General features: G+C 68.0%; 88 protein-coding genes and 1 tRNA gene (1 of these 89 running past the window's edge). 44 read left to right on the top strand and 45 right to left on the bottom strand.

Translation table 11 applies throughout. The features are described 5' to 3' along the window. Nucleotides 1-64: 64 nt before the first annotated feature. The 6 genes from C507_RS0116350 to C507_RS21755 all read right to left on the bottom strand — a co-directional run bounded on the left by C507_RS0116350 (nucleotide 65) and on the right by C507_RS21755 (nucleotide 6676). Nucleotides 65-292, bottom strand: coding sequence for a F0F1 ATP synthase subunit C (locus C507_RS0116350; RefSeq protein WP_018700796.1), 228 nt, complete (start codon nucleotides 290-292; stop codon nucleotides 65-67). A 61-nt stretch (nucleotides 293-353) separates the two neighbouring features. After that, nucleotides 354-1115 carry a F0F1 ATP synthase subunit A gene (locus C507_RS0116345; protein ID WP_018700795.1) on the bottom strand — a complete coding sequence of 254 codons (762 nt, stop codon included), beginning with the start codon at nucleotides 1113-1115 and terminating at the stop codon, nucleotides 354-356. Between the two features lie 36 nt (nucleotides 1116-1151). Beyond that, nucleotides 1152-1535, bottom strand: a complete 384-nt coding sequence (locus C507_RS0116340) for an AtpZ/AtpI family protein (RefSeq protein WP_018700794.1) — start codon at nucleotides 1533-1535, stop codon at nucleotides 1152-1154. A gap of 284 nt (nucleotides 1536-1819) precedes the next feature. Then, a complete protein-coding gene (locus C507_RS0116335) occupies nucleotides 1820-5278 on the bottom strand; it encodes a chromosome segregation SMC family protein (RefSeq protein ID WP_018700793.1) in 3459 nt (1152 codons plus the stop codon). An 84-nt stretch (nucleotides 5279-5362) separates the two neighbouring features. Next, on the bottom strand, nucleotides 5363-6010 hold the full coding sequence (locus C507_RS0116330; RefSeq protein WP_018700792.1) for a DsbA family protein: 648 nt from the start codon (nucleotides 6008-6010) through the stop codon (nucleotides 5363-5365). Between the two features lie 120 nt (nucleotides 6011-6130). Further along, nucleotides 6131-6676: a DUF721 domain-containing protein gene (locus C507_RS21755; RefSeq protein ID WP_018700791.1), complete on the bottom strand. Its 546-nt coding sequence runs from the start codon at nucleotides 6674-6676 to the stop codon at nucleotides 6131-6133. A 123-nt stretch (nucleotides 6677-6799) separates the two neighbouring features. On the opposite strand from C507_RS21755, the gene mutY reads away from it, so the two are divergent. Beyond that, nucleotides 6800-7885 carry an A/G-specific adenine glycosylase gene (gene mutY, locus C507_RS0116320; protein ID WP_040401267.1) on the top strand — a complete coding sequence of 362 codons (1086 nt, stop codon included), beginning with the start codon at nucleotides 6800-6802 and terminating at the stop codon, nucleotides 7883-7885. A 59-nt stretch (nucleotides 7886-7944) separates the two neighbouring features. On the opposite strand, the gene ggt is transcribed toward mutY, so the two are convergent. Further along, nucleotides 7945-9690: a gamma-glutamyltransferase gene (ggt, locus tag C507_RS0116315; protein ID WP_018700789.1), complete on the bottom strand. Its 1746-nt coding sequence runs from the start codon at nucleotides 9688-9690 to the stop codon at nucleotides 7945-7947. Between the two features lie 214 nt (nucleotides 9691-9904). Between ggt and C507_RS21750 the strand changes: the two genes are divergently transcribed. Next, complete coding sequence (locus C507_RS21750) at nucleotides 9905-11293, top strand: mechanosensitive ion channel family protein (RefSeq protein ID WP_018700788.1); 1389 nt, start codon at nucleotides 9905-9907, stop codon at nucleotides 11291-11293. Between the two features lie 58 nt (nucleotides 11294-11351). On the opposite strand, the gene C507_RS0116305 is transcribed toward C507_RS21750, so the two are convergent. Next, the gene (locus tag C507_RS0116305) at nucleotides 11352-12485 is read right to left on the bottom strand and encodes a site-specific DNA-methyltransferase (RefSeq protein WP_040401325.1); all 1134 of its coding nucleotides are present in this window, start codon (nucleotides 12483-12485) and stop codon (nucleotides 11352-11354) included. A 217-nt stretch (nucleotides 12486-12702) separates the two neighbouring features. Between C507_RS0116305 and C507_RS0116300 the strand changes: the two genes are divergently transcribed. The 3 genes from C507_RS0116300 (at nucleotide 12703) to C507_RS0116290 (ending at nucleotide 15667) form a co-directional block, all read left to right on the top strand. Next, on the top strand, nucleotides 12703-14211 hold the full coding sequence (locus C507_RS0116300; RefSeq protein WP_018700786.1) for an AMP nucleosidase: 1509 nt from the start codon (nucleotides 12703-12705) through the stop codon (nucleotides 14209-14211). Between the two features lie 198 nt (nucleotides 14212-14409). Then, complete coding sequence (locus C507_RS0116295) at nucleotides 14410-14751, top strand: hypothetical protein (protein ID WP_018700785.1); 342 nt, start codon at nucleotides 14410-14412, stop codon at nucleotides 14749-14751. Between the two features lie 139 nt (nucleotides 14752-14890). Next, on the top strand, nucleotides 14891-15667 hold the full coding sequence (locus C507_RS0116290; protein ID WP_018700784.1) for a DUF2092 domain-containing protein: 777 nt from the start codon (nucleotides 14891-14893) through the stop codon (nucleotides 15665-15667). A gap of 86 nt (nucleotides 15668-15753) precedes the next feature. Here C507_RS0116290 and C507_RS0116285 read toward each other — a convergent pair whose 3' ends face one another. Both C507_RS0116285 and C507_RS0116280 read right to left on the bottom strand, forming a co-directional pair. Next, nucleotides 15754-16368, bottom strand: a complete 615-nt coding sequence (locus tag C507_RS0116285; RefSeq protein ID WP_018700783.1) for a hypothetical protein — start codon at nucleotides 16366-16368, stop codon at nucleotides 15754-15756. A 223-nt stretch (nucleotides 16369-16591) separates the two neighbouring features. Continuing rightward, a complete protein-coding gene (locus C507_RS0116280; RefSeq protein ID WP_040401324.1) occupies nucleotides 16592-21424 on the bottom strand; it encodes an NAD-glutamate dehydrogenase in 4833 nt (1610 codons plus the stop codon). Between the two features lie 317 nt (nucleotides 21425-21741). Here C507_RS0116280 and C507_RS0116275 point away from each other — a divergent pair, with 317 nt between their 5' ends. Further along, nucleotides 21742-22338, top strand: coding sequence for a peroxidase-related enzyme (locus C507_RS0116275; RefSeq protein ID WP_018700781.1), 597 nt, complete (start codon nucleotides 21742-21744; stop codon nucleotides 22336-22338). Nucleotides 22339-22433: 95 nt separating this feature from the next. Further along, on the top strand, nucleotides 22434-23039 hold the full coding sequence (gene leuD / locus C507_RS0116270) for a 3-isopropylmalate dehydratase small subunit (protein WP_018700780.1): 606 nt from the start codon (nucleotides 22434-22436) through the stop codon (nucleotides 23037-23039). A gap of 102 nt (nucleotides 23040-23141) precedes the next feature. Here the strand turns inward: leuD and leuB are convergent, their stop codons facing one another. The 4 genes from leuB to C507_RS0116250 all read right to left on the bottom strand — a co-directional run bounded on the left by leuB (nucleotide 23142) and on the right by C507_RS0116250 (nucleotide 26880). Continuing rightward, on the bottom strand, nucleotides 23142-24257 hold the full coding sequence (gene leuB, locus C507_RS0116265) for a 3-isopropylmalate dehydrogenase (protein ID WP_018700779.1): 1116 nt from the start codon (nucleotides 24255-24257) through the stop codon (nucleotides 23142-23144). 73 nt (nucleotides 24258-24330) lie between these two features. Next, nucleotides 24331-25323 (bottom strand): threonine/serine dehydratase, encoded by a 993-nt coding sequence (locus C507_RS0116260; protein WP_018700778.1) that lies wholly within the window; start codon nucleotides 25321-25323, stop codon nucleotides 24331-24333. Nucleotides 25324-25360: 37 nt separating this feature from the next. Next, nucleotides 25361-26128, bottom strand: coding sequence for a sulfite exporter TauE/SafE family protein (locus tag C507_RS0116255; RefSeq protein WP_018700777.1), 768 nt, complete (start codon nucleotides 26126-26128; stop codon nucleotides 25361-25363). A gap of 119 nt (nucleotides 26129-26247) precedes the next feature. Beyond that, nucleotides 26248-26880 (bottom strand): arylesterase, encoded by a 633-nt coding sequence (locus C507_RS0116250; protein WP_018700776.1) that lies wholly within the window; start codon nucleotides 26878-26880, stop codon nucleotides 26248-26250. Nucleotides 26881-27000: 120 nt separating this feature from the next. On the opposite strand from C507_RS0116250, the gene C507_RS0116245 reads away from it, so the two are divergent. Both C507_RS0116245 and C507_RS0116240 read left to right on the top strand, forming a co-directional pair. Then, complete coding sequence (locus tag C507_RS0116245) at nucleotides 27001-27705, top strand: ABC transporter ATP-binding protein (protein ID WP_018700775.1); 705 nt, start codon at nucleotides 27001-27003, stop codon at nucleotides 27703-27705. 4 nt (nucleotides 27706-27709) lie between these two features. After that, a complete protein-coding gene (locus tag C507_RS0116240) occupies nucleotides 27710-30274 on the top strand; it encodes an ABC transporter permease (RefSeq protein WP_018700774.1) in 2565 nt (854 codons plus the stop codon). A 454-nt stretch (nucleotides 30275-30728) separates the two neighbouring features. Here C507_RS0116240 and C507_RS0116235 read toward each other — a convergent pair whose 3' ends face one another. Both C507_RS0116235 and C507_RS21745 read right to left on the bottom strand, forming a co-directional pair. Then, nucleotides 30729-33881, bottom strand: a complete 3153-nt coding sequence (locus tag C507_RS0116235; RefSeq protein ID WP_018700773.1) for an efflux RND transporter permease subunit — start codon at nucleotides 33879-33881, stop codon at nucleotides 30729-30731. Nucleotides 33882-33884: 3 nt separating this feature from the next. Continuing rightward, nucleotides 33885-35342: an efflux RND transporter periplasmic adaptor subunit gene (locus C507_RS21745; protein ID WP_018700772.1), complete on the bottom strand. Its 1458-nt coding sequence runs from the start codon at nucleotides 35340-35342 to the stop codon at nucleotides 33885-33887. Between the two features lie 253 nt (nucleotides 35343-35595). Here C507_RS21745 and pcaF point away from each other — a divergent pair, with 253 nt between their 5' ends. Further along, nucleotides 35596-36801, top strand: coding sequence for a 3-oxoadipyl-CoA thiolase (gene pcaF / locus C507_RS0116225; protein ID WP_018700771.1), 1206 nt, complete (start codon nucleotides 35596-35598; stop codon nucleotides 36799-36801). 693 nt (nucleotides 36802-37494) lie between these two features. On the opposite strand, the gene C507_RS0116215 is transcribed toward pcaF, so the two are convergent. Both C507_RS0116215 and C507_RS21740 read right to left on the bottom strand, forming a co-directional pair. Continuing rightward, nucleotides 37495-38214 (bottom strand): DUF1194 domain-containing protein, encoded by a 720-nt coding sequence (locus C507_RS0116215; protein ID WP_040401263.1) that lies wholly within the window; start codon nucleotides 38212-38214, stop codon nucleotides 37495-37497. A 254-nt stretch (nucleotides 38215-38468) separates the two neighbouring features. Next, the gene (locus C507_RS21740; protein WP_018700768.1) at nucleotides 38469-39623 is read right to left on the bottom strand and encodes an FAD-dependent oxidoreductase; all 1155 of its coding nucleotides are present in this window, start codon (nucleotides 39621-39623) and stop codon (nucleotides 38469-38471) included. Between the two features lie 348 nt (nucleotides 39624-39971). Between C507_RS21740 and C507_RS22870 the strand changes: the two genes are divergently transcribed. The 4 genes from C507_RS22870 (at nucleotide 39972) to dnaE (ending at nucleotide 48463) form a co-directional block, all read left to right on the top strand. Further along, nucleotides 39972-40622 (top strand): helix-turn-helix domain-containing protein, encoded by a 651-nt coding sequence (locus tag C507_RS22870; protein WP_083923616.1) that lies wholly within the window; start codon nucleotides 39972-39974, stop codon nucleotides 40620-40622. Nucleotides 40623-41809: 1187 nt separating this feature from the next. Then, complete coding sequence (locus C507_RS23305; RefSeq protein ID WP_018700766.1) at nucleotides 41810-42676, top strand: ImuA family protein; 867 nt, start codon at nucleotides 41810-41812, stop codon at nucleotides 42674-42676. Next, nucleotides 42561-44321 (top strand): Y-family DNA polymerase, encoded by a 1761-nt coding sequence (locus C507_RS0116185; protein WP_018700765.1) that lies wholly within the window; start codon nucleotides 42561-42563, stop codon nucleotides 44319-44321. The genes C507_RS23305 and C507_RS0116185 overlap by 116 nt, the downstream gene beginning before the upstream one ends. Nucleotides 44322-44671: 350 nt before the next feature. Next, nucleotides 44672-48463 carry a DNA polymerase III subunit alpha gene (dnaE, locus tag C507_RS0116180; RefSeq protein WP_018700764.1) on the top strand — a complete coding sequence of 1264 codons (3792 nt, stop codon included), beginning with the start codon at nucleotides 44672-44674 and terminating at the stop codon, nucleotides 48461-48463. 579 nt (nucleotides 48464-49042) lie between these two features. On the opposite strand, the gene lepA is transcribed toward dnaE, so the two are convergent. Then, entirely contained in the window at nucleotides 49043-50890 is a 1848-nt protein-coding gene (lepA, locus tag C507_RS0116175; protein WP_018700763.1) for a translation elongation factor 4, read from the bottom strand. A 217-nt stretch (nucleotides 50891-51107) separates the two neighbouring features. Between lepA and C507_RS21725 the strand changes: the two genes are divergently transcribed. The 3 genes from C507_RS21725 (at nucleotide 51108) to C507_RS0116160 (ending at nucleotide 53433) form a co-directional block, all read left to right on the top strand. Beyond that, nucleotides 51108-51938 (top strand): DUF2927 domain-containing protein, encoded by an 831-nt coding sequence (locus tag C507_RS21725; protein WP_169508982.1) that lies wholly within the window; start codon nucleotides 51108-51110, stop codon nucleotides 51936-51938. Nucleotides 51939-52145: 207 nt separating this feature from the next. Then, nucleotides 52146-52814, top strand: coding sequence for a L,D-transpeptidase family protein (locus tag C507_RS0116165; protein WP_245559703.1), 669 nt, complete (start codon nucleotides 52146-52148; stop codon nucleotides 52812-52814). A 226-nt stretch (nucleotides 52815-53040) separates the two neighbouring features. After that, entirely contained in the window at nucleotides 53041-53433 is a 393-nt protein-coding gene (locus C507_RS0116160) for a GFA family protein (protein WP_026319162.1), read from the top strand. A 559-nt stretch (nucleotides 53434-53992) separates the two neighbouring features. Here C507_RS0116160 and C507_RS21720 read toward each other — a convergent pair. From C507_RS21720 to C507_RS0116145, 3 genes are all read right to left on the bottom strand, one after another. Next, nucleotides 53993-54613, bottom strand: coding sequence for a DUF2076 domain-containing protein (locus tag C507_RS21720; RefSeq protein WP_018700759.1), 621 nt, complete (start codon nucleotides 54611-54613; stop codon nucleotides 53993-53995). 103 nt (nucleotides 54614-54716) lie between these two features. After that, a complete protein-coding gene (locus tag C507_RS0116150; protein WP_018700758.1) occupies nucleotides 54717-55340 on the bottom strand; it encodes an alpha/beta hydrolase in 624 nt (207 codons plus the stop codon). Between the two features lie 60 nt (nucleotides 55341-55400). Then, entirely contained in the window at nucleotides 55401-56330 is a 930-nt protein-coding gene (locus tag C507_RS0116145; protein WP_018700757.1) for a ring-cleaving dioxygenase, read from the bottom strand. 192 nt (nucleotides 56331-56522) lie between these two features. On the opposite strand from C507_RS0116145, the gene C507_RS0116140 reads away from it, so the two are divergent. After that, on the top strand, nucleotides 56523-57296 hold the full coding sequence (locus C507_RS0116140) for a Crp/Fnr family transcriptional regulator (RefSeq protein ID WP_018700756.1): 774 nt from the start codon (nucleotides 56523-56525) through the stop codon (nucleotides 57294-57296). 184 nt (nucleotides 57297-57480) lie between these two features. Here the strand turns inward: C507_RS0116140 and C507_RS0116135 are convergent, their stop codons facing one another. From C507_RS0116135 to C507_RS0116125, 3 genes are all read right to left on the bottom strand, one after another. Continuing rightward, complete coding sequence (locus C507_RS0116135; RefSeq protein ID WP_018700755.1) at nucleotides 57481-59127, bottom strand: cisplatin damage response ATP-dependent DNA ligase; 1647 nt, start codon at nucleotides 59125-59127, stop codon at nucleotides 57481-57483. 135 nt (nucleotides 59128-59262) lie between these two features. Continuing rightward, on the bottom strand, nucleotides 59263-59532 hold the full coding sequence (locus C507_RS21715; protein WP_018700754.1) for a helix-turn-helix domain-containing protein: 270 nt from the start codon (nucleotides 59530-59532) through the stop codon (nucleotides 59263-59265). Further along, entirely contained in the window at nucleotides 59513-59788 is a 276-nt protein-coding gene (locus C507_RS0116125; RefSeq protein ID WP_018700753.1) for a BrnT family toxin, read from the bottom strand. The genes C507_RS21715 and C507_RS0116125 overlap by 20 nt, the downstream gene beginning before the upstream one ends. Before the next feature lie 107 nt (nucleotides 59789-59895). Here C507_RS0116125 and C507_RS0116120 point away from each other — a divergent pair, with 107 nt between their 5' ends. Next, on the top strand, nucleotides 59896-60303 hold the full coding sequence (locus tag C507_RS0116120; protein ID WP_018700752.1) for a DUF423 domain-containing protein: 408 nt from the start codon (nucleotides 59896-59898) through the stop codon (nucleotides 60301-60303). An 18-nt stretch (nucleotides 60304-60321) separates the two neighbouring features. Here C507_RS0116120 and C507_RS0116115 read toward each other — a convergent pair whose 3' ends face one another. Further along, on the bottom strand, nucleotides 60322-61335 hold the full coding sequence (locus tag C507_RS0116115; RefSeq protein WP_018700751.1) for a ligase-associated DNA damage response exonuclease: 1014 nt from the start codon (nucleotides 61333-61335) through the stop codon (nucleotides 60322-60324). A 304-nt stretch (nucleotides 61336-61639) separates the two neighbouring features. Here C507_RS0116115 and C507_RS21710 point away from each other — a divergent pair, with 304 nt between their 5' ends. Further along, the gene (locus tag C507_RS21710; RefSeq protein WP_169508981.1) at nucleotides 61640-62410 is read left to right on the top strand and encodes an EAL domain-containing protein; all 771 of its coding nucleotides are present in this window, start codon (nucleotides 61640-61642) and stop codon (nucleotides 62408-62410) included. A 95-nt stretch (nucleotides 62411-62505) separates the two neighbouring features. Next, the gene (gene aceB, locus C507_RS0116105) at nucleotides 62506-64119 is read left to right on the top strand and encodes a malate synthase A (RefSeq protein ID WP_018700749.1); all 1614 of its coding nucleotides are present in this window, start codon (nucleotides 62506-62508) and stop codon (nucleotides 64117-64119) included. A gap of 68 nt (nucleotides 64120-64187) precedes the next feature. Here the strand turns inward: aceB and C507_RS0116100 are convergent, their stop codons facing one another. The 5 genes from C507_RS0116100 to C507_RS21700 all read right to left on the bottom strand — a co-directional run bounded on the left by C507_RS0116100 (nucleotide 64188) and on the right by C507_RS21700 (nucleotide 69365). Then, nucleotides 64188-64430 (bottom strand): hypothetical protein, encoded by a 243-nt coding sequence (locus C507_RS0116100; RefSeq protein WP_018700748.1) that lies wholly within the window; start codon nucleotides 64428-64430, stop codon nucleotides 64188-64190. A 50-nt stretch (nucleotides 64431-64480) separates the two neighbouring features. Then, nucleotides 64481-64726 carry a hypothetical protein gene (locus tag C507_RS21705; protein ID WP_018700747.1) on the bottom strand — a complete coding sequence of 82 codons (246 nt, stop codon included), beginning with the start codon at nucleotides 64724-64726 and terminating at the stop codon, nucleotides 64481-64483. 227 nt (nucleotides 64727-64953) lie between these two features. Next, nucleotides 64954-65430, bottom strand: a complete 477-nt coding sequence (greA, locus tag C507_RS0116090) for a transcription elongation factor GreA (RefSeq protein WP_018700746.1) — start codon at nucleotides 65428-65430, stop codon at nucleotides 64954-64956. A 110-nt stretch (nucleotides 65431-65540) separates the two neighbouring features. Further along, entirely contained in the window at nucleotides 65541-68795 is a 3255-nt protein-coding gene (gene carB, locus C507_RS0116085; protein WP_018700745.1) for a carbamoyl-phosphate synthase large subunit, read from the bottom strand. Nucleotides 68796-69023: 228 nt separating this feature from the next. After that, on the bottom strand, nucleotides 69024-69365 hold the full coding sequence (locus tag C507_RS21700; RefSeq protein ID WP_018700744.1) for a helix-turn-helix domain-containing protein: 342 nt from the start codon (nucleotides 69363-69365) through the stop codon (nucleotides 69024-69026). A gap of 409 nt (nucleotides 69366-69774) precedes the next feature. Here C507_RS21700 and ypfJ point away from each other — a divergent pair, with 409 nt between their 5' ends. Continuing rightward, entirely contained in the window at nucleotides 69775-70698 is a 924-nt protein-coding gene (ypfJ, locus tag C507_RS0116075; RefSeq protein WP_018700743.1) for a KPN_02809 family neutral zinc metallopeptidase, read from the top strand. Nucleotides 70699-70709: 11 nt separating this feature from the next. Here ypfJ and C507_RS0116070 read toward each other — a convergent pair whose 3' ends face one another. Next, nucleotides 70710-70991, bottom strand: a complete 282-nt coding sequence (locus C507_RS0116070; RefSeq protein WP_018700742.1) for a hypothetical protein — start codon at nucleotides 70989-70991, stop codon at nucleotides 70710-70712. A gap of 267 nt (nucleotides 70992-71258) precedes the next feature. Next, complete coding sequence (carA, locus tag C507_RS0116065; protein WP_026319157.1) at nucleotides 71259-72482, bottom strand: glutamine-hydrolyzing carbamoyl-phosphate synthase small subunit; 1224 nt, start codon at nucleotides 72480-72482, stop codon at nucleotides 71259-71261. A 271-nt stretch (nucleotides 72483-72753) separates the two neighbouring features. Between carA and C507_RS0116060 the strand changes: the two genes are divergently transcribed. The 5 genes from C507_RS0116060 (at nucleotide 72754) to C507_RS21695 (ending at nucleotide 79829) form a co-directional block, all read left to right on the top strand. Continuing rightward, nucleotides 72754-73203, top strand: a complete 450-nt coding sequence (locus C507_RS0116060) for a GatB/YqeY domain-containing protein (RefSeq protein ID WP_018700740.1) — start codon at nucleotides 72754-72756, stop codon at nucleotides 73201-73203. A gap of 193 nt (nucleotides 73204-73396) precedes the next feature. Continuing rightward, nucleotides 73397-75358, top strand: a complete 1962-nt coding sequence (gene dnaG, locus C507_RS0116055; RefSeq protein WP_018700739.1) for a DNA primase — start codon at nucleotides 73397-73399, stop codon at nucleotides 75356-75358. Nucleotides 75359-75657: 299 nt separating this feature from the next. Next, entirely contained in the window at nucleotides 75658-77634 is a 1977-nt protein-coding gene (gene rpoD / locus C507_RS0116050; RefSeq protein WP_018700738.1) for an RNA polymerase sigma factor RpoD, read from the top strand. A gap of 88 nt (nucleotides 77635-77722) precedes the next feature. Further along, a complete protein-coding gene (locus tag C507_RS0116045) occupies nucleotides 77723-78316 on the top strand; it encodes a nucleoside 2-deoxyribosyltransferase (RefSeq protein WP_018700737.1) in 594 nt (197 codons plus the stop codon). A gap of 220 nt (nucleotides 78317-78536) precedes the next feature. Further along, nucleotides 78537-79829: an adenylate/guanylate cyclase domain-containing protein gene (locus C507_RS21695; protein WP_018700736.1), complete on the top strand. Its 1293-nt coding sequence runs from the start codon at nucleotides 78537-78539 to the stop codon at nucleotides 79827-79829. A gap of 1 nt (nucleotide 79830) precedes the next feature. On the opposite strand, the gene C507_RS0116035 is transcribed toward C507_RS21695, so the two are convergent. The 4 genes from C507_RS0116035 to C507_RS0116020 all read right to left on the bottom strand — a co-directional run bounded on the left by C507_RS0116035 (nucleotide 79831) and on the right by C507_RS0116020 (nucleotide 85002). Further along, nucleotides 79831-80550 carry an SIMPL domain-containing protein gene (locus C507_RS0116035; protein ID WP_018700735.1) on the bottom strand — a complete coding sequence of 240 codons (720 nt, stop codon included), beginning with the start codon at nucleotides 80548-80550 and terminating at the stop codon, nucleotides 79831-79833. A 160-nt stretch (nucleotides 80551-80710) separates the two neighbouring features. Continuing rightward, a complete protein-coding gene (locus tag C507_RS0116030) occupies nucleotides 80711-82900 on the bottom strand; it encodes a TRAP transporter permease (RefSeq protein WP_018700734.1) in 2190 nt (729 codons plus the stop codon). A gap of 85 nt (nucleotides 82901-82985) precedes the next feature. Next, complete coding sequence (locus C507_RS0116025; protein ID WP_018700733.1) at nucleotides 82986-83957, bottom strand: TAXI family TRAP transporter solute-binding subunit; 972 nt, start codon at nucleotides 83955-83957, stop codon at nucleotides 82986-82988. A 130-nt stretch (nucleotides 83958-84087) separates the two neighbouring features. Continuing rightward, the gene (locus tag C507_RS0116020) at nucleotides 84088-85002 is read right to left on the bottom strand and encodes a LysR family transcriptional regulator (RefSeq protein ID WP_018700732.1); all 915 of its coding nucleotides are present in this window, start codon (nucleotides 85000-85002) and stop codon (nucleotides 84088-84090) included. A gap of 214 nt (nucleotides 85003-85216) precedes the next feature. Between C507_RS0116020 and C507_RS0116015 the strand changes: the two genes are divergently transcribed. The 4 genes from C507_RS0116015 (at nucleotide 85217) to C507_RS23140 (ending at nucleotide 88205) form a co-directional block, all read left to right on the top strand. After that, entirely contained in the window at nucleotides 85217-86290 is a 1074-nt protein-coding gene (locus tag C507_RS0116015; protein WP_018700731.1) for a tartrate dehydrogenase, read from the top strand. A gap of 111 nt (nucleotides 86291-86401) precedes the next feature. Then, nucleotides 86402-86477: transfer RNA gene (locus tag C507_RS0116010), tRNA-Ile, on the top strand. Between the two features lie 666 nt (nucleotides 86478-87143). Continuing rightward, on the top strand, nucleotides 87144-87662 hold the full coding sequence (locus C507_RS23145) for a hypothetical protein (protein ID WP_156829347.1): 519 nt from the start codon (nucleotides 87144-87146) through the stop codon (nucleotides 87660-87662). Between the two features lie 9 nt (nucleotides 87663-87671). After that, nucleotides 87672-88205 (top strand): hypothetical protein, encoded by a 534-nt coding sequence (locus tag C507_RS23140; RefSeq protein WP_156829346.1) that lies wholly within the window; start codon nucleotides 87672-87674, stop codon nucleotides 88203-88205. A gap of 229 nt (nucleotides 88206-88434) precedes the next feature. Here the strand turns inward: C507_RS23140 and C507_RS0115995 are convergent, their stop codons facing one another. Next, the gene (locus C507_RS0115995) at nucleotides 88435-89109 is read right to left on the bottom strand and encodes a GntR family transcriptional regulator (RefSeq protein ID WP_018700728.1); all 675 of its coding nucleotides are present in this window, start codon (nucleotides 89107-89109) and stop codon (nucleotides 88435-88437) included. A gap of 248 nt (nucleotides 89110-89357) precedes the next feature. Between C507_RS0115995 and dctP the strand changes: the two genes are divergently transcribed. The 5 genes from dctP (at nucleotide 89358) to C507_RS0115970 (ending at nucleotide 95312) form a co-directional block, all read left to right on the top strand. Then, nucleotides 89358-90350 carry a TRAP transporter substrate-binding protein DctP gene (gene dctP / locus C507_RS0115990; RefSeq protein WP_026319155.1) on the top strand — a complete coding sequence of 331 codons (993 nt, stop codon included), beginning with the start codon at nucleotides 89358-89360 and terminating at the stop codon, nucleotides 90348-90350. Nucleotides 90351-90536: 186 nt separating this feature from the next. Continuing rightward, complete coding sequence (locus C507_RS0115985; RefSeq protein ID WP_018700726.1) at nucleotides 90537-91094, top strand: TRAP transporter small permease subunit; 558 nt, start codon at nucleotides 90537-90539, stop codon at nucleotides 91092-91094. Further along, nucleotides 91094-92422: a TRAP transporter large permease gene (locus C507_RS0115980; protein WP_018700725.1), complete on the top strand. Its 1329-nt coding sequence runs from the start codon at nucleotides 91094-91096 to the stop codon at nucleotides 92420-92422. Before C507_RS0115985 ends, C507_RS0115980 begins: the two co-directional genes overlap by 1 nt. Continuing rightward, on the top strand, nucleotides 92419-93792 hold the full coding sequence (locus C507_RS0115975; RefSeq protein ID WP_018700724.1) for a malonyl-CoA decarboxylase: 1374 nt from the start codon (nucleotides 92419-92421) through the stop codon (nucleotides 93790-93792). The genes C507_RS0115980 and C507_RS0115975 overlap by 4 nt, the downstream gene beginning before the upstream one ends. Continuing rightward, on the top strand, nucleotides 93789-95312 hold the full coding sequence (locus tag C507_RS0115970) for a malonate--CoA ligase (protein ID WP_018700723.1): 1524 nt from the start codon (nucleotides 93789-93791) through the stop codon (nucleotides 95310-95312). Before C507_RS0115975 ends, C507_RS0115970 begins: the two co-directional genes overlap by 4 nt. A 232-nt stretch (nucleotides 95313-95544) precedes the next feature. Here the strand turns inward: C507_RS0115970 and araD are convergent, their stop codons facing one another. Genes araD through C507_RS0115955 form a run of 3 tightly spaced genes read right to left on the bottom strand, consistent with a single transcriptional unit; the run spans nucleotide 95545 to nucleotide 98790 of the window. After that, the gene (gene araD, locus C507_RS0115965) at nucleotides 95545-97263 is read right to left on the bottom strand and encodes an L-arabinonate dehydratase (RefSeq protein WP_018700722.1); all 1719 of its coding nucleotides are present in this window, start codon (nucleotides 97261-97263) and stop codon (nucleotides 95545-95547) included. After that, nucleotides 97260-98069, bottom strand: a complete 810-nt coding sequence (locus C507_RS21690) for an MBL fold metallo-hydrolase (protein ID WP_018700721.1) — start codon at nucleotides 98067-98069, stop codon at nucleotides 97260-97262. Before C507_RS21690 ends, araD begins: the two co-directional genes overlap by 4 nt. 4 nt (nucleotides 98070-98073) lie before the next feature. After that, nucleotides 98074-98790, bottom strand: coding sequence for a ribonuclease activity regulator RraA (locus C507_RS0115955; RefSeq protein WP_018700720.1), 717 nt, complete (start codon nucleotides 98788-98790; stop codon nucleotides 98074-98076). 509 nt (nucleotides 98791-99299) lie between these two features. Here C507_RS0115955 and C507_RS0115950 point away from each other — a divergent pair. After that, nucleotides 99300-100004, top strand: coding sequence for a VIT1/CCC1 transporter family protein (locus tag C507_RS0115950; RefSeq protein ID WP_018700719.1), 705 nt, complete (start codon nucleotides 99300-99302; stop codon nucleotides 100002-100004). Between the two features lie 46 nt (nucleotides 100005-100050). Here C507_RS0115950 and C507_RS0115945 read toward each other — a convergent pair whose 3' ends face one another. After that, entirely contained in the window at nucleotides 100051-100782 is a 732-nt protein-coding gene (locus tag C507_RS0115945; RefSeq protein WP_018700718.1) for a GntR family transcriptional regulator, read from the bottom strand. 161 nt (nucleotides 100783-100943) lie between these two features. Here C507_RS0115945 and C507_RS0115940 point away from each other — a divergent pair, with 161 nt between their 5' ends. From C507_RS0115940 to C507_RS0115925, 4 genes are all read left to right on the top strand, one after another. Further along, on the top strand, nucleotides 100944-102554 hold the full coding sequence (locus C507_RS0115940; protein ID WP_018700717.1) for an ABC transporter substrate-binding protein: 1611 nt from the start codon (nucleotides 100944-100946) through the stop codon (nucleotides 102552-102554). A gap of 61 nt (nucleotides 102555-102615) precedes the next feature. Next, nucleotides 102616-103647, top strand: coding sequence for an ABC transporter permease (locus C507_RS0115935; RefSeq protein WP_018700716.1), 1032 nt, complete (start codon nucleotides 102616-102618; stop codon nucleotides 103645-103647). Continuing rightward, nucleotides 103644-104504, top strand: a complete 861-nt coding sequence (locus C507_RS0115930) for an ABC transporter permease (RefSeq protein ID WP_018700715.1) — start codon at nucleotides 103644-103646, stop codon at nucleotides 104502-104504. The genes C507_RS0115935 and C507_RS0115930 overlap by 4 nt, the downstream gene beginning before the upstream one ends. Continuing rightward, on the top strand, nucleotides 104497-106131 hold the full coding sequence (locus tag C507_RS0115925; RefSeq protein WP_018700714.1) for a dipeptide ABC transporter ATP-binding protein: 1635 nt from the start codon (nucleotides 104497-104499) through the stop codon (nucleotides 106129-106131). The genes C507_RS0115930 and C507_RS0115925 overlap by 8 nt, the downstream gene beginning before the upstream one ends. A gap of 22 nt (nucleotides 106132-106153) precedes the next feature. Here the strand turns inward: C507_RS0115925 and C507_RS0115920 are convergent, their stop codons facing one another. Then, nucleotides 106154-106609 carry an acyl-CoA thioesterase gene (locus C507_RS0115920; RefSeq protein ID WP_156829345.1) on the bottom strand — a complete coding sequence of 152 codons (456 nt, stop codon included), beginning with the start codon at nucleotides 106607-106609 and terminating at the stop codon, nucleotides 106154-106156. 217 nt (nucleotides 106610-106826) lie between these two features. Here C507_RS0115920 and C507_RS0115915 point away from each other — a divergent pair, with 217 nt between their 5' ends. Further along, on the top strand, nucleotides 106827-107675 hold the full coding sequence (locus C507_RS0115915) for a fumarylacetoacetate hydrolase family protein (protein WP_018700712.1): 849 nt from the start codon (nucleotides 106827-106829) through the stop codon (nucleotides 107673-107675). An 87-nt stretch (nucleotides 107676-107762) separates the two neighbouring features. Here C507_RS0115915 and C507_RS0115910 read toward each other — a convergent pair whose 3' ends face one another. Beyond that, the gene (locus C507_RS0115910; RefSeq protein WP_018700711.1) at nucleotides 107763-110321 is read right to left on the bottom strand and encodes an HWE histidine kinase domain-containing protein; all 2559 of its coding nucleotides are present in this window, start codon (nucleotides 110319-110321) and stop codon (nucleotides 107763-107765) included. Continuing rightward, nucleotides 110308-110868: a biliverdin-producing heme oxygenase gene (locus C507_RS22535; protein WP_018700710.1), complete on the bottom strand. Its 561-nt coding sequence runs from the start codon at nucleotides 110866-110868 to the stop codon at nucleotides 110308-110310. Before C507_RS22535 ends, C507_RS0115910 begins: the two co-directional genes overlap by 14 nt. 527 nt (nucleotides 110869-111395) lie before the next feature. Between C507_RS22535 and C507_RS0115900 the strand changes: the two genes are divergently transcribed. Further along, entirely contained in the window at nucleotides 111396-113453 is a 2058-nt protein-coding gene (locus C507_RS0115900) for an alpha-1,4-glucan--maltose-1-phosphate maltosyltransferase (protein WP_018700709.1), read from the top strand. Further along, a protein-coding gene (gene treS, locus C507_RS0115895; protein ID WP_018700708.1) for a maltose alpha-D-glucosyltransferase crosses the window boundary here: on the top strand, nucleotides 113450-115343 show its 5' portion. The gene runs 1421 nt beyond the window's last position; only the first 1894 of its 3315 coding nucleotides appear in the window; it begins with the start codon at nucleotides 113450-113452; its stop codon lies off the right edge, out of view. Before C507_RS0115900 ends, treS begins: the two co-directional genes overlap by 4 nt.

Genomic DNA, 115343 nt, shown 5'->3' with positions numbered 1-115343 from the left:
TGCGATCGGTCTGAGTCAGTCGGAACGCCGGCCGTACCGTTGGTTCGGACGGATGCGTCCTGGATCAGACGGCAAACAGAAGCAGAAGGGCGATCAGCAGCGAGAAGATGCCCAGGGCTTCCGTCACGGCGAAGCCGAAGATCAGGCGGCCGAACTGGCCGTCAGCGGCAGACGGATTGCGCAGCGCGCCGGCAAGGTAGTTACCGAAGATGTGGCCCAGGCCGATGCCGGCGCCACCGAGACCGAGGCAGGCGATACCGGCGCCGATGAACTTCGCAGCTTCCGCTTCCATGAGGTGTGCTCCTTAGCGTGAACGGGTTTTGGTGTTGCGAAACGGGATGAGTTGCAGGCCGTCAGTGCGACGGATGCAGCGCATCGTTGAGGTAGAGGCAGGTCAGGACCGCGAAGACGTAGGCCTGCAGTCCGGCGACCAGGAACTCAAGGGCAGTGATCGCGATCGTCATGATCAGCGGCAGGATCGCGCCGAGGATGCCGACAACGCCCAGCGCGCTGAGCGCGGCGATGAAGGCCGCGAAGACCTTCAGGGTGATGTGGCCGGCGAGCATGTTCGCAAACAGACGGACCGACAGGCTGACCGGGCGTGAGATGAAGGAGATCACCTCGATCGCGCTCACCAGCGGCAGGATCGCCATCGGGACGCCGTCGGGAACGAACAGCTTGAAGAAGCGCATGCCATGCTGGCGGATGCCGGCGATGACGACCGTCAGGATGACCAGCATGGAGAAGGCGAAGGTGACGATGAGCTGGCTGGTGACGGTGTAGAAGTAGGGGAACATGCCGATCATGTTCGCCACGAGGATGAACATGAAGAGGGAGAACACGAGCGGGAAGAAGCGCATGCCTTCCGCGCCGGCCGAACTCCTGAGCATCGAGGCGGAGAACTCGTAGCTCATCTCGGCCATCGACTGCCATCGGCTCGGCACCAGACCGCGCCCGCCGGTAGACAGGATGAGGAAGAGGGCGACCACGGCCGTGGTCGCCACCATGTAGAGCGAAACGTTGGTGAACGAGAGATCCATGCCGCCGACGTGGAGATCGACGATCGGATGGACTTCGAACTGATGGATCGGATCGAGTGCGCCTTCTGCCGCCACCTGTTCCGCTGCTCCTGATTTTGGGCGCCGGTCCGCCTAGGAACCGTCGCTTCCGTTTTCGTCGACCCGCCTTTTGCCGGGTTCCGGGGTCTGGATCAACCCCGCCGAACGCAACACGTTGAGAACGCCAGCCGCGAAGCCGAGCATCAGCAACACAATCATTCCCCAGGGCGTCGTACCAAGCCACTGGTCGAGAAGCCATCCGAGGATGGCTCCGACGGCGACGCCGCCGATGAACTCGGAGCTCAGCTTGAGCGCCTGGCCGATACCGGCAAAGGTGGACTTGGACGAATTATCGCCGCCGTCCTTCTTCCGCCGGGCCGCGCGCTGGGCCTCGATCTTTCCAGAGAGCGTCCGAAGCCGGGCGGAGATATCGCCCATCTCGTCCGCGTCGCGATGATGCTTGTCGTCGCCTGCCATCTTCGTTCGACCGCTGTTGCGGTCCGGACCATTGGCCCCGGACCTGCCGCGTGCCCTTACGAAGGGCGGGCGCCGGCTGCGCCACCACCACCCCTGTCGGATGGCGCGAACGTTATGCAGCGCGATTTCCCAGAGTCAAGCGGCCATCCGGCTGCAAAAGGCATTAGAATCGCTTCTGTTTTCCGACAGGCGAGCGTCCTGCGTCCGCGTCTGGCTTGTGCACTGCGGAAATCGGGTCGCGCAGGGCATTTCTGGGCCTGTGGAGGATGGGCCGCGGCGGCGGCTCAAACTGCTTCGCGGAAGCGTTCCGCGGTCTCCAGGTCGACGGAGACGAGTTGCGAGACGCCGCGCTCGGCCATGGTCACCCCGAACAGCCGGTGCATGCGCGCCATGGTGATCGGGTTGTGGGTGATGATCATGAAGCGCGTGTCGGTGCGCCGGGTCATCTCCTCGACGAGATCGCAAAAGCGTTCGACGTTGGCGTCGTCGAGCGGCGCGTCCACCTCGTCCAGAACGCAGATCGGCGCCGGATTGGTCAGGAACACGGCGAAGATGAGCGCCATGGCGGCAAGCGCCTGCTCGCCGCCGGAGAGCAGGCTCAGCACCTGCGGCTTCTTTCCGGGCGGACGGGCGATGATTTCCAGACCGGCCTCGAGCGGGTCGTCGGCCTCGACCATCGTCAGTTCCGCCTCGCCGCCTCCGAACAGGTGCACGAACAGGGTCTTGAAGTGTTCATTGACGGTGTCGAAGGCGTCGGTCAGGCGGGCACGCGCTTCGCGGTTGAGGTTCGAGATGGCCTGGCGGAACTGGGCGATGGCGGCGATGATGTCGTCGCGCTCCCGCGTCAGTGTGTCGCGTCGCTCCTCCATCTCGCGAACCTCTTCTTCGGCGCGCAGGTTCACGCCGCCGAGCCGCTCGCGTTCCGCCTTGAGCCGCTCCAGCCGGTTTTCGGCGCCGTCCATGTCGGGCAGCGGCGCGTCGGGCTTGATGCCGCCGATCTCGCCGGCTTCCTCCGGGCCGCACTCCAGCGTTTCCTCGATCTCCTCGGCAACGGCCGCCTGGCGTTCGCGGGCTGCCGTCAGCCGTTCCTCCGCCCGGGCGAGACCTTCGCGCGCCGTGCTGAGCGCCTCCAGAGCCATCTTGGCGGTTCGGTCGGTCTCCGCTACCGCCGTTTCAGCGGCAGCGCGCGCGTCGGAGGCGGCCGCCAGTTCGGTCTCTGCGGTGGCGATCTCCGAGTTCAGCGCCCGCCGCTTGCGGTCGTGATCCTCCGGGGCGTCGAGGAGCCGGGCGCGTTCTGCCTCGGCCTCGCCGTGGCGACGGGACAGCTCCTCGCGCTGGGCAGCCGCGGTGGCGACACGGTTGCGCCAGCTTTCGATCTCCCGGGCGATCGCCGCCTTGCGGTTGGTGCGCAACTCGCTTTCCCGGCGCTCGCCATCCAGCCGGGCGCGCGCCTCTGCTGCGGAGCGGCGCAGGCTGGAGACGGAGGCGTCCGCCGCCTCGCGTGCCTTGGCAAGCGCGCTGAGGTCGGGAGCGGCCTCGAAGGCTTTAGTGGCTTCGGCCGCCGCCGTTTCCGCCGTCTCCACGGATGCCTGGGCGCGCGTGGCGGCTTCGGTCAGGGCGCTGCGCCGGTTCTCCAGCTGAGTGGCTTCCTTCTCGGCGGACGCCAACCGGGTGCGGGCGTCCCGGCTTGCCTGGCTCGCCGCCCGCGCGGTGTCGCGCGCGACCCGCTCGGCCTCAGCGGCCTGCGCGGAGGCGGTGCGGGCCGTATCGAGGGCCTGCCGATCCCGCTCAAGCGCTGCGTGGGCCGTTTCCAGCTCGCCCGCCAGCGCCTCCAGCCGGTTCTTCTGGGCAAGCCGTTGAGCTGCGGCCGTTGGGGCGTCGGCGCGGGCGGTCAGTCCGTCCCAGCGCCAGAAGTCGCCCTGCTTCGACACCAGCCGCTGTCCGGGCCGTAGCATGGTCTGCAGCGCCGGCCCCGCTTCCGCATCGACCACGCCGATCTGAGCGAGCCGTCGGGAGAGCTCGGCCGGCGCGCGCACGTGCGACGCCAGCGATTCGGCGCCCTCGGGCAGGAGCGGATCGTCGGAGGGATCGCCCGTACCGCCCCAGAAGATCGCCGCGTCGTTGTCGAGCGCGGCATCGAGATCGTCGCCGAGCGCGGCGCCCAGCGCCACCTCGTAACCCCGGTCCACCTTCAGCCGGTCCACGACGGGCGGGAACCGGTCGTCGCCGATGGTGGCGAGCACCGTCTCCAACGTGCGCTTTTCCGTTTCGAGCGCGGAAATCTCCTTCTCGCGCTCGCTGACGGGGGCGCGTGCCAGGTCCGCGGCCTCCCGGGCCTCGCGCGCCTTCGCCTCTGCATCGTCGCTGGCCGCGATCGCCGCCTGTTCGGTCGCTTCGGCGCTCTCCAGCGCCGCCCGGGCCTGCGCCACGCCGCTGGTGCGCTCCAGCTCGCCCTGAATGCGCGCCAGATCGGCGCGGACCTTGTCGCGCTCGCTGGTGGCGCGGCTGACCTCGTTGGTGGTGCGGGCGCGCTCCTGCTCGAGACGGCGTCGTTCGGCGGCGGCGCCGGCCTCCGCGCGGGTCGCCTCGGCCTGGGCGGCCTCGGCCCTGGCGAGCGCCTCCTGCTCCTCCGCCAGCCGGGCCTCGGCGGCGGCGCGACGGTCCCCCGCGCCTTCCTCGTCCGCGGTGAGGCTGGCATGCTCGGCGTCGAGCCGGGCGACCGCTTCCTCGGCGTCGGAATGGACGGCGGATTCGCGCTCGATGTCGGCTGCGATCTGGCCGATGCGCCGCTCCAGTTCGCCGAGGCGCTCGCGCATGCGGCGCTCTTCGTCCTCCAGCTGGCTGGCGGCGTGTCTGAGGCGCTGCAGCGTCGCACCCGCCTCCGCCTCGCGCTCGCGCAGCTTCGGCATGGCACTGGCGGACACCGCCTGGTCGCGGGCGGCGGTGGTCTGGGCTTCGGAGGCGCGCTGGGAGATGTCCTTGGCTTCCGACAGCGTGTCCTCCGCCGACGCAGCGGCGGTGCGCGCCGCGCGCCAGCGCAGGTGCAGCACCAGCGCCTCGATCTTGCGGATCTCGGAGGACAGGCCGCGATAGCGGTTCGCCTGGCGGGCCTGGCGCTTGAGGCTCTCCAGCTGGGTGCCGATCTCGCCCACCACGTCCTCGACGCGGTCCAGGTTGGTTTCCGCCGCCCGCAGTCGAAGCTCCGCCTCGTGTCGGCGGGCGTGGAGACCGGAAATGCCGGCGGCCTCTTCCAGGATCTGGCGGCGGGAGGTGGGCTTGGCGTTGATCAGCTCGCCGATCTGGCCCTGCCGCACCATCGACGGCGAGCGCGAACCGGTGGAGGCATCGGCGAAGAGAAGCTGGACGTCGCGGGCACGGACCTCCCGCCCGTTGACCCGGTAGGCGGAGCCGGACTCGCGCTCGATGCGGCGCGAGATCTCCAGCGTGTCCTCGGTGTTGAAACCAACGGGTGCTGACCGGTCCGAGTTGTCGAGCAGGACGGAGACTTCGGCGACATTGCGGGCCGGCCGCTTGCCGGAGCCGGCAAAGATCACGTCGTCCATGCCGGACGCGCGCATGGACTTGTAGGAGCTCTCGCCCATCACCCAGCGCAGCGCTTCGACAAGGTTCGACTTGCCGCAGCCGTTCGGGCCGACGACGCCCGTCAGCCCGTCTTCGATCAGAAAGTCGGTCGGATCGACGAAGGACTTGAAGCCGGTGAGGCGCAGCCGGGTGAACTTCATGGCGTCACCCGGATGCGGGAGTACGGAGGCCGCGTGGCGCGACCCCCGGAAAGGGCGCGCACCGCTGCGCGCCGGGGAGTGATCCTAGCCGTCGAGATTCTCGTCGATGATTTCCGAGAACTCTTCAATCCCTCGAGCTCCCCGCACCATGCGGCCGTTGACGAAGAAGGTCGGGGTCGACGAAACGCCAAAGTCCTGCGCGCCCGTGTCCTTCACCTCGTTCACTCCGTCGAGAAGCTCCTGATTCGTCAAGCACTCCTCAAAGCTTTCCTGTGTGAATCCGGACTGTTTGGCGATGGCGAGCAGCGCGCTGACCGGATCCTGCGCGTAAGCCCACTGGCGCTGCTTGTCGAACAACAGGTCGACCATCTCGAAATATTGGTCGGCGGGGCGGCAGCGGGCGAGCATGAATCCCGCTGCGGCGAGCGGATCCAGCGGAAACTCGCGCAGCACGAACCGGACCTTGCCGGTGTCGATATATTGCTCCTTCAGCGCCGGATAGGTCTCGGAGTGGAAGGCGGCGCAGTGTGAGCAGGTGAGCGAGGCATACTCGACGATGGTGACCGGGGCATCCTCGGAGCCCAGCGCCATCTCCGGAAGCGGCCCCTCGGCCATCAGCTTGTCGACGTCGACGCTGCGCTCGGCCTGCTGGGCATAGGCGGGGGCTCCGGTCGCGGACAGGGCGAGCGCGAGGGCGCCGGCTGCGAGGACGGTTCTGCGGGTGAGCGTCACGGGTTCAACCTCCTGGGATCCTCATCTGTCCCCCGAACGGCGGACGATTGCTGACCCCTACGTGCCGATCGTGGCGGAACATGGCAAGCGGCAAGACGCTTCGCCGGAGCCGAAGCGGCCTCAGCGGCCGCGGTCGGGTCGGGCCGACATGACGGCCCGGCCGAGGCGCTCCAGCGCGGCCTTGAGCGGCGTGTCCTCCATCGCCGCGAGGCGTTCGGCCAGGGCGGCCTCCTCCTCGGCGGTGAGGGGCGGGGGCGGCGGTTTTGGCGCTTCCGGCGCGGGAATCGGCCGCTGCACGATCTTGATGCGCTCAACCGCGCGCCAGCCGAAGAAGGTGTTGAGCCGGTCGACGATCACCGGCGCGGTGTGCTGGAGCACGAGCGCCGAGGCGCCGTTGGTGGCCACCACGAGGGTCGCTCCACCGCCCGCGGCGTCCTCGTCGGACTGTCGCCGCGGCCAGATCAATCTTTCGGGAAGTGCGGTGCGCGCGGTCTCCTCGTCTACGATGGAATCCCAGTGGGTGAGGATTGCGGCGGATGCGAAGCCGCGCTTGCGGGCGGCCGGCGTCAGCGCGTCGCCGATCAGATCGGCAAGCGGCACGGCCCGCCGCCGTCGGCGCGGCGGTGCGGCACGCGTATCGTCCCTCGGCTTGCTGCCGCGAGCCATCTCGGTCCTTCATCGTGGCGGGTTGAACGAAGGCATGCAGTCTAGGCGACCGCGCGCGCCTGCGCGAGGGGCGTCTCTCCGGAAAGGCTTGAAATCGATCCGGGCTTGCGCCACACGCGCTCGATGCCGAGCCCCGCTCCCTCCACGCTTGCCCGAAACCGTGCCGCGGCCTTGCTTGCCTGGTACGACCGTCACGCCCGGCGGCTGCCGTGGCGGATCGGTCCGGAGGCGCGCAAGGCCGGCAATCGGCCGGAGCCTTACCGGGTGTGGTTGTCGGAGATCATGCTGCAGCAGACCACCGTTGCAGCGGTCGGACCCTATTTCCAGCGTTTCGTGGAGCGCTGGCCGGCGGTTGCCGACCTGGCGGCGGCGGAAACCGACCACGTCATGCAGGAGTGGGCCGGCCTCGGCTACTACAGCCGCGCCCGCAACCTGAAGCGCTGTGCCGAGATCGTCGCGACCGAGTATCAGGGCCGCTTTCCGCAGACGGCCGCCGCCCTCACCGAGCTTCCCGGCATTGGCGCCTACACAGCCGCCGCCATTGCCTCCATCGCCTTCGACGAGGCGGCCGCCGTGGTCGACGGCAATGTGGAGCGCGTCGTCACCCGGCTGGAGCGCATTGCCACGCCGCTGCCGAAGGCCAAGGCGGAGGTCCGCGCCGTGGTGGCGGAGATGACCCCGACAGAGAGGCCCGGCTGCTTCGCGCAGGCGATGATGGACCTCGGTGCCACTATCTGTACGCCGAAGCGCCCGGCCTGCGCGATCTGCCCGCTGACGGAGGACTGCAACGCCCGCATCGAGGGCGACCAGGGCCTCTATCCGGTCAAGGCGCCAAAGAAGGAGAAGCCGACGCGCACCGGCACGGCGTATGTCGCGGTGCGGTCCGATGGCGCCTTGCTCCTGCGTCGCCGGGCCGAGAAAGGGCTTCTTGGCGGCATGGCGGAAGTGCCCAACGAGGGCTGGTCGACGAAGGACGGCTCAGGTGAGGCGGACGGGCCGCCGTTGCGCGCAGACTGGGGGAAGCTTTCTGCCCCAGTGCGCCACACCTTCACCCATTTCCACCTGGTGCTCGACGTCTACAGGGCCCGGGTCGGGCGCGACATCGCGGCCCCGGCGGACGCCTGGTGGTCGCCAACCGACAGGCTGGACGGCGAGGCGCTGCCAACCGTCATGCGCAAGGTAATCGCCGCCGCGCTGAAGACGGACTAGGCGAGGCCTTCTCGTCCCGCAATCTCAAGAAAACCGGTTTCCACTTCGCCTCGGATTGCTCAATACCCCGCCGCAAGCGAGCCGGCCCGACGCGGATCGGCGGCGCCGTAGAGCGTGCCGTCCTCGCCCACCTGGATCGACTGGGTGGAGCCCATGGCATCCTTCACCGCGACCTCATGGCCCATCTCCTCCAGCAGCCGGATCGTGTCCGGGCTGATGCCCTGTTCGATGCGGATTTCATCCGGAAGCCACTGGTCATGGATGCGCGGCGCGGCAGTGGCCGATGCGATGTCGAGACCATGGGTGACGGTGTTGAGGATGATCTGCAGCACCGTGGTGATGATGCGGCTGCCGCCTGGCGATCCGGTCACCAGAAACACCTCGCCGTCCCTGAACACGATGGTCGGCGTCATCGACGACAGCGGCCGCTTCAGCGGTTCGACCGCATTGGCCTCGCCGCCGATCAGGCCATAGGCGTTCGGCACACCCTTCTTGGCGGAGAAGTCGTCGAGCTCGTTGTTGAGCAGGATGCCGGTGCCATCGGCGACGAGGCCGACGCCGTAGGAGAAGTTCAGCGTGTAGGTGTTGGAGACGGCGTTGCCGTCGCCGTCCACCACGGAGAAATGGGTGGTCTCGGGGCTCTCGTGACCGGCGGGCGCCTCACCGGGCTTGATCTCGGAGGCCGGTGTCGCCTGCTCCTGGTCGAGACCGTTGCGAATGTCCGCCGCGTAGTCCGGCGACGTCAGCCAGTCTGCGGGAACGGAGGTGAAGTCCGGGTCGCCGAGATATTTCGACCGGTCGGCATAGGCGTAGTTCATGGCCTGGGCCATCAGGTGGATGGTCTTTGCGGAATTCAGACCGCTTTCGGCGATGGGAAGGCCTTCCAGAATGTTGAGGATCTGGATCAGGTGGATGCCGCCCGAGCTCGGCGGCGGCATGGAAGCGATCTCGTAGCCCTGATAGGTCCCGGTGACGGGTTCGCGCACCTTGGGCTCGTAGCCGGCCAGGTCTTCCAGCGACATCCGGCCGCCAGCGCCGTTCACCTTCGCGACGATCGCCTCGGCCACCGGTCCCTCGTAGAAGGCAGACGGCCCTCCCTCGGCGATCCGCTCAAGGGTGGCCGCGAGATCCGGTCGGGTCATGATTGCGCCGGCGGCGGGCGGTCCGTCGGTCGGCTCGTAGAAGATGCGGTTCGCCTCGCCGTCGCGGCCAAGATGCGCGCGGGTCCAGGTGGAGGCGAGCGACGAGGCAAGGTCGTCGCTGACCGGGAAGCCATCCCGCGCCAGCGTCACGGCGGGGGCGATCAGATCGGCCCAGGACAGCGCGCCGGACCCGTAGCGCTCGTGGGCAAGCGCCAGGCCCCGCACGGTGCCTGGCACGCCGACGCCCAGGCCAGAGAAGCGCGACTTCAGCGGGTCGGCATCGCCCGCCTCGTTCAGGAACATGTCTTCGGTGGCGGCGGCAGGGGCCATCTCGCGGTAATCGATGGCGATGGTTTCGTCGGTCTTCGCGTCGTGGACGATCATGAAGCCGCCGCCGCCGATATTGCCGGCGCGCGGCAGCGTCACCGCGAGGGCGAAGCCGACCGCCACGGCCGCGTCCACCGCGTTGCCGCCCGAGCGCAGCACGTCGACGCCGACCAGGGTGGCCAGCGCCTCTTGGCTGGAGACCATGCCGTTCTGGGCGACGACGGGATGGAAGCGGGGCGAGGCGGACAGGATCGCGGTGTCCTGGGCCAGCGCGGATCCGGCCCACAGGGCGGTGACGGCGACGATGGCGAGGCGGTGGAACGGGCGAGCGTTCATCGCGGGCTCCTTTCGGGCGCGGGCGGATACGGTTGGAACGAGTGTCGCGCGGGAAGGTTCGCGTGGCCAGACGCGGCACGGGCGGAAATTTTTGGGCCGTTGTATCCCGAACGCGCCCGATACGCTTGGCCTCGCCCGATCGAGCGACTACCACTCACCTCGAAGTGATGGCTGGAGGCAAGACGATGACACGAACCGGAACGGACCGTCGGGAGTGGGCGCGGTGACGCCGGACGAGTTGGCCGCACGGCTGGAACAGGCCTTTCCCGAGACGATGCAGATCTGGGCGGGCACGCAGGCGGCGCTCGGCGACCAGGCTTTCGGTCTGCCGATCGGGCGTTATCTGATCGCCCTTGGCATCTTTCTCCTGTTCCTGATCCTGCGGCGCCCGCTGCGCGCCCTTTTCGTGGTGATCTTCGCTCGGCTTGCGGGTTTGAAGGGCGACGGGCTGCAAGCCGATGTGCGTGATGCCCTTCAGGGCCCGGCGGGCATTCTCCCGGTCGCGCTCGGCGCCTTCCTCGCCTTCGAGATCCTTCAGGTGGATGCCAATGGCCGCTTTGCGGCGCTGGCTGATCACATCATCGCCAGCCTCATCCTGATCGCGCTCTTCTGGGCTCTGGTCGGCATGGTCGGTCCGGTCGTGAACGCGATCCGGCCGCTGAAGCGCACCCTCAGCCCGACGATGATCGACTGGGTGAAGCGCATCGTTGCCGGTGTCGTGGTCTTTCTGGGCGGTGCGGTGGTGCTGCAGGAGTGGGGGGTCCAGGTCGGGCCGCTGCTCGCCGGCATGGGCATCGTGGGCGCCGCGGTGGCGCTGGGCGCACAGGATCTCTTCAAGAACCTGATCGCCGGCTTCCTGATCCTCATCGAGAAGCGCTGCCGCTACGGCGACTGGGTCGAGGTCGACGGAGTCGTCGACGGAACGGTGGAGTATATCGGCTTCCGCTCGACCAAGATCCGCAACTTCGACGACACGGTGGTGCAGGTGCCCAACGCCGCGTTGGCGGACAACGCGATGATCAACTACACGCTCATGCGCCGCCGCCGAATCTACTGGACGGTGGGCGTCGGCTACACCGACAGCGTCGATCAGCTGAAGCAGATCCGCGACGGGATCGAGCGCTACATTCTCGACTGCGGGGACTTCGTGTCGCCGCAGGATGCCTCGACCTTCATCCGCATCGATTCATTTGGCTCATCCTCGATCAACATCATGGTCTACTGCTTCACCAAGACCACGGTCTGGGGCGAGTGGCTCGAGGCCAAGGAGCGGCTGGCCTACGCCATGGTCGACATCGTCTACGGGGCGGGATCGAGCTTCGCCTTCCCGTCGACCTCGCTCTATGTGGAGAAGCTTCCGGAGGGCGTGCCGGAACTGTTCCTTCCGCCGGACGAAAACGGCAAACCGCGCTTCCAGTCCGCTTCGTCAGCCCGCAAGGGCCCGAAGTCGGAGAAGGACATCGAGGCCGACGCGTCCAACACGAAAGGCGCAGGCGGCGCGGGCTACGCGACCCGTTCGGGCCAGGCGGGCGCGACCGAAGCCGGCGCTCCGGATGGCGAAGGCGGGGAAGGTGGCGAAGGGGACGGCGGCCAGGGCTCCTGACCGCCACCTGCGCAAGAGACGCGAGCCCGTCGGACGGGGATTGGGGCCGCCTGGGAAATCAGGCGGCCTTCGCGTTCGTGGCGCGGATCTCCTCGCGCAGCGTGTCGATCGGCTGGCGGTTTCCGCGCCGCTCGAAGTGCCAGAACGTCCAGCCGTTGCAGGCATCCAGCCCCTGCACCAGCGCGCCCACCTTGTGGATCGAGCCCACATGGCTGCCGGCCTCCAGCGAGGCGTCGGCGCGGACGATGGCCTTGTGCCGGTTCTTGGCGCAGGTGAGCACGTCGCCCGGCCGCATCAGGCCGGCCTCCAGCAGCGTGCCGAACGGGATGCGGGGCGCTGCCCGCTTGCCGAGGACGGTGCGCAGGCCCTGTTCCGGGGCGGTGTCGACGGCCGCGATGCGTTCGCGGGCGGCCGCCGCATAGGTTTCGTCGCGCTCGATGCCGATATAGTGGCGGCCGAGCGCCTTGGCGACGGCGGCCGTGGTTCCGGAACCGAGGAACGGGTCGCAGACGATGTCGCCGGGATTGGTGCTGGCGAGCAGCGCGCGGTAGAGCAGCGCCTCCGGCTTCTGGGTCGGATGGACCTTCTGGCCCTCCTCGTCCTTCAGCCGCTCCTGGCCGGTGCAGATCGGCAGCGTCCAGTCTGAGCGCATCTGCAGCCCGTCATTGAACGCCTTCAGCGCATCGTAGTTGAAGGTGTACTTGGTCTCGTGCGCGTCGCGCACCGCCCAGATCAGGGTCTCGTGGGCGTTGGTGAACCGCCGGCCGCGGAAGTTCGGCATCGGGTTGGACTTCACCCACACGACATCGTTGAGGATCCAGTAGTCGAGATCCTGCAGCGTCGAGCCGACGCGGAAGATGTTGTGATAGGAGCCGATCACCCACAACGTCCCGCCGGGACGCAGCACCCGCTTCGCCGCCTTCAGCCACGCCTTGGAGAAGGCGTCGTAGCTGGCAAGCGAATCGAACCGGTCCCACGCATCGTCGACACCGTCGACACGCGATTGGTCGGGCCGGGTCAGCTCGCCCCCTAGCTGCAGATTGTATGGCGGGTCCGCAAAGACCACGTCCACCGAAGCTTCGGGGAGGTGGTTGAGGACATCGACAGCTTCGCCCACGTGAACGCGGTCGAGGCTTTCGGCAAGGGAGAGAGACCGGGACGCCCGGGCGGACGCCCCGGTTTTACTGCTCATCATTGCGACGCATTACCCTACGCAATTGGCAGGGTCGTTATGCGGCGCGGGGTATGAATACGTGGTTAATTCCCGTGATTTTTCAAAATGTTAATCAAGTCTTACCGCAAAGGTTGAGGGGTGGGTTCCATTCTCTCTCGACGCGGCGGCGCGCCTCCTCGACAATTCGCCGGCAGAGGCGCGACATCATTCGGCAGGGCCCGGGCAGAAGGCAGACATGAGCAAGGATTCGCGCGGCCCGTCGGCCGCTCCCCGTTTCGATCATCCCGCCCCGTGGCCGTCGGAGGCCTTCCGCGATGCGCGCGCCGCGGTGGACCGTCTCGCCGCCATCTACGACCGCAACACCGGATTCCTGCGCGACCGGTTCGAGGCCGTGGTGCGCGACGGCGCCATTCCGGGCGAAGGCGTGCGGGCGTTCTATCCGGAGGTCAGGGTCACGACCCAGTCCTTCGGCCGGGTCGATTCGCGCCTCGCCTACGGGTTCGTGCCGGGGCCGGGCGCCCACACCACCACCATCACCCGTCCCGACCTCTTTCAGGACTATCTGGAGGAGCAGATCGAGCTGCTGGTTGCCAACCACGGCTGCGCCGTGACGATCGGGGAATCGTCCGTCCCGATCCCGCTTCACTTTGCCTATCCCGAAGGCATGAACGTGGAAGGCGCGCTGGGGCCGCAGATGGCCTGGCCGCTGCGCGACCGGTTCGACGTGCCGGATCTCACTCACATGGACGATGCCATCGTCAACGGCACGGTGGAGCGCTCGCCCGGTGCGTCGATGCCGCTGGCGCCGTTCACGGCGCCGCGCATCGACTATTCGCTGCACCGGCTGCGCCACTACACGGCGACCAGCCCCAGCGTGTTCCAGAACTACGTGCTGTTCACCAACTACGCCTTCTATGTCGATGCCTTCATCGCCCATGCCCGAAAGCTCATGAAGGAGGGGGGGCACGGCTATGAGGCCTTCGTGGAGCCGGGCGACTGCGTCACCCCTCCCGGGCACAGCGCGCCGACCAGCGGTCAGGCGCCCGACCGGATGCCGCAGATGCCGGCCTATCACCTGGTGCGCGGCGACCATTCCGGCATCACGCTGGTCAACATCGGCGTCGGCCCCTCCAACGCCAAGACGATCACCGACCACGTCGCCGTGCTGCGCCCGCACGCCTGGCTGATGCTGGGCCATTGCGCCGGCCTGAGGAACACGCAGCGCCTCGGCGACTACGTGCTCGCCCACGGCTACGTGCGCGAGGATCACGTGCTCGATGCCGACCTGCCGACCTGGGTGCCGATCCCGCCGCTCGCCGAGGTGCAGGTGGCCATCGAGGAGGCGGTCGCCGAGGTCACGGGGCTTTCCGGCTACGAGCTCAAGCGGGTGATGCGCACCGGCACCGTCGCCACCATCGACGACCGCAACTGGGAACTGCGCGACCACCGCGAACCGCTCCGGCGCTTCTCCCAGTCCCGCGCCATCGCGCTCGACATGGAATCGGCCACCATCGCCGCCAACGGTTTCCGCTTCCGGGTGCCCTACGGCACGCTGCTGTGCGTGTCCGACAAGCCGCTCCACGGCGAGATCAAGCTGCCCGGCATGGCCAGCGCCTTCTACCGCCGCCAGGTCGATCAGCACCTCGCCATCGGCATCAAGGCGCTGGAAAGCCTGCGCTCGATGCCGAGGGAACGGCTGCATTCCCGCAAGCTGCGCTCCTTCGAGGAGGTTGCCTTCCAGTAGGCCGGGCCGCCCTTCCCGGGCTGCGGGCCCGGCCGATCCGGATAAATTGACGGGTCCGTCGCCGGTCTGGATGCCGTAGAGTTCCGCCGGCCGGGGCATCGAGCCCGAATCGACCTGCGCGAACGGGCGGTTCGCGCGGGGCGGATCGGAAAGCCGTTGCCGGAGCCCGCGCTCCGGCGGGAAAAGGAGGATTTCCCCATGACACCCAGACTGTTCCAGTCCTGCTCGCCATTCGGGCGGCTCGCTCGCGTGACCGCGCTGGCATCCGTCGTCGCCATGGTCGGCGCGGACATCGCCGCCGCCGCGCAGGTGACCGTCTACACCAAGGGCGGCGCCAAGGTGGTGATCGACACCAACACGATCACCCAGCCGGTCATGTACTACACCGCCGTGGGCGCCCCCTACTGGGTCTACCCGGCGCATCCGGCCTACGTGCCGGGGCCGGTCTACCACGCTCCCGTCTACGGGCCGGCCGGGGTCAACGGCACTGCGCGGCGCACGGCCCGGCGCACCACCCGTCGCGTCGACCGGCGCTGGTAGCAGGCGCTCCGGCGGAGGGGCCGCCTTGCGTCCCGGTCCGTCGCCGCCACAGACATCTGGAAACCGGCCCGGCCGTGGTGATCCGCGGTGCCGTCAGGCCGGTTCGCCCGACCCGTTGGAAACCGAGGATATCGATCCCATGAGGTTCACTTTCCCCCTTCTCGGCGGAGCCAGGCCGCTTCTTGCCGCCGCCCTCTTCGCCGGCTCGCTGGGTACGGCCGCCGCCCAGTCCGACACCGCCGAACCAGCCGACACCGGCATGGCCGAGGCTGCCGCCGCAGTGCAGGCGATGAGCGACTATCTCGCCGGCCTGTCGTCGTTCGAGTTCGAGGCGTCCGCCCTCTTCGACGAACCGGCGCTGGACGGCGTGCCCGGCAAGCGCGCCGCCAGCGTGCACGTGGCCGTCGACCGGCCCGACCGGCTGTTCCTGCAGGCCCGGTTCGACGACGGCAGCGACCGCAAGGTCTGGTTCGACGGCGAGACGGTGACGCTCGCCAACCTGTCGACGGAAACCTATGTCGAGCTGCCCTTCGAGGGCGACGTCGATGGCCTCGTCGAGGCCATCCAGGCGCGGCTCGGTGTCACCATGCCGGTGTTGATGTTTGCCGGCTCCCGGCCGTTCGACCAGCTCGAGGACAACGTCATCGGCGCTCGGCTGGTCGGTGAGCGGGTGCTCGGCGACGATGTCACCAGCCTGGTGGAGATCGAGACGATCGACGCCCGCAGCCTGCTGTGGATCGCCGACGGAACCGCACCGTTGCCGGAGCGGCTTGTGGTCACCTACGTGCGCGAGCCGGGCGATCCGGAATATGTGCTGACCTTCACCGGCTTTTCCGAGACGTCCCTGCCTGATGCCACCTTCGAGGCCGATGTGCCGGAGGGCTGGAGCCGCATCGAGCTGAACCCGGAAGAGTAGGGGGCCGGACGCCCCCGCCTCTCGACCACAAAAAAAGGCCGGGATCGCATGATCCCGGCCTTCGCTGTTTCTGACACCCGATCGGGTCAGGTGTTGGTCACCGACATGCCGACGCCCTCGTAGTAGGTCAGGTCGACGAAGTCGCCGTCCTTGATGTCGAGGGTCTTCAGCACCTCCGGATCCTGCAGCACGGCAGTGCGCTTCTCGCCGTTCGGCGCCTCGAAGGTCACGGTGCCGGCCCTGCGGTCCATCTTCTCGATCTGGATGGTCAGCGTGACGCTGCGGATGGTCAGGCCCTTCGGCAGCCGGTCGCTGTCGTCGATGTCGATGCTGTCGACCTCGTAGGAGACGCCCGGCGCATCTTCGGTGCTCTTCTGCACGTCGAGGATCAGGCCCTGAAGGTGCTCCACCGTGACGAACTGGTTCTCGCGCACTTCCTCGAGGTTGAAGCCGTCGGGAACCGGGACCGCGTATTCGTTGCCGTTGGTGAGCTTCACCACGACCTGGCGTTCCATCTTGTTGGTGGTGGCGACCTGGGCCTTGAAGGTGGTCACCTGGGCGTCGCCGAACACGTCGACGAAGCTCTGGGTGGGCGCCGTCTGGGCCGTCGTCGCGGTCTGGGCGGCGGCGGGCGCGACGGCGAAGGCGGACAGGGCGAGGGCTGCGGCAACGCCGCGAAGAGAAGCAGTGAAAGCGCTCATTCCAGTTCTCCATTCGGCCGGCTGTTCGGTCGGGACTGGCGCCTCGCGCCGGCGCGATGCGTCCCCGACCAACAATGCGGACGGCGTCCTCTCGTTCCCCTTGAACGCGGATGCGAAGCCGCCGGGCCGGTCCGCCGCGCTGATAGCACCGGGCCCGATCCCGCGCCACGCGGCGGTGCATTAAATGTCGGAAAGGATCGCCCCCGGAATGCCGGGGGCGATGTCAGCTTCCGGCGACGTCGGCGAGAAGGCTCGCCGCCACCGACAGCCGCGACACGGTGATCGTCTCCGTCTCGCCCAGCCGGGTGACCGTCTTCAGCGCCCGGTCCACCTGCTTCGAGCGCTGGGCGATCCAGTTCTCCACGGCCATGTCCGGCTCGTGCGTCCCACCGTCCGACAGCACCTGCTGAGCAATCCGGCGATGCGCCTCGGCAAGCGTTCTGCGGGCCCGGTCGAGCGCCAGCCCGTCATAATAGTCGTCCACCACCAGGGTCCGCGCGAGCGCCTCGATCTGGCCGATGCGGAAGCGCCCGTCGATGGCGAAATAGACCTCCGCGGCCCGTTCCAGGGGCGCCTCGATCGCCTCGGCGACGACGATGATGTCGGGCACGGAGGCGGTCACGGGAAGCTGGGCGATGCGGTTGGCCAGCGGCTCCGGCACGCCGGTCTCGATCCAGGCCGCGGCGGTCTCGCCGATCTCCTCGCGCACGTGGCCGGGCATCACCTCGGCGATCTGCGGCTCCAGCGTGCCGATCCCCTTCGCGAACCGGTCCACCACAGTTTCGATTCCCTCGTCGTAGCGCACGTTGCGGATGAACCAGACCGTTAGGTCGAGCACCAGGTCCTGGACCGACCGGTAGAGGGCGAGCTGGACGTCACCGGGCACCTTGGTGTCGAGTTCGTCGATCTCGCCGTTGAGCGCCGTCAGGCCGAAGGAATCGCGCACCGTGGCGAAGGCCTGGGCGATCCGCTCCACGTCGGCGCCGGTCTGGTCGCTCATGCGGACGACGAAGGTCGGGCCGCCGCGGTTGATCATGGAGTTGGCCAGCACGGTCGCGATGATCTCGCGGCGCAGCGGGTGGCCTTCGATCTGGTCGGCGAAGTCCTGCTGCATCAGACCGGGGAAGTAGCGCCGAAGCTCGCGGCCGAGATAGGCATCGTCCGGCACGCTGGACGACAGCAGCGCGTCGTAGAGCGTGATCTTGGCATAGGCGAGAAGCACGCCGATCTCGGGCCGCGAGAGCGGCTCGCCGCGGGAGGCGCGCGTGGTCAGTTCGGGGTCGCCCGGCAGGCCCTCCAGCTCGCGGTCCAGCAGGCCCTGGTCGCCCAGCACCTGCATCATCCGCATCTGGAAGCCGACGTCCTCCACCCCAAGGTCGCTGGCCATGGAGATGGCGAGGGTCTGCAGGTAGTTGTTGCGCAGCACGATGGCGGACACGTCCTCCGTCATCGCCGCCAGAACCTGGTTGCGTTTCTCCCGATCGATGACGCCTTCGCCCTCGGCGGCGCGCAGCGCGATCTTGATGTTCACCTCCACGTCGGAGGTGTTCACGCCGGCGGAGTTGTCGATGGCGTCTGAGTTGCAGCGCCCGCCCGACCGGGCGAACGCGATGCGGGCCTTCTGGGTGACGCCGAGGTTGGCGCCCTCGCCGATCACCTTCACCCGCAGCTCGTCGGACGTGACCCGGATGGAATCGTTGGCGCGGTCGCCGGCATCAAGGTTGCTCTCGGACGCTGCGCGGACATAGGTGCCGATGCCGCCGAACCAGAGCAGGTCCGCCTCGGCGCGCAGGATGGCCCGCATCACCTCGAACGGCGTCGCGCTCGACTTCTCCAGCCCGAGCAGCGCCTGGATTTCCGGCGAGAGCGGGATCGACTTGGCCGACCGCGAGAACACGCCGCCACCCTTGGAGATCAGCGAGGTGTCGTAGTCCTGCCAGCTGGAGCGGGGCTTGTCGAAGAGCCGCTTGCGCTCCTCCCATGAGGTCGCCGGGTCCGGATCGGGGTCGATGAAGATGTCGCGGTGGTCGAAGGCGGCCAGAAGCCGGATCGCCTTGGACAGCAGCATCCCGTTGCCGAACACGTCGCCGGACATGTCGCCGACACCGACAACGGTGAACGGCGTCGTCTGGATGTCGGTGTCCATCTCCCGGAAATGGCGCTTCACCGCTTCCCAGGCGCCGCGCGCGGTGATGCCCATGGCCTTGTGGTCGTAACCCTGGGAGCCGCCCGACGCGAAGGCATCGCCAAGCCAGAAGTCGCGGCTCTCCGCGATGGCGTTGGCGGTATCGGAGAAGGTTGCGGTGCCCTTGTCGGCGGCCACCACCAGGTAGGGGTCGTCGCCGTCGTGGCGAACCACCTGGTCGGGCGGCGCGACTGAGCCGTCCTTCAGGTTGTCGGTGATGCTGAGCAGGGCGTTGATGAAGATCTTGTAGGAGGCCGTACCTTCCGCGAAGACGGCTTCACGGCCGCCCGACCCGGGCAGCTGCTTGGGCAGGAAGCCGCCCTTGGCGCCCACCGGAACGATCACCGCGTTCTTGACCTGCTGCGCCTTCACCAGGCCGAGGACCTCGGTGCGGAAATCCTGGGCCCGGTCCGACCAGCGCAGGCCGCCACGGGCCACCTCGCCGAAGCGCAGGTGCACGCCTTCCACCCGCGGGCTGTAGACCCAGATCTCGCGGAATGGACGCGGCGCCGGCAGCATCTCGATGGCGCCGGGATAGAACTTGAAGGCGAAGGTGTCCGGCGGATTGCCGCTCTCGTCGATCTTGAAGAAGTTGGTCCGCAGCATCGCGTAGAGCAGGTTGGTGAAGCGGCGGACGATGGTGTCGTCGTCAAGGTTGGAGACGGTCTCCAGCTCGGCGTCGATCTGCTCCTGCAACCGGGCCGCCGCCAGCGAGCGGTCGGTGTTCTCGTCGCGGGGATCGAAGCGCGCGTGGAACAGGCTGACCAGGAGCTTGGCGATCTGCGGGTAGCGGTTGAGCGTGCCCCAGATGTAGTCCTGCGAATAGGCGATGCCGGCCTGGCGCAGATAGCGCGCCAGGGACCGAATCATGGAAATGTCGCGCCAGCCGATACCGGCGTTGACGAGCAGGGCGTTGAAGCCGTCGCTCTCCGCCCGCTGCCGCCAGACGGCCATGAACAGCGCTTCCAGCGCCTGGCCCATCGAGTCCAGTTCGATGGAACCGTCGCCGCTGCGTGCCAGCGTCATGTCGTGGATGTAGACGTTCTCGTCCTCCCCGACCGTCACCCGGAAGGTGCGCTCGTTGATGACGCGGAAGCCCATCTGCTCGAGGATCGGCACGCGGTCGGACAGCGGCGTGGGCCGCTGGTGGGAGAACAGCTTCAGCGAACAGCGGCTCTCCGCGTCGCCCTTGCGCCGGAAGAAGGTGATGGCGGTGGCGCGCTCGGGTCCGACCCGCTCGATGATCTCGATGTCGCCGAGGGCGGTCTGGGCTGTATAGGTGGCCTCGTAGCCGCCCTCGAACGCGTTGCCGTAGCGGGCGATCAGACGCTCGGCCTTGTCCCAGCCGTAGCGGTCGGAGAGCGCGTCCTCCAGCTCGTCGCTCCAGGTGCGCACGATCCGGGCAATGGCCGTCTCGATCGTGTCGCGGCTGGGCTGCGGCGTCGGTCCGTCGTGGCGGCCGATGATGTAGTGGATGCGGGCCAGCGGGCCTTCCGGGTAGGAGACGTACGTCGCCGACACCCGCCCATCGTAGAGATTGGCGAGATAGGTGCCGATCTCCTCGGCCTGTTCGGTTGTGTAGGAGCGTGTCGGTACGAACACCAGGATCGAGACGAAGCGCTCGTAGGTATCGGTGCGCGCCAGCGCCCGGATGCGCGGCCGCTCGCCCAGCTCCAGCACCGCGGCCGCGAACTGATAGAGCAGATCCTCGTCGATCTGGAAAAGCTCGTCGCGCGGATAGGCTTCCAGCACGTTCAGCAGCGCCTTGCCGGAATGGCTGTCGCTGTCGTAACCGGCGCGGTCGAGGACGGCCTGGACCTTCTCGCGGATGTAGGGGATGTCGAGCACCGACTTGGTGTAGGCGCGCGACGAGAAAAGGCCGACGAGACGGACTTCGCCCTTGAGGCTGCCATCCTCCGCATAGTCCTTCATGCCGATGAAATCGAGATGGACGCGGCGGTGCACGCGGGTGCGGGTGTTGGCCTTGGTGATGATGATCGGAGCCGACTGGCGCAGGAACTCGCGGATTTCCGGCGTCATCACCACGAACTCGTTGCCACGCCGCAGCACCCGGACCTTCGGGTCGCGGAGCAGGCCGAGACCGGTGTCGAGCTCCGGCTCCAGATCGCCGGTCTCCACGTCGCCTTCCAGCTGATATTCGCGCAGCCCAAGGAAGATGAAGTCGTCGCGGGTCAGCCAGTCCAGGAAGGACGTGGCGCGGGCAAGCTCCGCTTCCTCGATCGGGATGCCGCCCTCGCGGTAGCGCTCGACGATCTTCGCCACGCGCTCGCGCATCGGCTTCCAGTCGGCCACGGCGACACGCACGTCGGCCAGCGTTTGGTCCAGCCGTTCGGTGAGTTCCGCGCGACGCTCTTCGCTCTCGATCCGACCGATATGGATGTGGATCAGGCTTTCCTTGCGGCCGGCGCTGTCTGGATCGGCCGCGCCCAGATACTCCGTTAGCGTTCCGTCCTCGCCCCGCCGCGCGGCAAAGATCGGATGCAGCACCAGGTGCACGTCAGCGCCGAAATCGTGCAGCTCGTTCATCACCGAATCGAACAGGAACGGCTTGTTGTCGTTCGAGATGTCGATGACGGTCAGATTGCGGTGCGCGTCGCCGTCGGTGTCGAATTTCGGGTTGGTGACGGAGATCCGGTGTTCGCCGGGCTTGCGCTGGCGCAGAACGCTCCAGGCCTGGTCGGCATGGGCGGTCAGCTCGTCCGGAGCGCTGGTGATCAGGTCCTCGGCGGACCCGCGCGAATACAGGAGTTCGGTAAACCGGCGTCGGGCGGCAGCGTCGTCTCCGCCTCCTATCCGGTCGACCGCAGCCGCGATCCTCTTGGCCTTTTCGGCTTCGTATTGATCGAGCATTGCGATCTCCATTTTGATCCTCCGTATCCGGTGGTACCGGGCCGATTGCCCAGCGGCAAGGGGCGCGGCGCGTCGGCCTGGCCGGAAATCAGACATCTCCGATCGCTCTCACGGGAAAATCACCGGCAGATGACCGTTCGGGCTTCGGCAGGCGTGCGATGCGGCGATCGACACGAACGTGGTAGGGTTCGGCACATCGGCGTGCGCCGGTCAGCCGGGCAACGCGCGGCAGCACCGTAGGTTTCCGCTGCGTGGCGGTACGGCGAATGCGGCGCAGACCGGCTTGAGACCAGAACCGGGGGAGGGAGGGTCCAACCATGAGCGAAACGCGCAGAGAGAGCGCCGACTTCGACGATCCCGCCATTGCGCTCGATCTGGGCGGCGATGCACCGCTGTCGGCGGAGACGGAGGCCTACTTCGCAAAGTGCGAGGAGAAGCTGGGCCTGGTGCCGAACGTGCTCCGGGCCTACGCCTTCGACGAGAAGAAGCTGCGCGCCTTCACCGACATGTACAACGACCTGATGCTCGCCGATTCCGGGCTCACCAAGCTCGAGCGCGAGATGATCGCCGTCGTCGTCTCCAGCGTGAACCGTTGCTACTACTGCCTCGTCGCCCACGGCGCAGCGGTGCGCGAGCTCTCAGGCGATCCGGCGCTCGGCGAGCTGATGGTGATGAACTACCGGGCCGCGCGCCTGTCGCCGCGCGAGCGCGCGATGCTCGACTTCGCCTGGAAGCTCACCGCCGAACCCTTCGGCGTCGGCGAGGCGGATCGCGAGGGCCTGCGCGAGGCGGGCTTTTCCGAGCGCGACGTCTGGGACATCGCTTCGATCGTGGGCTTCTTCAACATGTCGAACCGGGTCGCCGCCGCCACCGACATGCGCCCCAACGCCGACTATCACGCCCGCGGCCGCTAACCGTTCAGCCGCTGACCCGTCTTGCGTGCTTGCCTTTTCGCCCGCCGGGGGGATAGGAGTAGCGCCACTCTGGAACAAGTTGGAAGTCTGCCGCCATGGAGAAGTTCACGGTCCTCACCGGCGTCGCTGCGCCGCTGCCGATGATCAATGTCGACACCGACATGATCATTCCGAAGCAGTACCTGAAGACGATCAAGCGGACCGGCCTCGGCACGGGGCTCTTCTCCGAGCTTCGCTACAACGAGGACGGCAGCGAGAATCCGGACTTCGTGCTGAACAAGCCGGCCTACCGCAACGCCGAGATCCTCGTGGCCGGCGACAATTTCGGCTGCGGCTCGAGCCGCGAGCACGCGCCCTGGGCGCTGATGGACTTCGGCATCCGCTGCGTGATCTCCACGTCCTTCGCCGACATCTTCTTCAACAATTGCTCGAAGAACGGCATCCTTGCGATCAAGGTCTCCGAGGACGAGCTGGCGCTCCTGATGGACGACGCCGAGCGCGGCGCCAACGCAACGCTGACGGTCGATCTGGAAGCCCAGGAGATCCACGGCCCCGACGGCGGCGTCCTCAAGTTCGAGGTCGATCCGTGGACCAAGCACTGCCTGCTCAACGGCCTCGACGACATCGCGCTGACGCTGGAAAAGGCACCGACCATCGGCGGCTACGAGGACGAGGTCTCCAAGGACCGTCCCTGGGTCTGAGCCCAGGGTGCGGCGGGGTCATCGCCGCCTGCTCCGATTGCGATCGGACGCAAAAAAGGGGCCGTGAGGCCCCTTTTCCATGTCTGCGTTCTGTCTTTGCAATCAGCTGTCGAGGCTGTCGAGCGCGTCGAGGATGGCCCGGGTCATTTCCTCGGTGCCGACGGTCTCGGCGCCTTCCGGCGCGATGTCGCCAGTGCGCACACCGGTGTCCAGCGCCTTGGAGATGGCGGCCTCCAGAAGGTCGGCCTCCTCGATCATGCCGAACGAATAGCGCAGCGCCATGCCGACCGAGGCGATCATCGCGATCGGGTTGGCGCGGCCGGTGCCGGCAATGTCCGGGGCGGAGCCGTGGACCGGCTCGTAGAGCGCCTTGCGCCGACCGGTGACCGGATCCGGAGCACCCAGCGAGGCCGACGGCAGCATGCCGAGTGACCCGGTCAGCATTGCGGCCACGTCGGAGAGCATGTCGCCGAACAGGTTGTCGCAGACGATGACGTCGAACTGCTTCGGCCGGCGCACCAGCTGCATGCCGCAGTTGTCGGCCAGCATGTGCTCCAGCTCCACGTCCGGGTAGTCGGCCTTGTGGACTTGCTCCACCACTTCGCGCCACAGCACGCCCGTCTTCATGACGTTGCGCTTCTCCGACGACGTCACCTTGTTGCGGCGGGTGCGGGCGAGGTCGAAGGCGACGCGGGTGATGCGCTCGATCTCGAAGGTGTCGTAGACCTGCGTGTCGATGCCGCGCTTCTGGCCGTTGCCGAGATCGCGGATCTCCTTGGGCTCGCCGAAATAGACGCCGCCGGTGAGCTCGCGCAGGATCAGGATGTCGAGACCCTCGACCAGTTCCTTCTTCAGGCTGGAGGCCTCGGCCAGCGCCGGATAGCAGATCGCCGGGCGCAGGTTGGCGAACAGCTCCAGGTCCTTGCGCAGGCGCAGCAGGCCGGCCTCCGGGCGGTGCTCGTAGCCGACATTGTCCCACTTCTCGCCACCGACGGCGCCGAACAGCACGGCGTCCGCCGCCAGCGCCTTCTGCATGGTCTCGTCGGTGATGGAAACGCCGTGCGCGTCGTAGCAGGAGCCGCCGACGAGATCGCTCTCGGTGGTGAAGAGCTCCTTGCCGGCACGCTTGTTGAACCAGCCGATGACTTCGACCGCCGATGCCATGATCTCCGGACCGATCCCGTCTCCGGGGAGCAGCAGAAGCGAATGGGTGGTCATCGGCGTTGCCTTTCCTGAAAGTCTTCGTGTCGTTGTGTGGATGCGGTCCCGCGGGTGCGGGTCGAGAAGCTGCCTATCGGCTTCCTCCGGTCAAGGCAAGCGCGGCTCGGGGCGTGAGGCCCTGCAGCACGGCGAGATCGACGTTGGACCCGCAGGCGAGGACGCCGACCCGCTCGCCGGCGGCCGGTGTGTAGGCCCCGCAGAGGAGGGCGGCAAGCGCGGTGGCGCCACCGGCTTCCGTTGCCGTGTTCAGATCGCGCCACAGGAGCGTCTGCGCCGCCTCGATGGCGCTGTCGGGGACAAGCACCGCCTCTTCCACGAACGCCTGGGTCTGGAGAAAGGGCAGGGTGCCGATCCGCTTCGCGCCCAGCGAATCCGCCGCCACGCCCTCCACGGTCACGTCCACAGGCTCGCCGGCTGCGCGCGCGGCGTGGAGGCAGCAGGAGGTCTCCGGCTCCACGGCCACGACCTTCGTCCGGCCCTCGTACCAGGTGGCCACACCCGCAATCAGGCCGCCACCGCCCACCGCCACCAGCACGGTGTCGAGTTCCGGCGCCTGGTCCTGCCATTCCAGCCCGACGGTGCCCTGTCCGGCCACGGTCGTCTCCGCGTCGTAGGGATGAATGTCGATGGCGCCGGTCTGGTCCCGAAAGCGTGCGCAGGCGTCGGCAGCGTCGGCATAGCGGGCACCGCCGACATGCACGTCCGCCCCGGCCTGGCGGATCTTCGCGATCTTCACCGGCGAGGAGATTTCCGGAACGAAGATCGTTGCCCGGTGGCCGAGTCGGGAGGCGGCATAGGCCACGGCCGCGCCGTGGTTGCCGCCGGAGGCGGCCGCAACGCCGGCCGCCGGAACGTCCGCGGTGATCAGCGAGTTGAAGGCGCCGCGCGACTTGAACGAGCCCGCGTGCTGCAGGCACTCCAGCTTTACGACCAGATCCAGGTCGAGCCCGAAGGCGCTGCGTCCCGGCCGGATCACCGGCGTGCGGCGCACATGATCGACGATGCGCGCGTGGGCTGCCTCGATGTCTGCGCGGGAAACGGGCAGGCGGGCGGTAGCGGTCATGGTCGGGGCTCTTCGATTGTCGGCTCGGATCGCGGGATCAGGTGACAAGCGTCGCCACGGCGGTGACCACCAGCTCGATGCCGATCAGGGTCAGGAGGACCTTCAGCGAGGTCCGGAAGATGTGCTCGGGCAGGCGGCGCAGCACGCGGGTCCCGAGGACGGTGCCGAGGAAGCCGGCCGCGATCATGGTCGCGGCCAGCGGCAGCCAGGCGCCGAAGGCAAAGCCCAGCGCGCCGAAGGCCAGCACCTTCAGACAGTGCTGCATCACCATGGAGCCGGCGAAGGTCGCCACCAGCTCTTCCTTGGTGAATTTCGCGTGGGCATAGAGCGACATGACGAAGGGGCCAGTGGCGCCGACGAACATCGACAGGAGCGTGGATATCCCGCCGCCGATGGCGAGCAGGACCGGGTTTCCCTCGCCGATTGCCGGCATCCGGCCCCAGACCGACCAGAGCACGAACAGGCCGACGCCGAGCTTCAGGGCAACGGCCGGCACGTCGACCACGACCATTCCGCCGATCACGGCACCGATGGAGGCACCGATGGCGAAGACGAGCAGGATGTCCCAGCGCGCGTGACGGACCTGCAGCAGCGCGCGGCCCCCGTTGGAGCCCAGTTGCACCAACCCGTGTACGGGCACGAGCGCGTGGATCGGCACCAGCGGTATCATCACCGCGACCATGGTCAGTCCGCCGCCGATCCCGAAGGCGGCTGTCATCGCCGATGTCAGGCACGACACGACAACAAGCAGGGCCGCCGCCCACAGCGGCAGGCCTTCGGGCGTGAGCAGGGAAAGGACGTCCAACGGGCGGGAACCTCTTGGAGCGAGCGTCTGGTCCCGTCAGGCGAACCGTCTATCCGGGGAGCACTCGAGCGGTGGGGCCGGCCGCACAGCCGGACGCGGGTCTGCGGGATACGGGGGCGTCAGGACGGGTCGCGGCGCCGGATCCGTACGATCAGCTTTTCCACCGACGGGAGGATATTGTCCACCATCACGTCGATGCCGGCCGCGTTTGGATGGATGCCGTCACCGAGACCGTATTGCGGCTCGCCGGCCACACCGTCCAGGAAGAACGGGTAGAAAACCGCGTCGTGGCGGTCCGCCAGACGGGCGAAGATCGGGTTGAAGGCCGCCTCGTAGTCCGGCCCCATGTTCGGCGGCGCGCGCATGCCCGCGAGAAGAACCGGGATGTTGCGCTCCGAAAGCCGGGTCAGCATGGCGTCGAGATTGGCTTCCGTGGTGGCGGGATCGATGCCCCGCAGCGCGTCGTTGCCACCCAGTTCCAGGATCACCCCGTCCGCGTCGTCCGGCACCGACCAGTCGAGGCGGGAGAGGCCGCCCGACGTGGTATCGCCGGACACGCCTGCATCGACGATCGTTACGGCCTCGCCGCGCTCTTCAAGCCTGGCCTGAAGCCGATCGGGAAAGCCCTCGTCGGGGCCGAGCTGGTAGCCCGCCGTGAGGCTGTCGCCGAATGCGACGATGATGATCGGGTCCGCCGCCCGGGCCGGAAGGCCGAGAAGCAGGGCGCAGGCTGCGACAAGGATGATCCGCATGGATGTCCGTTTCGTCTGGATATGAGGCAGGCGAGAACCATATGCCCGGAAGGCCCGTCTCCGGGCCGATCGATTGTGCCGTCTGCCAGTAGTTCAGGAATTCGACCAGAGGGGGGCCACTTGGCCGAACCAGCGATTGCGCTCGATGACGTGCACCTGAGTCTGGGGTCGGGCGCGGCCCGCGTCCATATCCTCAAGGGCGTTTCCCTCGACATCTCGGCCGGCGAGTCCGTCGGTATCGTCGGGCCTTCCGGGTCCGGCAAGTCGACGCTCCTGATGGTGCTCGGCGGGTTGGAGCGGGCGGATGCCGGTTCGGTTCGGGTTGCCGGCAGCGAATTGACCGGTCTTGGCGAGGACGATCTCGCGCGATTTCGCGGCCGCTCCGTCGGCATCGTCTTTCAGGCCTTCCACCTGATCCCCACCATGACCGCGCTGGAGAATGTGGCGGTGCCGCTTGAGCTGGCCGGCGCGCCCAACGCCTTCGATCGGGCCCGCGCGGAGCTCGCCGCCGTCGGTCTTGCCGACCGGACCGACCATTACCCCACCGAACTGTCCGGCGGCGAACAGCAGCGCGTCGCGATCGCCCGGGCGCTGGCGCCAGAACCGGCGCTCCTGTTGGCCGACGAGCCGACCGGCAATCTCGACGAGGACACCGGCGCCCCCATTGTCGACCTGATGTTTCAGGCCTGCGCGGAGCGCGGCATGACGCTGGTCATCGTCACCCACGATCCGGAACTCGCCCGGCGCTGCCGGCGCACCGTGCGGATGCGGGCCGGCGAAGTGGTGGGCGCGGAAAGCGCTCCGGCCCTCGTCGAGGCGCGCTAGACCCATGGCATCGACCGGCCACGGGGCAGGGCTGTCCACCGCCTTCCGCTTTGCGCTGCGCGAGATGCGGGGCGGGCTCAAGGGCTTCTACGTCTTCATCGCGTGTATTGCGATCGGCGTCGGCACTATAGCCGGCGTCGGCTCGCTCGCCAGGGCGCTCACCGACGGCATCGTCGCAGAGGGGCAGACCATCCTCGGCGGCGATCTCGATGTTTCGCTCATTCACCGCCGGCTCGATGGCGGCGAGCGGACCTGGCTCGCCGATCTCGGTCGCATGTCCGAAATGGCGGAGATGCGGGCGATGGTTCGCCGGCCGGACACGTCGGATCAGGCGCTGGTCGAACTCAAGGCCGTCGATGGCGCCTACCCGCTCTACGGCACGGTGGAGCTCGACGGGGGCGGGTCGCTCGACGAGGCCCTTGCCGGCAGCGCAGCGCCGTATCCGGTGGTGGCCGATGCCACTTTGCTCGCACGCCTCGGTGTCGATGTCGGCGACACGCTCGCGCTCGGGCGGACCAGCGTCCGCATCGTCGATACCATCGACAGCGAGCCAGACAAGCTGTCCGGCGGGGTCGAATTCGGGCCCCGGCTGATGATCTCCGTCGATGCCTTGGATGAAACCGGTCTCGTTCAGCCCGGAAGCCTGGTGCGCTGGCACTACCGGATCGCCGGCGAGACGAGCTCTTTCTCGGCAAGCCGTATCGAGGACATCACCCAGGCTGCCAACACCACCTTCCCGCAGGCCGGCTGGCGTATTCGCTCGCGCACGGATGCGGCGCCCGGCCTGCGCGATTCCATCGGCCGCTTCGCCCAGTTCCTGACCCTGGTCGGGCTGACGGCGCTGGTGGTCGGGGGTGTCGGCGTGGCCAACGCGGTGAAGGCCTATCTCGACCGCAAACGCGCGGTCATCGCCACGTTCCGATGCCTTGGCGCCGACGGCGGCTTCGTGTTCCGCGTCTATCTGATCCAGATCCTGCTTCTGGCCGGAATCGGCATTGCCATCGGCCTGGTCATCGGCGCTGTTATCCCGCCGCTTGCTGCGGTGCTCCTTGAGGGCATCCTGCCGGTCTCCAGCCTCACCGGAATCTTTCCGGCGCAACTCGCGCTCTCGGTTCTCTACGGCCTTCTGACGGCGCTCGCCTTCGCGCTCTGGCCGCTCGGCCGGGCACACGACGTGCCGCCGACGGCCCTGTTCCGCGAACGGTCCGGCTCCGAGGTCCGGCTCCCGCGCCGGCGCTACCTGGCCGCTACGGCGGCCGTCACTGCCGTGCTGGCCGTGGTGGCGGTCCTGCTCGCCCACGACCGGTTCCTGGCGCTGGTCTACGTGGTCGCCGTCGCCGCCGCCTTCCTGCTCCTGCGCGTCGTCGCCTGGGTGATCATGGCGCTCGCCCGGCGCAGTCCGAGGCCGCGCTCGACCGGGGCGCGGCTGGCGCTCTCCAACATTCACCGGCGCGGCGCGCTGACGCCGACCGTGGTCCTGTCGCTCGGCCTCGGCCTTGCGCTCCTGGTGACGCTGGCGCTCATCGACGGCAATCTGCGCTCCACACTGACCTCGCGCCTGCCGGACGAGGCGCCGAGCTTCTTCTTCGTCGATATCCAGGACCGGGAAAGGGACGCCTTCCTGCAGACGCTGGAGGGGGACGCGCCCGACGCGCTCATCGAGACCCAGCCCATGCTGCGCGGCCGCATCGTGGCGCTCAAGGGCATTCCGGCCGCCGACTATCCGGCGCCTCCGGAAGCGCAATGGGTGCTCAGGGGCGACCGCGGCATCACCTACTCCGAAACGCTGCCGGACAATTCGAAGGTGGTGGCCGGCCAGTGGTGGTCGCAGGACTACCAGGGCACGCCACTGGTCTCCTTCGCCGAGGAGCTGGGCCGGGAGCTCGGCCTGGAAATCGGCGACAGCGTCACCGTCAACGTGCTCGGCCGCGAGATCGAGACGGAGGTGGCCAACTTCCGCACGGTGGCCTGGGAAAGCCTCTCCATCAACTTCGTCATGGTGTTCTCGCCCAACACCTTCGCCGGCGCCCCGCACGCGCACCTGGCGACGCTCACCTATCCCGATGGCGGCACGACGGAAGAGGAGGTGGGCCTGCTCAGGACGCTTGCCGAGACCCATCCGACGGTGACGGCCGTGCGGGTCAAGGACGCGCTGGACGCCGTCAACGATGTGGTCGGCGACATCGCGCTGGCGATCCGGGCGGCGGCCAGCGTCACCCTCGTCGCCAGCATCCTTGTGCTTGGCGGTGCGCTGGCTGCAAGCCACCGCGGCCGGATCTACGACGCGGTGATCCTCAAGACGCTCGGGGCCACCCGGGCCCGGCTGGTGGGCGCCTTTGCGCTTGAATACGCCATCATCGGCGCGGCGACGGCGGTGTTCGCCATCCTGACCGGAACGCTCGCCGCCTGGTACGTGCTCACCGAGATCATGGACGTTGAGTTCGAGATGATGCCGCTCACGGCCGCCGGGGCGGTGGTGGTGGCGCTGGCCGTGACTGTGGGGCTGGGGCTCGTGGGGACCTGGCGCGCGCTGGGCGAGAAGCCGGCGGCCATCCTCCGCAACCAGTAGTCAGCCTCGTCGGAATTGTCAGCCGGTTTCGGTCGTGGGGCCGCGCGGTCGGACGCCGGCCCAAATGGGGGAAGGCGTGCCGGATGTTCGACGATCCGGCACGCCACCACCATCTGCGTCCCGCTCCCAGTCCGTCAGGTTCCGGACCGGGAGAGTTGGGCAAGGAGGTCGGGACGGGTTCGACCCTAAGCGGCGGTTCTTAATCGTTTCCGAACGCGGACCAGAAAGTTGACACGGTTCCGCCATTTTTTCGCGCAGACCGGAAACGCGCACGGCCGCGCACCTCTTTTGCGCGGAATCGCGCAGCGGAGAGGTGCGCAGAACTGCGCAGTTCTGCGCGATATTGCGCGGCGCCCGCGGGCCTCCGGCGGCCTGTTCGATGCTCGCCCGCGCAACGAAAGACGGGCGCCGAAGCGCCCGTCATTAACCCCAATTGCGACCGAAGTGGCCTCGCTCAGGCGAGCGGGTCGGCCACGTGGTCAGGCTCGGGATGGTCCTTGCGCTTGCCGGACAGGGCATCGCCGATCCACTGGAACATCACGTAGAGGCCGGGGATCAGGATGATGCCGAATACGGTCGCCACCAGCATGCCGCCGAGCACCGTGATGCCCAGCACCACGCGGCTTACGGCGCCGGCGCCGGTGGCCACCACCAGCGGGTACAGGCCGAGGATGAACGCGAAGGCGGTCATCAGCACGGCGCGGAACCGCATGTGGGCACCCTGGAGGGCGGCAGCGTAGCGGGTGTGGCCGGCCTCGCGCTCCTCCTTGGCGAACTCCACGATCAGGATCGCGTTCTTCGCCGCCAGGCCGATCAGGAGCACCAGACCGATCTGGACGTAGACGTTGAGGGCGATGCCGAAGATGGTCACCGCGGCCACCGCGCCCAGCGTCGCCACCGCCACCGAGGTCAGCACCGCGAACGGGATCGCCCAGCTCTCGTACTGCGCCACCAGGAACAGGTAGCCGAACAGGAGCGCCAGCCCGAACAGCGCCGCGATGGAGCCGCTCTGGTTGGCCTCCTGGTAGGACAGGCTCGACCACTCGAAGCCGTAGCCGTCCGGCAGGGTCTTGGCGGACACTTCCTCCATCGCCTTCATGGCGTCGCCCGAGGCGTAGCCGGGCGCGGCCTGGCCGTTCACCTGGGCGGAGAGGAACTGGTTGTAGCGGTAGGCCAGGCTCGGGCCGAAGTCGAACGAGGTCGAGGCGAGCGTCGACACCGGCACCATGTCGCCCGTGGTCGAGCGCACATAGAGCCTGTCGATGTCGTCGATCCGGTTCCGGAATTCCTGGTCGGCCTGGATGTTCACCTGGAAGATGCGGTCCAGGTAGGTGAAGTTGTTGACGAACATCGAGCCCAGCTGCGCCTGCAGCGTGTTGTAGAGGCTCGAGACCGGCACGTTGAGCGCCTCGGCCTTGGTCCGGTCGATGTCCATGTAGATGCGCGGCACATCGGCCGTGTAGCTCGAATAGGCCGAGCCGATGCGCGGGTCGCCATTGGCGGCCACGATGAGCGCGCGCAGCGTCGACGACAGCTCGCTCGGCGACTGGCCACCCAGAGCCTCGAGCCGGTAGTCGAAGCCGGCGGCGCTGCCGAGGCCGGGGATCGGCGGCGGCGGGAAGGCGAACACGTTGGCGGCCGGGATCGCGGCGAAATCGGCCGACAGCGCCTCGTAGATGCCCTTGAGCGAGGTTTCGGGCGTAGTCCGCTCATCCCACGGATTGAGCACGATGATGGCCAGGCCGTTGTTGGAGCCCGGCGCGCCGGACAGCAGGCTGTAGCCGGAGACGGTGACGACGTTCGCCACGCCCTCCTGCTTGCTGGCAATCTGCTGGACCTCTGCCATGATCTTCTCGGTCTGCGGCAGGGCGGCGCTGGATTCTAGGCTGACGTCCACGAACAGGACGCCCTGGTCCTCGTTCGGCAGGAAGGCGCCGGGCAGTCGGTCCAGCAGAACGAAGGCGGCCCCGCCGACGGCGAGGATGATGATGCCGGCAAGCGCCGAACGCCGGGCGATCAGCCCGACCACCTTCACGTAGCCGTTGCGGGTCTTGTCGAGGCCGTAGTTGAAATAGCGGAAGAAGAAATTCTTCTTCTCCTTCGGCGGCGTCAGCACCAGCGAGCAGAGTGCCGGCGACAGCGTCAGCGCGTTCACCATGGAGATGAACACCGCCATCGAGATGGTCACGGCGAACTGGCGGAACAGCTCGCCGGTGATGCCGGGGAAGAAGGACACCGGACCGAACACGGCGAACAGCACCAGCGTCGTGGACACGATCGGTCCGGTCACCTGGTTCATCGCCTTGATGGTGGCGGCGCGCCGGTCGAGCCCGTCCTCCTCCATGACGCGGGTGACGTTCTCCACCACCACGATGGCATCGTCCACCACCAGGCCGATGGCCAGCACGATGGCGAACATGGAGATCGTGTTGAGCGAGAAACCGAACAACAGAAGGAAGATGAACACGCCGATCAGCGACACCGGAATGGTGATCGCCGGGATCAGCGTCGCCCGGAGGTTTTCCAGGAAGACAAACACCACCAGCAGCACGATCACGCCGGTGATCGCCAGCGTGTGGGTGATTTCCTCGATGGAGGCGGAGACGAACAGGGTGGAGTCGTAGACCGTCTCCACGGCGAGACCCTGCGGGAAGCGACCCTTCAGGCGCTCCAGCTCGGCCTGTACGCCTTCCGCGACCGCAAGCGCGTTGGCGCCGGGCGCCTGGTAGATGGCCAGCGTCGCGGCCGGTGCGCCGTTGAGGGCGGAGTTCGACGAATAGGTCTGCGCGCCCAGTTCGACGCGGGCGATGTCGCCGACCCGGACCACCGCGCCATCCTCGCCGGTGCGCACGATGATCTGCTCAAACTCGGAGGGCGACTCCAGCTGGCCGACGGCGGTGATGGTGTACTGGTTGACCTGGTCGTCGCCGATGGGCGGACCGCCGATCTGGCCGAGGGCAGCCTGGATGTTCTGGTCCTGGATGGCGGAGACGACGTCCTGCGGCGACAGGCCGATCGCGGACATCTTGTCCGGGTTCAGCCAGATGCGCATGGAGTAGTCGAGTTCGCCGAGCAGGTTCGCGGCGCCCACGCCGGTGACGCGGGCCAGCGGATCGCGGATGTTGATGGACGTGTAGTTCGACAGGTAGACCGGATCGAAGGTGCTGTCAGGCGAATAGACGTTGATGACCAGGAGCATGTTGGTCGACTGCGCCTGAACCACCACGCCCTGCTCGATCACCGAGGACGGCAGCTTCGACGTCGCCTGGGAGACGCGGTTCTGCACGTTCACCTGGGCAATGTCGGGATCCGTGCCGATGTCGAAGGAGACGGACAGGGTGTAGGTGCCGGCCGAGGACGACACCGAGGACATGTAGATCATGTCCTCCACGCCGTTGACCTGCTCCTCGATCGGGCCGCCGACGGTGTTGGCGATGGTCTGCGCGTCCGCGCCCGGGTACGTCGCCGTGACCTGCACCACCGGCGGGGTGATGTCGGGATACTGGGCCACCGGGATCGAGTAGATCGCGAGAATGCCCGCGACCGTCAGCACGATGGAGATGACCGCGGCGAGGCGCGGCCTGCGTACGCAGATCTCGGAGATCATGGATCAGTTCCCCGAGCCGGAGGAGGAGGACGTCCCGCCGGAGCCGGACGTGCTGCCGCCGCTCGAGGAGTTCGCGTCGGAGCTTCCACCGCCGGACGCGGATGAGCCCGATCCGGACGCATCGGTGCCGGATGCGGATCCGGACGACGCGCCGGCCGCCGTGCCAGAGGACGGGGTGTCCGACGATCCGGAGGCGCCGGACGAGCCCGAACCGGTGCCTCCATCCGCCGCATCGACCTGGGATGCCTTGTCGAAGGCCACGCTGGTCGGGTTGACCTCCATGCCCGGCTGGATCTTCTGCACGCCCTGCACGACCACTGTGTCGCCGTCCTGCAGGCCGGAGGTGACGGCCCAGCCGTCGTTGACCTGGATCGAGGTCTCGATCCGGCGCTCCTGCACCTTGTTGTCGGTGTCGAGCACGAAGACGTAGCGGCCCTGGCGGTCTTCCTGGACGGCGGAGAGCGGGACGACCGGCAGGTTCACTTCCTTGGCCTGGCGCAGAACCGCGGTCACGTAGCCCCCCGGCAGAAGGGCGCCGTCGGGATTGGGGAAGTCGGCGTAGACGGCGATGGTGCCGGTGGTCTGCTCGACCTGGTTGCTGATGAAGGCGAGTTTGCCTTTGCCCTCGTAGGGCTTGCCATTGGGCAGCTGGATCTGCGGAACGAAGGCCTGCTCGCCCTTGGCGGTGGCAGCCGTGATGCCGTTTTCCTGAGCGAACTGGATCCAGTAGTTTTCCGGGATGGAGAACACCATGCGGATCGGGTCGATCTGCACCACCGTGGCGAGCGTGCCCGACTGCGTGTTCACCAGGTTGCCCTGGGTGACGTTGGTGGCGCCGATCCGGCCGTCGATCGGCGAATCGATCGTGGTGTAGCCGAGATTGATCTGGGCGGTCTGGATCTGGGCGTTGGCAGATTCGATGGCCGCCTGGCCGCTCTGAACGCTGGCGGCGGCCTCGTCACGCTCGGCCTGGGCCTGGTCGACCACCGACTGGGAGACGGTCTGCTTCTCCAGCAGCGTCCGCTGGCGGTCCAGATTGACCTGCGCGTTCTTCAGCGTCGCCTCGGCGCCGGCCTTCTGGGCCTTCGCGGTGGCGAGCTGCGCCTGGGCGGCGGAAAGCTGGGCCTGATACTGGTCCTGCTCGATCTGGTAGAGAAGCTCGCCCTTCTTGACGAACTCGCCTTCCTTGAAGGCCACCTGATCGAGGAAGCCTTCCACCCGGGCGACCACATCGACCTGCTGGATCGACTGGATGCGGCCGAGGAACTGCTGCGACGCGGCAACGTTCTCCGACTGGATCGCCGTTACCACGACGGCCGGCGGTGCCTTGTTGGCGCTGCCGCCTCCCTGGGCCATCGCCGGAAGCGTTGCTCCCGTCCAGAGGGCGGCGGCCAGCACCGCCGTCACGTGGATCGCTGCCGACCGGCCGCAGGACATGCGTTCGCCGCAGGATACCGCCATACCAAACCCTCTCCAGCACAAAGCCCCGACTGTCGTGAAGCTAGGCTTTAACACTCAATGGGAGCCCGGCGGAAGCACAAGTGCGCCTTACAAGGACGCCATTTCGCGCCATTGTGACCGCGTTGCATCGCGGGTGCCCTCGACAGGCTGCACTTGACAGCGGGCGCCGGCGGTTCGAAATCGCCTGCACGACCCGGCCGCGCCCGCCAACGGGCCCTGCCCACACGAGATCCAGGAAAAGGACCGAAAGCCCATGCGCGAGGCCTATATCGTCGACTATATCCGCACCCCGATCGGCCGGTTCGGTGGCAGCCTGTCGTCCGTCCGGGCCGACGATCTGGGCGCGCTTCCGCTCAAGGCGCTGGTGGAGCGCAATGCATCGGTCGACTTTTCCGCTGTCGACGACGTGATCTTCGGCAACGCCAATCAGGCGGGCGAGGACAACCGGAACGTGGCCCGCATGGCGGTGCTGCTCGCCGGCATGTCCGACGCGGTCACCGGCACCACCATCAATCGGCTGTGCGGCTCCGGCATGGACGCCACCGCCATGGCGGCGCGGATGATCAAGACCGGCGAGGCGGATCTCGTCATTTCCGGCGGCGTGGAATCCATGTCGCGCGCGCCGTTCGTCATGCCGAAGGCCGATACCGCCTTCTCGCGCAAGGCGGAGATCTACGACACGACCATCGGCTGGCGCTTCGTGAACCCGATCCTGGAGAAGCAGTACGGCGTGGAATCCATGCCGGAGACCGGCGAGAACGTCGCCGAGGACTTCCAGGTCAGCCGCGCCGACCAGGATGCCTTCGCCGCCCGCTCCCAGCAGCGCGCCGTGGCCGCCCAGGAGGCGGGCCGGCTGGGCGAGGAGATCATCCCGGTCACCATTCCGCAGCGCAAGGGCGACCCGATCATCGTCGACAAGGACGAGCACCCGCGCGCCGGCACGACGGTGGAGAAGCTCGCCAAGCTGCCGACGCCGTTCCGCAAGGACGGCACGGTGACGGCGGGCAACGCCTCCGGCGTCAACGACGGCGCCGCGGCGCTGCTGCTTGCCTCGGCCGAGGCGGTGGAGAAGTACGGCCTGACGCCGATCGCCAAGGTGGTGGCTGCGGCCACTGCCGGCGTGCCGCCGCGCATCATGGGCATCGGACCGGCGCCGGCCTCCAAGAAGCTGATGGAGCGCCACGGCCTCAAGATCAGCGATTTCGACGTCGTCGAGCTGAACGAGGCGTTCGCCAGTCAGGGGCTGGCCGTCATGCGTCAGCTCGGGCTTCCCGACGACGCCGACCACGTCAACCCGAACGGCGGTGCCATCGCGCTCGGCCATCCGCTCGGCATGTCCGGCGCCCGCATCGTCGGCACCGCCATGCGCGAGATGCAGCGCCGCGGGGGCAAGAAGGCGCTCGCCACCATGTGCATCGGCGTCGGCCAGGGCATCGCGCTGGCCATCGAGGCGGTGTGATTATTCCGCTCGCGCCGACGAGCTGACGCTCGCGGCTGCGCGGGCGCGGCCTCCGGCCGGCGCGCGGTCGCGCGCTGGTGGGTGCTATCCGGTTCGCACTGAGTTCTGCGGAAAGGCGCCCGCCCCATCCCGGCCGGAACCGACCCCGACAGCTTCTCAGACGACGACCTGCAGGCGCTCGCCGCCCGCCTCAACGCCACGCCGCGAAAATGCCTCGGCTACAAAACCCCCGCCGAGGTCTTTCTCAAACGACTGTTGCACTTCAAATGTGAATCCACCTTCCAGCCTTCGCTGGAATGAGCGGAGGGTGGGGTGGGTGGCGGAGAAAACCATCATTCCGCTGGGAGCCTGCCGACAAGCCCTATGGATCCCCGCTTTCGCGGGGATGAGCGGAGATTTGGGTTAGCGGTGGAGTGAACCAACCTCCGCCTATCCGGACCACTCTTACCAGCGCACGACCGTGCGCCGCCCGAGCAATCGCAGGAAAAGTGCTCTTGCGGTTTTCCGTCCGCGATTGCGGCTTAAGAAGCCAGGCCGCCCACCCGGAGCCGGTGAGCGCAAGCGAACTCGGCGCGAGGGGAATCTTTCGTCGCAACGCCGGACGGCGAACCGGTTCCCACTTTTCCTGCGATTGGCTTTCTCACTCCGCAATTCCGGACGCAAAACCGCAAGGTCACTTTTGCTGGAATTGCGTCAGCCCATCGCCGGGAGGATCTCGCGCAGGAGCTTGGTGCGGATGGCGCGGGGAAAATCGTCGTAGTCGTCGGCGATCTCGACGAAGGCGCCCGGCCCGCCGATCATCCGGTTCCTGAGATAGTGGTGCAGGTAGTCGACCTCGTCCTGGATGGCGAGGCCGTTGATCGTGATGCCGCGGGCCACCACCAGATTGCGGGCGTCGCGCAGCCAGGGGCCGAGATTGTTGATGCCGTCGGTGGCGACGTCGATGACGCGCTTGTCGGCGGCGAACGGGGCGGCCTCCAAAAGCGTCGCCGAGTAGGCCATGACGGCGGAGATCGAGGTGGAGCCGGGAGCGGCGAGGCGCGGCATTCCGGCGATGCGGTTGGCGAGTTCGGCGGCGGTTGCCGGTCCGTCGACAAGGCGCCAGGGCACCGCCACGGTCTGGATGTCGTCGGCCGACCACTGCACCACGGTGACGGCGATGCGTCCGTGGCGGCCCGCCTGGGCGGCGGCCACCACCGCCTCGTCGAGGAAGGCCTGGGCGAGGCCCCGGCGCTGCAGCTCGAACTCGCGGGCATCGACGGAATAGGAACAGTCGAAGGCGAGCACCAGGGCGATGTCGACGCGAGAGGACTGCGCGGAGGCGTGCGGCGCGAGGCCGGCCAGGGCCAAGAGGAGGCCGCTCGCGAGGAGGCCGGCAATGGTGCGGGGGCCGCGCGTCGGATGGGCTCGCATCCGGGAAGCCTAGAGCGTTTGCAGGCGAAGGGGAAACCGGTTCGCCTTCCATGCCGAGCGAAACGACTTCATCCGTCGCTTCGTCGATACTTACAACCGAACCCGACTGCGAAGCCTCGGATACAAAGCTCCCGCCGAACTCCTCGCCAATCTCACGGGACACAACACGAAAGCGGGGGATCCAGGGCCGCAAGCCGCAGCCTGTCCCTTCACCCGCTCACGCCGAGTGCGCATGTACGGCGCGAGCCTCCCTGTTATGTCATCTCCGCCGCGATCGTCTGGTGACCGGCCATGACCTCGGCCGCGCGCGCCTCGTCCGGTTCCGTCGACCACACGCCCTCCTCGTGGCTGCCGCCGAGCACGATGCCGTCGGAGCGCGGGAACATGTAGAGGTCGCGGGCCGGGTCCAGGTAGATATAGTCCACCTCCGGCTGCGGCAGGATTCTGGTGAGCTGGCCCTTCACCGGTACCATGTCGGTGTCGCCGAACAGGTCGCGGGCCCCCAGCCCGGCGCAGTTGACCACCAGCGGCTCCGGCAGCGCGGCAACGTCGGCCAGGTTCCGCAGGTCGCGCACCACCACCCGGCTGCCGCGCCTCTCCACGTCGGCCATCAGCCGGCGCAGGTAGACGTGCGTCTCGATGAACAGGGTCGTGAAGCTCGCCACGTGCGGGCTGGCGAACGACGTCTCGCCCGATGCGTAGTGGCGCAGCGTGTAGAGCTCCGGCGTCACCGCGAAGTCCCAGGGCAGCTCGATGGGCTGGTCGCCGATCAGGAAGAACTCGATCCAGCGGACGTTGTGGTCGCCGCCGACATAGGTCTGGAACGCGGTGTGGGCGTAGCGCGCTGCATGCGCGAGCTGGTCGCGGAAGGCCGGTGTCACCAGAGCCTCGTCGGCGATGTTGGTTGTCCCGAAGACCGCCGCGGAGACGTTGGAGGTGGTGTGCGGCGGCAGCGACGCGGCATAGACCGTCACCGCGAAGCCCCGGTCCTGGAGGAGCCGCGCCGTCGCCAGCCCGACCGCGCCCGCGCCGATCACCGCGGCGCGCCGGTGTTCGCTTTCCTGCGCCAGCCGGACGGCAAGATCGGCCGTGCCCCACGACAGCGTTACCCCGCAGCCGCCGTGGCCGTAATTGTGCACCACCATCTTGTCGCCGAGCGTCTCGGCGCGCACCACGAAGCCGGCCGGGCGGTACGGCCTGAGACCGGCGATCATGCCGATCACCCGCTGCTCGGTGACATCGACCTTCGCCAGCCGGCCCACGTCCTTCGGCGCGCTGATAGACTGCCTGCCGATGGAAGCGAGGGCCGGCGCGGCGGCTGCCGGCGCAAGCAGGGCCGCACCGCCCAAGAGCGCCCCGCCCTTCAGCGCCGTCCGCCTGTCGATCGTGGCCTGTCCGGTTTTGCGCATGTCCCGCCCCTCTCTCCTAAGCCCCGAAAAGGGTAGCATCGGAGGGGAGGCGGCGGGAGCGACCCGGACCGCCGGCCGGCCACCAGGCAAGACCCCGGAGCCACGCGGATCGGTCTCCGGCGATGCTGACAAACCACGATTGAGTATGCCCTAAATCTTTGTTTTTTCTTCTTCTTTCAGGATTTTCCGCTTCGCTCCACGGGGCCCGGGACCTGTCCGAAGGCCGGCGGCGCGTTCCAGTCATTTCCAATCATTGCGTCAGGGACGGGGGGAGGACGAAGCGCACGAACGTCTATCGGCAATTGAGTTTCGGATGCTGATTTGTCCGATTGCTTGTATTGTTCTCGCATGAGCTTGCTAGGCGAAAGAATTCGGACGCTCCGGAAGGAGCGCGGTCTGACGCAGGCCGCCCTGGCTGAACTGGTCGGCATGCGTCAGCAATCGATACAGTCAATTGAAAGTGGAATTGCGTATCGTCCACGCAAACTCTTCGAGATTTCGATTGCTCTGGGGACATCCGAAGCATTCTTGCTTGGAGAGTCGTCTGATCCTTCTCCGCCGTTGCAGCCGGTAACGGTTTCTGCAGAAAAACCCGAACTGGGCGGATCCAAGCTGCCTATAATGGGCGGGCAGTCTCAAGCCTTCCAAGACCAGATATGGCTTTCTGAGAAAGTAGGCGAGGTGCCCACAATTCCCGTGCTTGAATCGGTTCCGGGCGCGTTTGCTGTGTATGTCGGCGGCACATCAATGGAACCCCGCTACTTCCCCGGCGAGCTAATCTACGTGGACCCTGTGCGGCCTCCGTCCCGAGGTGACTTCGTTATCGTTCAGATCCGTCGATCATCGGAAGACGAAGCTGTGTCGGGGTTTATCCGTCGTTTCTGCGGTTTCGAGGGTAAGAGCGTGATGTTTCAGCAGTTCAATCCCCGCCTGGAGGAGCGATTTCCTCCCGATGTTATCCTTATACGGGGTGTCATCGTAGGGTGTACCAAGCCGTAATGGAGATTGCATCGCGAACCTCCCGCGTGCCGGTCTCCCGCACAGGCCGGTTCCGTCACGGTGGAGCCGTGAAGGTGTGAAGGCGTGAAGGGAGAGGGGGCGAGATGAAGGGGGCGGAACGCCTTCGTCCGCCCTGACAGGCGACCCGCCCTCGCAGGCGGCCTGCGCTTACAAGTGGCCTGCGCTCGCAAGTGGCCCGCACATGCGTGCCAACTCGGCGCCTGGCCCGGCGTCCGGCGCAGACCCGTCGGGCAAAGCCCCACTCCGCAGCCAGAACGAGCCCGACCATCGCGCACGGGGCGCGGCCGGTTCACGCTCCCGCACCCGGCTCGCATCCCGGTCGAGCGGGACGGGCCGATCCGGTCGGGCCGAAAAACGAAAGGGAACGCGCGGATCCACTCGCTTCCGCGCGATCCATCCGATGCGGCGACCACCCGAGGCGCTCTCGGGCCAGGACGGACCGTCGTCACCCGCGCCGGCGCGCGGTCACCGCTGGTCCGTCGATGCTCCGGGCGAATATGTCCGGCCTGCTTGGAAAGGCCGGGCCTATCGCCGGGACTGCTCATGCGGACCCGATCAGACGGGCGAACCCGATCAGACCGGCGGCCCTGTCAGACGGGCCTGTGCACGAGGGTCGACCTGTCGGTCTTCGGTACCGCGGCAGCCAGTGCGCCGCCGCGCGTAAGCTTGTCGGGTCGGACGGATCGGCCTTTCCTTGTTGGAAAGCGCCGCTCCAGCCGGAAGACTTCGAAAAGCCTTCGGGTCCCGGGAGGCTTCGAAAAGCCCCCGAATGACCTGCCCCCGGAGGGTTCTCGGAAAGAAAACCCTCAGACGACCCCCATGACGATGGCGGCTATGAAGACAAAAGCCGCTCCGAACAGAACAACGTTCATACGTCGGGCATAAGCCATGACGCACCTCCCTGAGGTACGGTTACCGAGCCTTTAACTATACACGCCGACGGGGAGGCCGGACCAGCAAATTCGTTGCTGCGCCGCGGGGGCTTCATGGTGCGGCGCGTGCTCCAAATTCGCTTCGCCGGAGAAAGGCTTTTCACGCCAGGGGTTTCCCGCCGGCAACCGGCGACAGCGCGCTGGGGTTGCTTGACTCCCGCGCCCGGCTCCGGAATCTTTTGGAACAAACCAGGAACATATGTCCGTGCCGAACCGCCGTGGAGCCCGCGTCTCATGGCCTCCGTCCCGCTTTCCGACCTGCGCGCCCGCATCGCCGCCCTGGAGGGCCGGGCGAGGGGCGCGGCCGTCTCCACGTCCGCTCCGGCGGGGGAGAGCGCGGCCGAAACCGTGCCCGCGCCGGGCGCATCCTCCGGCATGCCGCGCTTCGACGCCAGCGTGCTGGAGCGGCTTTATCCACAGGGGGCGCGACCGGAGGGCACCGTCCACGACCTCGTCTGCGCCCACCACCGCGATACCGGCGCGCTCACCGGCTTCGCCGCCGCGCTGATCGCCCGGATGGGCGCCGATGCCGGCCCCGTCGTCTGGGTGACCGATGCCGTCACGGCGGGGGAAACCGGCGGGCTCTACGGCCCCGGCCTTGCCGCCTTCGGGATCGACCCGGCCCGGCTGCTGCTGGTCACCGCGAAGAGCCCGGCGGAGGCCCTGTGGGCGATGGAGGAGGCGCTGTCGGTACCGCACCTGGCGGCGATCGTCGGCGAGATCGGCGGCGCGCCGCGGGTTCTCGACCTGACGGCCACCCGCCGGCTGGCGCTGAGGGCGGAGCGCCGCGGCACGCCGGTGCTGCTTTTGCGCCCCGCCGGACCGGACACCGCCTCCGCCGCGCGCGTGCGGCTGACGCTTGCCCCGCGCCCGTCCGGCCCCGACCCGCATGGCCTCGCCGTTCTCGGACGGCCCGGCTTCTCCATCCGTCTCACCCGCAACCGCGGCGGCCCCACCGGCGCCGTCGATCTGGAGGTCCGCCCGCATGACCACGGCTTCGTCCCCCGCCCGGCGCATCCTCTGCCTGTGGCTGCCGAGGCTGGCGACCGACCGGCGCGCCCGGGAGCGGCAGAGATCGTCGCCCTTCGCACCGCGTCCTGAGGCCGCCCGCGCCGAGCCGCCGCGCGCCACGGTGGCGAAGGTGGGAGCGGCGCAGATCCTCGCCGCCGTCGACGCGACCGCCGAGGCGGCCGGGCTGGAACCCGGCCTCGGCCTGGCGGAGGCGCGCGCGCTGGTGCCGGAGCTGGTGGTGGAGCCGCACGACCCTCAGGCCGACGCGGCGCTGCTCGACGCGCTCGCCACCGCCTGCGACCGCTACACGCCGCTGGTGGCGCTGGATCCGCCCGACGGCCTGTTCCTCGACGTCACCGGCTGCGTGCATCTGTTCGGCGGCGAGGCGGGACTGCTGGCCGATCTCCGTGCCCGGCTGGCCGGCGCCGGCTTCGCCGCGCGCGTCGCCATCGCCCCCTCGGCGGCGGCGGCCTGGGCGATGGCGCGCTACGGCCGGGCCGACATCCTGTCCGAGGCGGCCGTGGCCGACGCGCTGGAGCCGTTGCCCGTCGAGGCGCTGCGGCTTGCCCCGGAAACGGCGGCCGCGCTCCGGAGCCTCGGCCTGAAGACCGTCGGTTCGCTCGCCGCCCAGCCGCGCGCGCCGCTGGCCGCCCGCTTCGGCGCCGATCTGCTGCGCCGGCTCGACCGGGCCTACGGGCACGAGGAGGAGCCGATCACGCCGCGCCGGGCGATGCCGCTTCTGGTGATGGAGCGCCGGCTGGCCGAGCCGATCTTCCAGTGGGACGTGGTCGCCGCCTATCTCGCCCGCCTGGCCGCCTCGCTGGAGGAACGGCTGGAGGCGCGCGGCGAGGGCGCCCGGCGGCTGGTGCTGACGCTGTTCCACGCCGACGGGCGGGTCTCCGGCACAGAGATCGCCACCACCGGGCCGGTGCGCGATCCCGGCCGCATCGCGGCGGTGTTCGCGCCGAAGCTCGATGCGCTCGCCGCCCGGCTCACCATCGACAGCGGCATCGACCTGATCCGCCTGATGGCCTTCGAGACGGCGCCGCTTACCGCCCGCCAGGGCGATCTCGACGGCCACGCCGAGGCGGAGGCGGATCTCGCCCGGCTGATCGACGTGCTCAGCGCCCGGCTGGGGGCGGCGGCGGTCACGAGGCTTGTCGCCGGCGACAGCCACATCCCCGAGTTCGCCGGAGCGGCGCTGCCGGCCCACACGCAAAGCCAGGGAAAGTGGGAACCGGTTTCCGGCCCGGGCTTTGCGGGACAGGAGTCTTCCCTCACGCCGAGTTCGCTTCGCTCACCGGCTCCGGGTGGGCGGCCTGGTTTTTCCGCCGCAAAGCCGGACGGAAAACCGCAAGGGCACTTTTCCTGGCTTTGCTCGGGGGCCGCCGCGCTGGACCTGGCGGAGGGCGCCGCCCCTTACGAAAGCGAGCCGGAACCGCCGGAGCGGCCGCTGCGCCTGTTTCCCCGGCCGGAGCCCGTCGAGGCGGTTGCCGGGGTGCCGGACGGGCCGCCGGTGCGCTTCCGCTGGCGCAAGGTCGCCTACGTGGTGGCCCGGGCCGAGGGGCCGGAGCGCATCGCGGCGGAGTGGTGGCACGGCGGCGCGGTGGGCCCGACGCGCGACTATTTCCGCGTCGAGGACACCGACGGACGCCGCTTCTGGCTGTTCCGCGAAGGCCTCTACGAGCGCGAGACCAGCGTGCCCCGCTGGTATCTGCACGGGGTGTTTGCATGAGCAACGCCAGGAAAAGTGCCCTTGCGGTTTTCCGTCCGGCGTTGCGGGGAAAAAGCCAACGCCAGGAAAAGGGAGACCAGGTTTTCCGTCCGGCGTTGCGTCTTTTCCGCTCACGCGAGCTCGCTCCGCTCGCGGCTACGCGGGCGCGCCCTGACCGGGCGGCGCGCGGTCGCGCGCTGGTGGGTGCCGTCCGGCGAAGCCGCGTTGTTTCACTCCACGCCCGCCCCCACACTCCGCTCATCCCCGCGAAGGCGGGGATCCAGGGCCGCAGGCCGCAACCTGTCGCCTTGCCCCCTCACGACGAGGCCGCGTCGCTCGCCGGCGCCGCGTGAGCGATAAGCCCTAATCCCATGCCCACGCCCCCCTCCCGCTTCGTCGAACTGGCCGCCGCCAGCAACTTCTCCTTCCTCAAGGGCGCCTCGCACCCGGAGGAGATGGCGGTGCGCGCCGCCGAGCTGGGGCTCGCCGGCCTGGCCATCGCCGACAGGAACACGCTCGCCGGCGTGGTGCGGGCGCACGCGGCGGCGAAGGAGGCGGGGCTGCCCTTCGCCGTCGGCTGCCGGCTGGTCTTTTCCGACGGCACGCCGGAGCTGCTCGCCTGGCCCACCGACCGCGCCGCCTACGGCCGGCTCTGTCGTCTCCTCACCGCTGGCAACATGCGCGGCGCCAAGGCCGACTGCCGGCTCCAGCGCACCGATCTTGCCGAGCACGGCGCGGGGATCGTCTTCGCCATCCTGCCCTTCACCGCGCCGGAGGCGGACATCCAAGAGACCGTCCGGGTCCTGAAAGACGCCACCGACGAGACGGTGCGGGTCGTCGCCACCGCCGCCTACGGCCCCGCCGACCGGCGCCGTCAGGCCGCGGCCGCGCGACTGGCCGCCCGGCTGGAGCTACCGCTTCTCGCCTCGCTCCTGCCGCTCTATCACGCCCCGGAGCGGCGCATCCTGCAGGACGTGCTCACCGCGATTGCCGCCCACGTTCCGGTGGATGCCGCCGGCACCCGGCTTCAGGCCAACGCCGAGCGTCATCTGAAGCCACCGGAGGAGGTGGCGCGGCTGTTCCGCGACTATTCCGATGCCGTTTCGGAAACGGTGCGGCTCTTCTCCCGGCTTTCCTTCTCCCTCGACGAGTTGCGCTACGACTATCCGGAAGAGGTCACCGACCCCGGCTCCACCCCGCAGGAGACGCTGATCCGCCTGACGCGCGAGGGGGCAGCGGCGCGCTATCCGGCCGGCGTGCCGGAGAAGGTCGAAAAGGCCATCGACCACGAGCTCGCCCTGATCGGCGAACTCGACTACGCCCCCTATTTCCTCACCGTCCACGACATCGTCCGCTTCGCCCGCTCCCGCGCCATCCTGGCCCAGGGGCGCGGCTCGGCGGCCAACTCCGCCGTCTGCTTCTGTCTCGGCATCACCGAGGTGGACCCGGAGCGCACCGACCTCCTGTTCGAGCGCTTCATTTCGGCGGAGCGCCGCGAACCGCCCGACATCGACGTCGACTTCGAGCACGAGCGGCGCGAGGAGGTGATCCAGTACGTCTATGCCAAGTACGGCCGCGACCGCGCCGGCCTCGCCGCCACGGTGATTTCCTACAGAAGCCGCTCCGCCGCCCGCGAGATCGGCAAGGCGCTGGGGCTGTCGGAGGACGCCGTCTCGTCGCTGTCGGGCACCATCTGGGGCCACACCTCGTCCGGCATCGGCGCGGAAGAGGCGAAGCGCGCCGGCCTCGATCCGGCCGATCCGCGGATCGGCCACCTGGTGCGGCTGTCGCACGAGATCATGGGCTTTCCGCGCCACCTCTCCCAGCATGTCGGCGGTTTCGTCATCACCCGCGGCCGGCTCGACGAGGTGGTTCCCATCACCAAGGCGGCGATGGAGGACCGCACCATGGTGGAGTGGGACAAGGACGATCTCGACGCGCTGGGCATCCTGAAGATCGACATCCTGGCGCTCGGCATGCTGACCTGCATCCGCAAGGCCTTCGCGCTGCTCGGCCGCCATTATGCCGACGAGCTGGCGGCAAGCGACGCCGCCGCGCCGTCGGCCTACCCGCGCTTCCACCCGATGCGCGACGGGGAATGGGACGGCGCCGGCCCGGCCGCCCCCTCCATCGCCGTCGACCCGCGCGCCATGGGCGAGGCCTCCGCCCCCTCGCTTGCCGAGCCCTGGCCGGTGACGCTCGCCTCCATCCCCGAGGGGGACCGGGCCGTCTACGACATGATCTGCCGGGCCGACACGCTGGGCGTCTTCCAGATCGAGAGCCGGGCGCAGATGTCGATGCTGCCGCGGCTGCGCCCGCGCGAATTCTACGACCTGGTCATCGAGGTGGCGATCGTGCGCCCCGGGCCGATCCAGGGCGACATGGTGCATCCCTATCTGCGCCGCCGCCAGGGCAAGGAGCGGGTGGAGTATCCCGCTCCGTCACCGGCGCACGGCCCTGCGGACGAGCTGCAACAGGTGCTGGGCCGGACGCTGGGCGTGCCGCTCTTCCAGGAACAGGCCATGAAGATCGCCATCGTCGCCGCCGGCTTCACGCCGTCGGAGGCCGACCGGCTGCGCCGCGCCATGGCGACCTTCCGCAAGGTCGGCACGATCCACACCTTCCAGGCGAAGATGGTGGAGGGCATGGCGCGGCGCGGCTACGACCGGGCCTTCGCGGAGCGCTGCTTCCAGCAGATCGAGGGCTTCGGCGAGTACGGCTTCCCGGAAAGCCACGCGGCGAGCTTCGCGCTGCTGGTCTACGCCTCGTGCTGGCTCAAGTGCCACTACCCGGACGTCTTCTGCGCGGCGCTGCTGAACAGCCAGCCGATGGGCTTCTACGCGCCGTCCCAGATCGTCCGAGACGCCCGAGCCCACGGCGTCGAGGTGCGTCCCGCCTGCGTCAACGCCTCCGGCTGGGACACCACGCTGGAGCCGGGTCCTGAGGCGCGCGGGCGGCTCCACCGCGACCATGCTTCCATGCACGAGGCGGTGCGCGCGCGCTGCGCCGTCCGCCTCGGCCTGCGCCAGGTGAAAGGGCTGTCGGAAGACGCCGCCGCCAGCCTCGTGCGCCATCGGGGGAAGGGCTACGATTCCGTCCGCGATCTGTGGCTGAGGACTGGGCTGTCGCGCGCGGTCATCGAGCGGCTCGCCGGCGCCGATGCCTTCGCGGGGCTGGGGCTCACCCGGCGCGACGCGCTGTGGGCGGCGCGCGGGCTGGACGAGGGGGCGGCGGCGGAAACCCTGCCGCTCTTCGCCGCCGCCGACACCGCCGATTTGAGGCGTGAGCCGGACGCGGACCTGCCGCCCATGCCGCCCGGCGAGGAGGTGATCCACGACTATCGCACCCTGTCCTTGTCGCTGAAGGCGCACCCGGCCGCCTTCGTGCGCGACCGGCTGGCGGCGGACGGCGTGATCCCGGCCGAACGGCTCTCGGAGATCGCCAACAACCGCCGCGTCTCCGTCGCAGGCCTCGTTCTGGTGCGCCAGCGCCCGGGTTCGGCCAAGGGGGTCATCTTCATGACGCTGGAGGACGAGACCGGGGTCGCCAACATCATCGTCTGGCCGAAGACCTTCGAGCGATTCCGGGGCATCGTGCTGGGCAGCCGCTTCACCCAGGTCACCGGCCGCCTGCAGACGGAGGACGGGGTGATCCACGTCGTCGCCGACCGGCTGGTGGACCGCACCGCCGATCTCGTGGCGTTGAAGGACGCGGCGGCGCTGCCGGCCGGCGCCCGCCGCAAGGGCCCGGTGCTGCCGGAGGTGGAGGGCGCCATGGCGCACGCCGACGAGGTGAAGACCCAGAGCGAGGACGCCCGCGACAAGCCCAAGCCGTCGGCGCGCATTGCCCGGCTGCTCGGTGAAGTCGAGCGGGATGCGGGCGGAAAACCGGTTCCCACTTTTCCTCATCCCGCTCCGGACGATATGCCGGAACTGGCAGACGATGCCGCCGGGATGAAGGCCGCGTCGGACGCCAGGCGTCCAGGGGCTTCGAAGCGGTCGGCTGCCCCGTCAGGCGACGATCCGCCTCCGGCACCGCGCTCCACCTGGTTCACGCCGCGCCGGGCAGCCTCCGACACCGCCGAGATCGGCCGCCACGCCGAGGCCCGGGCGCACGCGAACGAAACCCGCCGGGCGCTGCCGAAGGGGCGGAATTTTCACTGAGCAACCCCAGGAAGAGTGCTCTTGCGGTTTTCTCGTCCGGGATTGCGGGGAAAAGAAACCAGGCTGCGGCTTGCGGCCCTGGATTCCCGCCTTCGCGGGGATGAGCGGAGGGTGGGGCTGGCGCTCCCCCGTCAAACTCAGGCCCATCCGGACTGCACCAACCAGCGCGCGACTGCGCGCCGCCCGATCAGGGCGCCCTCGCGGAGCCGGCGCGCGTCAGCGCGTTCGGCGTGAGCGGAGAAGAAAATCAGGCTGCGGCCTGCGGCCCTGGATTCCGGCCTTCGCCGGAATGAGCGGAGGTTGGGGTGGGCTTTGTGCAATCCATCATTCCGCTGGGTGTCGGCTGACAGGCCCTATGGATCCCCGCCCGCGGGGATGAGCGGAGTATGGGGCCGGCGCTCCCAAAACAAACTCAGGCCCGGCCGGACTGCACCAACCAGCGAGCGACCGCGCGCCAGCCGAGCGAGCGCAGGAAAAGTGGGAACCGGTTTTCCGTTCGCGCTCGCGACGCAAAAGGTCAGGGCGCCCTCGCGGAGCCGGCGCGCGCCAGCGCGTTCGGCGTGAGCGCTAAAAACCCCCCTAGGTGTCCACCTTCAGGGCGGCGATGAAGGCCTCCTGGGGGATCTCCACCTTGCCGAACTGGCGCATGCGCTTCTTGCCTTCCTTCTGCTTTTCCAGAAGCTTGCGCTTGCGGGTGGCGTCGCCGCCATAGCACTTGGCCGTCACGTCCTTCCTCAGCGCCCGGATCGTCTCGCGGGCGATCACCCGCCCGCCGATGGCCGCCTGGATGGGGATCTGGAACATGTGCTGCGGGATCAGGTCCTTCAGCTTCTCGCACATGGCGCGGCCGCGGCGTTCCGCCTGGGAGCGGTGAACCAGCATGGACAGCGCGTCGACCGGCTCCGCGTTGACCATGATCTGCATCTTGACCAGGTCGCCCGGCTGGTAGCCGGTGATGGAATAGTCGAACGAGGCGTAGCCCTTGGAGACCGACTTTAGCCGGTCGTAGAAGTCGAACACCACCTCGTTGAGCGGCAGGTCGTAGGTCGCCATGGCGCGCGAGCCGACATAGTTCAGGTCGACCTGGACGCCGCGGCGCTCCTGGCAGAGCTTGAGGATGTTGCCGAGATAGTCGTCCGGGGTGAGAATCGTCGCGCGGATCCACGGCTCGTTGATCTCGGAGATCTTCACCGGGTCCGGCATGTCGGCCGGGTTGTGCAGGTCGATCTCGGTGCCGTCGGTGAGGGCGAGCTTGTAGACGACCGAGGGCGCGGTGGCGATCAGGTCGAGATTGAACTCGCGCGACAGCCGCTCCTGGATGATCTCCAGGTGCAGGAGGCCGAGGAAGCCGCAGCGGAAGCCGAAGCCGAGCGCCGCGGAGGTTTCCATCTCGTAGGAGAAGCTGGCGTCGTTGAGGCGCAGCTTGCCCATCGCGGCGCGCAGATCCTCGAAGTCGGCGGCGTCGATGGGGAACAGGCCGCAGAAGACGACGGGGATCGACGGGCGGAAGCCGGCCAGCGGCTGCGCGGCGGGCTTGCCGGCGTCGGTGATGGTGTCGCCCACCTGGGTGTCGGCCACCTCCTTGATGGCCGCCATGACAAAGCCGATCTCGCCGGGGCCGAGCGCGTCGACGGCCAGCATCTTCGGCGTGAACACGCCCACCTTGTCGACGTCGTAGACGGCGCCGGTGCCCATCATCTTGACGCGCTGGCCCTTCTTCAGGAAGCCGTCGATGACGCGCACGAGAACCACCACGCCGAGATAGGTGTCGTACCACGAATCCACCAGCAGCGCCTTCAGCGGCGCCTTCGCCTCGCCGGTGGGCGGCGGCAGGCGGGTGACGATGGCCTCCAGCACGTTCTCGATGCCGAGCCCGGTCTTGGCGGAGATCTCCACGGCCTCGGAGGCGTCGAGCCCGATGACGTCCTCGATCTGCGCCTTGATGCGCTCCGGCTCGGCGGCCGGCAGGTCGATCTTGTTGAGGACCGGAACGATCTCGTGGTCGTTGTCGATGGCCTGGTAGACGTTGGCGAGCGTCTGCGCCTCGACGCCCTGGCTGGCGTCGACGACGAGCAGCGAGCCTTCGCAGGCGGCCAGCGAGCGGTTCACCTCGTAGGCGAAATCGACGTGGCCGGGCGTGTCGATCAGGTTCAGCTTGTAGGTCTTGCCATCCTTCGCCGTGTAGACGAGGCGGACCGTCTGCGCCTTGATCGTGATGCCGCGCTCACGCTCGATGTCCATGTTGTCGAGGATCTGCTCCTTCATCTCCCGGTCGGTGAGGCTGCCGGTGGCCTGGATCAGCCGGTCGGCGAGCGTCGACTTCCCGTGGTCGATGTGGGCCACGATCGAAAAGTTGCGGATCTCCGAAATCGGCTCGGCGCCGACGGAGGCCTGGCTTGCCTGGGTCGCTAGTGTGGATTCGCTCATGAGCGTTCAGATAGCACTCGCCCTGCGTCCCGGAAAGGTGGGCAAAGCGCGATTCTCCCGGGGCTTTCGCGCGATGGCGCGCCCGCGACGCGGCGGCGGCATCGGGCAGCAGGCAGCGCGCCCGGCGGGGGTTCCTGTTTCCGGGGGCCGCGCCGCTTGCTAGGGTGCGGCGATCATGGTCGAACCGCGGTCGGATCGGTCGTTTCGAGGACGCCTCATGCGAAGCCCTGTGTATCTCGTCGTCGCGCTCCTCGCGGCCCTTCTTGCCGCTCCCGCCGTGGCGCAGGCGCCGGACGACGGGGCGGCTTCCGAACCGCTGACCATCGCGCGGGTGGTCAACGCCTTTTCCGACGCCGAGCTGATCCGCGGCTTCCTGGGCACCGTGTTCGGCGCGGAGGTCATGCGCGGCAATCCGGATCCGGATTCGTATGCGACGGTGAAGAAGTTCACCGGGCCGGTGAAGGTCTACATCGTCAACAAGGCGGAGCGCGACGAAAGCCGCCAGGTGGTGGAGTTCCTGAGGATCCTCAACCAGACCGTCCACGGCCTGTCGATCCGCGCCGTGAAGAGCGAGGACCAGGCCAACATGATCGTCTTCCTGGTGGACAGGGCCTGGTATCGGAAGACCATCCGCGAGACGCTGCCGGACGATCTGGACACCAGTTTCCTGCGCTCCAACGACTGCTCGGCCGTGACCGGCGGCCGCCGCGGCAGGGGGCTGGAGCGGGCCTTCGTCTACATCGTCGCCAACGAGGGCCGGCGGAACTTCCGCCACTGCATGATCGAGGAGATCACCCAGAGCCTGGGGCCGGTGAACGACGACGTGAACCTGTCGCACTCGATCTACAACGACCGATCCGACGTGCAGGGTTTCTCGGTGTTCGACTGGTTCATCCTGTCGATGCTCTACGACCGCCGGGTGAAGACCGGCATGACCGTCGACGAGGTGCTGCCGGTGCTGCCGGCCGCCATCAAGGATGCCCGCCGCCGCCTCGGTGGAGTTCTCAAGAGCCGCAAGCTGATCTCGCCGAATGCCTCGGCACGCTGAACAAATGTGACAGCGGTCACAATTAAGGCGTTTCCCTGTTGCGCGATCACCTCATGTTTACTCAAATCGCGCTATACCGGGATCTACGGGCTTTAGACGCGGTCACTTTTCGGCCATAGATGTGCCGATGGCAGGGAACCTGCGCCGACCAAGACGCGTTTCGGGGCCCGTGTAACAACTCTCGACTGGATGCGAGTGGGCCTCGACATGAAATTCCTCAAGATGATCCTGCCGGTCGCGATCGGCCTTGCTTTCGCCGGTCAGGCCTCGGCCGTGACCTTCCAGGGCAACGACCGGTCCGACTGGCTCAAATATCTGAACGAGCGGGCCGACGCCGAGCGCGGCATGTCGCTTGAAGAGCGGCGCCAGTCGCGTCAGACCGAAGTGGCGGCGCTGGCGGCGGGTACGGCCGGGGCCTCCTACAAGCTCGACCCCGAATTTCTGCCGAAGACGGTCGCCTATGACGGGCCGTACAGCCCGGGCACCATCGTCATCGACACCGAGGCGCGCCACCTGTTCCTCGTCGAGCCGGGCAACAAGGCGCGGCGCTACGGGGTCGGCGTCGGTCGTCCGGGCTTTTCCTGGGCCGGCACCCATCGCGTGACCCGCAAGGCGGAATGGCCGGGCTGGACCCCGCCGCCGCAGATGCGCAAGCGCCAGCCCGACCTGCCGGCGCACATGGAAGGCGGCCCGAACAACCCGCTCGGCGCGCGCGCCATGTATCTCGGCTCCACGCTCTACCGCATCCACGGTTCCAACGCGCCCTGGACCATCGGTCACGCCGTGTCGTCCGGCTGCATCCGCATGCGCAACGAGGACGTGATCGATCTCTACGAGCGCGTCCCCGTCGGCACCCGGGTCGTGGTCACCCGCTAGGGTCTCCGCCAACTCGGCACGGGTTTCTGGATCCGAAAAGGCCGGCGCATGCGCCGGCCTTTTTGTTGTCCGGACGACTGTTTCTGCTCTTGGGGGTGTTTCAGCTCACGTCAGTTCATGTCGTTCGCGGGTGCGCGAGGGCGGTCGCCCGGGTTGATCGCTGCCATATGTTCCTGTATTGTTCTCATTGGATCGAGGCGCCATATTGGAACGGGGTTGGGGCGGGATGATCGAGGGAAGCTGCTGTTGCGGTGCAGTCAGGTTTCAACTGACCTCCGAACCGACGCTGATGGGCACGTGCCATTGCTCCCGCTGCCGGAAGGTCGGGGCAAGCACCATCGTCTTCGTCAAGAAGGAAAGCCTGATCTGGATCGAAGGGAAGTCGCACGTGGGTCTTTATCAGCCAGAGCCCCCCTACCGTTACGGTCGGTCCTTTTGCAGGATTTGCGGCACGTCGCTGGGTGAAATCCTGTCCGAGGACACAAGCTTTCCGATCGCGGCAAACGCGCTCGATACGGACTTCGGTCTGAAGAACCAGTTTCACGAGTTTGTTGCCGAGAAGCCGGGCTGGTACGAGATCTGCGACGACGCCCCACAGTCCGACGTGCACCCGCTCTAGGTGCTGCCTCCCGCAGGCGCTGGCGAAATCGCGAGGCCCCGTTGTCAGGTGACCGCTTGCGCCGGCCGAGATCAAATGTTCAGTAAGTTGATCAATCTAAAGAACGAGTAGCTTGCCTGCGGCCGAAAAGGCCGCGGGCTGCACTCAGGCCGCCCGCCCGGAGCCGGTGCGCGCAAGCGCATTCGGCGTGAGAGGTTTTTAGACCGCAATCGCGAACGGAAAACCGCCTTCGCTCTTTTCCTGCGATTGCTGGATCAGCGCGCGACCGCGCGCCGGCCGGTCAGGCCGCCCACCCGGAGCCGGTGCGCGCAAGCGCACTCGGCGTGAGGGGAAAGAAAACCGAGCGGATTTCTTAAGTCGCAATCCCGGACGGAAAACCGGTTCCCACTTTTCCTGGGATTGCTTTGCCCGGACGGAAAACCGCCTTCGCCCTTTTCCTGCGATTGCTTTCTTCACCGCAAAGCCGGACGGCGAACCGGTTCCCACTTCGCCTGGCTTTGCTTGTGATTCCCGCAATCGCGGACGGAAAACCGCAAGAGCACTTTTCCTGCGATTGCTCTTAGAACCCGAAGTCGTCGAACATCCCGTCCAGGAAGCCACCGCCGTCGCCGCCATCGTCGAGACCGGCCGTGTCCCATTCGCCGCCGTCGCCCGACGCGGCGTCGGCTCCGGGGTCTGCTGCCGCATCGCTGGCGGTGTCAGCGGACGGGTCCGTCGCGGGATCGGTGGTCGCGGCCTGGGCGGCGCCATCGTCCCCGGTAAGGCCGCGGATGCCTTCCATCAGAAGCGTGCCGCCGACGATGCCAAGCGCCACCTGCCCGGCACCGGCGAGGAAGCCGCCGCCGCCAAAGCCGGCCGGGCGCGCGCCCGCGGACGGCACGGCGGAGCGGCGCGGGGGAACGGCCGCATTGGCCTCGTCGGCGAGGCTGCGCGACGGGGTGCCGGCTGTCTCCGGCTGCCGGGCGCCGGAGCCGGACTCCAGGTTGCGGATCCGCTCCTCGGCCCGCTTCAACGCCTCGTCCTGCACCGCGATGGTCTGCGCCATGCGGTAGGGGGCGCTCGGGTTGGCAGCCACGCGCTCGTTGATCAGGGCCTCGGCATCGCTGTCGCGCGGGCCGGACGAGGCCGCGTCGATGCGGTCGAAAAGCCGGGCAAGAAGCTCGCGTTCGTTCGGTGTCATGATCGTCCCTCTCCTGACCGTTCAACGGGCCGAGAAGGGATATGGGGGCGGGCACCGCCGCCCGCACTGACAAAAATGTGAGCGCGGAGTATCGCGTTGCCGGTCAGCCGGCGGCCGGCGTGTCGAGCCAGCTGCGGATGGCGGCGATCTCGTCGGCCTCGACCTCGTGGCCGCCGGGGCTGTCGGCCAGCGTCACCGAGGCACCGGCGCCGCGCAGGCCATCGACCAGCTGCTCGGTGAGCGGCCATGGCGCGATGGGATCGCGCCGTCCGGCGGTCACCAGCACCTCGACGCCGGCGAGGTCCGTCTCCGGATCGATCTCGAACGGGATCAGCGGATGCATCAGCACGGCGCGGCGGACCACGTCCGGCTTCACCAGCATCGTCGCGGCGACCAGATTGGCGCCGTTGGAAAAGCCGGCGAAGGCGGCGCCCTCCGGATCGCGGCCCCTGGCGTCCAGTGCTTCGGGGACGAAGGCGGCGAGCTTGGCGGATGCGCGGGCGAGATCGTCCATGTCGTAAACGCCTTCCCGAAGCCGCCGGAAAAAGCGCGGCATGCCGTGTTCCAGCACGTCGCCCTGCAGCGACAGGACGTGCGCTGCCGGCGCGATGTGGTCGGCAAGAGATGCGAAACTGCGGGCATCGCCACCCGTGCCGTGCAGCAGGATGAGGGTGCGGGCATCGCCGTCGGTTCCGGCGATCTCGACCGTCTCATAGGTGTCGCTCATGGCATGCCTCGTCTGGCTGGAGGGCCGCGGACGCGATGGCATCCGCGGCTCGTGTCGGGTTCAGACGGAAAGGGCGGGTAGCTTCTGCTCCAGCACCGGACGCAGTTTTTCGTGCTGGGCCGGCAGCTTCAGCGCCTCGCCGAGATGCTCGACGCTCTCGTCGGTGGCAAAGCCTGGTTCGTCCGTGGCGATCTCGAACAGCACCCCGCCGGGGGAGCGGAAATAGATCGCGTAGAAATAGGACCGGTCGATCTGCGGGGTCACCTGGAAGCCCTCGGCGGTGAGGGTGTCGCGGATCGCGCCTTGCGCGGCGCGGTCGGCGACGCGGAAGGCGATGTGGTGGATCCGCCCGGCGCCCTGGCTGGCGGGACGCTGGTCCGACGCTTCCAGGATGTCGACCACGCCGGCTTCCGCCGTCGGGCTGACCAGCCGGGTAAGGGCGCCGTCGCGTGCCTGCTCCTCGTAGCCCATCAGCCCGGTGAGAAGGTCGCGCGTGGCGGCACCGTCTGCGAGGGTCAGCGTGACGCCGCGGAAGCCCTTGATCGCCTCGTTGGCGGCGATGCCGTGGGTGGCGAAGCCCGCCCGGTCGTCGCCGCGCGCCTCGACGATGGCGAAGCCGAAGCCGTCCGGGTCGGCGGAAACCAGACGGGTTTCGCCGAAGACGGTCTCTTCCGTCACCGGGGCGACGCCGGCCCCTTCCAGCCGCTCACGCCAGAACGGCAGGGTGCCGGGCGCCACGGCGAAGTGCGTCAGCCCGGTCTCGCCGGTGCCCGGACGCCCCTTCGGAACGCCGGCCCAGGGAAAGAAGGTGAGCACGGATCCCGGCGAGCCCACCCGGTCGGCGAAGTAGAGGTGGTAGGTTCCGGGATCGTCGAAATTGACGGTTTTCTTCACCAGCCGCAGTCCCAGGACCTTGCCGAAAAAGTCCACGTTGCCCTGGGCGGAGGAAGAAATCGCCGTGATGTGATGAAGACCACTGACCGGAGACATTTTCTCTTTTCCTATGCTGTCGGTAAACGCGGGACGGAGGCATTGGTGCCCTCGCAAGTCCCGCACATGGTCGATTGGGCAAGACATGGTGTGGTCGCGCGGGTTTGGAACAGCGACGGGCCCTGCTTGCGGGGTGACGGAGTGTTCAGCCTTTCGCGACGACCGCGGTGTGAGGGCAACGGGAGGTCGATGATGACTATCGGTGTGCTAGACTTCACCGAGGCGCCGGTCCGGCCGGTGCTTGCGGGGGAGAGACGCGACATGACCGTGCCGAAGGTGACGATCGAAAAGACGATCCTCGACCACTCCTTCTCGCTGGAGGGGCTCGACCCGGACTTCGCGCACGGGCTGGCGGCGCTTGCGCGCACCGTGAAGCTGGAGCCGAACAAGACGCTCTTCCGCGCAGGCGATCCGGGCAACGGCTTCTACGCGGTGCTGGAAGGCTCGCTGAAGGTCTGCGTGACCTCGTGCGCCGGCTCCGAACAATTGCTGGCCATGCTGGGCCCGGGTTCTGTGGTGGGCGAACTCTCCATCTTCGACGGCAGGCCGCGTTCCGCCTCGGTGGTGGCGGCAAAGCCGTCGCGGCTGGCCTTCGTGGAGAAGTCGGCGTTCGAGCGCTACGCCGACGACAACCCGGCCGTCTACCGTCACATGCTGACCATCGTCGGCCAGCGGCTGCGCCAGTCCAACGACGCGCTGGCCGCGCGCTCCTTCCTGCCGCTGCCGGGCCGGGTGGCGCAGACGCTCCTGCAACTGGCCGCGGGGTTCGGCCGGCCGCTGGAGAACGGACGGGTGCTGATCCACTACAAGATCAGCCAGTCCGACATCGCCTCCATGGCCGGCGGCGCGCGCGAGAATGTCAGCCGGGTGCTGAACGACTGGAAGCGCGGCGGCACCATCAGCCGCATCTCCGGCTACTACTGCATCGAGGACAAGGCCACGCTGGAAGCGGCGGCGACGTTGTAAGCGCTCACGCGAGCTCACTTCGTTCGCCGCTGCGCGGGCGCGCCCTGACTCCTTGAAGTCGCGATCGCGGACGGAAAACCGCAAGGGCACTTTTCCTGCGATCGCTCGGCGGCGGACGGTCGTCCGCTGGTTGGTGCGGTCCGGCTGGCCAGAAATGATAGCCTCCGCCGGCCGTCAAAACCGCTCACCCCTTCGGCAAAAGTGCCTCGAGCGCCTCGATGCGGTCGGCCTCGGCCGGCGGCTTGTCCCAGCGCAGGCGGGCGACGCGGGGGAAGCGCATGGCCAGCCCCGACTTGTGGCGGGTGGAGCGGTTGAGCCCCTCGAAGGCGATTTCCAGCACCAGCCCGTCGGTGGCGTCGTGGACCACCTCGCGCACCGGGCCGAACCGGTTCAGCGTGTTGCGGCGCACGAAGCTGTCGATCTTCTTCAGCTCCTCGTCGGTGAAGCCGAAATAGGCCTTGCCCACCGGCACCAGCTCGTCGCCGCCTTCCTCCGACGCGCGCCAGACGCCGAACGTGTAGTCGGAATAGAAGGAGGAGCGCTTGCCGTGGCCGCGCTGGGCGTACATCAGCACCGCGTCTACGGTGAACGGATCGCGCTTCCACTTGAACCACTGGCCCTTCGGCCGGCCGGGCACGTAGGCGCTGGCGGCGCGCTTGATCATCACGCCCTCCACCGCCTCGGCATCGGCGCCGGCGCCCCAGGAGGCCGGGTCGGCGCGGGCGGCGGCGACGTCCTTCCAGGTCTCGAAGCGGACGAGCGGCGACAGGTCGATGCGCTCGTCGGGGCGCTCGGCCACGAAGGCCTCCAGTTGCTTGCGCCGGTCCGCGAAGGGCAGCGGCCGCAGGTCCTCTCCGGCGAGCGAGAGCGCGTCGTAAAGCCGGATGCGCGGCGGAAACTCGGCCTGCATCTTCGGCGTGACGGTCTTCCGGTTGAGGCGCTGCTGCAGCACGTTGAACGGCTCGACCCGGCCGTCGCGCACGATCAAGAGCTCGCCGTCGACGGCGCCGTCGAACTCCATCGCCTCGAGGAGCTCCGGGAAGGCGGCGGAGATGTCCTCGCCGGTGCGCGAGAACAGCCGGGCGACGCGGCGGCCCTCCTCGTCGAGCCCGGCGGCGGCCTGGACGCGGATGCCGTCCCACTTCCACTCCACCATGAATTCCGACGGATCGAGACCGGCGAAGTCGGTCTCCTCGATGGGATGCGACAGCATCGCCGGGCGGAACGGGGCGGGATCCTCGAACTCCGGCTGCGGACCGTGGCCCTCCAGCCAGGCGAACAGCGGCTCGTAAGGGGCGGAGAGACCATGCCAGACCTCCTCGACCCGGTTGACCTCGACGCCACCGAGTTGCGCCGCCGCCGTCTTGGCGAGGCGGGCGGAGACGCCGACCCGCAGGCTGCCGGTGATGAGCTTCAGGAGCGCCCAGCGGCCGATCTCGTCGAGCCCGTCGAGCCAGCGGGCGATCTGGCCGGGCAGGTCGGCCTTCGACAGGGTGGAGAGGGTGTCCACCACCTCCGACAGGGCCGGCGGCGCCGGATGGCCGCCGTCGGGGGCGGGCCGGGCCGGCCACATAAGCGCGGCGGTCTCCGACAGGTCGCCGACATAGTCGTAGGAAAGCGCGAACAGCGTCGGGTCGGTGCGCTCGGCCAGAAGCGCCCGGATCACCCCCGACTTGGCGTGGCGGAACTTCAGCGACCCGGTGAGCGCGGCAAGGCCGTAGCCGCGCTCGGGATCGGGAGCGGCGCGCAGATAGGCCTCGATGAGCCGCAGCTTGCCGAGACGGCGGGGCTCGTAGGAGAGGCGGTCGAGAAGGTGCGCGAAGGCCTGCATGGTCCGTATCCAGAGCGACTTGCTTTTGAGCGAACCGCCAGATGGCTCTGGCTTCCTGAATTGACGCATTTCCGAACGGCGAACCGGTACCCACTTCGCCTGGAAACGCTTAAACGCACCTGACCGGCTTTCGGATCAGCCGGCCCGTTTCATGGCGTCGGCCACCGCGTCGGGTATGGCCGAGATGACGCGCAGATAGGAGCGGGCAGCGGTGTCGGGTCGGCGGCGGCCCTGCTCCCAATCGCGGATGCAGGCGAGCGCGAACCCGTAGCGGGCCGCGAAGGCCTCCTGCGACAGCCCGGTCGCGGCCCGTGCGCGGCGGGCCAAAAGTGCGGTGCGCCCGCGTTCGAACTCGGCGTCCGAGAGCGGCGCGTCGGGGTCCGGTTCAGCGCGGTGTCTGGTCATAGCGTCTCGTTTCGCGGTCATTGGCTTTCCGTACGCTGATGATGCGGTGTCGCCCGGATCTGGGAGCGTGCACGCAAACCCACACCCGGCCGTCGACACAGCCGTAGGTCACCCAGCGGTCCTCCGAATAGTCAAAGCGGACATCGAGGACATCGAGTTTGTTGCGGTCAGCGAGGATCTCAGCCGCATACGCGAGCGAAACTCCGTGTTTCGCACGATTGCCGGTGTCCTTCTCGGGGTCGAATTCGATTTCCACCGTCGGTATCCTACGGCATTGCCGTATCTGATCGCAAGGTGGCCGCGACGCTGGGCCGCTGTCGCGCCAGTTGAAGCCGGACGCGGGATCGGGAAGGGTGGGGCATCATGAGCAAGCACACCCGGACAACCACCATGCGCCTCTGGATCGTCGCCGGCGCCCTCAACGGGTTCCTGGCCGTGGCGTTCGGCGCCTTCGCCGCCCACGGGCTGCGCGGCCGGGTGCCGGACGCCGACCTGGCGATCTTCCAGACCGGGGCGCACTATCACCTCGTGCATGCCGTGGCGCTGGTGGCGGTCGGTCTGGCGGCGGCGCACCTGAAGCACCGGGGCGTCAGCGCGGCCGGATGGCTGTTCCTGGCCGGCATCGTGCTGTTCTCCGGCAGCCTCTACGTGCTGGGCTTCACCGGCAGCCGGGCGCTGGTGATGCTGACGCCCGTCGGCGGCACGGCGTTCCTGGCCGGCTGGCTGGCACTGGCCTGGGCGGCGATCTCGGCGAAACACATCTCGACCTGAGCGACAGAGCGGCGCCCGTCAGGCCGCGACCTCGTCCTCCTCGCCGTAGCCGACGAGGCGGAGCGGCTTCGCACGGATGCCGTGCGTCTCGCACCAGTGGACCAGCGCATCCTCCTGGCCATGGGTGACCCAGACCTCCGACGCGCCGGTCTCCACGATGGTGGTGCAGAGGTCTTCCCAGTCGGCGTGGTCGGAGATCACCATGGGCAGTTCGACGCCGCGCTGGCGGGCGCGGGCGCGCACCCGCATCCAGCCCGAGGCGAAGGCGGTGACGGGATCGCCGAAGCGGCGCGACCAGAGATCGGCGAGCGCGCCGGGCGGGCAGAGCACGATCTCGCCGCCGAGCGCGTCCTTCGCCGCCTCCTTGACCGGGACCAGCGGACCGAGCGCCACGCCGTTTTCCTCGTAGAGGGCGCAGAGCTTTTCCATCGCGCCATGGAGATAGATCGCGCGGCCGTATCCGGCTTCGCGGATGAGGGCGATGACGCGCTGCGCCTTGCCGAGCGAATAGGCGCCGACGAGATGGGCGCGGTCGGGGAACAGGGCGAGCGAGTTCAGAAGCTTCGCCACCTCGGCGGCTGCGTCCGGGTGGCGGAAGACCGGCAGCGCGAAGGTGGCCTCGGTGACGAACAGATCGCAGGCGATGACCTCGAAGGGCGGACAGGTCGGATCCGGCTGGCGCTTGTAGTCGCCGGAGACGACGGCGACGCCGGCGGGGCTTTCGATGCGCACCTGGGCGGAGCCGAGGCAGTGACCGGCCGGATGCAGGCTGACGCGGGTGGAGCCGAGATCGATGGTCTCGCCACAGGCAAGCGGATGGGTCCGGCGGGCGAAGTCGGCGCCGTAGCGGGCCGCCATGATGGCGAGCGTCTCCGGCGTCGCGTAGACGGTGTCGTGGCCGGAGCGCGCGTGGTCGGAATGACCGTGGGTGATCACGGCGGTCTCGACGGGGCGCACGGGATCGACGAAGAATCCGCCGTCGAGCGAGCAAAGACCATCGCGTTCGGGCCTCAGGCGGCGATCCCAGCTCATCGTGTGCTCCCGGTCGTGGCGGACGGCACAGGGGATCCCGTGCGCATCGATCCGCGCGTGCGGACGGTCATCCCGACAATGTGGACGACTGGGAACGCCGATCAACCGGCAGACGGTTCCCCGGCGCACGTTTCTCGCGAAGCCGATTGCGCGGATCCCAGGAAATTTGCGCCATACAGCCAAAGATTGGTTCACGGCCGCTTCGCGAAAGGCTGATTAATAGAAGGAGGGGAATGACGGTCGAGTAGACATGATGGTGGCGAACAGGCTGGACGGGACCTGTTGGGCTGGCCCTGACCTGGTGATGGCTTTCCAGCCCATCGTCGACATCACCGCGCAGACCGTGTTCGGCTACGAGGCGCTCGTGCGCGGCGTCAACGGCGAGGGTGCCGAGACGGTCCTGTCCCACGTCACGCCGGCAAATTTCATGGCATTCGAAGCCGCCTGCCACTCGGCCGCCATGGCGAGCGCCGGCCGCCTCGGGCTCGATCGTACGCACCATCTCTCGCTGAACTTCCTGCCAAGCGGTCTCGCCGCCGAGAACAACTCGGTGAGCCCCGCCCTGGCCATGGCGAACGCCAGCGCCATCGGCACCGACCAACTCATCGTCGAGATCACCGAAGCCGAACGGGTGACGCAGCCCGTACGGATCGCGGCGCTCTTCGCCGACTACCGGCGCCTCGGGCTGAAGACGGCCATCGACGATTTCGGCGTGGGCTATGCTGGGCTCGGGCTGCTCGCCGACTTTCAGCCCGACTACATCAAGATCGCGATGGACCTGGTGCGCGACGTGCACGAAAGCCGCGCCCGCGCCTCCATCACCCGCGCCATCCTGCAGGCCGCGCGCGACCTCTCGATCCAGGTGATCGCGGAGGGGGTGGAATCCCCGAGCGAGGTGGCGGCGCTGCGCGCCCAGGGCGTCACCCTGTTCCAGGGGTTCCTGTTCGCCCGCCCCACCGTAGACCGGCTCATCCCGCCGTCGAGGATCTGCTTCCCCGCTGCCCGTTCCGTGCGACGCCTGGCAAGGCCCCCGCGACCGACCCTGGCCGGTGCCCAGCCGCTGCCACAGGGATAAGCAGCTTCTCCGCAGGGGAAACAATCTTCTGTGCTTTCGGCCGGCCGGGCGTGGTAGCACGGCTCTCAGGGAGAGCCGCGACAAAGGAGTTATTGATGGCCGAGAGCACCGCCGCCCCGTTCGCCACTCCGGACAACGTCGTCGTGACGGGCGCCGCCGGGCCCCGCTATGCCGAGGTCCTGACCGAAGAGGCGCTCGCCTTCCTGGCCGATCTCCACCGGACCTTCGACGGCACCCGCCGGGCGCTGCTGGAGGCGCGGGCCACGCGCCAGCGCGACTTCGACAACGGAGCGCTGCCGGACTTCCTGGAAGAGACAAGGGAGATCCGCGAAGGTGCCTGGACCATCGCCGGCATCCCGGACGACCTCAAGGACCGACGCGTCGAGATCACCGGTCCGGTCGACCGCAAGATGGTCATCAACGCGCTCAACTCCGGCGCCAAGGTCTTCATGGCCGACTTCGAGGACGCGACCTCGCCGACCTGGGCGAACGCCATCGAGGGTCAGATCAACCTCATCGACCGCTGGGCGGACCGGATCGACTTCACCGACGAGACCAGCGGCAAGCACTATGCGCTGGGCCCGAACCCGGCGGTGCTGCTGGTGCGCCCGCGCGGCTGGCACCTGCCGGACGTTCATATCGAGGTCGACGGCGAGCCGATCGCCGGCGCCTTCGTCGATTTCGGCCTCTACGTCTTCCACAACGCCAAGACGCTGATCGAGAAGGGCACCGGGCCGTACTTCTACCTGCCGAAGATGGAGAGCCATCGCGAGGCGCGGCTGTGGAACGAGGTCTTCGTCCATGCCCAGGACGCGCTGGGCATTCCGGTGGGCACCATCAAGGTGACGGTGCTGATCGAGACGCTGCCGGCCGCCTTCGAGATGGACGAGATCCTCTACGAGCTGCGCGACCACATCGTCGGCTGCAACGCCGGACGCTGGGACTACATCTTCTCGTTCATCAAGACGCTGCGCCGGAACCGGAGCTACGTGCTGCCGGACCGCAGCCAGGTGGTGATGGGCAAGGCGTTCCTGCGCGCCTACTCGCTGCTCCTGATCAAGACCTGCCACAAGCGCGGTGCCTTCGCGATGGGAGGCATGGCCGCCCAGATCCCGAACCGGCGCGACCCGGAGGCCAACGAGGCGGCGCTCGCCAAGGTGCGCGCCGACAAGGAGCGCGAGGCCGGCGATGGCCACGACGGCACCTGGGTCGCGCATCCGGACCTGGTGCCGGTGGCGATGGAGGTGTTCGACCGGCTGATGCCGGAGGCCAACCAGATCACCCGCCAGCGCGACGACGTGCTGGTCGGCCAGCGCGAGCTCTTGGAGGTGCATCCCGGCACCAAGACGGAGGCTGGCCTGCGCGACAACATCCGCGTCGGCGTGCAGTACATCGAGGCCTGGCTCAGGGGGAAAGGCGCCGTGCCGCTCTACAACCTGATGGAGGATGCGGCGACGGCGGAAATCTCGCGCTCGCAGATCTGGCAGTGGCTGACCTTCGGCGCCCAGCTCGACGACGGCCAGACCGTGACGGAGACGCTGTTCAACACGCTTCTGGACCAGGAAATGGCGGGCGTGCGCGAAGAGATCGGCGCCGAGGCGTACGATGGCGGGCGCTTCCCGGAGGCGATCGAGCTGTTCCGCTCGCTGTCCACGGCCGAGGACCTCGTGCCGTTCCTCACGCTGCCGGCCTACGAACTCCTGGACTGACGCGCGGCCCGGGTGCCGCGTGGCAAGAGGCGGCGCGGGTGGATCGACTCCCCCGCGCCGGCCCTTGATCAGTCGTGGTTCTCGTCCTGGCGCTGCACGCTGGCGACGGTCGCCTTGCAGCGTTCCGACACCTGATCGATGTTCTCCTGCAGGCAGAGCTGCACTTCGATCGGCGGAACGTTGCTGCACAGACGCTTGGCGTCCTCGCGGCAGGCGGCCCGCATTTCCTGCACTTCCGGACCGGACTGCGCCATCGCGGCGCCGGTGGCGAAGCAGGTGACAAGGCCAATGGCCACGGCGGTTCTGATCATCGGGTCATCCTTTCAGGGCTGAGAGCAGGTGGTCTTGGCGATGCGGCCGGTCAGTCGTGGCCGGCCTCGTCCTCCTGGCGGACGCTCTTCACCGTCGCCTTGCAGCCATCGGACACCTGATCGATGTGCTGCTTGAGGCAGTCGGGAACCTCCACCGGTTCGACGGAGCTGCACAGGCGCTTCACGTCGTCCAGGCAGGCCGAGCGGATTTCCTCGAACTGGGGTCCGGACTGGGCAAGGGCCGCCCCGGCCGCAAAGCAGGTGACGATTCCGGCAGCGATGACGGTCTTGATCATTCGGTGGCCTCCCACGCCAACGCCGGCCTCAGCCGGCAGGATCAAGGGCCGGCACCGCGCCGGCCCGACTGGAACAGACGGCACCGAGCTCGGAGCGCCGCGCGGCTACCCTGATCGGGCTGCGGGGGGAATGCAAACCCAAAGATGGCGGGGATCGCGGGCGGGAGCGCAAACGAAAACGGCGGACCCGAAGGCCCGCCGCACGGTTTCGACAGGGTGCGGCCCGGTCAGGCCAGGAAGCGCACCGTCAGGATCTCGTAGGAGCGGGCGCCGCCGGGCGCGGTGACCTCGACCGTGTCGCCGACGCTCTTGCCGATGAGGGCGCGCGCGATCGGCGAGGAGATGGACACCTTGCCGGCTTTCGCGTCGGCCTCGGCGTCGCCCACGATCTTGTAGGTCTTCTCTTCCTCGGTGTCCTCGTCGACCAGGGTCACCGTGGCGCCGAACTTGACGCTGTCGCCGGACAGCTTGGCGACATCGATGACCTCGGCGCGCGACAGCTGGTCCTCGAGCTCAAGGATGCGGCCCTCGTTGTGGCTCTGGGCTTCCTTGGCCGCGTGATACTCGGCGTTCTCGGAGAGATCGCCGTGGGCGCGCGCTTCCGCGATTGCCTGGATGATGCGGGGCCGCTCCTCCGAGGTCCGACGCTTGAGCTCGGCCTCGAGCGCGGCGTGGCCCTCGGCGGTCATCGGTACCTTTTCCATCGGGACACATTCCCTTTTTCGTTGGTCCGGGCCTGCTGCCGGACAGAACACACGAAACGCCAGCCCGGGCGAGACGACGGTTCACCCGCCGGCAGCACCTGTGCTGGCCGTCACTCAGCCGGAGCGAAATAGGATTGCAACGGCCGCACCTCAAGAACGCCGGTGCTGTAGGCCTCGATTCCCTTCGCCGCGGCAATCGCACCCGCGACGGTGGTGTAGTACGGCACCTTCTGGATCAAGGCGGCGCGCCTCAAGGACCGGCTATCGGCGAGGGCCTGTGCGCCTTCCGTCGTGTTGAAGACCAGCTGAACCTCGCCGTTCTTGATAGCATCGACGATGTGCGGCCGGCCTTCAAGCACCTTGTTGATCTTGCGCGCGGGAATTCCCTGCTCCGCCAGAAAGCGCTGGGTGCCGGACGTGGCGATGATCTCGAAGCCCAGCCGCGCCAGGGTGCGGACGGTCTCCACGATCTTCGGCTTGTCCGCCTCGCGCACGGAGATGAACACCGTGCCGGAGGTGGGGACGCGGGTGCCGCCGCCGATCTGGGACTTGGCGAAGGCGATGGGGAAGGCCCGGTCGAGGCCCATGACTTCGCCGGTGGAGCGCATCTCCGGGCCGAGCACGGTGTCGACGCCGGGGAAACGGGCGAACGGGAAGACGGCTTCCTTGACCGCGACGTGCTCGAGCTCGCGACGCTCCAGCCCGAAGGTGTCGAGCTTCTCGCCGGCCATGACGCGCGCCGCCACCTTGGCGATCTGCACGCCGATGGTCTTGGCCACGAAGGGCACCGTGCGCGAGGCGCGGGGGTTCACTTCCAGCACGTAGATCTCGCCTTCGCGGATCGCGAACTGGACGTTCATCAGGCCGACCACGCCGAGGCCCAGGGCAAGCTTGCGGGTCTGCTCCTCGAGCGCCGCGATGGCGTCGGCCGACAGCGAGTGGGCCGGCAGCGAGCAGGCGGAATCGCCGGAGTGGATGCCGGCTTCCTCGATGTGCTCCATGATGCCGCAGACGAAGACGTCCGCGCCGTCGGAAATCGCATCGACGTCCACCTCGATGGCGTCGGCCAGGTAGCCGTCGATGAGCACCGGGCTGGTCCCGGAGACCACCACGGCCTGGGTCACGTAGCGCTCGAACTGGCTTTCGTCGCGGACGATCTCCATGGCCCGGCCGCCCAGCACGTAAGAGGGCCGGACCACGACGGGGTAGCCGATGGAGGCGACGATGGCGCGGGCCTCGTCGAGGGAGCGCGCGATGCCGTTCTTCGGCTGCTTCAAGTTCAGCTCGACGAGCAGGCGCTGGAAGCGGTCGCGGTCCTCGGCCAGGTCGATCTTGTCGGGATCGGTGCCGAGGATCGGGATGCCAGCCTCCTTGAGGCCCTGCGCGAGCTTCAGCGGGGTCTGGCCGCCATACTGGACGATGACGCCGTGCAGCCGGCCGCTCTGCTGCTCCGTCTTGAGGATCTCCAGCACGTCCTCGACGGTGAGCGGCTCGAAATAGAGCCGGTCGGAGGTGTCGTAGTCGGTGGAGACCGTCTCCGGATTGCAGTTGATCATGATGGCCTCGTAGCCCGCATCACGGAGGGCAAAGGCCGCATGGCAGCAGCAATAGTCGAACTCGATGCCCTGGCCGATCCGGTTCGGGCCGCCGCCGAGGATCACCACCTTGTCGCGATCGGAGGGCCGGGCCTCGTTGGTCTCGAGGCCGTCCGCCGCCGTCTCGTAGGTGGAGTACATGTAGGCGGTGGGGGCGGCGAACTCGGCCGCGCAGGTGTCGATGCGCTTGTAGACCGGCCGCACGCCGAGCCGGTCGCGCATGGCGCGGACTTCGGTCTCGGTGGTGTCGGCGAGCCTGGCCAGCCGGGTGTCGGAGAAGCCGAGCGCCTTCAGGTGGCGGAACACGGTCGGATCAGCCGGCAGACCCTGGCGGCGGATCTTCTCCTCGATGGAGACGATGTAGGCGATCTGCTCGATGAACCAGGGATCGACCTTGCAGGACTCGTGCACCTGGTCGACGTCGAAGCCGAGCCGCAGCGCCTGCGCGACCTTGAGCAGCCGGTCCGGCGTGGGCGTGCCGAGGGCGGCGCGGATGGCGTTCTTGTCGTCGCCGACGCCCAGCCCCTCGATCTCGACCTCGTCGAGGCCGGTAAGATCGGTCTCCAGGCCGCGCAGCGCCTTCTGCAGCGATTCCGCGAAGGTGCGGCCGATGGCCATGACCTCGCCGACGGACTTCATCGAGGTGGTCAGGTAGGGCTCGGAGCCCGGGAACTTCTCGAAGGCGAAGCGCGGGATCTTGGTGACGACGTAGTCGATGGTCGGCTCGAAGGACGCCGGCGTGGCGCCGCCGGTGATGTCGTTCTCAAGCTCGTCGAGCGTGTAGCCGACGGCCAGCTTGGCGGCGACCTTCGCGATCGGGAAGCCGGTGGCCTTGGAGGCCAGCGCCGAGGAGCGCGACACGCGCGGGTTCATCTCGATCACCACCATGCGCCCGTCTTCCGGGTTGATGGCGAACTGGACGTTGGAGCCGCCGGTCTCCACGCCGATCTCGCGCAGCACCGCCAGCGAGGCGTCGCGCATGCGCTGATATTCCTTGTCGGTCAGCGTCAGCGCCGGGGCGACGGTGATGGAATCACCGGTATGAACGCCCATCGGGTCGATGTTCTCGATGGAGCAGATGATGATGCAGTTGTCGTCGCGGTCGCGAACGACCTCCATCTCGTACTCTTTCCAGCCGAGAACGGATTCCTCGATGAGCACCTCGTTGGTCGGCGAGGCATCGATGCCGCGCTCGACGATGTCGAGGAATTCCTCGCGGTTGTAGGCGATGCCGCCACCCGTGCCGCCCAGGGTGAAGGAGGGACGGATGATGGCCGGCAGGCCGATGGCCTCCAGCGCCTCGTAGGCCTCCGGCAGCGAGTGGGCGAGCCGCGAGCGCGGGCTCTCCAGGCCGATGTCGTCCATGGCGCGGCGGAAGAGCTCGCGGTCCTCCGCCTTGTCGATGGCCTCGGCGGTGGCGCCGATCATCTCCACGCCGTACTCTTCAAGGACGCCCATCTTGCGCAGCGACAGCGCGCAGTTGAGTGCGGTCTGGCCGCCCATGGTCGGCAGCAGCGCATCGGGGCGCTCCTTCTCGATGACCTTGGCGACGAGCTCCGGCGTGATCGGCTCGATGTAGGTGGCGTGCGCCAGCTCCGGATCGGTCATGATCGTCGCCGGGTTCGAATTCACCAGGACGATCCGGTAGCCCTCTTCCTTGAGCGCCTTGACCGCCTGGGCCCCGGAATAATCGAATTCGCAGGCCTGGCCGATAATGATCGGCCCGGCTCCGATGATCAGGATGGTGTTGAGGTCTGTTCTTTTCGGCATCCGGGCTCGCAGGCCGCCGACCGGGGCAAAGCCATCCGGGCGGGCGTTCGATCGCGGGAATATGTGAGGGGCTGATGGAATACCCCGGCGAGGATCGATCCGCCCCCGCCTGCGCACCGCGCCGGTGTGTCACGTGTCCCGGCGGGTCCCGGATCCGACCCAAAAGCTCGCGGGCTTATAGAAGACTTCGAGACACCAGAAAAGGGCCGATCCGCGCCTTCGCTCCGGTTACTCCGCCGCAGGGGCCGCGGACGGGGCCTCGGCGGCCTCGAACGGAACCTGCACCGGCTCGCCTTCCGTCGGAACGACGGGACCTTTGGAGATCTGTTCTCCGTCGAAATCCAGGATGCTGTGCGACAGCGCGAAGCAGGCGAGACGCACGGTCTTGGGGATCTTGACGGCCTTCCCGTCGCGGTTGCCCTTTTCGTAATACTGGATCATCCGCTTCTTCAGGCCGAGCCTGTCGGCGGCTTCCTTCTGCTTCAGACCGAGCGACTTGCGCCAAGCACGAAATTGCTCCGGCCCCATCTCGAAGGCCTCGTCAATCTGCTTCGTCTTCAGGTCGGTCACCGAATCTCTCCTCGAGTGGTCGCCCCCCACCAGGTCACGACCGCAATGGCATTCACCTCAGGCGCGCTTTCTCTTTACAGAGGCGCACTTAGTGCCGAAACCGATTAGCTCGCGCGGGGGTGGCGCGCAAGGGCGTTGAATGCGGCATGACACCCCTGCAGACGAACGCACTCTTCGCGGCGGCAGTTTGACCACCGGATGGGCGTGTCGTGGCAACCCCGCAAAGCCGCGCCAGGATGCCGTTTCGGACCCAAGCCAGCCCGGCGAAAGCTTGTGGGTTAACCAAGGACGCAATCCGGAGCCGTCTCCGGGGGCGGGCGGCACGCGCGTGCCGCCATCAGCGAGCGCGGGGCAAACCGGAACCGTTGCGCTCGGGGGCGCGTTCGATCAGCGGCACAAGGAGGACGGGATGCGGTGGCGGGGCAGGCGCGAGAGCGCGAACGTCGAAGATCGGCGCGGCGGCGGTTTTTCGGGGCGGGGCGGCGGATTCCGGATCCCGGTCGGTCGGGGCAGACGCGGCGGAGGCGGCCGCCTGAGCGGCGGCAGCATCGGCGTTCTCGTCGTCTTCGTGCTGGTGATGTGGGCGCTTGGCGTCAATCCGCTGGAGCTGCTGCAGGGCTCGGGAGGGCAGGCGCCGCGCACGCTTCCCAGCCAGTCAGCCGGATCGTCGCAATCCGCCCAGAGCGGAACCTCCGACGAGATGAAGCGATTCGTCTCCGTCGTGCTCGCCGACACCGAGGACGTGTGGGGCGAGATCTTCAGCCGCAGCGGTGACGACTATCGCGAACCGACGCTGGTGCTGTTCACCGGCCGGGTGCAGTCGGCCTGCGGGCTGGCCGGGTCCGCCACGGGCCCGTTCTACTGCCCCGGCGACGAGAAGCTCTACATCGACCTCGGCTTCTACGATCAGCTGGCGCAGCGCTTCGGCGCGTCGGGCGACTTCGCCGAGGCCTACGTGATCGCCCACGAGGTCGGTCACCACGTTCAGAACGTGCTCGGCATCCTGCCGAAATATCATCAGCTTCGGCAGAATATGAGCCAGCGCGAGGCGAATGCGCTGTCGGTGCGGGTGGAGTTGCAGGCGGACTGCTTCGCCGGCGTCTGGGCGCACTACGAGCAGCAGAAGGGCTATCTGGAGGCCGGCGACATGCAGGAGGCGCTGACGGCGGCGGCCGCGGTCGGCGACGACAACATCCAGCGCAAGACCCAGGGCACCGTCGTTCCCGACAGTTTCAACCACGGCACGTCGGCGCAGCGGCAGAAATGGTTTCAGGTGGGCTTCGATACGGGCGAGGTCGGCGCCTGCGACACCTTCTCGCCGCAGGACCCCTGACCGGGAAGGCCTCAGGCCTTTTTGGAGATCATCAGCAGGAACGGAATCTCGCCGCCGCGCTCGAGCATCATGGAGCCCATGGCGGTGATGACGCCGATCTGCCGGTTCTTCATCGCGGCATTGAGCTCGTAGTCGATGTGCTCCTTCGGCAGGAGATCGCGGTCAACGATCTCCATGAAGTGCCGGATCACGCGCACGGGCGTGCGGTCGAGCAGGTCATCGGGCCCGTCGAACTCGTAGAAGTTCCCGCTCCCGGTCTCCGCATCCATCATGTTCGCAGTGAACTTGGCCATCACGCCCCCCTTGCCCGGTTTCCGGGCTCCTTCCACGCAAAGCGCCCAGCCGCGCTGTGTTGCCACGGGCAGCGGGCGCGTCGCGCGTGCCACGGGCCCGGCGCCTCATCCGGCCCGCCCGGAGCCCTTCAGCTGATCGGCGATCCGCTGAACGGCCCCAGCCGGTTGGTTTGAGGCGCTTCCTGTCGGTGAACCGGCACCCACTTCACCGGGAAGCGCTCTAGCAAGCGCGTGTAACGCTTCGATGACCGGCGCGCGACGGCTCGGTCAGCCGCGCTCGTCGACCAGCGGGTCACCCTTGCGCTCGCGAATGTGGTTCACGAAGCGCTTGAAGAGATAGTGGCTGTCCTGCGGACCGGGCGAGGCCTCGGGATGGTACTGCACCGAGAAGACCGGCTTGTCCCGGAGGCGGATGCCGCAATTGGAGCCGTCGAACAGCGAGACGTGCGTCTGCTCGACCGTATCGGGCAGGCTCTCCGGATCCACCGCGAAGCCGTGGTTCATCGAGGTGATCTCGACCTTGCCGGTGGTGTGGTCCTTCACCGGGTGGTTCGCCCCGTGATGGCCCTGGTGCATCTTCTGCGTCTGGCCGCCGAGCGCCAGTCCGAGGAGCTGGTGGCCGAGGCAAATGCCGAACACCGGCACGTCCTTGTCGATGAGGGTCTTCAGCGCCGGCAGGGTGAACTCGCCGGTGGCCGCGGGATCGCCCGGGCCGTTGGAGAGGAACACGCCGTCCGGCTCGTGCGCCATGATGTCCTCCGCCGTGGCGGTGGCCGGCACGACGGTGACCTTGCAGCCTTCGTTGGCGAGCAGGCGCAGGATGGTGCGCTTGATGCCGTAATCGATGGCGACGACATGGTAGCGCGGCTCGGCGAGCTGGCCGTAGGACTGGGTCGGCCAGTCCCAGACCGTCTCGTCCCAGACAAAGGTCTGGCCGCCGGTGACGTCGCGGGTCAGGTCCATGCCTTCAAGGCCCGGCCAGGCGCGGGCCTCGGCGGCCAGCGCGGCCGTGTCGAACGTGCCGCTGCGGTCGTGGGCGATGACGGCGTTGACGAAGCCCTTCTCGCGGATCAGCGCGGTCAGCGCGCGGGTGTCGACGCCGGTGATGCCGATGATGCCGCGCGCGGCCAGCCAGCGGTCGAGGTCGCGGGTGGCGCGGTAGTTCGACGGCTCGGTGATCGGCGCGCGCAGCACGCAGCCCAGCACGCCGGAGCGCGCCGCCATGTTCACCGTCTCGATGTCGTCGTCGTTGGTGCCGACATTGCCGATGTGCGGGAAGGTGAAGGTGATGATCTGACCGGCATAGGACGGGTCGGTCAGGATCTCCTGATAGCCCGTCATGGCGGTGTTGAAGCAGACCTCGCCGACGGCGTGTCCGGTGGCGCCGACGCCATAGCCGGCGAGCTCCGTCCCGTCCGCGAAAATGAGACGAGCCGTGGTGACGGGGGCGGCCCAGGCATCCGCCCCGGCCAACTCTTGTAGTCCTGACATCGACTAATTACCTCTTGCATCGTTGGAACGGGCGCGATACACGCGCCGCGTTCGACGACGGCCGCTTGAGCGCCGCCGCCGGATCGCGAACACCGACGATGTCGAGGCGATCGAGGACAGGACGCTAGGCCATCAGGCGGTCTGCGTCAACTTGCGATCTGCGTTCCAAATGCGTTCTTTTTCAACAACTTATGCCAGTCGGGGCGTATTGTCGCCGACGGGAGCTGCAGCTATCTTGCGTCATCCGTCATTCTCTGCGACGAGACCGGTCATGCGGGACGACATCAATCGAGCTCTGAAGGCCGCTGTCGCCGATTGCGACAAGCGCCGCGCGTGCACGCTTCGCCTTATCCACACCGCAATCAAGGACCGCGACCAGGCGGCCCGGGATCGCGGGCTGGAAGGCATCGACGACGCGGAGGTCGCCGGCCTTCTGGTCAAGATGATCGAGCAGCGCCGGGAATCGGCGCAGACCTTCGAGGCCGCAGGCCGCATCGATCTCGCCGAGCAGGAGCGCCAGGAGATCGGCATCATCAAGTCGCTCCTGCCGCCGCAGCTCGACGACAGCGAAATGCGCTGCGCCTGCGCCGAGGTGGTGGAGGACATCGGTGCCAACGGCCTGCGCGATGTGGGCCGGGCCATGGCAGCCCTCAAGCAGCGCTATCCCGGCAAGATGGATTTCGGCCGCGCCAGCTGCGTCGTGAAGGACCTTCTGCGCTAGCCGAACCGGCCCGGCGCGAGGCGGTCTGCGAAGATCTCCACATTTGTTCACAGGCGTTGCGCCTTTATGAGGCGGGCATCTGGCCGCATGATGGCTGCTGCCTCCGGCCGACGATGCCGGCAGGGCGCGTTGCCGGTCGCCCGCGTCCCTGCCGGGGCAGGGCGCACACCGCGTCATCCGAGATCGGGTATCGATGAGATTTCCGCCTGAGTTCCTGGACGAGCTGCGCAACCGGCTGCCTCTTTCCGAGGTGGTCGGCCGGCGCGTGACCTGGGACCGGCGCAAGTCCCAGTTCGGCAAGGGCGACTACTGGGCGTGCTGCCCCTTCCACGAGGAAAAGACGCCGTCCTTCCACGTCGACGACCGCAAGGGGTTCTATCACTGCTTCGGCTGTGGCGCGTCCGGCGACCATGTCCGCTTTCTCACCGACGCGGAGGGGCTGAGCTTTCCCGAAGCGGTCGAGCGGCTCGCCGAACAGGCCGGCGTGCCGATGCCGACGCCGGATCCGGCCGAGGCGCGCCGCCAGCGCGAGCGCGCCGGGCTGGGCGACGTGGTGGCCATGGCGGCGCGCTTCTTCAAGCAGAGCTTCGTCTCCGACGCCGGCCGCGAAGCGCGCGCCTATGCCGACAAGCGCGGGCTGGACCGGGAGATGCTCGCTACCTTCGAGATCGGCTACGCGCCGAACGGGCGCGACGCGCTGAAGCGCCATCTGGCGGCCGAGGGCGTCGACGAGCGGCTGATGGTCGAGGCGGGCCTGATCATCCGGCCCGACGACGGCCGCTCCTCCTACGACCGGTTCCGCAACCGGCTGATGATCCCGATCCACGATCATCGCGGCCGCATCGTCGCCTTCGGCGGCCGGGCGCTGGGTGCCGACCAGGAGCCGAAATATCTGAACTCGCCGGAGACGCCGCTCTTCTATAAGAGCGCGGTCCTGTTCAACGCCCACCGCGCCCGCTCCGCTGCCCACCAGGCCGGCGCGGCCATCGTGGTGGAGGGTTACCTGGATGCCATCGCCGTCTACAAAGCCGGTATCCAGCACGTGGTGGCGAGCCTCGGCACCGCCTTCACCGAGGACCAGATCCGCGCCATGTGGCGACTAGCGCCGGAGCCGGTCATCTGCTTCGACGGCGACAAGGCGGGCATGGCGGCGGCGCGGCGCGCCGTGGACCGGATCCTGCCGCTGATCGAGAGCGGAAAGTCGTTCAACTTCTGCTTCCTGCCCGACGGCAAGGATCCCGACGACCTGATCGCCATGGCCGGACGGGAGGGGTTCCTGTCCGAGGTCAGGGCCGCCAAGCCGCTGGTGGAGGTCGTGTGGGAGCGCGAGATGGCCGGCGCCCGCTTCGACACGCCCGAACGCAAGGCGGCGCTGGAGGCGCGGCTGGAAGGGCTGGTGGAGGCGGTGAAGGATACCCGCGTCCGGCGGCGCTACCATTTCGACATCCGCTCGCGGCTGTCGGAGCTGTTCCGCGCCCGCGATTTCCGGCCCGGCGAACGCCGCTCCTTCAGGGGCGGGGCGCGGGGTGGCGGCGAGGCGCCGCCGGCGGGCATGTCGCTGGCCGGCGCGGGACCCACCGATACGGAGCTCGCCGAGCTGGAGCGCATCGTGCTCGGCCTGTGCGTCGCCTTTCCCGGTTTTGTCGACACCCACTGGGAGCGCATCGACCGGGTGCGCTTTTCCTTCGAGCCGCACGAGCGGCTGAAGCGGCATTTCCTGTCGCGGGCCATCGACGACGAGGCCGGGCCCACGGAGCAGACGCTGCGGGCGCGCTTGTCGCCGGAGCTGGCGCCGCTTCTGGCCGACGTGTGCGGCGAGAGCGCCGAGGGAGCCGGGCGGCTGGCGCACCGCTTCCCGATCCTCGGCTTCGAGCCGCCGGCCGCGTTCGTCGAGCGCTGCTACCTGCATTTTCTCGACCGGCTGGAGCTGAAGGTGCTGGAGGCCGATCTCGACAGCGACATCGCCCAGGCCGACCAGGAGCTGACCACCGAGGGCGAGGCCCGGATCCTGGCGCTGTCGCGGGAACTTGCGCGCCGCCGCCAGGCCTTCCTGGACGAGGATCGCGACCTGGCGGATCTGGCGAAGGAGATCCGCGGAGCACACGCCGCCGGCGACGCGGAGCGGGGGCCGGTGATGCCCGCGGCGGGGTTGTGAGGCGGCGCGTGAAGGTTACAACTGATTCAGTCTGCTTGCGAAATTCCCGCGCGACGCTATGTAAACGGTTTCCGATGAGGGTCGGATCTCGAGGATCGACAAATATTGTCAGTCCGGAAACCGAATCGCGGCAGGCTAAGTCACTGTCGGCCACTCGGCCCGGCGACACGCAAACACGGATCGACGACGTGCAGGACCGGCCGCGACCGCCGCGGACGGCCCCCTCGATCGATGTGAACACGGCACCCTCTTGAAGGGGGCGGCGGGCAAGCCCGCGGCCGGCTAAAGGAGAATTCGGCATGGCGACCAAGACGACGGAATCCGAAGCGACGCAGGACGCTCAACCGGAAACGAGCGACGGCCCGCTGCTGGATCTGTCCGACGCCGCCGTCAAGAAGATGATCAAGGCCGCGAAGAAGCGCGGCTACGTCACCTATGACGAGCTGAACGAAGTCCTTCCCTCCAACGAGGTGACCTCCGAGCAGATCGAGGACACCATGGCCATGCTGTCGGACATGGGCATCAACGTTGTGGAGCAGGAAGAGGCCGACAACGAAGAGAACAACGACGAGGAAGAGGGCGGCGAGCTGGTCGAGGTCGGCACCCAGGCCGTCGCCAAGACCACCACGACGCGCGAGCCCGCCGAGCGCACCGACGATCCGGTCCGCATGTATTTGCGCGAGATGGGCTCGGTGGAGCTTCTGTCGCGCGAGGGCGAGATCGCCATCGCCAAGCGCATCGAGGCCGGCCGCGAGGCGATGATCGAGGGCCTCTGCGAGAGCCCGCTCACCTTCCAGGCGATCATCATCTGGCGCGACGAACTGAACGAGGGGAAGATTCTCCTCCGCGACATCATCGATCTGGAAGCGACCTACGCCGACCCCGACGGCAAGGGCAACCAGGACAACACGTCCAATGACGGCGAGGCCTCCGGCGAGGCGCAGTCGGAGACGAGCTCCGACGACAGTGACAGCGACAGCGACGACGACGACGAGTTCGAGTCCAACGTGTCGCTGTCGGCCATGGAGGCGGAGCTGAAGCCGAAGGTCCTGGAGACCTTCGACGCCATCGCCGACAATTACAAGAAGCTGCGCCGCCTGCAGGACCAGAAGGTCGAGAACCGGCTGCAGCAGAACAAGTCGCTGACGCCGAGCCAGGAGAAGCGCTTCAAGAAGTTTCGCGAGGACATCATCGTGGACGTGAAGAGCCTGTCGCTGAACCAGAACCGCATCGACAGCCTGGTGGAGCAGCTCTACGAGATCAACAAGCGCTTGATCGGCCACGAGGGCCGGCTGATGCGGCTCGCTGATTCCTACGGCGTGCAGCGCGAGGACTTCCTGCGCCAGTACCAGGGTTTCGAGCTCGACCCGAACTGGATCCGCCGCGTCGCCAGCCTGGCGAGCCCCGGCTGGAAGAAGTTCGTGCAGTCGGAAAAGGACGACATCCGCCAGCTGCGCCAGGACATCCACACCCTGGCCACCGAGACGGGTCTGGAAATCACCGAGTTCCGGAAGATCGTCTCGAAGGTTCAGAAGGGCGAGCGCGAGGCGCGCATCGCCAAGAAGGAGATGGTCGAGGCCAACCTGCGCCTGGTGATCTCTATCGCCAAGAAATACACCAACCGCGGCCTGCAGTTCCTGGACCTGATCCAGGAGGGCAACATCGGCCTGATGAAGGCGGTGGACAAATTCGAGTACCGGCGCGGCTACAAGTTCTCCACCTACGCCACCTGGTGGATCCGGCAGGCCATCACCCGCTCCATCGCCGACCAGGCGCGCACCATCCGCATCCCGGTCCACATGATCGAGACGATCAACAAGATCGTGCGGACCTCGCGCCAGATGCTGCACGAGATCGGCCGCGAGCCGACCCCGGAGGAACTGGCGGAAAAGCTGCAGATGCCGCTGGAAAAGGTCCGCAAGGTCCTGAAGATCGCCAAGGAGCCGATCTCGCTCGAGACCCCGATCGGCGATGAGGAGGACAGCCATCTCGGCGACTTCATCGAGGACAAGAACGCGGTCCTGCCCATCGATGCGGCGATCCAGTCTAATCTTCGCGAGACCACGACGCGGGTGCTGGCCTCGCTGACGCCGCGCGAGGAACGTGTGCTGCGCATGCGCTTCGGCATCGGCATGAACACCGACCACACGCTGGAAGAAGTCGGCCAGCAGTTCTCGGTGACCCGCGAGCGCATCCGCCAGATCGAGGCGAAGGCGCTGCGCAAGCTGAAGCACCCGTCGCGGTCGCGGAAGCTGCGGAGCTTTCTGGACAGCTGAGTGTCCGGGTAGCGGTGACCCGCTCCAACAGACAGAAAAGGCCGGGGCCACGTCCCGGCCTTTTTCGTATCGACGAAGGGATACGTCCATGACCACCCCCCGCATCTATCTCGCCGGTCCCGAGGTCTTTCTGCCCGATGCGCTGGAGGTGCTGGCGGCGAAGCAGGCGGTGTGCGCGGAGGCTGGGCTCGAGGGCGTGTCGCCGCTCGATGCCGAGATCGGCCCGGTGATGGACGGGGCCGGTGACGCGGCCGACGCGATCTTCGCCGCCAACCGCGACGCCATGCGAAGCTGCGGCTTCGCGATCGCCAACCTGACGCCGTTCCGGGGCGTGTCGGTGGATGCGGGAACGGCCTTCGAGGTGGGCTTCCTCGCGGCGGCCGGCGCGACCGTCTTCGGCTACACCAACGAGCCGTCCGCCTACCACGAGCGGGTCGCCTCCCATGCCGAGGCGAACCCGGCGGTGCGGGCGCATTCGGCCGGCGGCTGGAGCGTGGAGAATTTCGGGCTGGTGGACAATCTCATGCTGCCGCTCGGCATCGCCGAGAGCGGCGGTGCGGTCATCGGCCACGCGCTCGCCGACCGTCGCGCGCTGTTTCACGATCTGACGGCGTTCCGGGCCTGCGTGGAGCGGATCGCCGGCCTGGCCACCGCGCAGGCGGGAGCGACGGTGGACGGTTGAGCCGGGTCGGCGGTGAGGGTTGGCGACCGCGATCCACAGGCCAGCGGCCGCTGCGCGGCCGGGGCGGCCGGGGAGCATGCGAATGCCCGGCGGTTCCCTCTCCACTGGATCGTAGCCGCCGAACGACCATATTGAAGGTCAGGGGCGACAGGTTGCGAGCGGCACGGCTTGCGACCGGTGGCACCCGGCCGACCCCCGCAATCGTTCGCCGAAAGCCCGCATGACCGATCAGCCGACGCGTCCAACGTCCGCCACCATGACGGCGCAGGAGATCGTCACCTGGCTCGTGGCCGATGCGCCGCGGCTGGAGATGGGCGCCTTCGTCGACGGGCTCGGCTGGCGCCTGCGCGAAGCGGGCATGACGCTCGACCGGATGATGATATCGCTCAGGATGCTGAGCCCCAATCTCCTGGCCGCCGGCATCACCTGGCGCCCCTACGAGCCGATCCGCTACTTCACCTTCGACTATGCCGAGCGCGACAGCGGCATGTACGAGCGCAGCCCGTTCAAGGTGGTGCACGACACCAACGAATGGCTGGAGCTCGATGTGGTCGAAACCCCGGACGAGCGCTTCGACATCATCCCGGACCTCAAGGAAGAGGGCCTCCGGCACTATCTCGTCGTCCCGCTCTGGTTCACCACGGGGCTGCCGAACTCGCTCTCGTTTGCCAGCAAGGCCGAGGCCGGGTTTTCCGATGCCGATCGCGACCTGATCCGGACGATCCTGCCGGCCCTGGCCAACGTGCTGGAAATCAAGCGGCTGAGGCGAACGCTTGGCGAGCTGCTGGCCACCTATGTCGGCCCCGGTCCGTCCTCGCGGATCATGGACGGGGTGGTGCATCGCGGCGAGGTCACGCGCATCGATGCGGCCATGTTGATGGCGGATCTGCGCGGCTTCACAGCGCTCTCCACCCGCCTGCCGGTGGAGGAGACGGCGGAGCTCCTGAACCGCTTCTACGACGCGGTCGTGCCGCACATCGTTGCGGAGGGGGGCGAGGTTCTGAAGTTCATCGGCGACGCGATCCTGGCGATCTTTCCCGCCGAGCCGGACGGCTCGCGGGTGGCGGCCCAGCGCGCGCTCAGGGCGGCGGAAGCCTCGATCGCCAGCGAGGTGGCGCCGGTGGTGGTCGACGGCGTGCCGCACTCGGTACATTTCGGCATCGGCCTGCACTTCGGCGAGGCGGTCTATGGCAATGTCGGCTCGGGCGCGCGGCTGGATTTCACCGCGGTGGGTCGCGACGTGAACGTGCTGTCGCGGGTCTCGCAGCTGTGCAGCGAGCTGAGCCGGCCGCTGCTCGTTTCCGAGGCCTTCGTCGGCGCGCTGGAAACCCCGCCGCAAGGGTTCGCCTCGCTCGGTGGCCACGTGGTGCGCGGCCTGAGCGATCCGCTGGCAGTGCTGGAGCCGGCGACGCGGGACGGGCTGGGCGAGACGGCGCCGGCAACGGCGCCTTCGGCGACGCCGGATCCGGGTGGACCGGCTGCTGTGACGGCGCCGGCCCAGCCCTGGGTCTGACCTACTCCTCCGACGGCAGCAGCTCGTAGACCACGCGGACGCTGGCGGAGATCGTCTGCTCGCCCCGCTCCACCGGTACGGAAGAGGCCTCCATGGCGGCCATGCGCATCATCGGGCGCGGACCCGGCGCGCCGCCGCCGGCCTCGTCGATGGCACGCACCTTGCTGAGCCGGACGCCTGCCGCCTTGGCATAGAGCTCCGCCTTGTGCCGGGCATCGGCAATGGCGGCGATGCGGGCGGTGTCCTCGTACCGGTCGGTGTCGGAGACGCCGAAGGCAATGCCGCCGATGTCGTTGGCGCCGGCCTTGACCAGCGTGTCGAGCAGGCTGCCCAGCCGATCGAGATCGCGCACCCGCACGATGACGGAGTTGGAAACGCGGTAGCCCTCGATGCGCGGCGCGTCGGTGCCCTCGCGGCTGTTCACGTAGCGCGGCGAGACGGAAAAGCCGACTGTCTGGATGTCGCGCGCTTCCACGCCGGCGTCCTTCAGGGCGTCGATGGCTGCGGAGACCTGCTGCGAGTTCTGGCTCAGCGCGTCGGCGGCGGTATCGGCCTCCGAGACCGCGCCCACCGTCACGGTGGCCATGTCGGGGGTGGCTGTCACCTCGCCCTGGCCGGTGACGGTGATGGCCGGACCACGGTCGCGGGCGAGGCCCGGCGTGGCGGCAACGGCGGTGAGGGCAAGGACTGCGAACGCTGCGGCGAGCGTGTGGCGGCGCATGGAAAGACCTCCCGATCTGTCGTTGGGGCAATCGCGAATGGATCGCGCATGTCACGCGAATGCGTCGCCATTGCGACGTGGCCGCGCAAGCGTCCAGCCGGATGCCGGCCGTGTCAGGTCGGGAAGGCGGGTCCGGGCCGCGTGCGGCCCGGACCGGTCGTCAGGCGCGGACGGGGTGTGGCACCGCGGTCCGCTTCTGGAACGCGAACAGGGCGACGGCCAGCACCACGCCGATGATATCCGTGGTCCAGCTGCCGTTGATCATGGTCAGGCCGGCGATGGCCAGACCGATGCGCACCACCACGTTGGTCGCGCCGACCATCCAGCCCTGCACCGCGCAGGAGAGGAGATAGACGCCGACGATGGCAGTGATGGTGACGTGCAGCGTGGCCAGCCAGTGGCCGTTCATCAGCATCGCGTCGGAGAAGAAAAACATATACGGCACGACGAACGCCGCCAGGCCGATCTTGAAGCTCTCCACGCTGGTGCGCATCGGGTCGGAGCCGGCCAGCGCCGAGCCGGCATAGGCGGCGAGCGCCACCGGCGGAGTGATGGCCGACATGACCGCGAAGTAGAAGATGAACAGGTGCGCCACCAGCGGCTCCACGCCAAGCGCCACGACGCCCGGCGCGATGACGCTGGCCGCCACCGCGTAGGCGGCGGTGGTCGGCATGCCCATGCCCAGCACGATGGAGACGATCATGGCGAAGAAGAGCGCCAGGAACTGGTTCTGATCGGCCAGCGCAAGAAGCACGGTGGAGAAGCGCGAGCCGATGCCGGTGAGCGCGATGACGCCGACGATGATGCCGGCGGTGGCGCAGACGGCGACCAGCTGCAGCACCATGCGGGCGCCCATGTCGAAGGCGTGCAGCAGCTGGCGGATGCCCATGCGGTGCGGCGTGAGCCAGGAGACGACGGCGGCGCTGGCCATGGCCAGGGTGCCGCAGCGGATCACCGAATAGCCGACGAACAGCGCGTAGATCAGCACGATGATGGGCATGAACAGGTAGATCTGGCGCAAAAGCTTGCCGACCTTCGGCAGCTGCGAGCGCGGCAGGCCCTGCATGTTGCGCTTCTGGGCGGCGAGGTCGACCATGAAGTAGACCGAGGCGAAGTAGATGATCGCCGGGATGATCGCCGCCCAGACGATGTCCATGTACGGAATGCCGGTGATCTCGGCCATGATGAAGGCGCCAGCGCCCATGATCGGCGGCATGATCTGGCCGCCGGTCGACGCGGCCGCTTCCACCGAGGCGGCGGTCTGCGGCTTGTAGCCGACCTTCTTCATCATCGGGATGGTGAGGGAGCCGGTGGCCACCACGTTGCCGGCGGAGGTGCCGTTGATCATGCCCATCAGGCCCGAGGCGAAGATGGACACCTTGGCCGGGCCGCCACGCTTGTGGCCGGCGACGGCGAAGGCGAGGTTCACGAAATACTCGCCGACGCGGGTGGTCTGCAAAATGGCGGCGAAGACCACGAACAGGATGATGTAGGTCGACGAGATGGCGATCGGCGCCCCGAGAATCCCGTTGTCGGTGAAGATGTAGGTGAAGAAGCGCTTCGCGTCGTAGCCGCGGTGGGCGAGGATGCCCGGCAGCCACGGCCCGAGGAACGAGTAGGCCACGAAGATCGAGGCGATGATGACCAGCGCCAGCCCGGCGAGGCGGCGGGTCAGCTCGATGATCAGCATGACGCCGGTGATGGCCGCCCACATGTCGCCGGGGAGCGCCATGGGCATGCCGGCGCGCAGCTGCAGCTGGGGGGCGAACCAGATCAGGTAGGCGGTGCAGGCGATGGCCGCGACGCCGAGCAGCACGTCGGCCCGGGCGAAGTGGCTGCGCGCGCGGTCGGGGAAGATCCAGGCATGGACGATGGTGAGCGCGGTGCCGGCGGTCAGCGGAACGCCGAACGTGGTCAGCGCCCATTTCGGCGGCAGTGCCTCGCCCATCACCGTTCCGGAGATCCAGATCGCGACGACGCCCAACAAGCCGTAGAGGATGCCGGCGCCGGCGATGGCGAGAAGGGCGCGTGACAGGAGCGTGCCGCGCCGGTCCGCGCCGTCCATGACGGTGGTCGCGCCGAAAAGCAGGAAGCCGAGGACCAGGCCGCCGCCCACGTGGATCAGGCGATAGGTCCACGTTTCCAGCGGATAGACGTTCATCACGAACAGGTGGAACACGGTGTAGGCGACACAGAGCGTCGCCACGATCATGTTGCGCCGTCCGGCGAACTCGCGCTGGTTGGCCGCCGCCGTCTCCGCATCGACGCTCGATGCCTGGCTTTCGATCAGCGAAGGGGCCTCGTCATCGGTGCCGTTGGACCCGGTCTGGGGGCGCGACGTATCTGTCATGTGCCGTCCTGCTTGCCGCTAGAGACAAGTATGGCGGGAGACTCAGCCCCCCGCCATACGAAAATGTCAGGTTGAACGGGAGGGCCTACTTCGTCTCAGGGACGCTGTGGCCGTTCTCCTCGAACCACTTGGCGGCGCCCGGATGGAACGGGATCACGGTGTTCTTGCCCACGTTCTCCGGCAGCGTCTCCTTGGCGGCCGAATGGTTCTGCACCATGCGGTCATGGTTCTCCATGGCGAGCTTGGTGATCTCGTAGGCGAGGGTGTCCGGCATCTCCTCGTTGGCGATGGCGAAGTTCCACAGCGACACCGTCTGCACGTCCTCCGGCTGATCCTCGTAGGTGTTGGCCGGAATGGTGAACGGCGACATGGCCGGGACGGCTTCCATCATCGTGTTCAGCGTCTCCTCGTCCATGGTGAGGAAGCGCACGTCGTTCTCCACGGCGAGCTGGCTGTAGGCGCCCGTCGGCAGACCGGCGGCATACACGAAGGCGTCGATGAGGCCGTCCTTCAGCTGGCCGGCCGTGTCGGAGCCGCCGGCGTGGCTGAGGGTGACGTCCATCCCCGCGGCCTCGAAGAAGCGCGGCCAGTAGGTGGCGCTGGTGCCGCCACGCGGGCCGACGCCGACGCGCTTGCCGTCGAGATCCTGGAAGGTCTTGATGTCGGAGCTGGCCAGCACCGCCGCCTGCAGCGGGGTCTGGTACATCGGGAACAGGGCGCGGACCTTCTCGTGCGCCACACCCGGCATCAGCGGGCTGTTGCCCTTGCGCGCCTCGTCGGCCGGGCCGAGCGTGACGTAGCCGAGATCGTGCTCGCCGGTCTCCACCAGCGTGACGTTCTGGACCGGGCCGCCGGTGATCTCCACGGCGACGCTCGGGCCGAGCGCCTCGGTGATCATTGAGCCGAAGCCGCTGCCGTAGGTGAAGTAGGTGCCGCCCTGGCTGCCGGTGCCCATGGCGAGGCTGTCCGGCCAGCCTTCCTTGTCCTGCGCCGTGGCGGTTCCCACGATGCAGGCACCAAGGACCAGCGGTGCGAGCAATCGGATTGCAGTGTTCATTGTTTCCTCCTGACGGCGCTTGTCGTTTTGAATTCGGGCCGTACCCGTAGCTAGCAAGGCTAGGAGGTGGTGGAGAACAGACGCAACGTGAGGAAGATTATATAACCAAAGTTTATAATGGAGCCGCCCGTCAGGCGGTCCCGGCGATCTCTTCGAGATGGCGGGCCAGACAGGACAGCAGCCTCTCGCGTGCCGGATCGCGGGTGCCCCGCGCCCAGGCGGCCGCCATGGTCAGGCGCTGCGCGGCGCCGCCTGGGGGCATGGTGAAGGGCACGAAACGAACGCCGGACACGGCGAGGCGCGCGGTCCAGCGCGGCACGATGGCAAGGCCGAGCCCGGTGCTCACCAGGTTGACGATGGTGTGCTTCTCTTCCGCGATCTGGGCGACGCGGGCGGGAAGCCCGGCTTCCAGAAACACCTTCATGGTCAGGTCGTGGCTGTGCGGGCGAGAGCCCCGATCCGGCACGATGAGCGGCTCGTCGGCCAGTTCGTTGACCTCGACCCGCTCCTTGGAGGCGAGCCGATGGTCGGCGGGCATCGCCACCACGGCGGTTTCGTAGAAAAGGTGGCGGAAGACGATCTTCGGGTTCTGCACCTCCGGCTGCCGCACGAAGGCGAGATCGAGGCGGCCGGACAGGAGGCGGGGCAGCAGGCGGATGGTCTTCTGCTCGTAGAGCGTCACCTCCATGTCGGGGTGCTCCTGCCGGAGATAGGACAGCACCTGCGGCACCAGCCCGGCCGCGGCGCTGTCGATGGCGCCGAGCCGCAGCACCGACGAGCGCGCGCGCTGATGGTTGCGCGCCTTCGCCTCGAGCGTCTCCGCCCGGCCGACGAGGTCGCGGGCGTCGTCGAGAAGCTCCTCGCCCGCCTCCGTCAGCGCCACGTGGCGGGTGGTGCGGGCCACCAGCTTGGTGCCGAGACTGTCCTCCAGGTTGCGCAGGTGCCGGCCCAGCGAGGCGGGCAGCATGTCCAGATCCTGGGCCGCGCGGCCGAAATGCAAGGTCTCGGCGACCGCGAGGAAACAGCGCAGCTGCAGAAGCTCCATCGGGCTCTCCCGGATGCCGCGCGGTGGGCCCGCGCGTTGATTGTTGCGTTTTTTTGTATATTCCCCGCGCTGGTGTGGCAATCGGACCCGGCTCTGTAGGATTGGCGATGCTGCCCGCCGTGGCGCCGCAGCCGGCGCCAGGCGCCGGTCCGACCCGGCCGAGGCAGCGCCCAAGAACCCGCGCCCGAGAACGCAAAAGAACGAGTTGCTTCCCATGAAGACGTACAAGATCGCCGCCATTCCGGCCGACGGTATCGGTCCAGAGGTCATCTCGGCCGGCCTGCAGGTGCTGGAGGCCGTGGAGCAGCGCGAGGGCGGTTTCCGGTTCGAGGTGGAGCACTTCGACTGGGGTTCGGACTACTACAAGGCGCACGGGGCGATGATGCCGGAAGACGGCGTGGAGACCCTGAAGCCCTTCGACGCGATCTTCTTCGGCGCCGTCGGCGCGCCGGACGTGCCGGACCACATCACGCTCTGGGGCCTGCGCCTGCCGATCTGCCAGGGCCTCGACCAGTACGCCAACGTTCGTCCGACGAAGATCATCCCGGGCATCACCTCGCCGCTGCGCAATGTCGGCGTCGGCGACCTGGACTGGGTGATCGTGCGCGAGAACTCCGAGGGCGAATATTCCGGCCACGGCGGCCGGGCGCATCGCGGCCTGCCGGAGGAAGTCGGCACCGAGGTCGCCATCTTCACCCGCACCGGCGTCACCCGCATCATGCGCTACGCCTTCGAGCTGGCCCGCTCGCGCCCGCGCAAGCTGCTGACGGTGGTGACCAAGTCGAACGCCCAGCGCCACGGCATGGTGATGTGGGACGAGATCGCGGCGGAGGTTGCGGCCGACTATCCCGACGTCACCTGGGACAAGATGCTGGTCGACGCGATGACGGTGCGCATGACGCTGAAGCCGCAGAGCCTCGACACCATCGTCGCCACCAACCTGCACGCCGACATCCTCTCCGATCTGGCCGGCGCGCTGGCCGGCAGCCTCGGCGTGGCGCCGACGGCCAACATCGATCCGGAACGCCGCTTCCCGTCCATGTTCGAGCCGATCCACGGCTCCGCCTTCGACATCACCGGCAAGGGCATCGCCAATCCGATCGCCACCTTCTGGACGGCGAGCGCGATGCTGAACCATCTCGGCGAGGAAAATGCCTCGACGCGGCTGATGGCGGCGGTGGAGAAGGTGGCCGGCAACGGCATCCTCACCCCCGACGTGGGCGGCACCGCCACCACCCAGGAGGTGACGGACGCGGTCTGCGAAGCGATCCGCGGCGCCAACGCCTGAGGCCGCAAGGCGCCGTTGCGCGCTGGTCGCGGGACGGCCGGGCCGCTGGACAGCGCGCCCGCCGAGGCTCTATAGACCGGGCGTGCCGGCCGGCCGCGCCCGGCCCCCGGCGGGCCCGTAGCTCAATGGTTAGAGCCGACCGCTCATAACGGTCTGGTTGCAGGTTCGAGTCCTGCCGGGCCTACCATTTTTCCCCTCACGCCGAGTTCGCTTGCGCTCACCAGCTCCGGGTGGGCGCCCTGACCGGGCGGCCCGCAGTCGCGGGCTGGTGGGTGCTGTCCGGATAGACTGAAGACACTCGCTCCAGCCGGGGCCTCGCATCGGCTCGGGCGCGACCTAATGTTTTCAGTCGCGAGCGCGGTCGGAAAACCGGTTCCCACTTTTCTCGGCGCTCGCTTGAACGCGCTTGCGAACCCTCGCGGGTTCGGGGCGTCATCTTTTCGCTCGCGCCGAGTTCGCTCCGCTCACCGGCTCCGGGTGGGCGGCCTGGTCTTTTTGAGTCGCAAAGCCGGACGGCGAACCGGTTCCCACTTCGCCTGGCTTTGCTCGGCGGCCCGCCGTCGCGCTTTGGGGGGAGCAGTCCGGCACGACCGGGATCCTGATGCCCGGAGCATTCGCATTTACTCCGCTCATTCCCGCGAAGGCGGGAATCCATAGGGCCATCGGACGACGCCGGGCTGAGTGGTGGGAGGGCGTCGACTCTATCTGGCGCGGCCGTTCTCCCGTCCGGCCACCCATTCGTTAGCTGAGAGCTAGTCGAGGCGTGCCATCAGCTGGGATGCGAATGACTCGCGGCTACAGCAGAAGTTGCAAAGGAGATCGGGTAGGCTGGGACCTTTGTAAGGAGGTACCCATGGGCGCTGTCGACGCGATCTCCTGGATCATAACAAACGTCGGAGGGTTGGCTGGTATAGCGGCCTCAGTGTTTCTACTTCAGGATCGCGTGCGCCAGCCTCGGCCATCTATCTCGATACAAGCGGTCGATAACGATCCAAACGGCCGCACCGGGTTTCGTTCAGTTGTCGCAGTGGTGAACAACCCAGGCCGCACGGCAATCTCGGTTTCAGTGGATCCCGAGAAGAGCGACATCATTGCGGCACTGGATGATGACTCGACACGCCACATTGTGGAGCAGGTGCTCGGGCACTCGTCACGGGCATCGTTGGGTCCAGGTGCTTCGGTCGCATTTGGGCTCGTTCCAAGAGAACGAACAATGAGCATGCCTCCTGAGACCGAGCTTGCCTTGGTCTTCGCTTGGCAGCCGATGCAATTTCGGAAGCGGCCGCCGAAGCCACGAACCATAGACATCAAGATCACCAGGCAGCACTTTTACGACCTTCAGAATGAGCCGCTGTCGGACGAACACGAGTAGGACGTGGGGATGACCCTACTCTCGCTGTTTCAAACTGTCGGTGCGGCCATCGCGATCGTGTTGGCCGCAATTAAGATCTGGGACCGCTGGGCGGGTGGGCAGCCCTATGTTTTTCTCTTTGGTCGTCCCGAAGAAGGAGCGGAGAACCTTCAAAATTTTGATCAGTACAGCTTCAAGCAGCTTTGGGCGCGCATCAGCAATCCTGGCCGATTGCCAATAGCGATATCGGCGAGAGCGAATCCGAATGATCTGTCGCTGATTGCTTCAAAAGAAGGGCATGAGGGCCATGTGGTCCAGCGCGTTTCCACATTCTGTGTGGTCGAGCCTGGTCAAAGCCTGGACCTGAAAGTGGCTCTGCCTCTCGAAATCGAAAGCCTCCCTGAGGATCACGAGCTCGTGCTTCGCTTCTCCTGGAGGCCTGCCCACTCAAGTGGGCACGGGTGCCGTTCTCGCTTGCTCGAATGCCCCGTCCGGACAAAGACGACGAAGAGGGAGTTGGATTTGATACTGGGCGACAAGATCGTTTTTCCCGACGAGGAATGAGGGACAGCATCACCATCGCCACCCTGTGGGACGTGGCTAAGAGATGCTGCCATCCAAACTTGCGCGCCACCGCCAACCGAAATTGCGCGCTATAGATCTCCCAGGTCCCTGCAATCCCGCCGAAACCCAGCCAATGCCAATCGAAGTTGCGCGTTGGAGATGGCGGGAACCGCACAATTCGTGGTGCCTCAAAGGCTGGATGCAGACCTGACGGCCCGAGGCCGCCCCCTCACTCCGCGGCGTCGCGGCCCTTGAGGATGGAGACGAGGTCGGCGAAGCGCTCGCCCTGGATGGTGATGTGCTCGCGCAGGGCGGTTTCGGCCTGCGTCTCGTCGCCGGCGGTGATCGCCTCGACGATGGCGCGGTGCTCCGCCAGCGAGTGGCCCATGCGCCGGGGCACGCGCAGCTGCAGCCGCCGGTAGGTCATCAGCCGCTGGTGCAGCCGGCTCGCCTCGGCGATCAGGAAATCGTTGCCGCTGGCCTCGTAGATGGCGGCATGGAAGACGCCGTTTTCCGCGTAGTAGGCATCGGTGTCGCCGGAGGCCGCGGCGCGCTCGCAGGCCTCCAGCGCGGCGACGAGGCGGCCCATCTGCTCCGGCGACGCCCGGCGCGTGGCCAGCCGGCCGGCCATGGCCTCCAGCCCCGCCATCACCTCGAACATCTCGATCAGCTCGCGGGTGGAGACCTTGCGCACGAAGGCGCCGCGGTTGGGGATCAGCTCCACGAGGCCGGTGGACGCCAGCTGGCGGACGGCCTCGCGAACCGGCGTGCGGGAGACGCCGAACCGGTCGGCCAGCGCCTGCTCGTCGAGCCGCTCGCCGGCCGGAACCTCGCCGGTCAGGATCCCGTTTTCGAGCGCGTCGCGAATCTCGGCGACGCGCGGGCGGCGCGCTTCTGCGGCCATCGTGTCTGCCTTTCGCCGGCGGTCTTCTGCCTGCCTTCTCCCCGGCCGACGTGTCGGCCCGACCGCGATGGGCGCCGGTCGAACGAAACCGGGGCCTTCGCCATCCTCAAAATCGTATACAATCTGATTGACATCCCATGCAACACCTGATTGCCTGACCCTCAACGTGCGCCAGGGGCGCGCGAGCGTGCGCAGCCAATGCGGACGCAACCGTGCACAAAACGCACGCAACCAGGGAGGAAGATTCCATGAAACGGACAATGCTTCTGGCGGCGGTCTGCTCCGTCGCGCTGACGGGTGGAGCCATCGCCGACGACGTCACGCTGCGCGCCTCGCACCAGTGGCCGGGCGGCAAGGGCGACGTGCGCGACGTCATGGTGCAGATGATCGCCGACCAGGTGGCCGAGGACGACGTGGGCCTGACCATCCAGGTCTTCCCGGGCGCGTCGCTGTTCAAGCCGCGCGACCAGTGGGGCGCGGTGACCAAGGGCCAGGTGGACCTCACCGCCTTCCCGCTCGACTACGCCTCCGGCCGCCATCCCGAGTTCTCCGCGACGCTGATGCCGGGCCTCGTCGGCAACCACGAGCGCGCCCAGCGCCTCAACGATTCGCCGTTCATGGATGCCATCAAGGAGTCCATCGACAAGGCCGGCGCGATGGTGCTGGCGGACGCGTGGCTCGCCGGCGGCTTCGTCTCGTCGGAAGAGTGCATCACGACGCCGGAGAGCGCCGAGGGCCAGGTGCTGCGCGCCGCCGGCCCGGCCTTCGAGGAGATGCTGGCCGGCGCGGGCGCGTCCATCGCCTCCATGCCGTCCTCGGAAATCTACACCGGCATGCAGACCAACGTGCTGACCGGCGCCAACACCTCGTCCGGCTCGCTAGTCTCCTACCGGATCTACGAGGTCGCCAAGTGCCTGACGGCGCCGGGCGAGAACGCGCTGTGGTTCATGTACGAGCCGATCCTCATGTCGAAGCGCTCCTTCGACAAGCTCAACGAGGAGCAGCAGCAGGCGCTGATCGAGGCGGGCAAGGCCGCGGAAGAGTATTTCGCCGCGGAAGCCGCCAAGCTCGATGACAAGCTGATCCAGGTCTACAAGGACAACGGCGTCGAGGTCGTGCAGATGTCGAAGGAGAACTACGACGCCTGGCTCGCGATCGCCAAGGAGACCTCCTACAAGAACTTCGCGGAGAAGGTTCCGAACGGCCAGAAGCTGATCGACGACGCGCTCGCGGTCCAGTAACCGGCGCCTTTCGCGCGGCGGGGCCCACGCGGGTCCCGCCGTTTTCGTTTCCGGCCCTGGCGGGCCCGTCCGGTCGGCCCGAGGGGTGGCCAGCGGAGGGGGTCGGGGTTCGCTCAAGCCGGGCAGATGCTCGCGACGGGTCCGGTGCGGTCCGGTCGGGGTCTGCTCCAAGAAGGGGGGTGTCCGATGCGCGGCTTCGTCGCTGTCGTGTCCTTCGTCTCGCGCGTCGCAGGCGTCCTCGCGGCCCTGCTCCTGCTCTCCGCCGTGCTCTCCGTCAGCCACATGGTGTTCGTGCGCTACGTGCTGAACCAGTCGACCATCTGGCAGACCGAGTACACCAGCTACGCCATCGTCGCCGCCACCTTCCTGGGCGCCCCCTGGACGCTGATCGTCCGCGGCCACGTCAACGTGGACCTGCTGCCGCTGGCCGCCGGTCGGCGCGGACGGATCATCATGGAGGCGCTGAGCGGGCTTGCCTCGCTGGCCTTCGTGGTGCTGCTCGCCTACGCGACCTGGTTCTTCCTCTACGAGGCCTGGGAGTTCTCCTGGCGCAGCGAGACAGTGTGGTCGGTGCCGTTGTGGATGCCGGTCGCGCCGGTGGTGGCCGGTACGGTCTGGCTCGCCGTGCAGTATGTCGCCGAGCTGGTGCGCCTCTGCCTCGACGGGCCGAGCATCGGCGGCGGCGCGCACGGCGTGTCGCGGACCGAGCTGTTCGACGAGATCACGGAAGGGAGCGCCCGCTGATGAGCCCGCTTTCTTCCGGCATCCTGATGCTGGTGGCGCTGTTCTCGCTGCTGGCCATCGGCACCCCGATCGCCTTCGCCCTCGGCCTCGTCGCCATGGGCGGGCTGTTCATGGTCTACGGGCCGTTCTTCCTGGAAACCCTCGGCGAGCAGCTGTTCACGGCCATCTCGTCGTTCAGCCTCGTCTCCATCCCGATGTTCATCCTGATGGGCGCGGCGGTGGCCTCCTCGCCGGCCGGCAAGGACCTCTACGAGGCGCTGGACCGCTGGTTGAACCGGGTGCCGGGCGGGCTGGTCCTGTCCAACCTCGGCGCCTGCTCCATCTTCGCGGCGCTGTCGGGTTCCTCGCCGGCCACCTGCGCGGCCATCGGCAAGATGGGCATCCCGGAGATGCGCGCCCGTGGCTACCCGGCCGAGATCGCCGCCGGCTCCATCGCGGCGGGCGGCACGCTGGGCATCCTGATCCCGCCCTCGGTGACGATGATCGTCTACGGCATCGCCACGGAGACCTCCATCGGCCGGCTGTTCCTGGCCGGGCTGGTGCCGGGCTTCATGCTCACCGTGTTCTTCATGATCTGGACGATCATCGCCTGCAAGCGGCAGGGACTTGGCCTGACCGACCTGGCCAAGCGCTTCTCCATGCGCGAGCGCTTCAAGGCGCTGCCGCGGGTGCTGCCGTTCCTCCTGATCGTGGTGGCGGTGCTGTTCTCGCTCTATGGCGGGGTGGCGACGCCGTCGGAGGCGGCCGGTGTCGGCGCGCTCTTCTGCCTGTTGATGGTGGTGGTCATCTACGGGCTGTTCGCGCGCAACTGGAAGTTCGGCCAGATGCCGGTGATCTTCCGCGACACGCTGAAGGAAAGCGTGATGATCATGCTGATCATCGGCGCCTCGGAGCTGTTCGCCTTCGCGCTGTCGTCGCTGTTCATCACCCAGTCCATCGCCCAGGGCATCGCGGCGATGGACGTGAACCCGTACGTGCTGCTGTTCGTCGTCAACATCTTCCTGCTAGTGGCCGGCTTCTTCCTGCCGCCGGTGGGCGTGATCCTGATGACGGCGCCGATCCTGATCCCGATCATCACCGGGGCCGGCTTCGACCCGTACTGGTTCGCCGTGGTGCTGACGATCAACATGGAGATCGGGCTGATCACCCCGCCGGTGGGGCTCAATCTCTACGTCATCAACGGCATTGCCCCGGACATCTCGCTGGGGCAGATCCTGCGGGGCTCGCTGCCCTACGTGCTGTGCATGGTGCTGGGCATCGTGGCGCTGTGCCTGTTCCCGGACATCGCGCTGTTCCTCCCCAACCTCATCATGGGACCTGCCCTATGAGCGGTGTGTCGCTCCTCTCCGATCTTCTCGGCTCCATCGCCCGGCGCTCGTGGCTGGGCGACCGGGCGCCCAAGCGGCCGGTGGAGGTGGCGGAACTCCGCGCCCTCTGCCTGAAGCTGGTGCGCTCACGCGGCGAGGCGACCGGGGTGATGGTGGCGGCGGAGATCCTGCGCGGGGTGCGCAGCCTCGACGATGCGGCGCTGCGCGCCTTTTTCGAGATGCTGGCCACGGAGTTTGCGCCGGATCCAGAGCGGCTGGGGGAGGCGGCGCGGGCCTATGCCGACACGCCGGACGCGACGACGCTGTCGCGCCTCCAGCACGAGGCGGAGCCGCCGCGCCAGGAGCTGTTCCGGCGGCTCAACCTGGCCCCCGGCGGCACGGCGGAACTGGTCAAGCTGCGCGAGCGGCTGCTGCCGCTGCTGCGGACCGACGCCGCCGTCTTCCGCCCGGTCGACCAGGACCTTAAGCACCTGTTCGGGTCGTGGTTCAACCGCGGCTTCCTGGTGCTCAGGCACATCGACTGGGACACCTCCGCCCGGGTGCTGGAGCGGATCATCGACTACGAGGCGGTGCACGCCATCGACGACTGGTCGGCGCTGCGCGAGCGGCTGGCGCCGCCGGACCGGCGCTGCTTCGCCTTCTTCCACCCGTCGATTCCGGACGACCCGCTGATCTTCGTGGAGGTGGCGCTGACCCGGGAGATTCCAGCGAAGATCGGCACGGTGCTGGCCTCCGACCGGGTGCAGATCGAGCCGGAGGATGCGCAGACGGCGGTCTTCTACTCCATCTCCAACTGCCACAAGGGGCTGGCCGGCGTGTCGTTCGGCTCGTTCCTCATCAAGCAGGTGGCGGAGGACCTGAAGGAGAGCATCCCGAACCTGAAGACCTTCGTGACGCTGTCGCCGGTGCCGACCTTCGCCAGGTGGGTGGCCGATCTGCCGGAGGCGGACCGCAAGCGGCTGCAGCCGGACGAGCGCAAGGCCATCGAGATCGTGGCCGAGCCGGACTGGGCCAGCAATCCCGAGCGGGCCGAGGACGCCGGTCCCGGCCTCCTGTCGCTGGCCGCGCGCTACTTCCTGCGGGCCAAGCGCGACGACGGCCAGCCGGTGGATCCGGTGGCGCGCTTCCATCTCGGCAACGGCGCGCAGCTCAACCGGATCATGCACCTCGGCGACGTCTCATCGGTCGGGCTGCGTCAGGCGCACGGGCTGATGGTCAACTATCTCTACGATCTGCCGAAGGTCGAGGAACGCCACGAGGCCTACGCCGACGGCCATGCCATCGCGGCGAGCCGCGCCGTCCAGAATCTTCTTCCCGCCAGCGCCTCGCGCGCGGCCAACAACACGCAATCGGCGGAGCCTGCCGCATGACGAACCATCTCTTCCATGGCCTGATGCAGAAGGGCCTCGCCGCGCCGGAGCGCCCGTTCGCGGTGTTGCCGGACGGTGCCGTGACCTCCTATGGCGATCTCGACGCGCGGTCGGCGCGCTTCGCCGCGGTCCTGAAGGAAGCGGGCGTGGTGCCCGGCGACCGGGTGGCGGTGCAGGTGGACAAGTCCATCGAGGCGCTGGAGCTTTACCTCGCCACCGTGCGCGCGGGAGCTGCCTTCCTGCCGCTCAACACCGGCTACACGCCGGCCGAGATCGACTATTTCCTGACCGACGCCACGCCGCGCGTCTTCGTCTGCGATCCGAAGGCAGAGGCGACGCTCGCCCCGATCGCGGAGAAGGCCGGTGCCGTGCTGATGACGCTGGGCAAGGCGGGCTCCAGTGGCGAGGCGGCCGGCACGCTGCGCGCCCGTGCGGAGGCGGCGGACGCCGATTTCGAGCCGGTCGATCGTGGGCCGGACGACCTGGCGGCGATCCTCTACACGTCCGGCACGACCGGGCGCTCCAAGGGCGCGATGCTGAGCCACGCGAACCTGCTCTCCAACGCGCAGGTGCTGCGAGAGACGTGGGCTTTCACCGAAGACGACGTGCTGCTGCACGCGCTGCCGATCTTCCACACCCACGGCCTGTTCGTTGCCACCAACACGACGCTTGTGGCGGGCGGCTCGCTGATCTTCCTCGCAAAGTTCGACCTCGATACGGTGTTCGCCGAGCTGCCGAAGGCGACGTCGATGATGGGCGTGCCGACCTTCTACACGCGCATGCTCACCGACGACCGGCTGAACCGCGAGGCGACGGCGCACATGCGGCTGTTCACCTCCGGCTCGGCGCCGCTTCTGGCCGACACCCATGTCGCGTTCGAACAGCGCACCGGCCAGCGCATCCTCGAGCGCTACGGCATGACCGAAACCAACATGAACACCTCCAACCCCTATGACGGCGAGCGCCGGGCCGGCACGGTTGGCTTCCCGTTGGAGGGAACGGAGCTGCGCATCGTCGGCAAGGAGGACGGCAAGTCCGTTGCCGACGGCGAGATCGGCGTCATCGAGGTGCGCGGCCCGAACGTCTTCCAGGGCTACTGGAACATGCCGGAGAAGACCGCGGCGGAGTTTCGCGAGGACGGCTTCTTCATCACCGGCGATCTCGGCATGATCGACGCCGACGGCTACGTGGTGATCGTCGGCCGCGACAAGGACCTGGTGATCTCCGGCGGCTACAACGTCTACCCGAAGGAGATCGAGCAGATCATCGACGAACTCCCGGGCGTGGTGGAGAGCGCCGTCATCGGCGTGCCGCATCCCGACTTCGGCGAGGGCGTCGTCGGCGTCGTGGTGGCAAAGGAGAAGCTGGAGGAGGCGGCCATCCTGGCGCCGCTGCACGACCAGCTGGCCAAGTACAAGCAGCCCAAGAGGATCCTGTTCGTCGACGAGCTGCCCCGCAACACGATGGGCAAGGTGCAGAAGAACCTGCTGCGCGACGCCTATTCCGACCTGTTCTCCTGAGGGGGGGATAATTTAATCCCCTCGGGCCGAGTTCGCTTCGCTCACCGGCTCCGGGTGGGCGGCCTGAGAGCAGCCTGCGGCCCTTTGGCCGCAGACAAGCTGCTCGTTCTTCAGATCGATCAACTGATTGGACATTCGGTCTTGACCGAATGTCCGTTGATCTCGGCCGGCGCGCGGTCGCGCGCTGACAAGCAATCCCAGGAAAAGTGGGAACCGGTTTTCCGTCCGGTGTTTAGTGGATCTCCGGCTCGGGGATACCGCCGGAGCCGGACAGGAAATCGAAGTCGCAGCCCTCGTGGGCCTGGCCGATGTGACGGGAGAAGAGCGCGTTGTAGCCGCGCGGATAGTCGCGATCCGGCGGTGACCATTCCGCCAGCCGGGCGGTGATCTCGGCGTCGGTCAGCCGGACGTCGATGCGCCGGGCCTCCACGTCGACCTCGACGATATCGCCGGTGCGCACGGCGGCGAGCGGTCCGCCGATGTGGGATTCCGGCGAGACGTGCAGCACGCAGGCGCCGTAGCTGGTGCCGCTCATGCGCGCGTCGGAAATGCGCAGCATGTCGCGCACGCCCTGGCGCAGCAGCTTCTTCGGGATCGGCAGCATGCCCCATTCCGGCATGCCGGGGCCGCCCACCGGTCCGGAATTCTGCAGAATCAGCACCGTGTCGGCGGTGACGTCGAGATCCTCCCGGTCGATTTCGGCGGCCATCTCGTTGTAGTCGCGGAAGACCAGCGCCGGGCCGGAGTGCTTCAGCAGCCGGCGATCGGCGGCGGACGGCTTCATCACACATCCGTCTGGCGCCAGGTTGCCGTAGAGGACGGCGGTGCCGCCGGAGGCGGAGACCGGGCGGTCGAGAGGGCGGATGACGTCCTCGTCGTAAACCTCGGCGCCTTCCAGCGCCGCGCCCAGCGTGGTGCCGGCGACCGTCTGCGCCTCCAAGTCGAGCAGGGGGCGCAGCTCGGCGAGCAAGGCCCGGAGCCCGCCGGCATAGTAGAAGTCCTCCATCAGGTGCGCGCCGGACGGCTGGATGTTGGCCGTCACCGGCACTTCCCGGGCGACCCGGTCGATGTCCGCGAGCGTCAGGGGGATGCCGGCGCGCCCGGCCATCGCGATCAGGTGGATGGTGGCGTTGGTCGAGCCGCCCATCGCCATGTGCGCCACAAGGGCGTTGCGCACTGAGCCTTCCGAAAGGATCCGCGATGGCGTCCAGTCGGCCCAGATCATGTCGACGATGGTGCGGCCGCTGGCGGAGGCCATGCGTGGATGCGCGGCGTCGGGGGCGGGAATGGAGCTTGCGCCGGGAAGGGTGAAGCCGAGGGCCTCGGCGATGCCGGTCAGGGTGGAAGCGGTGCCCATGGTCATGCAGTGGCCATGCGAGCGGGCGATGCCGGCTTCCATCTCCTGCCAGGTCTCCTCTGTGATGGTGCCGGCGCCCTTCTCCGCCCAGTATTTCCAGACGTCTGACCCGCTGCCGAGCGTCTTGCCGCGCCAGTTGCCACGCAGCATCGGCCCGGCGGGCACGAAGATGGCCGGCAGGCCCATTGAGATGGCACCCATGAGCAGGCCCGGGGTGGTCTTGTCGCAGCCACCCATCAGCACCGCGCCGTCGATCGGATGCGAGCGCAGCAGCTCCTCCGTCTCCATCGCCAGAAAGTTGCGGTAGAGCATGGTGGTGGGTTTCACGAAGGGCTCGCCGAGCGACATCGCCGGCAGCACGACCGGGAAGCCGCCGGCCGCGATGACGCCGCGCTTCACGTCCTCCACGCGTTCGGGAAAATGCGCGTGGCAGGAGTTCATGCCGCTCCAGGTGGAGACAATGCCGACGATGGGTTTGCCGACGAACTCCTCGTGCCGGTAGCCCATCTGCAGCATGCGCGAGCGGTGGCCGAACGAACGCAGGTCGTCGGCGCCGAACCAGCGGTGGCTGCGCAGCTGTTCCTTGGTCTTCACGGTCGGGCGTCCTTGGTGGAGCGGTCGGTGAGGGTATGGACGAAAGGCTCGCCGACGGCCGGCAGCCGATAGGTCTCCGGCGCACCGAGGATGGTCAGCGAGGCGCGAAAGAGGTGCGGCGGGCAGGCATTGTCGGCGAACATGTCGAAATGGCAGGGCAGCGCCACGTCCGGGGCGATGTCGCGGACGAGTTCGGCCGCCTCGAAGTGGCTGAGATTGCCGTAGCCGCCGTTGATGCAGACGGCCATCACGTGCGGCGCGTGCTCGCTCGCGGCGCGCAGCAGTGGCGAGGGGGCGGTGTCGCCGGTGTGGTAGAAGCGCGGCCCGTTCTCGACCGCCACCACGAAGCCCATGTGGTTGAGGTCGGTGGCATCTGTGGGCATGGCGAAGGTGCCGGTGATGGTGAGATCACCCAGCGCGATGGTGCCCTTCGGAAAGGCGAGCGTGCGAGCTTCCCGCGGAACGCCGGCCGCTTCCATCACCTGCAGCGCCTGGGGCGGCCCGGCGAAACGGGGGGTGCCGGCACGCCAGGTCGCGGCGATGGTCTCCGGGCAGGCGTGGTCGGCGTGGCTGTGGGTGCAGAGATAGAGGTCGACGGCGAGTGTTTCCGGGTCGATGGGGACAGGCACCTGGCGGGCGGTATCGAGGTCGTCCCGCATGCCGTTGATCCGGTCGGACAGGTAGGGGTCGATCGCCAGCAGGGTGCCGCCGGGCGATTTCACCAGAAAGCCACTCTGGCCAAGGAACCACAGTGCGATCGCGCCGGGCGGGACAGGAAAGGCCCGGACGCTCTTCATGGTCAGCATTGCCCTAGCGACCCGTCTCGCGGCGCCAGGCTGCGAAGGCGTCCAGGCTCGCCGGATCCGTCGGCGGGTAGAGGCCGACGATGGACTGGCCGGCGGCGACGCGCTCGGTGACGAAATCCTCGAACGCGGTCATCTCGTGCGCCTCATGGGCGATCTCGTCGGCGATATGGGCCGGAATGACGATGACGCCCTCGCCATCGCCGACGATCACGTCGCCGGGATAGACGGCCACGCCGCCACAGGCGATGGGCACGTCGAGATCGACGGCGTGGTGGCGGATCAGGTTGGTCGGGGCCGACGGACGGGCGTGATAGGCCGGGAAGTCGAGCCCTGCGATGTCGGGCGTGTCGCGCAAGCCGCCGTCGGTGACCACGCCCTCCACCCCACGCACCATGAGCCGGGTGACGAGAATGCCGCCGGCGGAGGCCGCATCGGCGTCGCCGCGCGCGTCGATGACCATGACGTGGCCGGGCGGGCAGGATTCGACCCCGACGCGCTGGGGGTGGGCGGGATCGAGGAAGACGTCGAGGGTATCGAGATCCTCGCGCGCTGGAATGTAGCGCAGCGTGTAGGCCTCGCCGACCATGGTCCGGCCGGGCGCAATGCGCCGGGGGCCCTGCAGGAAGACGTTGCGGAAGCCGCGCTTCAGGAGCGCGGTGGAGAGGGTGGCCGTGCTGACGGCGCGGAGCGTTTCACGAGTTGTGTCGGAGAGCGCGCTCACCGGGTCGCTCCCGAGGCCGCGCTCCGCCCGCCGGTCCTGCTTTCCGTGCCACCCGAGCGGCTGCGTTGCATGGTGCTCATGCCCCTTCGTTTCCTTTTCGAGCCGGATCCACCGGGCCAGAGCGCGATTGGCCGGCGCTGCCCGGGCCTGTCGTCAGCTGGTGCCATCGTTCAAACGGTGCGCTCGGATCAGAAGCCGGTCCGGCTGCGCACACCAATTGAAATATTAATATGTCAAAATGGCACGTCAATCGGATTTGCCGCAGGCGATTGCGCGGGCCTTCCGACCGCTCATCGTCGACAAGCTGGGTGGGGCCGGCGGCTCGGCGTGGTGCGGGAGGCCGCCCGATTCCTGGCCAACCGGTTGATATGAGCCGGTCCATGAGCGGGGCCGGCGGGCCGCCCTCCGGTTGCGCGCGCCACGATTTCGGCCCTTGTCATGAAAGCATTAGGCTTCCCGTCGTTTGGTGAGGCAGTCGAGACCTGTTCCAGAATTGCGATGGGAAGATCATGCCGGAAGCTTCAGCCCACCCGGGAGACCCGCACTACGTCACACGCAGCGGCTGGCTGCGCGCCGCCGTGCTTGGCGCCAATGACGGGATCGTGTCCGTTGCCTCCCTGATCGTGGGCGTGGCCGCGGCCGATGCCGATCCGAACAGCGTTTTCGTCGCCGGTATCGCCGGGTTGACGGCGGGCGCCATGTCGATGGCGGCCGGCGAGTACGTGTCCGTCTCGTCCCAGTCCGACGTCGAGCGGGCCGACATTCGCCGGGAAAAGCAGGCGTTGCGCGAGTTCCCCGACGCGGAGCTGGCCGAACTGACCGCGATTTACGAGGAGAAGGGCCTGAGCAGCTCCACCGCAGAGCTGGTGGCAAGGGAACTGACGGAGACGGATGCGCTCGGCACCCATGTGCGTGACGAGCTCGGGCTGTCCGAGGTGAACGCGGCGAACCCGATCCAGGCGGCGTTCGCCTCGGCCGTCACCTTCAGCATCGCGGCGTCGGTACCGCTGCTGGCGGCGGTGCTTGCGCCGGCCGGTTCGATCATCCCGGTGGTGCTGATCGTCACCATCATCACCCTCGCCGCGCTCGGCGCGCTGGGTGCCAAGGCCGGCGCCGCGCCGGTCGGGCGGGCCACCGTCCGGGTCGTGGTCTGGGGCATTTTCGCCATGGCGGTCACGGCCGGGGTGGGCTGGATCTTCGGCGTCAGCGTGTAGGGCGACAGCCCCGCCGTCCGCTCGGGCGGCGGGGAGCGCTTCCGCCTCAGTCGGTGATGTGGTCGGGGAAGCGCTCGCGCAGCTCGCCGATGCTGGCGAGCGTGCCGGACAGATGGTGTCTCAGGGCCGCCTGGGCGGCCTCGGGATCGCGCGCTTCGAGGGCCGCCAGGATGCCGCGATGGCCCGCGATTATGCTCTGCGCCTTGCCGGGCGTCGGCAAGTGGAGGTGGCGCAGCCGGTCGAGATGGCCGCTGCGGCTTCTGATCAGGCCCCACAGGCCGTGCACGCCGGCCATGTCCTGCATGGTGCGGTGCATCTCCCGGTCGGCCTCGGCGAAGGCGGTGAAATCATCCCGCTTGAGGTGGCGCTCCTGCTGCAGGATCAGGCTCTCGATGGGAAAGAGGTCGAGGCCGTCGGCGAGCGCCAGCATGCGCACCACTTCCAGTTCGACAGAAAGGCGCAGGAACTGGGCCTCGCGCACGCTCTGCAGATCGATCTTCGCGACCTTGGTGGCGGACTGGGGATAGGTCTCGACGAGGCCCTCCTCCTCCAGCCTGAGGATCGCCTCGCGCACCGGCTGCTGGCTGACCCCGAACCGGTCGGACAGGGCCGCCCGCGACAGGGTCGCGCCAGGGGGGACGGCCAGCGAGAGGATGCGCGCGCGCAGCTGCTCGTAGATCTGCGCGACCGCCGGCCGCTTGCGGTCGACGCGGACGTCGGCGAAAGGGTCGACACCCTGCTCGAACAGCGCGGAGGGGATGGGCTCGACGCTCGACATGAGCTCCACGGAAACTAATATATCAATTCTCCATGGATACCGGCTTCCGGCGTCGCCTGCAATCGTGGCGCGCCTGCCTCTGGACCTTTCCCCGTCGGATGTGGCCTATGGCGACCACCAAGACATCCGGCCCACGCGCCGACGGTTGAGGACAGACAATCATGGTCCGCATTACCCGCCGCCTTCTCCCCATGCTGGTCGCCGCCCTGGCGTCTGGCTGGCTCACTCCCAACGGCGCCGAGGCGCAGAGCCGGGCGGAGACGCTGCGCGCCGTCACTAGCGGCACGGTGAATTCGCTCGATCCGATGACGCTGGGGGCGACGCCCGACGCGCTGGCGCTGAGCACGGCCACCTACGACCGGCTGGTGGCCTACGAGCGCACGCCGCGCGGCGACGGGACCTACGTGTTCGACTTCAACGCCATCCGCGGCGAACTGGCCGAAAGCGTCGAGGTCAGCGAGGACGGGCTGACCATTACCGTACACCTGCGCCCCGACGCCGTCTGGCAGGATGGCACGCCGGTGACGGCGGAGGACGTGAAATGGTCGCTCGACCGCGCGGTGAGCGCCGAGACCATGTCGAAGGCGCAGCTGAAGACCGGCTCGCTCACGAGCCCCGACCAGTTCCGCGTCGTCGATGCACGCACGGTGGAGATCACCCTTCCGCAGGTCGACCGGCTGGCGCTGCCGAACCTCGCCTCGCTCTACGCGCCGATGTTCAACTCGGCCCTGGTAAAGCGAGAGGCCGGGCCGGACGATCCCTGGGGCGTGGAGTGGCTGAAGACCCATACGGCGTCCAGTGGCGCCTACGCGGTGGAGAGCTACAAGCCGGGGCAGCAGGTGGTGCTGACACGCAACGACGACTGGAGCGGCGGTGAGCTGCCCGCCTTTCCGCGGGTCATCGTCCAGACCGTGCCGGACGCCTCTACCCGGGCCGCCCTGGTGGAGCGGGGCGACGCGGACGTGGCCACCGACCTGCAGGGCGAGGACGTGAAGGCGCTGCGCGATCGCGGCGAGGTCCAGGTCGTGTCCGTGCCGCGGCCGACGGCATTCATGGCGCTGGTCTTCAACACCCGGATGGCCCCCTTCGACGACGCGGCGGTGCGGCGCGCCGTGGCGCTGGCGCTGCCCTACGACGCCATGCTGAGTGCGGCCGCCTCGGGCCTCGGCGGCAAGCTTTACGGCGCCGAATGGCAGGACGGGCCGGAGGGCGCCGACTTCCCGCAGGCGCTGCCGCTGGCCACCGATCCGGAAAAGGCGAGGGCGCTCCTGGCCGAGGCCGGTTACCCGGACGGGTTCGAGACGACGCTCTCCTTCGCCGTCAACCGCGCGGCCTGGGCGGAGCCGGCGGCGACGCTGGTGCAGGAGGCCCTCGGCGGCATCGGCATCGAGGTGACCATCGACAAGCTGCCGGATGCGCAGATGGCCGAAGCGATCACCGAGAAGCGGTTGCCGCTGCTGCTGGAGCGCTCCTACGCGCTGTTTCCGTCGGCGGAGTATTTCTTCCGCATCTTCCTGAGCGGGCCGTCGCGCTGGAACTTCTCCAGCTGGCGCAACGAGGAGGTCGAGGCGCTGCTGCCGAAGGCGCGCTACGAGGCCGACCAGGCGGCCTATGACGCCGTGGCGAAGCGGCTCATCGCGCTTGCGGCTGAAGAGGTGCCCATGGCCTTTCTCTGGCAGCCGACCCAGGATGTGGTCCTGGGCAAGGACATCGAGGGGTTCACGACCTGGTACCACTACTATGTCGACGTGCGCGACCTGCAGCGACGCTAGGCGCGAGGAACCGCTTACCGGCTGAAGGCGCGATGCGACCGGGCCGCCTGGGGACAGGGCCATGGCGGGGCTGATGCGGATCGTTGCCATCGTGGCGCGGCGGCTCGCCGCCGCAGTGCCGGCGCTCTTCGGCGTGCTGGTGGTGACGTTCGTGCTGATGCGGATCCTGCCCGGCGATCCGGCGAGCCTGATGGCCTCGTCGCCGTCCGCGGGGCCAGAAGAGATCGCGGAGATCCGGGCCCGGCTGGGCCTCGACGGGCCGATCCCGGAGCAGTTCCTCGTGTATCTCGGCGACCTGGCGCAAGGCGATCTCGGCCAGTCCTTCGTCACCGGACAGCCGGTGGCGACCGACCTGATGGAGCGGTTGCCGGCATCGCTGGAGCTGATCCTGGTGGCGCTGATCGCGGCCGTCGCCGTGGCGTTGCCGCTGGGCGTTGCAGCCGCGCTCCGGCCCGCAACGCTGCTCGATCACGGCGTGCGGGTGGTGGGAACGCTGGGTGTCGCGATCCCGACCTTCGTGACCGGCCTTTTGCTTATCTACGTCTTCTACTACCGGCTCGGCTGGGCGCCGGATCCGACCGGGCGGCTCGACGTGTTCCTGGACCCTCCGCCGCGCATCACCGGGTTTCTGCTGGTCGACAGCCTGCTTGCCGCAGACCCCGCGGCGTTCCGGGCGGCGGCGGCGCAGCTGGTGCTTCCGGCAGCCACGCTGGCGCTGTTCGTCATGGCGCCGCTGGTGCGGATCACCCGGGCGGCGATGCTGGAGGCGATGGCGAGTGAGCACGTGCGCGCCGCCCGCGCTCTCGGCATCGGCCGTCGTCGCGTGGTTCTCGTCTACGGCCTGCGCACCGCGCTGGTACCGGTGCTGACGGTGGCCGGCACGGTGATCTCGACACTCCTGGGTGCCAGCGTCCTGGTGGAGAAGGTGTTCGCCTGGCCCGGCATCGCCTCCTATTCGCTGGATGCGCTGGCCGCCGGCGACTTCGCACCCGTGCAGGGCTTCGTGCTGCTGATGGCGCTGATCTATGTGGTGCTCAACCTGGTGATCGATCTCGCCTACCGGCTGGCCGACCCGCGGGTGACGCTGGCATGAGGGCGGCGGCGAACCGGCTGACACGGGGCACGGGTGACAGGCGGCGCCCGGACGCGCTGACGGCGCTGTCCGGCGCGGGCGTGATCGCTCTTGTCGCGGTGGCGGTGCTGGCGCCCTGGATCGCGCCCTACGATCCGCTTGCCTCCGACGCGGCGAACGCGCTCGCGCCGCCGAGCGCCGCCCACTGGGCCGGCACCGACCAGGTGGGCCGCGACGTCTTTTCCCGCCTGATCGCCGCGACCCGCCTCGACCTGGCGATTGCCCTCTCCGCCGTGGTCGCCTCCCTGGCGCTGGGCTCCGTTCTGGGTGCGGTGTGCGGCTATCGGGGCGGGCTCCTCGACCGCATCGTCGGACGGGGCGTGGACGTGCTGCTGGCCTTTCCGCTGTTCATCCTGGCGATCGCGCTGGCGGCGGCACTGGGCGGAGGCGCCGTCACCATCGTCGTCGCCACGGCGGTGGTGAACCTGCCCTTCTACGTCCGGCTGACCCGGGCGGAGGTGAATGCCCGGGCCGGCGCAGGGTGGGTCGAAGCGGCCCGGCTCGCCGGCAATGGGCCGGGGCGGGTGGTGTTCGGCGTGCTCTTGCCCAACGTGATGCCGGTGCTGGCGGTGCAGGCCTCGCTTAATCTCGGCTGGGCGATCCTCAACGCGGCCGGCCTTTCCTTTCTTGGCGTCGGGGTGGAGCCGCCGACACCGGAGTGGGGGATTATGGTGGCGGAAGGCGCCCGCTACCTGACCGCCGGCAAGTGGTGGCTGGTGGCCTTTCCCGGCCTGGCCCTGACGCTCGCGGTGCTGGCCTTCAACCTGCTCGGCGACGGTCTGCGCGACCGGCTCGATCCGCGGGGGCATCGTGGCTGAGCGGCTGCTGGAAATCAGCGACCTCGGTGTCGCCTTCGAATCAGCGGAGCGGTCCGTCGTGGCCCTCGATGGTGTCTCGCTGTCGCTCGACCGGGGCGAAATCCTGGCAGTGGTGGGCGAAAGCGGGGCCGGCAAGACAACGCTGGGCGCCGCCGCTATTGGTCTGCTCGCGCCCGGCGCGCAGATCACGCGGGGCAAGATCCGCTTCGACGGAGAGGACCTGGTCACCGCGTATGATGCCCGGCTGGAAGCGGTGCGCGGCGCGGCGCTCTCGATGATTGCCCAGAACCCGCGCGCGGCCCTCAACCCGGTGCGGCGCGTCGGCGAAGGCATCGTCGATGTCCTGCGGGCGCATCGCGACCTGGGCCGTGCGGAGGCGCAGGTGGCGGCCCGGGCGCTTCTCAAGCGGGCCGGTTTTCCCGATCCCGTGCCTATCGAGCGGGCCTATCCGCACGAACTCTCCGGCGGCATGTGCCAGCGCGCCATGATCGCCATGGCGGTCGCCTGCGAGCCGGCGCTCTTGATCGCCGACGAGCCGACGGCGGCGCTGGACACGGCAAGCGAACGGGCCGTCATGGATCTGCTGGCGGATCTCGTGCGCGAGCGACGAATGGGCCTGCTTCTCGTGACCCACGATCTCGGGCTCGCGGCTCACTACGCCGACCGGATCGCCGTCATGCGCGTGGGGCGGATCGTGGAAGAGGGGCCCGCCGTCTCCACGCTCGCTCGGCCACGCGATCCCTACACGCGGGCGTTGGTGACCGCGACGCCGCGCGCGGGCGTCCGTATCGACGACCTGGCGGGCGTTCCCCTGCCGTCGAGACGGGAACAAGGCCCAGCGATCGCGTCGCCGATCCTTTCGGTAAGCCGGCTCAGCAAACGCTTCGGGCAGGCGGTGGCCGTGGACGAGGTCGGGTTTGTGCTGGCGCGCGGTGAGAGCGTCGGCGTGGTCGGCGAAAGCGGCTCCGGCAAGAGCACGCTCGCGCGGCTGGTAAGCCGGCTCATCGACCCGGATGCCGGGCGGATCATGTTCGAAGACGCCGATATCGGGGCGATGGCCGCCGCTCGGTTCCACGCCGTCCCGGAACGCCGGCGCATCCAGCTGGTGTTTCAGGATGCCACCGGCAGCCTGAACCCGCGCGCCACGGCGTTCGATGCCATCGCCGATCCTTTGCGCCGACTGCAGGGCCTGCGCGGCGAAGCGCTGGCAGCCCGCGTCCGCGAGCTTGCGCTGCAGGTGCAGCTTGCGCCCGAGTTGCTCGACCGCCGCGCCCATCGCCTCTCCGGCGGACAAAGGACACGGGTCGGCATTGCCCGCGCGCTGGCGTCCCGGCCGGACCTGCTGGTCCTCGACGAGCCGACAACGGGGCTCGATGTCTCCGTCCAGGCATCGATCCTGACACTGCTGGAGCGGTTGAAGCGGGAGCTTGGCCTGAGCTGCCTCTTCATCAGCCACGACCTCGCGGTTGTGCGGATGATGTGCGACCGCATCCTGGTGATGCGCGAGGGCCGGATCGTGGAGGAAGGGGACACCGAGTGCCTGTTCCGCGCTCCGCGCGAGGCCTACACGCAACGGCTCGTCGCGGCGATGCCGGAGTTCGGCACGGAGCGGCCGGACTGGGGCTGAGCGATCCGCCGGCTCGTTCGCCTCACCCTTGCCAGAAGGTGCGCACCGTGACGATGCGGTCTTCCTCAAGGCCCGCACGGATCTCCGCCGGCAGCGGCTCGGCCCGGATCGCGTCGGGGTCGTCGGGATCGGCAACGCTCCACACGCGGATCTGCTTGCCCTCGGCGATGACCGTGTCGCCCCGCGTGAAGCGGTGGCCGATATCGAAGGAGGTGCGCCCGAACCGCGTGACCCGGCTCGACAGAACCAGCACCTCACCGAAGCGCGCCGGAGCCATGAAGCTCGCCTCGCTCTTCACCAGCGGAAGGCCGCGCCGGTTCGGATCGGCCCGGATCAGGTCGCTGAGGGCGTGTCCGGCTGCCTCGAACAGCACGTTCACACCGTGTTCCATCCAGACGACGAAGTTGGGGTTGTAGACGATCTGGGCAGGGTCGCAGTGGCCCCAGTCGACCCGGATGTCATAGCGTGTCTCTAGCATGGTGTGGCCCGATGGAAGGAAACGGGCCGGGGCCCGCGCGAGGGAGGTCTCCACCAAGAAGACGGCGATTCGCGGGATCGCTGCAAGCCGACCGCCGGTTCTGGTTCGGGACGCCGGAACAGTGTAAGGGTCCCTTGCATATGGTCGGCAGACCAGGGAAACGGCCGCAGTCCGGACCGTGGCCGGACGTTTTTGTCAGAGGGAAGGTTGCACGCGCATGAAACTCGTCTCGTACCGCCGAAACGGAGCCGCCGGTTACGGCGTGGTCAAGGATGACGGCATCGTCGATATCGGCAGCCGGCTCTCCAGCGCACCGACGCTGAGGGCGCTTCTGGAGACCGATGGCCTGGAAAAGGCCCGCGAGCTCGCATCGACGTCGGACGCCGACTTTGCCCTTTCCGAGATCACCTTCGACCCGGTGATTCCGGATCCGGCCAAGATCGTCTGCATCGGCCTCAACTATCACGACCACGTCCAGGAGACGGGTCGCGAGGTCACGCCGTACCCGACGCTGTTCCCGCGTTACCCGGCGAGCCAGTGCGGCCACCAGCAGCCGATGATCAAGCCGCGCGAGTCCGACAAGCTGGACTATGAGGGCGAACTGGCCGTCATCATCGGCAAGGGCGGCCGGCGCATCGCCAAGGACGCCGCGCTGGGACACGTGGCCGGCTACTCCTGCTACAATGATGGCTCGGTGCGCGACTGGCAGGGACATACCAGCCAGTTCATGGCCGGCAAGACGTTCGTGGGGACCGGCGGCTTCGGGCCGTGGATGGTGACCGCGGACGAGATCCCGGATCCGTCCACCATGTCGCTCACGACCCGGCTCAACGGCGAGGTCATGCAGGAGTCCACGACGGATCTCCTGATCACCCCGATCCCGGACCTGATCGCCTACATCTCGACCATCCTGCCGCTGGAGCCGGGCGACGTGATCGTGTCCGGCACGCCGGGCGGCGTCGGCTTCAAGCGCAAGCCGCCGGTCTACATGAAGGACGGCGACACGGTGGAGATCGAGATCTCCAAGATCGGCACGCTGGTGAACCCGGTGGTGGCCGAGCGCTGAGCGACCCGCGGCTTATCGACGGATATCATCAGGGGCGGGCTTCGGCCCGCCCTTTTCCTTGCGGTGGCAGGTGCCGGGACCGGCGGGTCAATGCGCCGTCGGCGACAGCACCGAGGCGAGCGCGGAAATCAGCGAGGAGACCTCGTAGGGCTTGCGCACCACGGGGACCGCGGCGAAGTCGCTCGGGATCATGGAGCCGTCCCCGTAACCCGTTGCAAAAACGAACGGAATGCCTCGACGGGCGAGCTCCTGAGCCACGGGTATCGACGTCTCTTCGCCCAGATTGACGTCGAGGACGGCGACATCTGGCGGCGTGGTCCGCAGCTTCTCCAGCGCTTCGGCCGAAGAGGCCGTGGTCATCACGCCGGACAGGCCGTGATCCTCCAGGCTGGCTTCCACATCCATCGCGATGAGCATGTGATCCTCGACCAGAAGGACGCGAACGTGCTCGGAGAGGGATGCCGGCGCAGCTTCGATCGTTGACCGCGTCCCGTCCGAACGGCCCGGCTCCAGCGTCGGCTCAACAAACCGCGCCGGGATAACCAGCTCCGCCCGGACCCCGCTCTCGGCATAGTCGACCGAGCTGCGTCCGCCGAGATCGTAGGGAATCGACCGGTTGATGAGGGCCGAGCCGAAGCCGGAACGCGATGGCGCCTCTACCGGCGGGCCGCCCACCTCGCGCCAGTCGATGGTGCAATCGCCGTCCTGGTCGAGCTGCCAGGAAACGAGGAGCTCGCCGCCCGGCTGCGACAGCGCCCCGTACTTGGCGGAGTTGGTGGCGAGCTCGTGCAGCACCAGGGCCAGAACCGAGAAGGCGCGGCCGTCGAGCCACAGGCCGGGGCCGTCCAGCCGGGTTGCCGTGGTGGGGCTGCGGTAGGGCGACAGCTCGGCATCAAGCAGGTCGACGAGCATGCCGCCGCCATCGCCGCGCACGACCTGGTCGTGGGCAAAGGACAGCGCCTGCAGGCGACCCTTCAGGGCTTCCACGTAGTCGGCAAGCTTCTGCTGCTGGTCGACCGGATGTCCGACAAGCGACTTGATGATGGCCAGGATGTTCTTGACCCGGTGGTTGAGCTCCTGGTTGAGCATGCGCTGGCGCACGTCGGACTTGCGCCGTTCCTCGGCCATGAGCTCGTTCTGGCGCAGCACGATCTCGACCATCGCGGCGCGGGCTTCCTCGGCGATCTCGCGTTCGCTCTCCGTCCACGGCTGCGACTGGGCGCGCACGGTTTCCTTCCAGATCGCGAAACTCTTGCGCGGTGTTAGCCGGTCGCCGAGCGGGCCCGTGTCGTAGGACTTGTCCGGATTGCCGGCCCAGTCGAGGGTCTGCACCAGCTCCTTGCGGAAGAAGAAGAGATAGTCGCGCGGGATCTGCGAGAGCGGGATGGCAAGCACGCCCGACGTCTCCGGTGCGTAATCGCCGGCAGGAGAGAGGCGAGTGGACAGGGCGTGGGTGCTCCAGACACGGCCGTCCGCCGAGGCTGAGACATGCTCGGCAAGGTCCGGAACGGCTTCGGCCGGCGGCGTGGCGCCGTGTGCGTAGAAGCTTCCGTCCAGCCACAGGCCCACGCCATCGCACGGAACCAGCGTGGCAAAGTCCGGCAGGCTGTCCGAGAGCATTTCCGCGATGTCGCCGCGATGCGTCGCACGCCGCAGGAAGCGGTCGAGCGAGGCCCGTGCCGCGGTTGCAGTGTTGAGCCTGTGCTTCTGCTTCAGCGTGTTGAGATGCAGCGAGAAGAAGTCGCCGAACATCTCCGCCGCAACCCGCTCGCCCATCGGCAGGATGCGCGGCGAATAGTGGTGGCAGGCGATCAGACCCCACAGCGACCCGTCGAGAATGACGGAGATCGACATGGAGGCGGAGACCCCCATGTTGCGCAGATATTCGCAGTGGACAGGCGACACGCTGCGAAGGTGCGCGAACGAGAGGTCGAGCGGATTGCCGGCGTCGTCAATCTCCGGGACGAGCGGGATCCGCTCGAAATCGACGTTGGAAATGATGCGGATGGTATTGGCGAGATAGAGCGCCCGCGCCTGCTTCGGGATGTCGCTGGCCGGAAAATACTGACCGAGGAAGCTCTCCAGGTCGGAGCGCTTGACCTCGCTGATGACCTTGCCCGCGCCATCCTCCTCGAAGCGGTAGATCATCACCCGATCATAGCCCAGCGCCGAACGGATCAGGCGCGCGGCCTTGTCCATCAGCTGGTCTTCGTCCTCGATGTCGCCAACCCGGCCGACCATCTCGCGGGTCAGCTGCAGAGGCTGATGCGCCTGCATCGCCGGCTCGAACTCGATGATGACGATCTCGCCGGATCGATGAAGACTGACATCGAAGCTGCGCCCCGGTGCAACTTCCAGCGCGAACAGGAGCGCGGGACGCGAGGCATCGCTGGAGGTGGTTTCCGCATTGCGCAGCGCGTGTACGCAGCTGTCGTCGAACAGGTCGTGCAGCGGCAGGCCGTTGATGCGACCCTCGAGGCCGAGCATGGCGCCGGCGTTGGCCGAATGGCGCAACACCACGCCGCCGCGCGGTTCGCAGACCAGCAGGCAGCCATGCGGCTGGATGCTGCCCGGGATGTGGATCGGCTCGCGATCGCAGTTGGTGAGATCGACGGCGGCGGGGCCGCCGGTGTCAGACTGAGGCATAGACGGGTCTTTCGAAGGCAAGGCTGGCGGCACGGAAGGTCGCCTGTGCAGCGGTCACGGCGCGGTCCAGGTCGAAGGGCTCGGCGCTGTCGAGACAGGCCTGGAACCGCCGCCAGTTGTCGAGGTTGCGGCTCTGGGCCGCGAGATGGCGGGCGCCGCGGGTTTCGTCGTGCCCGAGTTCCCTGGCCATGCGGATGAGAATGCGGGCACCGAAGGCGGAGCCTTCGAGTACGTAGGCGATGCCGCAGACTTCCGACTGATCGGGCGCCTCGGGTATCGGCAGCGCCACCGGGGCGGGCGTCGCATCGAGATCGGCGAGATCGTCCTGCAGATGCGCCGCAATGCGGGTCGGGGCCCAGCCATCGAACTCCGCCGGGAACGCCGCTGTCCGCAGACGCTCCTCGGTCGCGTGGCGGAAGGCGTGGAGACCGACGAGATAGTCGCGGTAGCCCTCGGCGCTCAGAAGCGGAGAGACGCGCGCGTCGAGCGTGGCGTGGGCTTCTGACGTCTGATCCCTGAGAACGGTACGGCGCGATACGGTCGACATGCAGATGCGGTCAGTCCCTCGGGAAGGTTTGGCAGCGGGTGAGGTCTGGGTGGATGGACATGCCGGCGGGCCGTCGCCTCGTCGCGCGCCAGCCGGGCAATCGTGTGAAACGTCGTATCATCGCCATGCGCAACGGCGATGAATAGTCAGAATGACATAGGTGTCCGCCGGGCCGACCTCTTCCGGTCGCTCACAGACCGACCAACGGTGCATCTGATGGGGATAAGCATAGCCGGAATGTCAGCCGCGGTAACTAACGTTTTTTAAGCGCCGCTGGTTGCGCCGGGTGCGCGGCCGGGCAGACGGCCTGACGCTTGCATCACCAACCTGGAGAGGAACCAACGCGAGCGCGTCGCGTTGGCATTTCGATGGAGCGTATTGGCCCGATTGGGCCGGTCGAAGGGGAGGGGTGTCCGGACCATGTCCCGCGACTGCACCGGACATGAAGCCGGACAGCAATCGCTCCGGATCCCCCGATATCGCGAAGAAGAGGGATAGTCTTGGCCGAAAAGCTGAGCCGAAATGCATTGGCGTCGCCGGTGCCGCCGCTCTCGGCGGGACGCGGTCCGCTGGACGATCCGGCGATTGAGCGAATCTATGCGCTGGCCGAGCGCCGGCTGGCGATCGAGGGCATCAGCACCGAGATCGACGGAGGACGGTTTCCCGCGAGAGCGGTTGCAGGCGAGCCTTTCGTCGTGGAGGCTGATATCTTCGGAGACGGCCATGACGTGATTGCAGCGGCCCTTCTGTTCAAGCCCCAAGGCGACGGCGGATGGCGCGAGGCGCCGATGCAGTTCCTGGAGAACGATCGCTGGCGCGGCGAGGCGGTGCTGCCGGAGCCCGGGCGCTACCTCTACTCCCTGGCCGCATGGCGTGACCAGTTCGCCAGCTGGCTCCGCGACACCGAAAAGAAGATCGCCGCCGGCGTGAAGATCTCGCTCGAGATCGAGGAGGGACGGCGCCTGGTCGAAGCGGCCGCGAGCGCGGACTTCCGGCACGGTTCCGTCGCACGGTCCGCCTTTGTCGACGGGGTCGCGGAGATCGGCCGTCTGAACGACCGTCTGTCTGCGGCCGACGAAGCCGAGCGACTGGAAATCCTGCTCGCGCCCGAGACACTCGCGCTGATGAAGCGCGCCGGTCCGCGCACCAATCTGACCCGCTACGAGCGCGACCTGGAGGTCTTTGCCGACCGCAAGCGCGCCGCCTTCAGCGCCTGGTACGAGATGATGCCGCGCTCGCAATCCGATGTGCCGGGACAGCACGGCACCTTCGACGACGTGATCGGCCGCCTGCCCTACGTCCACGATCTCGGCTTCGACGTTCTCTACTTCACGCCGATCCACCCGATCGGCGTGACCAACCGCAAGGGCCGCAACAATTCGCTCACGGCGGGGCCGGAAGATCCTGGGAGCCCCTATGCCATCGGGTCGGACGAGGGCGGTCACGACGCCATCCACCCGGAACTCGGGACCATCGAGGATTTCGATCGGCTCGTGGCGGCTGCCCATGCGCACGGCATGGAAATCGCGCTCGATTTCGCCATCCAGTGCTCTCCGGACCATCCCTGGATCAAGGACCATCCGGAATGGTTCGACTGGCGGCCCGACGGCACCATCAAGTTCGCCGAAAACCCGCCGAAGAAGTACGAGGACATCGTCAACGTCCACTTCTACCGTGACGCCATCCCGGGCCTGTGGGTGGCGCTGCGCGACGTGGTCCTGTTCTGGGTCGAGCACGGCGTGAAGATCTTCCGGGTCGACAACCCGCACACCAAGCCGTTGCCGTTCTGGGAATGGATGATCGGCGAAGTGCGGGCCGAGCATCCCGACACGATTTTCCTGGCCGAGGCGTTCACCCGGCCCAAGGTGATGAAGCGGCTGGCGAAGGTCGGCTTCAACCAGTCCTATTCCTACTTCACCTGGCGCAACACGAAGGCGGAGCTGACGGAGTATCTGACCGAGCTCACCCAGACCGAGTGCGCGGAATACATGCGGCCGAACTTCTTCGCCAACACGCCCGATATCAATCCGGTGTTCCTGCAGACCAGCGGGCGGGCAGGCTTCCGCCAGCGTTTGGTCCTGGCCGCGACGCTGGCCGGCAATTACGGCCTCTACAACGGCTTCGAGATCTGCGACGCGGCGCCGGTGCCGGGCAAGGAGGAGTATCTCGATTCCGAAAAGTACGAGATCCGCTCCTGGGACATGGACCAGCCCGGTCACATCAAGGACGACATCCGCCTGATCAACCGGCTGCGCAACGCGCACCCGGCGCTTCAGGGCTTCACGAACCTCGCCTTCTACAACGCCTTCAACGAGAACGTGCTCTACTACGGCAAGCACGATGCGGCGACGGGCGACACCGTCATCGTCCACGTCAACCTCGACCCTCACGCCCCGCAGGAGTTCGAGTTCGAGGTGCCGCTCTGGGAGTTCGGCCTCCCCGACGAGGCCTCCATCGAGGTCCAGGACCTCAGGCACGGCAACCATTTCACCTGGCACGGCAAAATGCAGCAATTGCGACTTGATCCGAACGACTGTCCCTACGCGATCTGGCGGCTGATCCCGCCGGGAGCGCCGCGCTCATGACATCGCAGAGCAAGCGCAGCGACGGCGTCATCGATCGCTCGGTCGCCGACTGGTACAAGGACGCCGTCATCTACCAGCTGCACGTGAAGGCGTTCCAGGATTCCAACAACGACGGAATGGGCGACTTCGCCGGGCTGATGCAGCGGCTGGACTATGTTCAGGAGCTGGGCGCGACGGCCATCTGGCTACTGCCGTTCTATCCCTCGCCGCTCAGGGACGATGGCTACGACATCGCCGACTACAAGGCGATCCACCCCTCCTACGGCAAGATGGCCGACTTTCGTGCGTTCATCGCGGAGGCGCACCGGCGCGGGCTCAGGGTCATCACCGAGCTGGTCATCAACCACACCTCCGACCAGCATCCCTGGTTCCAGAAGGCACGGGCCGCCAAGCCCGGATCCGCGGCGCGGGACTTCTACGTCTGGTCCGACACGGATCAGAAGTTTTCCGAGACGCGGATCATCTTCACCGATACCGAAAAATCCAACTGGAGCTGGGACCCGGTGGCCGGCGCCTATTACTGGCACCGCTTCTACTCCCATCAGCCCGACCTCAACTTCGACAACCCGCGTGTTCTCCAGGAAGTGCTGAAGGTGATGCACTACTGGCTCGACATGGGGGTGGACGGGCTGCGCCTCGACGCGATCCCCTACCTGGTCGAGCGCGAAGGCACCAACAACGAGAACCTGCCGGAAACCCACGACGTCCTGAAGGAGATCCGCGCGGAACTCGACCGGCACTATCCCGACCGGATGCTGCTCGCCGAGGCCAACCAGTGGCCGGAGGACACGCGTCCCTATTTCGGCGACAACGACGAATGCCACATGGGTTTCCACTTCCCGCTGATGCCGCGCATGTACATGGCGGTGGCGCAGGAGGACCGGCATCCGATCACCGACATCATCCGTCAGACGCCAGAGATCCCCGAGGACTGCCAGTGGGGCATCTTCCTGCGCAACCACGACGAGCTGACGCTCGAGATGGTGACCGACCGCGAGCGGGATTATCTGTGGAGCGTCTACGCCGGGGACACCCGGGCCCGGATCAACCTGGGCATCCGGCGCCGGCTGGCGCCGCTCATGCAGAACGACCGGCGCAAGATCGAGCTCCTGAACTCGTTCCTGCTCTCCTTCCCCGGCACGCCGATCCTCTACTACGGCGACGAGCTGGGGATGGGCGACAACTATTATCTCGGCGACCGCGACGGCGTGCGCACGCCCATGCAGTGGTCGTCGGACCGCAACGCCGGCTTCTCGCGGGCCAACCCGCAGCAGCTCTATCTGCCGGTCATCCAGGATCCGATCTACGGCTTCGAGGCGATCAACGTCGAAAGCCAGAATTCCGACACCTCGTCGCTGCTCAACTGGATGCGGCGCATGATCACCGTGCGCCAGCAGCACGACGCGCTCGGCCGCGGATCGATGACGCTGCTCTACCCCTCCAACCGCAAGGTGCTGGCCTATCTGCGCGAGCACGAAGGCGAGGCGATCCTGTGCGTCGGCAACCTGTCGCGCCAGGCCCAGGCGGTGGAGCTGGACCTGTCGGAAAAGCGCGGTCTCGTGCCCATCGAGATGACCGGCGCGTCGGCCTTCCCGCCGATCGGCGACCTGCCCTACCTGATCACGTTGCCGGCCTACGGCTTCTACTGGTTCCTGCTGGCCGACGCCGACCAGGCGCCCAGCTGGCACACGCCGGTGCCGGAGGTCCTGCCGGACTTCATCACGCTGACGACGCGCGACGGCACGATCTCCACGGCGTTGTCGGGCCGCGAGGGGCGGCAGCTGGAAAAGGACGTGCTGCCGAAATTCCTGCCGCTGCAGCGCTGGTTCGCCGCCAAGGACAGTCCGATCCGGAATGTCAGCGTGACCACGCTGGCCGAACTCGACGGCG

It is taken from the genome of Amorphus coralli DSM 19760 (genome assembly GCF_000374525.1).
GTDB classification, from domain to species: Bacteria; Pseudomonadota; Alphaproteobacteria; order Rhizobiales; family Amorphaceae; genus Amorphus; species Amorphus coralli.
The sequence above is the reverse complement of the archived record's forward strand: the minus strand, read 5'-3'. Positions and strand labels throughout refer to the sequence as shown.

What these genes read in the sequence shown, in the direction of transcription:
- C507_RS0115975 (WP_018700724.1), top strand. Translation starts at nt 92,419, where the DNA reads ATGAGCGGTGTGTCGCTCCTCTCCGATCTTCTCGGCTCCATCGCCCGG.
- carB (WP_018700745.1), bottom strand. Translation starts at nt 68,795, where the DNA reads ATGCCGAAAAGAACAGACCTCAACACCATCCTGATCATCGGAGCCGGG.
- C507_RS0116115 (WP_018700751.1), bottom strand. Translation starts at nt 61,335, where the DNA reads ATGAGCTGGGATCGCCGCCTGAGGCCCGAACGCGATGGTCTTTGCTCG.
- C507_RS0116250 (WP_018700776.1), bottom strand. Translation starts at nt 26,880, where the DNA reads ATGCGGATCATCCTTGTCGCAGCCTGCGCCCTGCTTCTCGGCCTTCCG.
- C507_RS0115985 (WP_018700726.1), top strand. Translation starts at nt 90,537, where the DNA reads ATGCGCGGCTTCGTCGCTGTCGTGTCCTTCGTCTCGCGCGTCGCAGGC.
- C507_RS21745 (WP_018700772.1), bottom strand. Translation starts at nt 35,342, where the DNA reads ATGGCGGTATCCTGCGGCGAACGCATGTCCTGCGGCCGGTCGGCAGCG.
- C507_RS0116035 (WP_018700735.1), bottom strand. Translation starts at nt 80,550, where the DNA reads ATGCGCCGCCACACGCTCGCCGCAGCGTTCGCAGTCCTTGCCCTCACC.
- C507_RS0116100 (WP_018700748.1), bottom strand. Translation starts at nt 64,430, where the DNA reads ATGATCAGAACCGCCGTGGCCATTGGCCTTGTCACCTGCTTCGCCACC.
- C507_RS0116060 (WP_018700740.1), top strand. Translation starts at nt 72,754, where the DNA reads ATGCGGGACGACATCAATCGAGCTCTGAAGGCCGCTGTCGCCGATTGC.
- C507_RS22535 (WP_018700710.1), bottom strand. Translation starts at nt 110,868, where the DNA reads ATGTCGACCGTATCGCGCCGTACCGTTCTCAGGGATCAGACGTCAGAA.
- C507_RS0116020 (WP_018700732.1), bottom strand. Translation starts at nt 85,002, where the DNA reads ATGGAGCTTCTGCAGCTGCGCTGTTTCCTCGCGGTCGCCGAGACCTTG.
- ggt (WP_018700789.1), bottom strand. Translation starts at nt 9,690, where the DNA reads ATGAACGCTCGCCCGTTCCACCGCCTCGCCATCGTCGCCGTCACCGCC.
- lepA (WP_018700763.1), bottom strand. Translation starts at nt 50,890, where the DNA reads ATGAGCGAATCCACACTAGCGACCCAGGCAAGCCAGGCCTCCGTCGGC.
- C507_RS0116275 (WP_018700781.1), top strand. Translation starts at nt 21,742, where the DNA reads ATGAGCGAAACGCGCAGAGAGAGCGCCGACTTCGACGATCCCGCCATT.
- C507_RS0116045 (WP_018700737.1), top strand. Translation starts at nt 77,723, where the DNA reads ATGACCACCCCCCGCATCTATCTCGCCGGTCCCGAGGTCTTTCTGCCC.
- C507_RS21705 (WP_018700747.1), bottom strand. Translation starts at nt 64,726, where the DNA reads ATGATCAAGACCGTCATCGCTGCCGGAATCGTCACCTGCTTTGCGGCC.
- leuD (WP_018700780.1), top strand. Translation starts at nt 22,434, where the DNA reads ATGGAGAAGTTCACGGTCCTCACCGGCGTCGCTGCGCCGCTGCCGATG.
- C507_RS0116260 (WP_018700778.1), bottom strand. Translation starts at nt 25,323, where the DNA reads ATGACCGCTACCGCCCGCCTGCCCGTTTCCCGCGCAGACATCGAGGCA.
- C507_RS0116295 (WP_018700785.1), top strand. Translation starts at nt 14,410, where the DNA reads ATGACACCCAGACTGTTCCAGTCCTGCTCGCCATTCGGGCGGCTCGCT.
- C507_RS0116300 (WP_018700786.1), top strand. Translation starts at nt 12,703, where the DNA reads ATGAGCAAGGATTCGCGCGGCCCGTCGGCCGCTCCCCGTTTCGATCAT.
- C507_RS0115940 (WP_018700717.1), top strand. Translation starts at nt 100,944, where the DNA reads ATGGTCCGCATTACCCGCCGCCTTCTCCCCATGCTGGTCGCCGCCCTG.
- C507_RS0116340 (WP_018700794.1), bottom strand. Translation starts at nt 1,535, where the DNA reads ATGGCAGGCGACGACAAGCATCATCGCGACGCGGACGAGATGGGCGAT.
- C507_RS0116145 (WP_018700757.1), bottom strand. Translation starts at nt 56,330, where the DNA reads ATGTCTCCGGTCAGTGGTCTTCATCACATCACGGCGATTTCTTCCTCC.
- C507_RS0116120 (WP_018700752.1), top strand. Translation starts at nt 59,896, where the DNA reads ATGAGCAAGCACACCCGGACAACCACCATGCGCCTCTGGATCGTCGCC.
- C507_RS0115950 (WP_018700719.1), top strand. Translation starts at nt 99,300, where the DNA reads ATGCCGGAAGCTTCAGCCCACCCGGGAGACCCGCACTACGTCACACGC.
- rpoD (WP_018700738.1), top strand. Translation starts at nt 75,658, where the DNA reads ATGGCGACCAAGACGACGGAATCCGAAGCGACGCAGGACGCTCAACCG.
- C507_RS0116235 (WP_018700773.1), bottom strand. Translation starts at nt 33,881, where the DNA reads ATGATCTCCGAGATCTGCGTACGCAGGCCGCGCCTCGCCGCGGTCATC.
- dnaE (WP_018700764.1), top strand. Translation starts at nt 44,672, where the DNA reads ATGCCCACGCCCCCCTCCCGCTTCGTCGAACTGGCCGCCGCCAGCAAC.
- dctP (WP_026319155.1), top strand. Translation starts at nt 89,358, where the DNA reads ATGAAACGGACAATGCTTCTGGCGGCGGTCTGCTCCGTCGCGCTGACG.
- C507_RS0116030 (WP_018700734.1), bottom strand. Translation starts at nt 82,900, where the DNA reads ATGACAGATACGTCGCGCCCCCAGACCGGGTCCAACGGCACCGATGAC.
- C507_RS0115980 (WP_018700725.1), top strand. Translation starts at nt 91,094, where the DNA reads ATGAGCCCGCTTTCTTCCGGCATCCTGATGCTGGTGGCGCTGTTCTCG.
- C507_RS0115915 (WP_018700712.1), top strand. Translation starts at nt 106,827, where the DNA reads ATGAAACTCGTCTCGTACCGCCGAAACGGAGCCGCCGGTTACGGCGTG.
- C507_RS0116305 (WP_040401325.1), bottom strand. Translation starts at nt 12,485, where the DNA reads ATGAGCAGTAAAACCGGGGCGTCCGCCCGGGCGTCCCGGTCTCTCTCC.
- C507_RS0116215 (WP_040401263.1), bottom strand. Translation starts at nt 38,214, where the DNA reads ATGCGAGCCCATCCGACGCGCGGCCCCCGCACCATTGCCGGCCTCCTC.
- C507_RS0116135 (WP_018700755.1), bottom strand. Translation starts at nt 59,127, where the DNA reads ATGCAGGCCTTCGCGCACCTTCTCGACCGCCTCTCCTACGAGCCCCGC.
- pcaF (WP_018700771.1), top strand. Translation starts at nt 35,596, where the DNA reads ATGCGCGAGGCCTATATCGTCGACTATATCCGCACCCCGATCGGCCGG.
- C507_RS0115930 (WP_018700715.1), top strand. Translation starts at nt 103,644, where the DNA reads ATGAGGGCGGCGGCGAACCGGCTGACACGGGGCACGGGTGACAGGCGG.
- C507_RS21725 (WP_169508982.1), top strand. Translation starts at nt 51,108, where the DNA reads ATGCGAAGCCCTGTGTATCTCGTCGTCGCGCTCCTCGCGGCCCTTCTT.
- C507_RS0115935 (WP_018700716.1), top strand. Translation starts at nt 102,616, where the DNA reads ATGGCGGGGCTGATGCGGATCGTTGCCATCGTGGCGCGGCGGCTCGCC.
- C507_RS21695 (WP_018700736.1), top strand. Translation starts at nt 78,537, where the DNA reads ATGACCGATCAGCCGACGCGTCCAACGTCCGCCACCATGACGGCGCAG.
- C507_RS0116025 (WP_018700733.1), bottom strand. Translation starts at nt 83,957, where the DNA reads ATGAACACTGCAATCCGATTGCTCGCACCGCTGGTCCTTGGTGCCTGC.
- carA (WP_026319157.1), bottom strand. Translation starts at nt 72,482, where the DNA reads ATGTCAGGACTACAAGAGTTGGCCGGGGCGGATGCCTGGGCCGCCCCC.
- C507_RS21690 (WP_018700721.1), bottom strand. Translation starts at nt 98,069, where the DNA reads ATGCTGACCATGAAGAGCGTCCGGGCCTTTCCTGTCCCGCCCGGCGCG.
- C507_RS0116070 (WP_018700742.1), bottom strand. Translation starts at nt 70,991, where the DNA reads ATGGCCAAGTTCACTGCGAACATGATGGATGCGGAGACCGGGAGCGGG.
- C507_RS23145 (WP_156829347.1), top strand. Translation starts at nt 87,144, where the DNA reads ATGGGCGCTGTCGACGCGATCTCCTGGATCATAACAAACGTCGGAGGG.
- C507_RS22870 (WP_083923616.1), top strand. Translation starts at nt 39,972, where the DNA reads ATGAGCTTGCTAGGCGAAAGAATTCGGACGCTCCGGAAGGAGCGCGGT.
- C507_RS21755 (WP_018700791.1), bottom strand. Translation starts at nt 6,676, where the DNA reads ATGGCTCGCGGCAGCAAGCCGAGGGACGATACGCGTGCCGCACCGCCG.
- C507_RS23140 (WP_156829346.1), top strand. Translation starts at nt 87,672, where the DNA reads ATGACCCTACTCTCGCTGTTTCAAACTGTCGGTGCGGCCATCGCGATC.
- aceB (WP_018700749.1), top strand. Translation starts at nt 62,506, where the DNA reads ATGGCCGAGAGCACCGCCGCCCCGTTCGCCACTCCGGACAACGTCGTC.
- C507_RS0116140 (WP_018700756.1), top strand. Translation starts at nt 56,523, where the DNA reads ATGACTATCGGTGTGCTAGACTTCACCGAGGCGCCGGTCCGGCCGGTG.
- C507_RS21710 (WP_169508981.1), top strand. Translation starts at nt 61,640, where the DNA reads ATGGCTTTCCAGCCCATCGTCGACATCACCGCGCAGACCGTGTTCGGC.
- C507_RS23305 (WP_018700766.1), top strand. Translation starts at nt 41,810, where the DNA reads ATGGCCTCCGTCCCGCTTTCCGACCTGCGCGCCCGCATCGCCGCCCTG.
- ypfJ (WP_018700743.1), top strand. Translation starts at nt 69,775, where the DNA reads ATGCGGTGGCGGGGCAGGCGCGAGAGCGCGAACGTCGAAGATCGGCGC.
- mutY (WP_040401267.1), top strand. Translation starts at nt 6,800, where the DNA reads ATGCCGAGCCCCGCTCCCTCCACGCTTGCCCGAAACCGTGCCGCGGCC.
- C507_RS0116015 (WP_018700731.1), top strand. Translation starts at nt 85,217, where the DNA reads ATGAAGACGTACAAGATCGCCGCCATTCCGGCCGACGGTATCGGTCCA.
- dnaG (WP_018700739.1), top strand. Translation starts at nt 73,397, where the DNA reads ATGAGATTTCCGCCTGAGTTCCTGGACGAGCTGCGCAACCGGCTGCCT.
- C507_RS0115945 (WP_018700718.1), bottom strand. Translation starts at nt 100,782, where the DNA reads ATGTCGAGCGTCGAGCCCATCCCCTCCGCGCTGTTCGAGCAGGGTGTC.
- C507_RS0115920 (WP_156829345.1), bottom strand. Translation starts at nt 106,609, where the DNA reads ATGCTAGAGACACGCTATGACATCCGGGTCGACTGGGGCCACTGCGAC.
- C507_RS0116160 (WP_026319162.1), top strand. Translation starts at nt 53,041, where the DNA reads ATGATCGAGGGAAGCTGCTGTTGCGGTGCAGTCAGGTTTCAACTGACC.
- C507_RS0115995 (WP_018700728.1), bottom strand. Translation starts at nt 89,109, where the DNA reads ATGGCCGCAGAAGCGCGCCGCCCGCGCGTCGCCGAGATTCGCGACGCG.
- C507_RS0116285 (WP_018700783.1), bottom strand. Translation starts at nt 16,368, where the DNA reads ATGAGCGCTTTCACTGCTTCTCTTCGCGGCGTTGCCGCAGCCCTCGCC.
- C507_RS0115970 (WP_018700723.1), top strand. Translation starts at nt 93,789, where the DNA reads ATGACGAACCATCTCTTCCATGGCCTGATGCAGAAGGGCCTCGCCGCG.
- C507_RS0116165 (WP_245559703.1), top strand. Translation starts at nt 52,146, where the DNA reads ATGAAATTCCTCAAGATGATCCTGCCGGTCGCGATCGGCCTTGCTTTC.
- C507_RS0116240 (WP_018700774.1), top strand. Translation starts at nt 27,710, where the DNA reads ATGGCATCGACCGGCCACGGGGCAGGGCTGTCCACCGCCTTCCGCTTT.
- C507_RS21740 (WP_018700768.1), bottom strand. Translation starts at nt 39,623, where the DNA reads ATGCGCAAAACCGGACAGGCCACGATCGACAGGCGGACGGCGCTGAAG.
- C507_RS0116335 (WP_018700793.1), bottom strand. Translation starts at nt 5,278, where the DNA reads ATGAAGTTCACCCGGCTGCGCCTCACCGGCTTCAAGTCCTTCGTCGAT.
- C507_RS0116290 (WP_018700784.1), top strand. Translation starts at nt 14,891, where the DNA reads ATGAGGTTCACTTTCCCCCTTCTCGGCGGAGCCAGGCCGCTTCTTGCC.
- C507_RS0116185 (WP_018700765.1), top strand. Translation starts at nt 42,561, where the DNA reads ATGACCACGGCTTCGTCCCCCGCCCGGCGCATCCTCTGCCTGTGGCTG.
- C507_RS0116280 (WP_040401324.1), bottom strand. Translation starts at nt 21,424, where the DNA reads ATGCTCGATCAATACGAAGCCGAAAAGGCCAAGAGGATCGCGGCTGCG.
- C507_RS21715 (WP_018700754.1), bottom strand. Translation starts at nt 59,532, where the DNA reads ATGACCAGACACCGCGCTGAACCGGACCCCGACGCGCCGCTCTCGGAC.
- leuB (WP_018700779.1), bottom strand. Translation starts at nt 24,257, where the DNA reads ATGACCACCCATTCGCTTCTGCTGCTCCCCGGAGACGGGATCGGTCCG.
- C507_RS0116350 (WP_018700796.1), bottom strand. Translation starts at nt 292, where the DNA reads ATGGAAGCGGAAGCTGCGAAGTTCATCGGCGCCGGTATCGCCTGCCTC.
- C507_RS0115910 (WP_018700711.1), bottom strand. Translation starts at nt 110,321, where the DNA reads ATGCCTCAGTCTGACACCGGCGGCCCCGCCGCCGTCGATCTCACCAAC.
- greA (WP_018700746.1), bottom strand. Translation starts at nt 65,430, where the DNA reads ATGGAAAAGGTACCGATGACCGCCGAGGGCCACGCCGCGCTCGAGGCC.
- C507_RS21720 (WP_018700759.1), bottom strand. Translation starts at nt 54,613, where the DNA reads ATGACACCGAACGAACGCGAGCTTCTTGCCCGGCTTTTCGACCGCATC.
- C507_RS0116150 (WP_018700758.1), bottom strand. Translation starts at nt 55,340, where the DNA reads ATGAGCGACACCTATGAGACGGTCGAGATCGCCGGAACCGACGGCGAT.